Origin of the sequence: Antrihabitans stalactiti (assembly GCF_012932915.1) — a bacterium.
In the GTDB taxonomy this organism is placed as follows: Bacteria; Actinomycetota; Actinomycetes; order Mycobacteriales; family Mycobacteriaceae; genus Antrihabitans; species Antrihabitans stalactiti.
Genome location: NZ_VCQU01000003.1, coordinates 229,214 through 342,441 on the forward strand (window position 1 = coordinate 229,214; position 113,228 = coordinate 342,441).

Here is a 113,228-nt window from a genome sequence, read left to right on the forward strand (position 1 = left end):
CAGGTCGACAACACGATGGCTCACCTAGCAAAGGTGAAGTTCGAAATCAACTCCGACCAGGAAATCTTCCATAACACGAAGGGGCTGATTCGGTACCAGAACCTCATCGGTCAGCGCTATCTCGCGCTCAACCCTGGCTCAGGCGGCGATACATCACGGCTCGACGAGGGCGGCGAGATTCCACTCTCGTTGACCGAGCCCTCGTTCGATGTGTCGAAGCTGCTCGGAGGTCTGCAGCCGCTATTCGATGTGCTGTCACCAGAACAGGTCAACACACTGTCGGGCACGTTCATCCAGGCATTGCAAGGTGACCAGGTCTCACTGTCCGCGTTCATCACCCAAGCCGCAGCGCTCGCAACGACTTTCAACGATCGTGACGCGATACTCGGTGATCTGATCGACAACCTGAGCGGCGTCATCGAAGGATTGGCAGGACGCAGCGGTCAGTTCGAGACATTGCTCGCCCAGGCGCGAACACTTGTCGGCGGTCTGTACGAGCAGGGCCAGTCGCTGCAAGGTTCGACAGTTGCGGTCGCCAACGCGACGACGTCACTGGTCGATCTGGTCAGCCAGATATCACCGAATCTGAATGCGGCGCAGACGTCGACAACGGACGCTCTCAATGTCCTCATCGGCAGTGGAGCCAAGCTCGATCAACTCGCAATCGACGCGCCCCCACTGCTTCAGGCGCTGGCGCGAATCACCTCCGAGGGCACTTACATCAACCTGTACAACTGCACCTTCGAGGTTTCGCTGTACGGTCTGCTACTTCCCCGAGGTTGGCAGCCGCAGATCGAGAACGTGCTCCTGGGTAACAAGCATTCGGAGGTGTGCCGCTGATGGCCCGTATCCCAAGACCGAACTTCGGCAAGAACCGCCCATTCTGGTTGGGAATTCTCGGTTCACTGTTGATCATCGGGTTATTGGTCGGTAGTAGCCTGTACAAGGTGGCGGGCTTCGGCGAGCAGTCGATCGAGGTCGAGTTCGAGCAGGCGGCCGGCATGCGAACCGGCCAGAAGGTTCGTGTGGCCGGTATCCAGGTCGGAACGGTTAAATCGCTGAAGCTCGACGGCGACCACGTGACCGCCACGCTCAGCATCGACAACGATCTTAAGCTCGGTCCCGATGCCAAGGCCCAGATCAAGCTCGCGACCATTCTCGGCACGCAGTTCGTGAATTTGGACCCAGGCAATGGCCTCGGTTTGCCGGACGACCGGATTTACTGTGACCGACCGAAACCAAACGAAGCTTGTACGAACACCGAGGTGCCGTTCAGCTTCGCGAAGGTTGTCAATGATCCGACGAAAGAGAACCAGTTCGACCGGGTCGAAGAGATCAACACCAAGCAACTCGCCGATTCCCTGGATCTGCTTAATAAGCAGTTCGGTGACTCGCCGCAGTTGATCGCGCAGTCGCTCGACAGTGTCGGCGTCCTTGCGAAGGTAATCTCTACGCGCCGGAATCAGTTCGACGCCCTGCTGCACAACCTCGACGCGGTGAGCAACGTCCTCGGCGACAATCAGAACAGCGTGCTCGTTGTGATTACCCAGGGCCAGGCGATTGCCGAACGAATCATGGAGCGCCAGGACTTGATTACGAGGCTGCTGAATAATGTCGGCACTCTGTCCAAGCAGCTACAGGACCTCGGGTCGGAAAATAACGGGCAGCTCGGACCAATGATCCAGCAGTTGAACACAATGTCCGAGGGTTTGAAGAAGAACAGTGACCAGCTCGATTCGTTGCTTCAGCTGTTTCCCGTGGTCGTCCGCCAAATGGACAACGTATTCGGAAACGGGCCGTATGCAGATATCAACCTTTCGGGTGGCCCTTTCCCGGACAACTGGCTCTGCTTCGTGCAAGTGATCATCGATGGGTGCCGATAATGAGACTCAATGAGCTGACGAAGCTCGGCGCCGTATGCGTGATCGCCACGGTCGCGACGGGCTGCTCGGTGCTTCCTGCCTCGGTCACCAATGCCTTCAAAAGCACGAAAGAGATCACAGCCGAGTTCGAGAACGTCGCTGGCATGTATGTCGGAAACGAGGTCGAGGTCCTCGGAATGCCAGTCGGGACGATCGACTCGATCGAGCCCAAGGGCGACATCGTCGTGGTCAAGATGACCGTCGACGGGGATGTCAAATTGCCAGCCGACGTTCGAGGTGCGGCAGTATCACCCTCTGCTGTGACCAATAGGCACGTGGAACTGACGCCCGCCTACTCCGGCGAAGGTCCGACGCTGGCTGATGGCGACACGATTCCTCGGGACCGCACTAGAGTTCCCGTTGATATCGACCGCGTGCTGAAGACCCTTGATCGAATTGCGAGCGATCTGCAGGGTACTGAGAAAGGCACGGGGGCCCCGGGTCCCTTGTCGGGCCGCATTCTCTACAACACCCTGAACGGTAACGGCGATAAGTTGCGCGACACGATCCAAGCGCTGGCGACAACCTTGAAGCTTGGTGTCGACAACAGGGACGCAGTGTCGAATACGATCACGCGCCTGAATGAGTTGACGACGATCGTTGCCGAGAACGACCAGTCGTTGCGTGATTTCAGCAGTAACTTGACGTCGTTGACGGCTTTGCTTGCCGACCAGGCGCCAGGATTGCAGGCCGTGCTGGGTCAACTGAACGACTTCCTCACCAACACTGCGACGGTATTGGCTGACAACAAAGATCAACTCACCAGCTCGTTGACCAACCTCACTGAGACGGCAAACCTCCTACGTGACAACGCACGTAACCTCACCGAGGTCGTCGACGTGACGCCGCTGCTGTTCCAAAACATCAAGAACTCGGTCAGCTACGAGGAACGTAGGATTCGGGCACATCTTCTCGCCGACAAGGGGCTGCTCGACAGCGATTTGATCGGTAAGTTCTGCGAAAAGGTTCAGATGCGCGCAGACGGCTGCCGGACCGGCAGGTTGAAGGATTTCGGGCCCGATTTCGGATTGACTGCGGCAATGCTGGGAGTGTTCAAGTGAGCAACAGTCGAGTTCCGAAACTGGTCGCTGCAATCGCGGTCGTCGCAATGGGTACGGCTGGTTGCGGTCTGACGGTGGAGAAGCTGCCGCTGCCCAAGCCGGGTGTCGATGGGGAAACGCAAGAACTGCACGCCGTTTTCGACAACGCGTTGAACCTTCCCCAGGACGCGAAGGTGAAGGTCGGCGGTGCAGATGTGGGAGTTGTCGAGAAGATCACGACAACGAACTTCAAAGCCGATGTGACGATGAAGATTCAGAACTCTGTCCAGCTTCCGAAAGATGGTACGAGGGCTGAATTGCGCCAGGCGACGCCGCTCGGTGATGTGTTTGTCAGCATCGAATTCCAACCGCTCAAGCCAGGCGGCGAACTACTCGGCAACGGCGCAACGATCGACAACACGAGCGCGGGCGCTACGGTCGAAGAGCTGCTGATTTCGGCGTCGACGTTGATCAACGGCGGCGTGCTGACCCAGGCCGCGAACATCATGAACGAAGCCGCCTCGATGGTCGGTGGAAAAGGCCCCCAACTTACCCATCTCATCGAGAAGCTCACCAGTGTGGTCGGCACGTTGAACGAACGAACGGCAGCGATCGACGGCACGCTCAAACAAACCGACACGCTGCTGGCTACCCTCAATCAGCGCCGCGGCGATCTCGGCCAGATCGCCAATTCGCTGCCGTCGATGATCAGCGTGCTCGCGCAGAACAACCAGACGATCGGTGATCTGCTGGCGAAGACAGCAACTGCGAGCGACGCCTTGAAGGACTTTGCCGATACGTCGGGCGGCCAACTCGACTCGCTATTAGTCAGCGTCGACTCCCTGATGTCGAGCATCGCAGTGTGGCAGAACAAGATCGGTGGTCTGGCCGACGGGCTGGGCGCCTTGACGCCGAAGATTGTGGCATCGACCAAGAGTACGAGTATCACGGCCACCCTCATCCTGGACCAGCTCACGCTCGGTTCTATTTGGGATCAGAGCGGCAGTCGGTGGCCTGAACTTGGCGATGTCAACTCCCTCGTCGTGAGCCTCACGGACGTGTTGCAGCACCTCTACGCACGGATTACGGGGAACTACTGATGAAGCGCTTGCTGCAGAGGAAGACCCTGCTTTCGACCATCGGACTGATCCTGGTCTTCCTCGTCGGCGCCGGTTACCTGATGTTCAACATCATGCGAATCAACCCGCTCCGATCGACCTTCGAGGCGACCGTCAACCTCGACCGGTCTGGAGGTTTGCAGCCGAACAACGACGTGACTTATCGGGGATTCCGGGTCGGCAAGGTGAAGTCGATCGATATCACGGAGACGGGCATCGCCGCGCATATCGAGGTCAACTCGTCGGCGAACATCCCGAACAACGGGGAGGTCACCGTTCAAGCGTTGTCGGCAGCCGGCGAGCAGTTCATCGATTTCCGCCCGATCAGCAACGACGGTCCGTTCCTCGGTGACGGCGACGTCATCGAGTTCAACCCCGAGCGGGTCAAGACGCCACCGCCGTTGTCTGCCGTACTCGACAACATGACCGGCCTGGTCGATCAGATCGATCCTGAGCATTTCGGAGTAATCGTCACCGAGCTGCAGAAGGCGTTCAAGGACGGCGGCGGTCCGCTCCGAGATGTCATGCAAGGTGCCAGTATCACGCTCGCGGGCTTGGACGAGTTGCTCCCGCAGACGGTTGGACTTATTGCGAACCTGCGCTCGATTATGGCTACGACCTCGCTTGCGCAGCCCGATTTGGCGACGCTGACGGGGAACACGGGCGTGTTGTTCAACCAACTGAACGCTGCGAATGCGGAGCTGAGTAATTTCCTCGATACCGCGGGCGGCAATCTGTCGAACCTCGGTGGCACAGTGAGCGAAATCAACGAGCCGGCAACGAAGCTTGCTAGCAGTTTCCTCGCGATCTTCAATGCGGCCCAGCTGCGCACACCGGCACTTGCTGCCCTCTTCCCAGCGTTGCGGGATGGTAGTGCGGCCCTGGCGGTCCCGTACTGGAACGGAGAGTTCCACGTTCTAGCGGATATTTGGGTACGGCCGTTCTGTGACTATACGACGGTCCCGCGGGACGCGTACAAGCCAGTCAGCGATCCTCGGGTTCCGCTGTACAAGTACTGCGACAACCCGAAACCAGGGCAGCAAGTGCGTGGCGCGGCCAACGCGCCTCGCCCGCCAGGTCCAGACAACACTTCGGGCCCGCCGCCAGGTGTGACCGGAGACGAGTTGTCGGACTATCTTCCGGGTAGCTGATCACCTAGACACCCCAGCGGGCATACTCGCTGGGGTGTTTCATGCCGTGCTCGAACGAAGTGGGATTGTGACTTGATGGCCGACGATGTCGATATCGAAGATCTCGAAGAAGACGAGGAGGCGGACGAGCCGACCGAATGTGAGGCGCGTAAGGCCTGGATCCCGCTGGCTCTTGCCGGCGTCGTCCTTGTCGTCGGCTCGGTCGCGGCCACGCGGGCATTCTGGCCCGGCGGTGGGGTGAGCGACGACGATAGCGACGCTGCCCGCCAGGAGTTCTGCACGTGGGCTCGTTCCTATGCGGCGGTCGATTTCAACGATCTCGACACCTACTTCCGAACGGTCCTCGCGGGGACGTCCGGCGACGGCAAGGCCAGCGTCGAGAAGTCGTCGGCGAACAACAGCCTTCGTGACTTCCTGAAGCAGACCCAGGTCAAGAAGGACGTCAAGTCCGCGGACTGCGGCGTCGTACGGGTTGACGGTGGTCGGGTTGACGTGGTGGGTGTTCTTGCCGTGTCGACGAGCAACATCCGCGGTGTCGTGCCGGAGCAGATCGGCTTGACCGCGACAATGCAGAAGGACGGCGATCGCTGGTTGGTCAGCAAACTCGACCTGCCGTTGATCCAGGGATAGCCGACAGATGAGCAATCGTCCGCAGGGAAAATCGAGCAAAGCGGCAGCCTCGAAGGCCAGGCCGAAAGCTGCTCCGATCAAACAAGAGTCGGCTCGCGGCGGTCGTGATCCGATTGCGATCAGCGCGGTGATCTTCGGCGTTCTTTTCGTGGTGGCTGCAATTACCGCGATCGTGTTTCAGTCGAAGTATTCCAATGCGAAGGGTGCGGCTGCAGACGCCGACGGCAAGGAAGCCGCCCGCCGCGCGGCGTGCTTGTACGCAAACAACTTGGTCAGCTTCGACTATCACGACCTCGACTCTTTCTTCGCCAAGCTGCAGGACGGGGCAACAGGAGAATGGAAATCGAAGGTCGATAGCCAAGTCGTGCCCCAATTGCGCGACACGGCGCCCAAGAGTCAGCTGGTCTCGCGGGCCGGTGACATCCAATGCGGGTTGGTCACCGGGGACGAGAACAGCGCAACGGTGGTCGTCCTGGTCGAACAGACGACTGTGCGCGGGGATCCGCCTGGCGAGCCATCACCATCGCAATTCACGATGACCACGGTGATGGAAAACCATGACGGACATTGGTTGATCGCGAAATTGGATGCCCCGCAATTCGGACGATAGCGACGTGCCTCGGGGTCGGTCGTAGACCTCGATAAAGTTGCTGCCATACTGGCTGGCCGTACCCAGCTTGCGGTCGCAAGCTCTGCGATGCGGCGTGCAATTGCGCCGAGAAAGTTCGAGACGGATGGGTCCTAAGGACGAAGCTCGCAAGGAAGATTCCGCAGACGAGACCAAAGAGTCGACTGCGGCCACCGACAAGGCGACCGAGGAGTCGACCGCACCTGATGCGGAGACGGTAACTCTCGATAAGCCCGAGGCCGAAGAGGCCGAAACGAAGACCGTCAAGGCGGTGAAGACCGCAAAGGCGAAGAAGCTGGTCCCCAAGCCCGCCGCAAAGAAGCCCACCGAGAAGCCGAGCTGGCTACTGCCGGCGTTGGGTGCAGGCGCGGCGCTCGCTGCTCTGTTAGTTGTTCTGCTGATCGCGAATATGTTCTGGGTTCTTCCCTTCCTGAACGGCAAGAGCGATCGCTTGGCAGACGAGCGAGAAGAAGCCCGCAATGCGGCGTGCGAGTACGCCAACAAGTTGGGTTCGTACACGTTCAACGACATCGATGGCTACATCAACGGTGTGCTCGACGTGTCGACGGGCAAGTTCAAGGAATCGTTTACGGCGGACAGCGCGAAGTTCCGCGACGGCTTCACCCAGATCAAGGCCGTGTCGAAGCTGACGAAGGCGTCCTGCGCCGTGGAGTCCAGCGACGACGGTCACTACAAGGTCATCCTGGTGATGACCTTGGCAGCGACGAGCATCGCGACGGACAACAAGGAACAGCGCCAGACGGTTCCGCCCTTCGTGCTCGAGCTCGAAAAGACCGACGGCCGCTGGCTGATCAGCAGTTTGGATTCGCCGTACTTGGTTCCCGACTCGGCCGATGCCATGACGCCTGGCGTGCCGTCAGCGCCTGCTGATACTCCGGCGCCTGCGCCGGCCCCTGAGCCACCCGCTCCAGCGCCCGGCGGCTGACGGGTAGATCAGAACAACGTCATAGCCTCGACCTCGGTGCTGGCCACCGAGGTCGGGGCTTTTTCGACCTTTGCGGCGGCCGCCGCGGCCGCCTCGCGCGCTGCCTCACCGGCGAGGGCATCAGCGAGTTCGTTGAAGTAGTTGCCGACGTGCCCGCGTACCCACCGGAACCGCACCGGACCTTGGCGGGTCGAGATCGCGCGATCGAGATCCTGGATCAGGGCGAGGTTCTTGACCTCGGCGCCGGCTGCGGTGCGCCAGCCACGACGCTTCCAGCCGACCAGCCACTCCGACGCACACTTGATCGCGTACTGAGAATCGCTTTCGATCAGCATCGGTTCACTGCCGGGGTGGGCGAGGATCGCCTCGAGCACACCTCTCAGCTCGGCAATCTGGTTCGTCCCGGACGGGCCGCCCCCGTTTGCGCTCGGACCGTGGTGGTTGACCCAGGCCCAGCCGATCGCTCCACCCGGGTTCTTCAGGCAGGAGCCGTCCGTGCTGACAATGATCATGTGCGAGACCCTATTTCGTTCCACCGACAGAGTCGGTATACGCGGATTTCGAGCGCGGCACACTGGCGGTGTGGCTGACATGATCCATGTGGAGCGCTCCTCTCCTTCGAGTGCGGGATGAAAGTACTACAACCTTCCGCGTGCTGGAAGGGTTCTGCGTTACCAAGTTGTTACATGTTCTAGCGGCAATCGATTGCTGAAAGTTGGCTGTTTGCAATGACTTCCGTGGCGGGCGGTGATCCGGACCACTTTCTGTTCCGTAGCAAGCCTAGGTTGTCGCGACCGCTCGCCCGCGCGTGACTCGCCGGTGACGCCTCGAGTCGATCGGCGTAGTGTTCTCCCCACCCAATGGGAGGTTCGGGCTTGGACCATAAGTTGCTCGTGGACCTGATTACGGTTCCGCTGTTCACAGGCACGATCGGGTACATCACCAACTGGACCGGCGTCCTGATGCTCTTCGAGACGCTCGACTTTCATGGTTTTCGACTGCCCGGCTTGAAGGTGGCATTCCCGTTTTTCCCTCGGCGCGTACAGGTGCTGCCGATCTTCAAAGACGGCGAGCGGCTCGGCTGGCAAGGCATGGTGCCGTCGCGCGCGGAAAAGATGGCCAGTCTCGCGATCGACAAGAGCCTTGCGAAAGTCGGCAACATCTCCGACTTCTATGAACAGCTGGATCCCGACAGCATCGCCGAACACTTCGTCGAAGTCGCGCGCCCGGCAGTCCGCGGCTTGGTGGACAGCATCATGGAACGCGAGAACCCACGACTCTGGCATGGCCTGCCGGAATTTGCCAGGGAGTACGTCTATAAGAAAGTCGAAGACGATCTGCCTGCGAACGCACAACGGATCAACGAGGAATTCGTCGCCCACCTGGACGATCTCGTCGACGCCAAGGCGATGGCGATCCGATTCCTCGTCGACAACCCGAGACTGCTGAACGACGTCTTCAAGGAGTTCGGCGCGAAAGAACTCCGGTTCATGGTGAACTTCGGGGCGTACTTCGGCTATCCGATGGGCTTCACGCTCGTCGCACTGCTGCAGGTGCTGCCGCATTGGTGGGTGCTCCCGATCGGTGGCTGCATTCTCGGCTGGGTGGTCAACTACCTGGGCATCACCATCATCTTCGAACCCGTCAACCGGACGGCGTGGGTGCCGTGGAAACAGGGATTGATGTTGAAGCGGCGACCGGAAGTGATCGTCGGATACGCCGGAATCATCGCCGATCACGTGATGACGCTCGATAACGTCGTCGATGAGCTGCTACACGGTCCGCGGTCGGATCGCACGATGATGATGCTCGACAGCGTGATGCGTCAGACGGTCGACGACGCGGTCGGACGAGCGAGGTTCCTGGTGCGGACTGCGGTCGGTACCGAGCACTACGAGCGGCTGAAGGGGGCCCTCGTCCCGGCTGCGCTCGAAATGTTGCCCTCGATCGCGGCAGACGAAAAGTTCGTCGCACAGCAGCGAAACAGAATCCGAGACTTCGTCGAGGTGCAGATGACCAAGCTGAGCTTGGAGGACTTTCAGGACATTCTCCGTGGCGCCGTCAAGCAGGACGAATGGCTACTCTTTCTGCACGGCGGCATCCTCGGCGGCTTAGCGGGCTTTGTCCATCTGCTGGTTTTCCCCATGTAGCGCTGCGTAACTGAGCAACATCCGCAGTCCGTCGGTGATGAGGCGGGCCGATATCGACGGATCGATTGCGCGTTGGATACCGAGGCCGATACCGAGGCTCAGCAGGCTGCTTGCCGCGTCCTCGACGGGTATCGGCAACACCAAATTCATCGAGGCAGTGGTGGTCTCCAGAATGGTGACGACCATGCCACGGACGAGGGCCAGTACCGCGATCAGCTGAGCGTGCAGTTCCGCGTCATCGCGGGCGACGACTGCAAACTCGAACTCGAGCATCGTCCAGCCCGGATCGCCGAGGGTCTTCTCCGCCCAGGCCTGGAAGTCGTCGAGTCGCTTGTCAAGCGGTTGGTCCTTCACCAGCAACTCGGAGATCTCGCCGAACTTGGTGGTGTGAATCAGGTCGAGGACCTCGAGGCACAGCACCTTCTTGTTCTTGAAATTGGAGTACACCGCGCCTTTGGAATAGCCGGCAGCGTCGGCGACCTCGTCGAGCGTGGTCTTCGAGTAGCCGTTTGTGAGAAACAGGTCGCGCGCGGTCGCGATCAGATCAGCCCGTGTTTGTGCTTGGCTCTCCGGCCTGGTCAGTCTCGGCATAGGCTGATCCTACCCGGCATATACCAATGGTACTCGAATACTGTTAGTATCCGAATATGAGTATCAGACAACGAAGTCGCGGACTCGTCCTCGGATGTGGCGGCACACTCGGTGCGGCGTGGACCGTCGCGGCGCTCGCCGCGGTTCGAGACGAACTGGCGTGGGACCCACGAGAAGCCGACGTCATCGTCGGTACCTCTGCAGGCGCCGAACTTGCCACGATGCTCGGGAGTGGGGTCAGCGTCGACGAGATTCTCGAGATGCAGCTCGGGACTTCGACGCATCCAGCTCTTGCACAGCACCTGGCTGACGCACCAGGCCGATTCCCGCCGATCCCCCGGCTATCGATCGGTTCGCTGCGGCTTGCGAGCCGCGGACTGGGCGTGCGCAACGTCGCAGGCTTGCTTCCCGTCGGCCGTGGCGACGCCGCTTGGCTCGATCGGCTTGCCACCCAACTCAATCCCGGCCGTAGCTGGGTCAGCCACCCTGCGACCTGGCTCGTGGGGATGGATTACGACACCGGTGATCGAGTCCCGTTCGGCTCACCAACGGCACCAGCTGCGACCATCAGCGAGGCGCTTCGAGCGTCGTGGGGCGTGCCCGGCTGGTTCCCTCCCGTCGAAATCGCAGGCCACCGCTACGTCGACGGTGGAACGGCATCGACCGCATCCGCCGATCTCGTTGCGCCGCTTGGGCTCGACGAGGTGATCGTGCTCGCGCCCATGGCCTCGTCGACCCGAATTCCGGGGCGAGGGCTCGATGTCCTGGAACGCGTCATCCTACGAAACCATATGAGTGCCACTCTCGACCGTGACGTTGCCCTCCTCGAGCAGAGCGGGACGCGACTCATCCGAATCGATGCAACAGCAACAGATCTCACAGTGATGGGACCGAATTTCATGGACGACCGTCGAAGGCTCGCAACCTTGGAGCACGCGTTGCGAAGTACCCGGACCGCGGTGGAGAAAGCGTTGGTGGCCGCATGATCGAGCCTGGACATTTCGACGTCGTCATCATCGGCGCAGGCATCTCGGGGATCGGTGCTGCGATCAAACTCCGCGAGCAGGGCATCACGAACATCGCGATCTTGGAAAAGGGCGACGAGGTCGGTGGGACCTGGCGCGATAACACCTATCCCGGCTGTGCCTGCGACGTTCCCTCGGCGCTCTACTCGTACTCTTTCGCGCCGAATCCCGAGTGGACGCGATTGTTCGCCGGTCAAGGGGAAATTCGTGAGTACATCGCCAAAACTGCCGAACACCATGGGATCCCGTCGATCGTAAGCTTGAACACCGAGGTCATCTGCGGGCAGTGGAATCCCACGACCTCCCAGTGGAACGTGCAGACCAACCGGGGCGACTTCACTGCAAACGCCGTCGTTGCCGCCGCCGGACCGTGGAACGAGCCACTCATCCCGAAAATCCCTGGGCTGGAATCTTTCACGGGTGAGGTCTTCCACTCCTCGAGGTGGAACCACGACTACGACCTGCGCGGCAAACGCGTCGCTGTCGTCGGGACCGGTGCCTCAGCCGTGCAATTCGTGCCCGCGATCCAACCCGAGGTCGAGAAGCTCTTCCTCTATCAACGGACAGCGCAGTGGGTGCTGCCGAAGCCGGACCACCACGTTCCCGGCGTCGAGCGTTGGGTGATGCGGTCGGTGCCCGGAGCAATGAAGGCGTTACGGCGTTTCGAGTATTCGCTCATGGAAGGCCTCGGCGTCGGTTTCCGTAATCCGTGGCTGCTGCGGGTCGTTCAGCAAATCGGTCGAGCTCAGTTGCTCGCACAGGTGCGCGACGGCGAACTCCGCAAGGCGTTGACCCCGGACTACGTGCTCGGCTGCAAGCGGTTGCTGATGTCGAACACCTACTACCCGGCACTCACTCAGCCCAATGTCGAAGTCCACCCCAATGCGGTCGCGGCTGTGAAGGGCAACGTCGTCGTCGGAGCCGACGGTCGCGAACGTGAGGTCGATGCCATCATCTTCGGAACCGGCTTCCATATTCTCGACATGCCGATCGGATCCAGGGTGTTCGACGGTGACGGTCGGAGTCTCGAAGACCATTGGAAAGGTAGCCCGCAGGCATACCTGGGCACCTCGATCGCAGGCTTTCCGAACGCATTCGTCCTGCTCGGACCTGCTTTGGGCACCGGACATACGTCCGCCTTCATGATCCTAGAGGCGCAACTGCGCTACCTGGTCAAGGCGATCGAGCATTCGAAGTCCAACGACTGGGCGCCGACGTCACCGCGCAAGGAAGTGCAGGACGCGTTCAACGCAGAAGTCCAGCAGGCGCTGGGCTCGACTGTGTACAACTCGGGAGGTTGCGACAGCTACTTCCTGGATGTCAACGGCCGCAACAGTTTCAACTGGCCGTGGTCGACTGGCCGAATGCGGCAGCGACTCGACGATTTCGACCCGGCCGCATATCGATCACACACCTCGACAAAGGATTTGGTGCACTGATGGGCATTCTCGGAAACAGCTATCCCTCGATCGATCTCGCGAAGTCGGTCGTGGTGGTGACCGGTGCCGGTCGCGGCATCGGCCGCGCGACTGCAGAATTGTTCGCCGCCAAGGGTTCTCGCGTTGTGCTCGCCGACGTCGACCGCGCGGTCGCAGACGAGGCGGCGAGGGCGATCGGCGGGAAGTCAACTGCCGCAACGCTCGACGTGCGATCGCGTGACGCGTGGGACACGCTGGTAGCCGACGTCGGACGGATCGACGTCCTCGTCAACAACGCCGGTGTGATGCCGGTGGCGTCGTTCCTCGACGAGCGAGACACGATCATCGAGGCAACGATGGATATCAACGTCCTCGGTCTCAGTCATGGCATGCGCGCCGTCGTGCCGGGCATGATCAAGGCAGGCGCGGGCCATGTCGTCAATGTCGCATCGCTCGCGGGCAAGCTGACGGTGCCTGGACTGGTGATCTACAACGCCAGCAAGTTCGCCGCGGTCGGGCTCTCCGCCGCTGCCCGGCTCGAGTTTGCCGAACACGGCGTCAGCGTCAGCACAATCCTGCCGTCGGCGGTACGGACCGGTCTCTCGTCGGGAATCCAACTCGGACACGGGATGCCGACCGTCGATCCGGAAGATGTTGCGGCTGCGATCGTCAACACATGTAAGTCGCGCCGAGCAGAAACGCCCGTTCCGGGGTACTTGTCCGCGCTCGATCTCGGGCTTGCCGTCGCGCCTGAAGGCATCATGACCCTGTTCCGGCGGGTGTTGGGTGACGACCGTGCGCTCAAGCGCATCGACCATGCGGAACGTGCCGCATACGAGGGGCGGGTGCTGAAGGTCAGCGAGGAGGTCAACGGATGACGCGATCGAAGCCTGACCACGAGATCATCATCATCGGCGGCGGATTCGGCGGCCTCGGTACCGCAATGGCGTTGCGGCGCGCCGGAATCGAAGGTTTCACGATTCTGGAGCGTGCCGACGACATCGGCGGAACCTGGCGCGCGAATCACTACCCCGATGTGGCGACGGACGTCCCTGGGCTGACCTATCAGTTCTCGTACGAGAAGAACCCGCACTGGTCGCGACTGTTTCCCAAGGGCGCGGAAGTCAAAGCGTACGTGGACTATTGCGCCGACAAGTACAACCTGCGGCCCCAGATCCGCCTGAACACCGAAGTGATGGCGCGCACCTGGGACGAGACCGAACGCCATTGGCGGTTGGATCTCGCGGACGGCTCGGTGATCACCGCTAGGTATGTCGTGGCAGCGCTCGGCGCCTTTGTGGAGCCGAAACAACCCGCAATCCGCGGACTGAACACGTTCTCCCGCAAGGTGATCCAGACGCAGAACTGGGATCATGAGTTCGACCTGGCAGGAAAGCGCATCGGCGTCATCGGCACCGGCGCGACATCGGTGCAGATGATCCCGCAGGTCGCCAAGGACGCGGGCAAGCTCTATGTGTTTCAGCGACATGCGATTTGGGTATTCCCCAAACCGGATTGGGAAATCCCAGGGCCATTGCAGTCTGCGCTCGCGCGTGTGCCCGGATTGCTCAGCCTGACCCACAAGTCGATGTCGACGCTGTTCGGGCTCGGGATCTACGGAGTAACGGTCAAGGGCGCACAGCTTCCGCCGCTGTCGAAGGTGCCGATGCTCGTCGGCCGGAGATATTTGCAGAGCCAAGTCCCCGACCGCGAGCTCCGTGAAAAGCTCACCCCTGATTACGGATTCGGGTGCAAGCGACCGAGCGTGTCGAATGTCTACTACAAGACGTTCACCCAGGATCACGTCGAATTGGTCACCGACCGGATCGAAGAGATCACGCCTACCGGCATCATCACCGCCGACGGCGTTGAACGAGAACTCGACGTACTGATCCTCGCGACCGGCTTCGAAACCTCCACCAGTCCGGATGTGTACCGCAAGCGGCCGGTCACTGGACGCGATGGCTTCGACCTTGCCGACTTCTACCAAGACAATCCGTTGCAGGCATACGAAGGCGTGAGCCTGCCTCAGCTGCCGAATGCGTTCTCGATCTTCGGTCCGTACTCGTGGAGCGGCGGATCCTGGCACGAGATGGTGGAAACGCAGTCCCATCACATTGTTCGGGTGCTTCAGGAGGCGGCGCGCCGTGGTGCGACCGAGGTGGCGGTCCGGCCGGAGGCAAATCGGCGGTTCTTCGATTTCATTCGTAGCAAGTCGCACGGCTCGCTCATCCAGTCGCGGACGTGTGCGACGTCGAACACCTACTACCTCGACCACCACGGCGACTTCTCGCTGTTGCGGCCGACCACACCTGCCCAGGCGCGAAAGGCGAGTGAAACCTTCTCCCTCGACGACTACGAATACATAGCCTGACACCCCCATCTGGGGGTGGTGGCGATCACACTGAGCGGGCCAGGATCGTAGGCAAACCAGATCGATGGTCGCCACAGGAGTTCATATGTCCGATAGCCCCGCCCACCAGGCATTCCGTGCCGCGCGAGACTTCGTCCTCGAGTCGTACGGCGACTACGACAAGGCGGTCGCCGGCTTCGAGTGGCCCGACCTCGGTCCAACGTTCAACTGGGGAATCGACTGGTTCGACGCCATCGGCCGCGGCAACGACAAGACTGCGTTGTGGATCGTCGAAGAGGACGGGTCCGAAGCGAAGTACTCGTTCGACGACATCGTCCGACGCTCCGACCAGGTCGGACGGTGGCTCGAAGCGCAGGGCATCGGTCGGGGCGACTCGGTCATGCTGATGCTCGGTAATCAGGTCGAGCTGTGGGAGTCGATGCTTGCCGTCATCAAGCTCGGCGCCGTGCTGATGCCGACAACGAGCGCGATCGGGACCGCCGATTTGACCGACCGAGTCGAGCGCGGAGTTGCACGGGCAGTGATCGCGAATGCGGCGGACGCTGGAAAGTTCGATGAAGTGCCGGGCGACTTCTTGCGAATCGCAGTCGGCGCTGCGCCGGCCGGGTGGCTGGCGTATCGGTCGGCGTACGAGATCGAGTCGCCCCAGCCGTTCGACACGGTCACCGGGGCGCAGGACAGGCTGCTCCTGTATTTCACGTCGGGGACGACGAGCCGGCCGAAGCTGGTCGAGCACACGCAGAGCTCGTACCCGGTCGGGCATCTGACGACCTTGTATTTCCTCGGTCTGAAGCCGGGCGACATCCACCTCAACATCAGCTCGCCAGGCTGGGCGAAGCACGCGTGGAGCTGCTTCTTCACGCCGTGGATCGCCGAGTCGACGATCTTCATCTACAACTACACGCGATTCGACGCGAAGAAGCTGCAGGAGCAGATCCGTCGCGTCGGCGTCACGACGTTCTGTGCGCCGCCGACGGTGTGGCGCATGTTGATTCAGTCCGAGCTGACGGGCGGTCCCGGCAAGCTACGCGAGGCTATCGGCGCAGGCGAACCCCTGAATCCGGAAGTGATCAGTCGTATTCAGACCGAATGGGGACTGACCATTCGCGACGGCTTCGGTCAGACGGAGACGACCGCGTTGGTCGGCAATGTGCCTGGTGCCGAGGTCAAGTCGGGATCGATGGGCCGCCCGTTGCCCGGCGTGCCCGTCGTCATCATCGATCCGTTGACCGACCAGCCGGCAGACGAAGGCGAGATCTGCCTCGACCTCACCGATCGGCCGGTCAATTTGATGACCGGCTACGTAGGCAATCCGGCGAGGAACGCCGAGGTCATGGCTGGCGGTTACTTCCACACCGGCGACGTCGCCTCGCGGGATGCCGATGGCTACATCACCTACGTCGGCCGCACCGATGACGTGTTCAAAGCCTCCGATTACAAGGTGTCACCCTTCGAGTTGGAGAGCGTTCTCATCGAGCACCCAGCGGTCGCCGAAGCGGCCGTCGTCCCCGCGCCCGACGAGACCCGGCTCGCCGTGCCGAAGGCCTACGTCGCACTCGCCGCGGGCTGGGAACCGAACGACGACACCGCCTTCGAGATTCTGAAGTACGCGCGCGAACATCTCGCGCCGTTCCTGCGGGTTCGTCGAATCGAGTTCTTCGAGCTGCCGAAGACGATCTCCGGCAAGATTCGCCGCGTGGAACTTCGGACCCGCGAGAACGACGGAACCGCCCTCCACGAGTGGCGCGACGATCAGTTCCCCGCCCTCCGCTCGTGAGTCTTTTAGGAGTCCAGGGACTCCTAAAAGACTCACGAGGGCTAGTGGTCGATCAGTTGGGCAATGACCGCTGAGAGCTGGTCCGCGTTGCGGCACTCGTGCATCGTGATCGCCGCGCTGTATTCGGCGGCGGCAGAATCGCCGCTGCCCCAGCGTTGCCGTGGTTCCGGATTGAGCCAATGTGCGCCGTTGGTGGTGGCGACCAAGCGGCGCAATACGTCCACGCGGGGGTCGTAGAAGTTGCCCCGCGCGTCCCCGATCACCAGCATTGAGGTTTTGGCGGTGCCCGCGTTCGAATACTCGGACTCGAAGTTCGCCAGCGTCTGGCCATAGTTCGATCTGCCGTCGATTTCGATGGCGGCCTCGGTCCGTAGTCGGCCGATCGCGGCGTTGAGGTCGGTTCCCGGTTTGAACAAGTCCGTGACTTCGTCGACGGTGTCGATGAAAGCGAAGATCCGGACGCGAGAGAACGCGGTCCGCAGGGCGTCGACGAGGATCAAGGTGAAGTAGCTCCACTCCGACACCGAGCTAGACATGTCGCACAGGACGATGAGTTCGGGTTTGGACAGGCGCGGCCGCCGCCGGACCAGCGTGATCGGGACTCCGCCGGTGGACATCGATTTGCGCATCGTGCGGCGCATGTCGATTTCCCCTGCGCGGGCGCGTCGGCGCTGGGAAGCTTCGCGGCTCGCCAGCACCCGACCGAGTTCGACGACCGCGCGCCGGACTGCTGCCAATTCAGACGTATCGATCTCGTCGGAATCGTCGGCGCGCGTGGTCTTCGGGACCGCGTATTCCGCGACGCGCTCCTTGCCTCTCCGCTGCGCCACGCGCCGATTCGTCTCCGCCACGATTGCCCGCCGCAGCCCTTCCACCCGCGACCGCGCGGTCCGCGAGGCGATCATGGAATTGAGATCCGACGGTGGTAGCGCATCCGCTAGATCGAGAGCAACGTCTTCCGCGGTCTGGTCGAGATCGATTGCCCGAACGACCTGCAATGCTGAGAACGACGGTCCGTCGAGGCTTTGGTATTCGCCGAACTGTGAGACCAGGTCGGCGGCAAGGTCGCTCAGTGTCTGGTTCGGATCGCGATCGCCGGCATCGAGTTCGGCCAGCACCTTCGATGGTTCGCTCGGTCCGTCGGGTTTCGGCGGCCGAACCTTGTCGGGAAACCACAATTCGAAGAGCGCCCGGAAGGTGGGCAACTGCACCTCACGGTGAACAAGCGTGCAGCTCAACGCCTCTCGGACTTGGTCGCGATCGCTGAGCTCGATACATAGCAGTGCCCGGACGGCGTCGACCAGCCCCGAAGGTCCGCACGGCAAACCGTTGTCTCGCAGGGCGTCGACGAATCGGATCGTGTACGCGACCAAACTCGGCTTCGCTGTGGCGATGAGCGAATCCGACCACGGGTGTCCGGCCGTCAGTCCTCGCATCGCCGAGGTCAACCGGCGATCGACGTCGGGAACGTGGTGCTCGAGGATCCGCCGTTCCATTGCCGCGTCGGGATTGGGGAGGTGGAGAAAATGGCAGCGGCGGCGCAGGGCGTCCGACAGCTCGCGCTGGCCGCCGGACGTGACGATCACGAGCGGGCGACGCGTGGCAGTGATGGTCCCGAACTCGGCGACTGTGACGCTGAAGTCGCTCAGCACCTCCAACAGCAGCGCGTCGAATTCGATTTGGGCCTTGTCTATTTCGTCGATCAGCAGCACGGTTGGTAGCTCACCGCGGATTGCCGCGAGCAACGGTCGCTCGAGCAGAAACTCTTCGGCGAAGATGTCCGGGATCGAGGTACTCGAAGTCTGCAGGCGCAGGATCTGTTTCGCGTGGTTCCACGCATAGAGCGCGTCCGCCTCGTCTACACCTTCGTAGCACTGCACGCGAATCAGTCGCGCACCCGCAGCCTTGGCGACCGTCACCGCGAGATCGGTCTTGCCGACTCCAGTGGCGCCTTCGAGCAACAACGCGCGACCGGTCCGGTCGGCCATGCACACCGCCAGCGCGGTCTGATCGCTGGCTTGGTAGCCCTGCGCGAGAAGGCGCCGGCCCACCTCGCGCGCGTTCGCGAACAACGGTTGCACGGCGGGGTCGGCAGGGCCGCGGGCGTGGTTTGGCTTCCGATCGCGTCCGCGTGACCACACCACCACGAGTAGAGGCTACTCACCAGGAATCGTCAAGACAGCCTTGACGCCGAACGGATCGTCAACCTACAGTTGACGCATGACGACAAAGGTACGGCTCGACGACCTCATCGACGGAATCCGCAACGGATACCCTGACCAACCTCTCGACCAGCTCACTGCGGCAGTCCTTGCGGCAGAACACTTCACGGAGATCTCCGACCATCTGGTCGGTCACTTCGTGGACCAGGCCAGACGCAGTGGTGCATCGTGGTCGGAGATCGGCTCCAGCTTGGGCGTGACGAAACAGGCAGCACAGCAGCGGTTTACGCCGCGGGCCGATGCGAACATGTTTGCTCGCTTCACGGAGAAAGCGCGCAAGTCTGTGGTCGAGTCGCAGGAGGAAGCGCGGAAGGGCAAGCACACCGAGATCCTCGCTGCACACCTCGTGCTCGGACTGCTGGCCGTGCCGGACAGTTTCGCGATGCGCGCTCTCGCCGAACAAGGCATCACGGCAGCCGCGGTGCGGGCTGCGGCCGAAGCGGTATTGCCTGACGGGAGTTCGAATCCCGCGCCGCCGACGTTGATTCCCTATGCGAACGAGGGGAAGAAAGCACTGGAACTGACGATTCGGGAGGCTGTGCGCCTTGGCCACAATTACGTCGGGACGGAGCACATTCTGCTCGGCCTCTTGGCCTATGAAGGCGATGCGCCAGGACCGTTGGTAGAACTGGGCGTCGATGCGGACGCCGTCGAAGCGTTCATCCTCGCCGCACTGGCATCCGTCACGGGAGAGTAGGCCGGTCGATCGACTCGACCAGCTTCTTCGGCGCGAGGATGACGTAGCTTTCGGTCAGCAGTTCGGCGACCTCGTCCCAGTCGACCGAATCACCCAGCAGCATCCCGACAATGTTCGGCGCCCAGGGCGGGGCAACGAAATCTGGGCCGGCATGCGTCAACGCGTGGAGTTCATCGGCCGAGGCACGAAACGTCAGCATCGTCGCCGGACCGTCTGTGCCCGCGACCCGGGCGTAGGCGGCCGGCCAGCCCGCCTCGATTCTGACCACGTGGGCGAAGTTCTTTTTCCGAATACACCAGCGCGTACCGGCCCAGGCCTGCTCTTCGTAGGCCTCAGGCAGGCCGAGGCAGATCGTCCGAAGCTCGGCCAGCACGTCGGTTGGGATATCTGGGCTCACAACCACGGTCCGAGCGTACGACGCACCACCGACATTGGTCGTGAGTCTTTTAGGAGTCCAGGGACTCCTAAAAGACTCACGAGGGTTAGGCGGCTGAGTAGCCGAACGGGCACCCACGCGTACGGACCGCTGGGTCGAAAACCGGGATCTCGCGAGCAGTCGCGAGATACGGAACTCCTTCGGTGTAGCCGGTGCCACGCCGTTCGCCGAGCATCGTCAACGCCACGCGGTAGTGAGTCTTGCGCCACCGCTCGAACGTCGTGCCGAAGCGGTGCATTGCTGCCAAGACGGCGTCGTCGGCAGCGTCCGCCGCGTCGCTGAGATTCGGTAGTCCGGCGATGATTCGTTCCCGTACCTCGGGAACGGAGGAAAAGGCGGGCGAGTCGAGCCGGTCGGGGTCTGGCATCCGGCACAGGCTCTCGATGAGTTTGTAGTTCCTCGATTGAATAGCGCTGGCGCCGTCGGTGAATTCGCGAAACGTCAGGAAGGCCTCGGGCTGCATCGTCGCGACGACCGAGAACAGCAGCGACGCCTCCCGCAACGACTGTTCGGCGGCGTCGATCGCTTGGACCGCGTCATCGCCCTGCCCGATGCGGAGCGCCTCGATCGCGACTGAAAGACAGACGACGGCCAGCGCGAAAGTCGTTTCGTAGGACTGCAACACGCGGACGAACATGTACTCGTCGTGCACCTGCGAGACGGTCAGAGCGCTGAGTGCCAGCATCCGGCGTTCCCCTGGCGTCGTGTCTGCCGCGACCGCCGCGCAGACCTCGCGAGCGGCATCGACCGAATCCGTGGACGTGACAGCAGGATCGAGACCCAGCCGGCGCAGCACAGGCAGGACCGCGCGAACCGCGAGCCGACACCGCTTCGCGACGACCCTCGCAGGCGGACGTAGGTGCGGTAGCCGGTCGTGGCCGTCCACCGCGGCGATCTCGAACCGCAGGATGTCGGTGACCAGCAGGGCGAAAAGTCGGTCGCGCTGCTCCTCGGCGTCTTGCAAATCCGGCCGCCGATGACCGTTACCCGGCATCGGCAGGAGATTGAGGGCGAGGTAGCTGGGGTTGTCGAATCGCCTGTCCCACTTGTCCAATGCAGTCTTCATGAAGCGGGCGAGCAACCCTTTGCCTACATACGAGCCGCCTGTCGAGGTTGCTCGCGCGCTGGCGAGCATGGCCAGTAAGTCACCCGATACGAAGTGCTTGCCTGCGCTGCAGAATTCGTCGACGACGGCGTCGTAAGGAAACGAGTCCGCGTGCGGCGAGTCCAGCCATGTCGTGAGTTCGTGCATTCATCAATGGTCAAGGCGGACGAATCGGACGAATAGCCACCCAAGGGGGAAGACATGCCCATCCTGAGCTGGGAAATCTTCACTGTGGAGGTAGAACGAACCGAGCGCTCGAATGGTTCGAATCGATGTGGCAGGGGTAACTCGGTGCAATGCGGACATTGATCGTGACCGAAAACGTGACGCTCGACGGGTTCATCTCGCCTATCGGGGACTGGTTCGCTCCCAGCGGCGATGACGAAGAACTCTTGGCGACGACGACGGCGCATGGCGAGGCAGCCGATGCGCTCGTCCTCGGCCGCACAACCTACGACGAGTTCGCGAGCTACTGGCCGCACCAGGTCGACGACGAAACGGGGATCACCGAGTACCTCGACCAAGTCGACAAGTACGTCGTTTCAACCACTTTGGACCGTGCGGACTGGGTCAACACGACGATCGTCGACGGTCCCGTCGTGGCCGAACTCGGTGCGCTGAAGGAGCGGTCCGGCAAAGACATCGTCATCACGGGCAGCGTCACGCTCGTCCATTCGCTGCTGCCGACCGGTCTCGTCGACGTGGTCCGCCTTTTTGTGTTTCCGGTCGTGCAAGGCCATGGGCGACGCTTGTTTCCCGACGATGTGGCGCTCGACGCGGAACTGATGGAGACGAAATCTTTCGAGTCCGGCGTCGTGTTGTTGTCGTACCGCTTACCCCGCGTGGAGCGAGATTAGGGTGATCTCGCTCGGCGCGAAGATCCGGAACGGCGGGCCCCAGAAACCGGTGCCCCGACTCGTGTACAGCTGAGTCCGTTCGCCGTGCTTACTCAGTCCAGCCACTACGGGCTGATCCAGCCGGACCAAGAAGTTGAACGGCCAGATCTGACCGCCATGGGTATGGCCGGAGATTTGGAGGTCGACACCGGCCTGTACGGCCTGCGGCACCTGCTTCGGTTGGTGGGCAAGAAGGAGAACCGGAAGCGTGGGGTCGGCACCGGCTAGGGCCTCGGCGAGGTCTGCGCCGTGTCCGATCAGTCCCGACGACCGTGCCGTCGCATCGTCCACACCGACGACGACCAGTTTGTCTCCACCGCGTTCGACGACCAGGTGGCGGTTGTGCAGCGAATCCCAGCCGATGTCGGTCATGTAATCGAGCCAGCCCTGGGCTTCGCCGAAGTATTCGTGATTGCCCGTCACGTAGACGCGTGCAAGCTGGGCGCGCATCGTCGCGAGCGGCGCCGCCTGCTTTTCGCGCTGTGCGACCGAGCCGTCGGCGATGTCGCCGACGTGGCAGACGATGTCGGCGTCGAGTTCGTTGACCGCGTCGGCCACCCGAGCCGACCAGCCGGACCGCTCGATCGGCCCGAAATGGGTATCGGTCACCATGACCACTCGAAGTCCGGACAGGCCGGCGCCGAGGCGCGGAATCGTGATGTCGACGTTCTTGATGCGGGGCAGGCGCATCGCTTCGACATATCCCCACACCAGCAGGGCGGCAACGACGATCACGATGAATGCGGCGACGATCCGTGACCGCTCAGGGTTGTGAACGCCGGCGACGACCAGCGCAAGCCGCAGCACGTCGCCGACCAAAGTCCACACGAACAGCACCCATACCGCACCCAACAACTTGTCGCCGAGTGCCGCTGCCCAGTCCAGGTGCCTACGCCCGTGACCGAGCACCATCAACAGCGGAAGCGCGACGAACGCCGCGACGAATACGACTGTGCCGCCGACGATTACCCCAACTGGCCAGTCCGTCGTCGATGCGACGAGGGCCCACCACGGCACCCCGAAGAGCAACGCCATGATGGCGAGAACCGGCAGCAGTCGCAGTAGGCGTACGGGTGACCGTCGCGGTCTGGCGGGAGCTTCTGACATTCTGGGCGCCTCGATCGATCGGGAAAGTGGATCCTTTCAAACATGAACCATTTCTTGCCGATCGGCGCTAAATTTCGTCTACGGCGTAATCGCTTCAATAGGGCGTTACGCACGGCATGACATTTGCGATGTAGTTGCCGTCCGGGCCACGGACGCAGCGACCACTACCAATTGAGGGGTTTTCCCCGGTGACCACCGACAAACAGAGCGGCCAGGCGACCTACGTTCGCGGGCCGCTACGTCCCGGCAAACTGAGGTCAGTCCGTTCCAGGCAGGCTCGCAGACTTGCGTCGCACGCGTTCCGGGGTGTCGATGTCGTCTTCATCGCGATAGTCACTGGGGTGATGCTCGCGATCGCGTCACCCGGCCCGGTGCTCCAGGCACCTACCGCTTTCGTCGCACCATTCGTCTTGGGTGGATTGCTACTTGTCCACGTGCTCAGTGCATCTGGGGCTTATCGATTCGATCGGGGCGAGCCGTGGTGGCACCACGTGGCGCACGTAGGCGCTCTCTCCTTCATCGTCGGCGTCATCACGACTGCCATTGCGGCGCTGCTCGACGAGAGCGACATCGTCGCGCAGATGAAATGGTGGCCATTGGTCTTGCTCGTGGGTATCTGCCTGCTGCATACCTTTTGGTGGCTGCTCGTGGCTCGTTGGCGCAAGCAACATTGGCTCACCCCCAACATCGTGTTGGTCGGTGCGACGGCGCGGGCTGAGGAACTCATCAACGAAGCCATCGCCCGCGACGACATCAATGTGATCGGCATTTTCGACGACCGGCTCGAGCGTTCACCGCTCGCGGTCCTCGGGGTGCCGGTGCTGGGTAACACCGAAGCGCTCCTCACGCATCGCACGCTGCCGCATGTGGATCTGATCGTGGTGACGGTCGATCCGTCGGCAACGGTCCGGGTACGCGAGATCATGACTCGGCTGTCGACCCTTCCCAACGAAGTCACGTTGATGGTCGACCAGGACGAGGACGCGGCTCGTCTGGCTGCAGTCGCACATCTCGCGGATGCGCCGTTGGCTCCCGTCGCTCGGACGGCCGACCACGAGCGCAAGGCCGTGGCCAAACGCGTCCAAGATCTCGCCATCGCACTGCCGATGCTGCTCATCGCTGCGCCGGTGATCGCGCTGTCCGCACTCGCCGTGAAGTTGGACAGCCGGGGTCCGATCCTGTTTCGCCAGGTCCGACACGGCTTCAACAACGAAGAGATTCTGATCTGCAAGTTCCGGACGATGCGCCACGAGGCCGCTGACGCCAAAGCGGAACGCCAGGTAACCGCTGGTGATGACCGGGTGACGAGGGTCGGTCGCGTCCTGCGCAAGACCAGCCTCGACGAACTACCGCAGCTGTTCAACGTGTTTCGAGGCGAAATGTCCTTGGTCGGCCCGCGACCTCACGCCATCGGTATGAAGACCGGTGAGATCGAATCGGCCCAACTCGTCGCGGATTACGCCCATCGGCATCGGATCAAGCCAGGCCTGACCGGTTGGGCGGCGGTCAACGGATCACGCGGACCCATGCACTCCCCCGCCGAAGTCAAGCGCCGGGTGGCGCTCGATGTCGAATACATCGAACGGCAGTCGCTCGGCCTCGACCTGAAGATCATGCTGATGACGCTGCCCGCCCTCCTCGGTGACCGGTCCGCTGTGCGCTGAGCGGTCCGTCGGGCACCGCCATGTGAATGAGCCGCTTCGCAGCGCGATCCGTGCGCTCAGCGTGGCCGGTGATGATGCGGTCCTGGATGATTCCCCGCAGGCCTGAGATCAGCAACGTCGCGACGACCTCCGGGTCGTCGACGGACTCGAGCCGGGCCAGGGCAGCAGCGAGTGCTTTTACGAACGTCGCGATCGCGTCGTTGGCGTATTCGGCGTATGGACTTCCCGGGACGCACGCCGCGCCGAGGACCTGAAGCAGCACCTTGACACTCGTGCTGTTCGCGCCGGCTTGGTTCGACATGCAGAACGCGTAAAGGCGATCCCGCAGCGCAGCAGCGTCCGCCACGCCGGCGAACACGGCGGAAATATCGGGCCGCTGTGTCTCCAGTGCCGCAACGAGCATCGCTTCTTTGGTGCCGAAATAGTAGATCGGCATCCGCAGAGCTGGTGTTCAGCTCTGCGGCGAGCGGTCGTAGCGAAAGGTCGGCGAGACCGTGCTCGCCGATATAGGCGCCGGCGTCGACCTCGACGTCGTTTCCGGCGGCCCACGCAGACAGCGAATCGACCACGCGCTCAGTAACTCGTTCGGCTTCGGCGGGCACAATGTCGCGCTCGCGTTCGGGCGAGCCTGAAGGAAAAGCCCACCCGCCAGACGCCCATCGACTACTCCCGGTTCGGCTGTTCGCCGAGATTCGCCTCCTGCGTGTATATGTGGAGCGAAGGAGGGGATATGCGGCGAGCTCCGGCCATGGGTGCCGATGGCATCATGCGCCTCGTGCCGTCCGCAGAACCGCCGACACATTCAGACCGGCCGCGGGGCGACGTCGTTCTTCCTGGTTCGCCGAAGCTCGAGCAAGATATCGCGTGGGTCTTTCCCGACGTTGCGTCGCAACCGATTTCGCCACAGCTGGTCCGGCACCGGGTGCGGTGGCAATGGTTGTGGGCGGTGGGAGTTGCCGCTCATCGGGAATTCATCGCCCACGTCCCGCTCAACGAATACTGGCTGGACGCCGCCGTCCGCGGTGCGCACACGAGCATCGTTCCCGCTGCATCCTCGGTATTGAGTGACACCGACAAGCCGGCGTCGACGTTGCACGTCGTTGCCGGTCTCGATCGTCACGTCGACATATTCGGAGCCCCGACCAAGGCGCAATTCGATGCGGTCTGGTGGGGTCTACGTGCGGAATTCGCGTTGGCTCAGGCCCTTCCCGAAACGGTCGAGCCGACGCCGCTGAATCAACTGCGCTATGCCTCGTTCGAGGGGCTGCTGGAGGACGAGTACGAATCGTTGCTCGCGGACTCCGGCCAGCTCTGGAATCTGCTGGAGATCTACTGCCACGGCAGTTACGACATTGCCGCGCTTGCGAGAGGGCAGCCGACCATGGCTCAACTCGGCCCACGAGCGCAAAAGCTCAGACGTCGGCAGAATGTCATTGTGGCGCTTCGTGCTACCGGGCACCGACGGGGATAGGACACAGATGAAGCAGCAGACCTACCGGCTACAGCCGCCGCCGAACCTGTTCACGACTGCCCCACCGACGATCGATTGGGCGGTGGGGTCGACGTTCATGCCCGCGCCGGGAGTGACCGATTGGCAGCAACCGATTTCGTACACGCCGCCGTCGAAGCCGGTCATGCCTGCCGCGCTCGCAGTTGCCGCAGCGCTGCTCGGTGCCGCCGGACTGTTGGTGCTGTTCAGTGGCCTGGTCGGGATCTTGATATTCGGATCGTCCGGCACAACGGCGACGATCCTGTGGTCCGCGGTGTTTCAGCTCGGCGCAGCCGTGGCGCTGGTCAAGATCCCCGGTGCCGTGACTCGTCTTGTCGCCAGTGTTGCGGCAGCGTGGTGGGTGTTGACGATTCTCGGCGTCGTCGTTGCGGTGCCGGTGTTGCTGTTGCTGTGGAGCCCGTCGTCGGTCAAGGCTTACTACCGCCAGCTGAAACGTTTTCGCTCGCTGTCGTAATCGCTCTGCTCCGTTCGTGGCATCTGTAGAGGGTCGAAACTCGAACCCGAACTGCACGAAGGAGATGGCTGATGAGCGCACCGATCCGGTTGTACATGTCGATGTCCCTCGACGGCTTCATAGCAGGACCCGACGATCGAGCGGGCCAGGAACTCGGCCGCAATGGCGGCAGACTCTTCAATTGGCTCGACGATCGGATGTCCGACGGTCCGAACGGACAGATCTATTCCGAGGCCTTGGCCACCGGGGCCGTCATCAGTGGCCGACGCACGTTCGAGCTGGCCGGCCGCTGGAACGGTGATCACCACGACGGCGTGCCGATCTTCGTCTTGACCCATCACATCGACGACGGAGACGTTCCGCCAGGCAGCGCGCAGTTCGTCACCGAGGTCGAAGACTGCGTGAAGCGGGCCAAGGCGGCGGCCGGTGATCGTGCGGTCCTGGTGCACGGTGCCGGCGCGGCGCAATCGATGCTGCGGGCAGGATTGATCGACGAGCTGGAGATACATCTCGTACAGGTCCTGCTCGGTGGAGGGCGTCGACTGTTCGAATCGCTTGGTCCCGACCACATAGAACTGGAATTGGTCCGGCAGCTCGAGGGTCGGGACGTGACGCATCTTCGCTACCGGGTGCTGAAGTAGTTATTTCGCTGGCACGACCGGGGGCACGAAGTCGAAGGTCGTCCCGAGCAACCAGACGAGCAGCAGCACGACTGGTAAGTGGAACATGAACTGCAGGAACGTGAATCCCACCAAGTCGCGTGCCCGGAGCTTCAACACCGCCAAGAGTGGCAGCATGAAGAACGGATTGATCAAGTTCGGCAAGGCCTCGGCGACGTTGTAGATCTGGACCGTCCAGCCCAGGTTCATGTGCACGTCGGTGGCCGACTGCATCACGTACGGTGCCTCGACCAGCCATTTTCCTCCGCCGGATGGGACGAAGATGCCCAGGATCACTGTGTAGATCGCGATGACGACTGCGAAGGCACCGCCACCGCCGATGTCTGTGAAGAACTCCGCGAGATGTCCGGAAATTGTCTGGCCACCTCGACCTTCCGCCTTTGTGAGGATCGCGGCCATCGCCGCGTACAGCGGAAACTGCACGAGAATGCCAGCGGTCGCGGGTACGGCAAGTGACACCGACTGCAAGAACTTTCGTGGCGTCCCGTGCAGCACGAGCCCCAACATCAGGAAGACGAGCAGATAGCCGTTAAGGCTGCTGACGACGGTGAGCACCGGCTTGCTGAGTAGCTGGGAAATCAGCCAGCCCAATGTCAGGACCCCGGCGAGGATCGGCAGTATTCGGCTGTACTCGAGCCATTCCCCGGGTCGAGAGCGCGGCGGGACTTCTTCTGGTTCATCGTGAACATCGACGTCGAGATCTTGGGCAGTCTTGATGGCAGCGCCTCGCGGCGCCGAGAAATGGGCGATCAACACCGTCAACGCGATGATGATGACGCACATGACCATCGACTGCCACGTGAAGATGGTGGTGCCGAAATCGAGCACGCCGGTGATGCGGAGCAAGGGAGGCGGGAGTGACGATGCCGTGGCCTGCAACTGCGCGGCGGACGACGACATACCCAGCGCCCACACCGCACCGAGTCCCATGAACGCCGCTGCGCCCAATGCGCGATAGTCGACTCGCAGGTCCGACCGCCGCGCGATCGCGCGCGCCAAGAGGCCGCCGAAGACGAGGCTGAGCCCCCAGTTCAGCAGCGAGACCGTGGTCGACAACAACGCTACGAAACTCACTGCACTACTTGCGGTGCGTGGGATGGCGGCAAGTCTGTCGATCAAGCGCGCAACCGGCGGGGACGTGGCGACCACGTACCCCGTCAGCACGACCATCGCCATTTGCAGTGTGAACGCTGTCAGATCCCAGAATCCGTTGCCGAAGGAATCGAAGACCATCTGCGGAGACGAGCCGTTCGCCAGCGCTGCCACGGTGACGACGACGACTCCCGCCAAGGCGACGACGTATGCGTCGGGAAACCATTTCTCGGTCCAGCCGGCCAGCGCCTGCGCAACCCTGGCCAGCCCTTTTTCCGAGTCGTTCTTCGCCACGGCGGATGTCATGCGGCCGATGGTGTCACGGCCGTCCGCTGAGGGCGAACATTCGGCCGGAACAATCGTTCACCGCCTGAGGTTGAGTAGGTATCGCTCAACTTCGAGAGGTGCGAAAACGTGACATCAACAATGCGTCTACCAGTGCTCTTCCTGACCGATCCGATCGTTCTGCCTGGCATGGTCGTGCCGATCGAGCTCGATGAAGCCGCCCAAGCGGCAATCGATGCCGCACGAGCAGGCTCCGCCAACCAGGTCCTCATTGCCCCGCGGCTCGACGAGGGCTACGCGTCCTACGGCGTCGTTGCCTCGATCGAGCAGGTGGGCCGGATGCGCGGCGGCAACGCTGCCGCCGTGCTGAAGGCCGAGCGCCGCGCGCGCATCGGCCACGGCGTGACCGGACCCGGCGCAGCGCTGTGGGTCGAAGCCGACGAGGTGGAGACGCCTGCGCCCGACACCCGGACCAACGAACTGGCAGCCGAGTACAAGAAGCTCGTCGTTGCTGTGCTGCAGCGTCGTGAGGCGTGGCAGATCATCGACGTCGTCAATCGGATCACCGGTCCGTCCGACCTCGCCGACACTGCGGGCTACGCGCCCTACCTGTCCGACGACCAGAAGCGTCAGCTCTTAGAGACCCCCGACGTGACGGAACGTTTGACGACCCTGATCGCGTGGACCAAGGATTACATCGCCGAAACCGATGTGACCGAGAAGATCAGCGCCGACGTTCGCGAAGGCATGGAGAAGAGCCAGCGCGAGTTCCTGCTGCGCCAGCAGCTCGCCGCGATTCGCAAGGAACTCGGCGAGGACGAACCAGACGGCGCCGACGACTACCGGACCCGGGTGGAAACCGCGGACCTGCCGGATGCTGTGCGTGAAGCCGCAATGCGCGAGGTCGGTCGGCTGGAGCGCTCCAGCGACCAGAGTCCGGAATCGGGCTGGATCAGGACCTGGCTGGACACGGTGCTCGAATTACCATGGAGCACAAAGACAACCGACAGCACGGACGTGAAAGCAGCACGGGCAGTGCTCGATGCGGATCACCACGGCCTCGACGAGGTCAAAGACCGCATGGTCGAGTACCTCGCGGTCCGTGCGCGTCGGGCCCAGCGTGGACTCGAGGTGGTCGGTGGCCGTGGCTCGGGTGCCGTGATGGTGCTCGTGGGCCCGCCCGGTGTCGGTAAGACGTCGCTCGGTGAGAGCGTCGCGCGTGCCTTGGACCGCAAGTTCGTCCGCGTCGCATTGGGTGGTGTTCGCGACGAAGCGGAGATCCGCGGTCACCGGCGGACTTACGTCGGCGCGCTACCCGGCCGCATCGTCCGTGCGATCAAGGAAGCGGGATCGCTGAATCCTGTTGTCCTGCTGGACGAGATCGACAAGGTCGGCGCCGACTACCGCGGTGATCCCGCGGCTGCGTTGCTCGAGGTCCTGGATCCGGCGCAGAACCACACGTTCCGCGACCACTACCTGGACCTGGACCTGGACCTGTCGGACGTGCTGTTCATCGCGACAGCGAACGTCATCGACACCATTCCGCAGGCGCTGCTCGACCGGATGGAACTGATCACGGTCGACGGTTACACCGAGGACGACAAGGTCGCCATCGCACGCGACTTCCTGGTCCCGCGGCAGCTGGAACGCGCAGCGCTGACGGGTGAGGAAGTGACGTTGACCGACGACGCGCTACGCGAAATCGCCGCCAATTACACCCGTGAGGCGGGCGTGCGGCAGATGGAGCGGTTGGTCGCAAAGGCGTTGCGCAAGGCGGCAACTCGACTGGCCGACGAACCGGAGTCGATCACCATCGACAAGGACTCGCTGAAGGAGTTCCTCGGGCGGCCCCGGTTCACTCCGGAGTCCCACGAGCGGACCGCTGTTCCAGGTGTGTCCACCGGACTCGCTGTGACCGGTATGGGTGGCGACGTCCTCTTCATCGAGGCAAACGCCGCGGAGGGCAAGCCCGGCCTGACCTTGACCGGTCAGCTCGGCGACGTGATGAAGGAGTCCGCGCAGATTGCGCTGACCTACGTGCGGTCGCACTTGGAGCAGCTCGGAATCGACGCGGGCGTCCTGGATCGCAGCATCCACGTCCACGTTCCGGCGGGTGCGGTGCCGAAGGACGGTCCGTCGGCGGGCGTCACGATGGTCACGGCATTGACCTCGCTGGCACTCGGTCGACCGGTGCGGTCCGACGTCGGCATGACCGGTGAGGTCACGCTGAACGGTCGGGTGCTGCCGATCGGTGGCGTCAAGCAGAAGCTTCTCGCCGCACAGCGCGCTGGGCTGACGACGGTCTTCCTGCCCAAGCGCAACGAGCCGGATCTCGACGACGTGCCTGCCGAAGTGTTGGCAGCGGTCGACGTGCGTCTGGTTTCCGACGTCGCCGAAATCCTCGCGACGGCTCTGGAGCCCGCCGAGGTCGACTCGACGGTCGCTGCGTAGCACCTATGAAAAGAAGGTGGGATTCCTCCCGGTAGCCGGGAGGAATCCCACCTTCTTCGGTGTCGTTTAGACCTATTTCACCGGCGGTGTAGTTGACGTTGTCGTCGTCGGCGCGGCCGTAGTGGTGGTCGGCTCGACGGCAACAGGCGCTGTCGTCGGAACGGTGACGGGCACCGGGTCGGGCTCGATCGCCGCGGCCGGGGGCACGTCGTAGGTCGGGACTGTAAGCGGCGGGACTGTGACCGTCGGAACCTGGAAGGTCTCGGCCGCAACCGCTGCTTGCTCGGTGGTGGTCGGAACTGCCGTAGTCGTGGGCACCGTGGTGGTGGGAACCGTCGTCGTGGTCGGAGCCGCGACCTTGTATTGCAAGGCCGGGTTCTGGGCGAAGGGGTTCTGTGCGGCCTGGTTCTGCGGGACCAGGTTCGCCGGGACGAGCGGCACGGTTGCCTTCGTAGTCGTCGTCGGAGTACTCGGTGTCGTCGTCGCCGCGGCGCCGGTTGTCGTCACCGAGGCGAACGTGTTCGTGCTGTTGGCCTTCTCGGCAGTCCGTGTCGTCGTATCGGCGGCCAGGACGGCGGTGTTTTCGCGCTTCGCGGCGTCGGTTGCCTTCTTCTGGTCGGCTTCCTGGGCCAGGTGGGTCAACCATGCGGCCGCGTATTCGGCGGTCGTCATCGTCTTGCCATTGGCTTGGTCGGCGTCCTTCCAGTAGTCGAAGTGGTGGCCGGTGTCGTGGTCGAGCGTCGTTTTGTACGGATCGCTCATCGCGACCTGCAAGGTGTTCTGGTTGTCGCCGATGAAACCGATGACTTCCTTGCGAATCTTGTCCGGCAGGTAGACCACGTCGATCAGCTGCGGAGCGGAGACGTAGTCCTTCGAGACAGGCGCCTTCGGTGCATTCGGGTCGTACGCCGGATCCGACACCTTGAGCAAGACGTCCAGGAATGTCTCGTCGCTGCGCATCCAGTCGGGGTTGTTCGCGATGTCGGTGAACGCGGCGATTGCAATGCGACCCAGAACGACAGCAACGTCCGCGCCGGTCGCTGGAGTCAGCCCGTCGCGCTCGAGCGCATCGACGTTGATCTGCCTGCCCACGTTGGCGGCCAGCTGCAGCAGCGCGATGTTCTCCGGCGCGGAGCACGTGAGGTCACCCTCGGCACAGAATGAGGCGACTTTGCCGTTCAGGGCCCCGAATCCGCCCGAGGTACCCGAGATTGCACCGGCACCCGATGCACTCTTCCGACCGGACTGAAACGGCACGTTGAAGCCGTCGGGATTTTGAAACTCGTTCTCCGCGCCTGGGAATGGTGCCTCGCCGCGGGTCCGACCGTTGTCGGCGAGGATGACGACGCCAACGATGTCGTCCGGATCGACGATCTCGTAGTCGCCACTGGAGTTCGGCGTCTGGTTGCCGATTTTCGTCGTGACACGGCGGACGACGTCGGCGCCCTCGCTGTAGCCGACGATGGAGAACTTGGTGTCGGGGCAGGAAACCTGAATGGCGCGGATGACTTGCTCGGTATTGGCCACGCCGGCGTTGATGGAATCCTCGTAGGTCGCCATATTTGCCGGGTATTCGAGATACAGAGACTCGTAGGACCCGGGCCCGACGGCTGAGCTGGGCGCTGAGACCACTGGATCCAGCCAGTCGCTGTGATAGTCGTCGGAGACGGGCAGGCGCGTGCCGTCCGAAGCCATGACGAACTGGTTCGTGCCCTCGCGGGGTATATCACCGCGTCCGGCGACGGAGATGTTGACCATGTCGTAGCAGACGTCCGACGTTGATGACGTCAATGCCGTTGCCGTGGTGCTCGGCGCGGACGGGTTCGCCCACGGCGCGGCAACCAGAACGGCCAGTCCAAACGTTCCCGGCACGATCAGATTTCCGACAATCAGTCGGCGCTGAACCGGTTTACGCATCGTGTCACTGAATCCCACAGTCGATCCCCTATCTCAGGCCGGTAATACCGATACCCCCGCACCGGTCGTGCATTGCTAGCCCCTGTGTCGTGAGGCTAAGCAACCTTCGTTACAAACGCCTGCGTGCGAGTCTCGGCGAACTCACCTTGGTGGTGAAAAGGCTCACCCTCAGGGGTGGTTACCCGACCACTCGGGTGCCTGGTTGCCCCTCGGTCCAGAGGACAGGATTGCGTCAACAAAACGACACGACGTGAACGGGGACTCGACATGACGAACACCATCGAATCGACCAAGATGATCGCCGCAATCGCTGCGCAGCCAGACCTTCTCGCCCAGAACGCGAGCTGGGATCCCGAAGGCATCGCAATCTCGGCAGGCGACCGCGACATGACCAACGAAGAGCTCGACCGCGGAACGAACCGCCTTGCCAGAGTGCTCATCGCCGCCGGAGTGACGCCGGGTGCGCAGGTGGCATTGGCGCTTGCGCCCTCGATCGAATCCGTCGTGGGAATGTGGGCGATCTTGAAGGCAGGCGCTACCTGCGTGCCGACCGACGGCGCGAACGTTGTTCCGATGTCGGCTATCGGCATCACCACTCGAGAGAATCGCCCACGCCTGTCGAACTCGGTCGAGTGGATCGTCCTCGACGACCCGGCGACGCTGCTGGCTGTTCGCGCAGTGGCAAACGTGGCGATCAGCGATTACGACCAGCTCGTCGAGATGGAATCCAACGTCGGCTGATTATCGCAATCGACTTCGGAATCGTTGGCGAACTGCGTTCGATACAACTCGTCGTAGCGCCCGCCGGCAGCCAGTAGTTCGGAGTGCGTCCCGCGCTCGACTATCCGGCCGTCCTCGACGACGAGAATCAGATCCGCAGCGCGGATCGTCGACAGGCGGTGTGCGATGACCAAGGCGGTCCGGCCGTCGAGTGCCTCGTCGAGAGCCTCTTGAACGGCAGCTTCGTTGGTCGAATCCAGGGACGCTGTCGCCTCGTCCAGAATCACGACTCTCGGCTGCTTCAGCAGCAACCGTGCGATCGTCAGACGCTGACGTTCACCACCGCTGAGGCGGTAGCCGCGTTCACCGACGACGGTGTCGAGGCCATCCGCCAGAGACCGCACGAGATCGGCAAGCCGTGCGCGGCCCAACGCGTCCCAGAGATCTCTCTCGGACGCTTCCGGACGCGCGAGCAGCAAGTTCGCGCGGACCGTCTCGTGGAAGAGGTGACCGTCCTGCGTGACCATTCCTACGGTCGCTCGGATCGAGTCTGCCGTCAGGTCCCGCACATCGACGCCGTTCAACCGGACCGCTCCGCTGTCGACGTCGTAGAGGCGTGACACCAGTTGCGCGATCGTCGACTTGCCCGCTCCCGACGATCCGACGAGCGCGACGACTTGACCGGGTTCGGCTTGCAGCGTCAGGCCGTGCAGAACCTCGACTCCCCCACGGGTATCCAGACTGGACACTTCCTCGAGCGAGGCGAGCGAGACCTTGTCTGCCGACGGATATGCGAAGCGCACATCGTCGAACTCGACCGACACCGGACCTGGAGGGACCTCCCCCGCATCCGGTGCGTCTTCGATCAGTGGTTTCAGGTCGAGGACCTCGAAAACTCGCTCGAAGCTGACCAGCGCGCTCATCACTTCCAACCGCGCGCTCGCCAGGGCTGTCAGCGGCGCATACAACCGCGTGAGCAGCAACGACAACGCGACGACCGCGCCGGCGTCGAGCTGACCGCGCAACGCGTAGAAGCCGCCGAGCCCGTAGACCACGGCGACGGCCAACGCGGACACGAGAGTCAGCGACGTGACGAACACGGTCTGCACCATCGCGGTGCGAATTCCGATATCGCGGACGCGGGCTGCTCTGGCGGCGAACTCCGCCGATTCCTGGGTCGGGCGCCCGAACAGCTTGACCAAGGTGGCTCCTGGGGCGGAGAACCGCTCGGTCATCTGGGTGCTCATGGCAGCGTTGTGGTCCGCACCTTCGCGCTGAATCTCGGCTAGCCGATTCCCCATTCGCCGCGCAGGCAGCACGAACACCGGCAGCAGAATCAAAGCCAACAGGGTGACCTGCCACGAGATCCGCAGCATCACGACGAGCGTCAGCAGCAGCGTGACCAGGTTTGCCACCACTCCCGACAACGTGTCGCTGAACGCGCGTTGCGCGCCGATCACGTCGTTGTTCAACCGGCTCACCAACGCGCCGGTGCGGGTGCGAGTGAAGAACGCGATCGGCATGCGCTGCACGTGGTCGAAAACGGCAGTCCGCAATTGCAGGATGAGGCCCTCGCCGATGGTCGCCGACAGCAGGCGTGTGACGAGCCCGAGCGCGGCATCGACCACGGCGATACCCGCAATCGCCAACGCCAGATAAACGACGACTCGCGGCTCTGAGCCACCGACGATCTCGTTGACCACTCGACCGGCCAGGACAGGGGTCGCGACGGCGAGCGCGGCAGTAGCAACGCTCAGCAGCAGAAACCCTGCGAGCAGCCGGTAGTGCGGACGCGCGAACGCGACGATCCGCCGCGCAGTCGCCATGGTGAACGGCCGCTGCTCGTTGGGCGCGTTCATCGACCGGTACATCTGGTTCCAGGCGACCGATTCCATACTCATTGTGTTGCTCCCCGCTCATGTCGTTCGAGCGTCCATGCAAACACTCGCCACCGACAGTACGACCTCAACAATGGTTGAGGGCAAGTGCTTTTAGTTACCCTGAGTGCATGTCGGACCGGTTCGGCGAACTTCGTACGCGGGTTGGGGGCGCCGTCGACGACGGGGCGCGCCGCCGCGCCGAATATTCGTCGGATGCGTCGAACTACCGTGTTGTCCCAGACGCCGTCGTTTTCCCGAAATCCAACGAGGATGTCGTTGAAGTCCTCGACTTCGCGCGGGCGAACGGTCTGGCGGTGACGGCCCGCGGTGGCGGAACATCGGTGGCGGGTAATGCGATCGGTCCCGGGTTGGTCCTCGACTTCAGTCGGTATATGAACGCAATCGTCGAGCTCGATCCGGACAACCGCAGGGCCACAGTGCAACCCGGTGTCGTGCTCGGCGACCTGCAGCGGGCAGCGCGACCGCACGGACTTCGTTTCGGCCCGGACCCGTCGACACAAAGCCGTTGCACGCTCGGCGGAATGATCGGCAACAACGCGTGCGGTCCCCGTGCGGTGGCGTGGGGGCGGACTGTCGACAACGTGGTCTCGATCGACATGCTCGACGGTCGGGGTGTGCGCCGAACGCTCGGCGCCGGAACCGACACCGTTCCCGGGCTCGACGAGTACGTCCGCGCCAATCTCGGTGTGATTCGTACCGAGTTGGGGCAATTCGACCGACAGGCGTCGGGCTACTCGCTCGAACATCTGCTGCCCGAGCGCGGCGCCAGCGCGGTCAAATCCTTTGTGGGCACCGAAGGCACGTGCGGGCTGATCTTGCACGCCACCGTCGACCTCGTCGAGGTGCCCGCCGCGACCGTGCTGGTGGTGCTCGGTTATCCGGACATGCCAGCGGCGGCGGATGCTGTTGCAGCGCTGATGGTGTCGAAACCCATGGCCGTCGAGGCGATCGATGCTGGGCTGGTCGCTGTGGTGCGCGCCCATCGTGGCACGGTCCCCGAACTGCCTCGGGGCGACGGTTGGCTTTTCATCGAGATTGCCGGATCGACCCAGCTGGAGGCGATCGCGATCGCACAGGTGATGTGTGCGGCCGCAAGTGCGGTCGATTCGCGGATCGTCACCGATGCGGCGGAATCCGCGGCGTTGTGGCGAATCCGCGCAGACGGCGCGGGGCTGTCCGGGCGGACAGTGAAAGGTGAACCGGCATGGCCTGGTTGGGAGGATGCCGCCGTTCCGCAGCTCAACCTCGCGAGCTATTTGCGCGAGTTCGCCGACCTCACCGCAGACCATGGTGTGCACGGCTTGCTGTACGGCCATTTTGGTGACGGCTGTGTACACGTGCGGCTTGATCTCCCCATTGCGCAAGCGCCGCAACGATTTCGGGCGTTCTTGTTCGATGCAGCGAAACTGGTTGCCCGGCATGGTGGTTCATTGTCCGGCGAGCACGGCGACGGTCGAGCTCGGTCCGAGCTGCTGCCGTTGATGTATTCGCCGGACGCTCTCGCCGCATTCGCCGGTTTCAAGGGGTTGTTCGATCCGGACAATGTGCTCAACCCCGGCGTGCTCGTCGATCCGCAACCGATCGACGCAGACCTGCGGTTGGCAGTTGAGCACAAAGACGTTGCGGCGCAAGGCTTTGCCCTGTCCGCCGATCGCGGCGATCTTGGAATGGCCGTGCACCGCTGCGTCGGCGTCGGAAAATGCCGAGCCGACAACGCGGCGACAGGCGGGTTCATGTGTCCGTCGTACGTTGCGACGCGCGATGAGAAGGACAGCACCCGCGGCCGCGCCCGAGTGCTCCAGGAAGTTGTCAACGGATCGTTGCTCATCGACGGTCCAGAGCTGGCCGAGTCGCTCGACTTGTGTCTGTCGTGCAAGGCGTGCGCCTCGGATTGCCCGGCCGGTGTGGATATGGCGACCTACAAGTCCGAGGCGTTGTACCGCAGATATAAGGGCCGTCGTCGGCCGCCCGCCCACTACGCGCTCGGCTGGTTACCACGGTGGTTGCGGGCTGCGAAACATGCTCCCCGCGTGATGAATTCGTTGACGCAACGCGATGGACTGCGGCGCTTCGGGATGCGGTCCGTCGGTATCGACGAACGCCGCCCGGTACCGAAGTTGGCGCCGCACAGCTTCCGACATTGGTGGCGCCGCAACCGAGACGATCAAGCAAAAGACGCTGTGCTGCTGTGGATGGATACGTTCACTGATGCGTTCGCACCGGAAGTCGCGATTGCAGCAGTCGAAGTCCTGGAGGCTGCGGGGCACCGGGTTCGTATTACCCGTAAGGCAGTGTGCTGCGGGCTGACGTGGATTTCGACGGGTCAGCTGGATGCGGCGCGTAAACAGCTGAACGCCACGGTCGATGCGCTGGCGGACCACGTGTCGGCGGGTGGTGTGGTCGTCGGCCTGGAACCGTCATGCACGGCGGTCTTGCGGTCGGATCTTGTCGAATTGCTACCCGACGACGAACGGGCTGTCGCCGTCGCTGCGGCCACGCAGACCCTGGCGGAGTTCTTGACGGCAGACGAGGCGTGGACGCCACCTCGACTCGACGGGATGACGCTGATCGTGCAACCGCACTGCCACCAACACGCGGTGACTGGATTCGGTGCAGACCGCGAAATATTGCGACGCAGCGGCGCGAATCTCACGGAGATCGCTGGGTGCTGCGGACTCGCGGGCAATTTCGGAATGGAGTCGGGACATTACGACCTCTCGGTCGCGGTGGCGAAAAACGCCTTACTGCCAGCGCTGAACGATGCGGCGGGCGCGGTGTTCGTTGCTGACGGGTTCTCGTGTCGTACTCAGGCCTGGCAGCTCGCCCACCGGGAAGGCGTTCATCTCGCACAATTGCTCAACGCCCCCCGGCGGACTTAGCTGCAACAAGTCAGCTACCGAACGGCAGTGTTCCTGGCGGGATGTGATAGCCGCTGCTTCCAGCAGAGCTGCCGCCCCAAGCGTCGAGCAGCAAGTTCAGGAAGTTGGTGATGTACATCTACGGCCTTTCGTATGGGCCCGCGCCCGTGAACAATTCTCAGTGCGAACGTCGCCACCCGCCGACGTCTCGTTACAGAGTACCGGCTCATCCGTTAAGCCACCGTCTCCCGATTTCGGGCGGACAATGGGTGCATGAGCAATCTCGAAACGAGCGCACAAGTCCTCACCTGCGAAGATGGTTCGCACGAAGATTCGAACGCTGTGGAAATTCTCACTCCGCGCGAAGTGCCACTCGGCGGACTTCGAGCGATGCGGGTGCGTCGAACATTGCCGCAGCGGCAGCGCTCGCTCATCGGAGCCTGGTGTTTCGCTGACCATTACGGTCCGGACGATGTGCGCGAATCGGGAGGCATGAGCGTCGCGCCGCACCCACATACAGGTCTGCAAACAGTAAGCTGGTTATTTGCTGGAGAGATCGAACATCGCGACAGTATCGGGTCGCACGCCATGGTCGTGCCCGGCCAGTTGAACCTGATGACGGCCGGTTCGGGCATCGCGCACTCCGAAGTGTCGACCACCAACACCACGGTGCTGCACGGCATGCAGTTGTGGTTGGCCTTGCCGGCGCGGTCGCGCAATACCGCTCCTGCATTCGAACATTACGAACCGACGCCGGTGACAGTGAGCGGCGCGCGCATCAGCGTGTTCCTCGGGACCCTGACCGGCTCGTCGTCGCCCGTGAACACATTCAGCCCGCTGCTCGGCGCCGAGATCGTGCTCGAGCCGGGTGCCAGGATCACGCTCGACGTCGACGAGCGGTTCGAACACGGAGCGATCGTGGACACCGGGAGGGTGGAAATGTGTGGCACCGCTCTGGCGCGCGCGGAGCTCGGCTACGTCGCGCCGGGCAGGCAATCACTCGACTTGCGCAATCCCGGTTCCGAGCCCGCACGCCTACTGCTGCTGGGCGGCGAGCCATTGGGTGAGCAGATCCTCATGTGGTGGAACTTCGTCGGTCGCAGTGATGCGGAGATTCGTGAATATCGCGAGCAGTGGCAATCAGAGGTCGGCGGCAACACCGATGATCCGCAGTTCGGGACCGTGGTCGGCTACGTGGGCGGCTGGATTCCCGCGCCGGAGCTGCCCACTACAGCGCTGAAACCGCGCGGGTGATGGTGGGTCACGGCACTGGCTCGCCGTACTCCGCGCCGAAGCGGACGAATTCTTCGTAGGGCAGCTCGGGCGAACCCCAGGTTTTTTGGGCCATGACCCGCAGCAGCTCGCCGATGCCAGCGCCGACCTGTTGTTCGGTTTCAGCTGTGGGATCGTCGAACCAGACGTTGACGTTGGCGCCCAGATTGTGGGCGTTGTCTTGCGGCGAAAGTCGATCGCCAGTGACGAACATCGACGGATCCCACGTGGCGTAGGTCAATACCGGCGGCACGTTCACGACGAGCGCGAGGGCGCCCGACGTCCGATATGTCGGATGGAACGATGAATTCTTGATGGTGTGTCCGGCCGCGATGAGTTCGGCGGGTCGTAAGCCATTTCCGAGCTGCGGCGGTATGGATCCTCCGGTCCACACCTCGACGATGATTCCGTCGTTGATCGGCACGGTCGATCCGTCGCGGGCCATCGAGTCGTTCCAGATCCGAGTTGTCTTTCCATGCGCGCGGACTATGTCGTCGGCCCAATTGATGAACTTGTGCAGCATGTCCGCGGAAGCCGACGGTCCGTATTCGTCACCGCCGACATTCCAATACTTCCCGGGGAACAGCGGCAGGAATTCTTCGAGAATGTCGCGCATGAGGTCGTAGCTGCGCGGATTGGTCAGGTCGATCGTCCCGTCCTGTGGAACACCTCCGATCGGCGCCGCCTTCAGTTCGGGATGTGCAGCGAGAATGGCGTGCATGTGACCGGGAAAATCGATGTCGCCGACGACCTCGATGTTGTAGCTGGCGGCGTACGCGATCAGGTGGCGGATTTCGTGTTTCGAATAGTGTTCCGGGGATGTGATCTCGGGATGCACGTCGCTTTGCAGCCGGAAGCCGAAGTAGTCGGACAGGTGTAGCTGAAGGAAATTCATCTTCAGATAAGCCATTCGGCGGATCTGCGCTTCGATGAACGCCACCGACAGGTACTTACGGCCGAGGTCAAGTAGCAGGCCACGCTCGCGATATGTGGGCCAGTCGACGGCCGTCCCGCCCGCGACCGACGTCGACTGACGGAGCAGTTGCAAGGCAGTCTGCGCAGCGTGCTGCGCACCGGCCGGTGTGGCGGCTCGCAGGACGAGAGTCACCCCGATAGTCGCGGTGTACGACTCCGCACGGGGTACGGACCACTCGTCGGCGCCGAGCACGATCTCGATATCGCCGGTTCGCGCGACGCCCCCGACGGTCGTCGCGACAACCCGGCCCGTTGCTGCGCGCAGGCCCTGCGCCAATCTGACCGAAGTCGCTTCGAGTGCTCCGTCGGAATAGACGATTCGCGGCGTCGGCCCAAGTGTGAACTCGGCACCTCCGGGTACCCACTGTTGTAGTGCGGGAATCACGGGCGGCGTTGGCGTTTCTGCGTCAACTCGATTGTCTTGCGTTGCGTGGGCGCCGACGACAACGAGCAGCACCGTGAGCAGGCGAACCACGCCCCTTCGCACCATGCCCCCCGATCGACAGAAATGGTGAAAACGCAGTATGCAAGAACGCTCTTACATCAGACAACCCTACGCTAAAGGCGTGGCCAGTACCCGGGACCGAATCATGGACGCTGCTCTGCGCAGCTTCGGTGCTCGTGGTGTCGCGGCGACGTCCATCACCTCGATCGAGGCGGCCGCGGGATTGTCGGCGGGTAGCGGGGGCTTCTACCGCCATTTCAAGGACAAAGACGCGCTGCTTGCAGCCGTTGTGGACCGGGAAATCGAGCGCGTGGAGAAGCCGGAACCGCCCGCGGACCTCGGCGGCGAAAGTGCGCTCACCGTTCAACTGCGCGGCGATCTCGAGTTCCTGTCCCGCATGCGGCCACTCATATCGATTCTGATGTGGGAACGCGGCGGAAATCGGGCAGTGCTGGAGCGCGTTCAGACGGTGATGATGGACCGAGGTGTCGACCTCGGTGTTGCGGACCTACTGGCGAGCAATCCGACGGCCGCGGTGCAGGCCGACCCTGCCGCTGCCGCTGCGGTGATGACGGCGGCGATGGTCGGCTATTTTCTGCAGGTGGACTACTTCGGTGCCGGGCCTGCGGGTGTCGACGCGGACCGGTTCACCAAGACACTCGCGAATCTTTTGCTCGGCCAGTGACGTGTCGGTGCCCTGTGCGACGGTGCATTCATGACCACTGAACTGCAAGGATTGCGCACTGTCATCTACCCGGTCACCGATGTCGCCGCCGCGAAATCATGGTGGACGAAGTTCCTGGGTAAGCCGCCCTACTTCGACCAGCCCTTCTATGTGGGGTTCGACGTTGCCGGTTACGAATTGGGTATTCTGCCGAGCGAGTCGAGCACTGACGGCGCGTTGACCTACTGGGGAGTCGAGTCGGTTGCCGAAGCTACCGGCGCAGCCGTCGCGAATGGTGCGGTTGTGCACACACCAGCCGCGGCGGTCGGCGACGGAATTGTGACCGGGACCGTTCGATTGCCGGATGGCAGTATCGTCGGTTTCATCACGAATCCGCACTTCGCTTTGCCCAGCTAGGAGCATGAAATCCTCGAACGAAAGGTGGTTGCCGACCGTCCCGTGAGCATGGGGATGACGATCGCACTACTACGGCGGGGGCCCGGCGATCCGTGCCATCAGCGAACTCACGACGGCGCGGTCTGGCGGGGGTCACGCATGAACACCGGCATAGTCACCTACCGGTTGACGCAGGCCGCGCGCAATGAGGTCCAGGCCGTGGCGTGGGGCCCTGGCAGTGCCGAGTTCCTCGATGGACTGCCTTCGATGTTCTGCCTCGACGAAGATCTCGAGAACTTTGCACCGACGCACCCGAAGATCATCGACGCGCATCGCCGGTTTCCTGGGCTGCGGATGCTTCGCACCGGCCGCGTCCTCGAAGCCCTGGTCCCCGCTATTCTGGAACAGAAGGTCCACGGGGTTGCGGCGTTCGCATCGTGGCGCAAGCTCGTCAAACGCTACGGAGAGCGCGCACCAGGTCCAGCGCCGGCGGGGCTCTACATCCCGCCCACCGCCGAAGTGTGGCGTCGGGTGCCGTCGTGGGAGTTTCATAAGGCGAACGTGGATCCCAAGCGATCAAGGGCGATCGTCACTGCCGCAGCGATCGCCGATCGCCTGGAGGAGACCGTCGGGATGAGTCCTGCGGACGCCGAGCGCAGGTTGCGCACCGTCCCCGGCGTCGGCGTATGGACCGCGGCGGAAGTTGCGCAACGCGCGCTCGGCGACGCGGACGCGTTGTCGGTCGGCGATTTCCACCTCGCCGCGATAGTCGGGTGGACCTTGGCGGGGCGACCGTTCGACGACGACGAGATGGTCTCCTACCTCGAACCGCTGCGCCCACATCGCTACCGCGCGATCCGATTACTGGAAGTGAGCGGTCATGCGTTCAAGCCCAAGTTCGGTCCGCGCACCGCGGTCACCGACCACAGCAAGCACTGACCGTGCGCGCGTCTCACCCCCGCAGGGGTGAAATTCGCGCACGGTTGTGCGTCAGTCCCGCGGACCGCCCGCGACGTAGATGACCTGACCGCTCACGAAGCCGGCGCCCTCACTGACGAGGAACGACACAGTGTGCGCGATGTCCTCGGGGTAGCCCACTCGGCCGACCGGTGTCTGTGCTGCAGCACCCTTGACGAAGTCGTCGAACGGAACACCGACGCGCTCTGCCGTCGCCTTGGTCATGTCGGTCACGATGAATCCTGGACCGATCGCATTCGCGGTGACGCCGAACTTGCCGAGCTCGAACGCGAGCGTCTTGGTGAAGCCCTGCAGACCGGCTTTGGCCGCCGAGTAGTTCACCTGGCCACGGTTGCCGAGCGCGGACACGCTCGACATGTTGACCACCCGGCCCCACTTCTGTTCGACCATGTACTTCTGCGCTGCCTTGGTCAGCAGGAATGCGCCGCGCAAGTGCACGTTCATCACCGCGTCCCATTCCGACACCGGCATCTTGAACAGCAGATTGTCGCGGGTGATGCCTGCGTTGTTGATGACGACGGTCGGACCGCCCAGCTCTTCCGCGATCCGCGTGACCGCCGCGTCGACGGAGGCTTCATCGGATACGTCGGCACCGACCGCGATTGCTGAGCCACCAGCCGCGGTAATCGCATCCACTGTTCCGGCGCACGCGCCTTCATCGAGGTCGAGCACACCGACTGCGAGCCCGTCGGCGGCGAGGCGCAATGCGATCGCCGCGCCGATACCGCGGGCAGCTCCGGAGACAACGGCAACTTTGGCGTTCTCAGTACTCAATTCAATCTCCTACGTTTTTCGCTAACGGGCCGACTTGTCGTCTCGATGGAGCATACGAAGCGACCCTACGGAGCGAGGAGGCGCCGCAATGATTCGTGATCCGGAGCTTCCACTGTGGCTGGAGTGGATCTATGCCTGGCTCGGCGTGCGCTGGTAGCTACAGCGTGACCAGCCGCGTGATGGCGCGGATCGGCAGCGGCAACCAGCTCGGGCGGTGCCGAGCTTCATAGACCGCTTCGTAGATCGCCTTGTCGAGTTGATACGCCTGCAATAGCGCCGGCTGGTCGCGCGGGTCCTCGTCTGCGACCTCCGCGTAACCGTCGCAGAAAGCGTCGCTGTTGCGCGCCGTCCACTCCGTTGCGCGGAACTCGCGCTGCGACTGCGATCCCGCTGCCGCATCGGCCAACGGGTGCCTGCCTGCATAGTCGAACGACCGCAGCATCCCCGCGATATCGCGAAGCGGGCTGTCGGGTTGCCTGCGTTGCGCGATCGTCTTGACCGGCTCGCCCTCGAAATCGATCAGCACCCATCGCGACGGGGTCCGCAGCGCCTGGCCGAGGTGTAGGTCGCCGTGAATCCGTTGGACGGCCGTGGGGCCCGCAGCAGCTGCCAGGTCGAATACCGCCTCGGCCGCGCGGCGCTGATCGGCAATCTCCGGGATTGTGCGTACAGCATCGTCGAGGCGGCTACGCATTGCGTCGATGGCGACCTCCCGCGGCTCGCTGCCGAGCACGCGAGCGAGGTCGGCGTGCACATGCGCGACGGTCTCGCCGAGCCGATGCGATTCGCCGGCGAAATCGCTGCCGAGTTCGCTGGCGTGCAGGTCGGCTTCCGCGACAAGATCTCGCACGCTCGTCATTGCCATGTCCCAGCCGTCGACCCCATTGGGGACGAATTGGTGCGCGATCGCCACCGTGCCGGATTCGCTGCCCGCCTCCAATTCGATCCATCCGCGTAGGTGAGCGACGGAGTCGCAGCCTGCAGCGTCGAGGGCCATGTGCAATTCGAGGTCCGGGTTGATGCCCGGCTGAATGTGTCGGAACAGCTTGAGGATCAGGGACTCCCCGACGACGACACTCGTGTTGGACTGCTCGGCCCCGATCACCCGGCTGCGGCCCGTCGGCACGGTATGCGCCGACCCGCTTCGCCGAAATCGCAGCGCGCCGATGGACTGCGACTGTTCGAGTGCTTGCAGGTAGCGCACGACGACGTCGTGGTCGGACAATGCGTCGTAGCAGGCAACGGGCAGCGTGCCCGGTGGAAGCGCCCATGGCGCAAGTGCTTCCGGCACCTGCGCTCGGTACGCGAGCGGCACCTGGTACCGAGTAGCGCCGCCGTCGTCGAGCTCGACCACGACGATCAGGTGGTCGGCGGCAAGATCGTCTGCGGCTAGCAGGGGCTCACGGACAGCGATCCGAACTCGGGCGATCGCGCCGTTCTTCGCCGAGAACCAGCGCTGTGTCGGTAACCACTGCGCCAGAACGGTTTCCAGTTCGGTATCGGTAGGTGTCGCCAATGTCATCGCTGTACCGCCGCTTCGGCCTCGCTGCTGACCAGGTGGCCGGACCGTCCTCCGTCGGTCGACGGGTCCGGCTGCAGCGCAAACCAATAGAACCCATGACCGGGCAGCGTGATCATGTACTGCTCGGCGCCGATCTTCGGAAACGGAATCGACCCGGTCAGTTCCACCGGAATTCGACCTTCGAAATCCGAGAGGTCGAGGATCGCGGCCTGCGGGAATCGCGACAGATTGTTGACGCACAGGATGACGTCGCTGTCGCGGCGGTCCGTCTGCGACGGTGCCAGTTCACGAAGGTAGGAAAGTACCGACGGATTGTTGTTGCCGAGTTCGGTGAAGGTGCCGAGCCCGAACGCGGGATGCTGCTTGCGCACGTGGATCATCCGGCGGGTCCAGTGCAATAGCGTGCTGGTCGAACGCATTTGGGCCTCGACATTGACTGCCTGAAAACCGTATGTCGGGTCCATGATGACCGGCAAATACATTCGCCCCGGGTCGGCACGGGAGAACCCGGCGTTCCTGTCGGGCGTCCATTGCATCGGCGTACGGACCGAATCGCGGTCACCGAGCCAAATGTTGTCTCCCATACCGATTTCGTCGCCGTAGTACAACATCGGCGAGCCGGGCAGACTGAGCAGAAGCGCGGTGAAGAGCTCCAACTGATTTCGATCGTTTTCCAGCAACGGCGCCAGCCTGCGTCGAATGCCGATGTTCGCTTTCATTCGCGGGTCTTTGGCGTATTCGGCATACATGTAGTCACGTTCGTCGTCGGTGACCATCTCCAGCGTCAATTCATCGTGATTGCGCAGGAAGATTCCCCACTGCGCGGAACTGGGTATCGCAGGCGTCTGGGCCAGGATTTCCGAGATCGGGATGCGGGTCTGCCGTCGGACCGCCATGAAGATTCGCGGCATCAGCGGGAAGTGGAATGCCATGTGGCACTCGTCGCCTCGCTCCGGCTCGCCGAAGTACTCGACGACGTCTGCCGGCCATTGATTCGCCTCGGCCAGCAACACCCGACCGGGATATTCGGTATCGACCACTTTTCGGCACCGTTTGAGATACGCATGTGTTTCGGGCAGATTCTCGCAGTTCGTACCTTCGCGCGCGAAAAGGTAAGGGACGGCGTCCAATCGAAAACCGTCGATTCCGAGGTCGAGCCAAAAGCGCAGGACGTCGATCATTGCGTCGGCGACTTCGGGATTGTCGTAGTTGAGGTCGGGCTGGTGGGAAAAGAATCGGTGCCAGTAATACTGGCGTCGAACCGGATCCCACGTCCAGTTCGACTCCTCGGTGTCGACGAAAATAATGCGCGCATCGGGGAAACCCGTATCGTCGTCCGCCCAGATGTAGTAATCACCGTACGGCCCAGTCGGATCGGTCCGTGATTGCTGAAACCACGCATGCGTATCGGACGTGTGGTTCATAACAAGATCGGTAATGACGCGCATTCCTCGGCGGTGCGCTTGGTCGACGAGGGTGACGAAATCTTCGACGGTCCCGAATTCGGGTAGGACGAGCCGGAAATCTCTGATGTCGTATCCACCGTCGCGAAGCGGCGAGTCGTAGAACGGCGGCAGCCAAAGGCAATCGACGCCCAACCACGCGAGGTAATCGAGTTTGTCGGTCAATCCGGCGAGGTCGCCGGTGCCGTCATTCGTCGAGTCGGAGAACGCGCGGACCAACACCTCGTAGAACACCGCGCGTTTGAACCATTGGTGGTCGACTCGAAGTGGTTTGGCGTGCGTAAAGGCGTCTGATTGAGCTTCGACCAAATGCCCGTCAGCCGTATGTCCCGTCGAGTCCGTCTGCGTCCTCGACAGTTCGTCCAGGGGTGTGTGCACTGTGCGCGATCCCTTCCGGCCGGGAACCGGCCATGGTGTTTCGTGCTCGATACCTGTCGATCGCCCTTGTATTCCGGTGGAATTCTCTCCGCAGGTCTTGATTGTGGTGTGTTACCTACCGTTTATCGGCTCGAGATAGTGCCTGCGGAAATTCATCGGAACAATTTCTTCCAGCGAACCAGTCAGTATGGTAGTAATTGGTCTACTTCTCCCATTAAGGAGTAATCCGGAGTATGGACAACGTCGTCAAATCTCCAAACCAGAGGGTCAACTTCTCGGTACTCGGCGCCGATTTGGTCGAATGGCTCATCGTCTGCTTGCTGTGCGCGGTCGCCACTGCGGGAGTTGCAGTGATGACAGGGTCGGTAGTGTCTGCTGCCGTTGTGGGGGTCGTTGTATTCATCGCCAGCGCAGCGGTCGTAGCGCTGCTCTGAGCGCCCACTACGGGCTCGGCTGCGGGAGGTCCGGGGTGTCGCAGTCGGCGACCTTCGGATTGACCCCCACATAGTTGAGTGGACCCGCGACGATCGTCAGCGCGATCGTCCCCATGCCGGCACAGGTATCTGCCGGACCTTTGTAGTAACCACGTTGCCCGGCGGCCAAAGCGCCGATGATCAACCAGATCAAGACAATAACTGCTGCGATACGCATTTCGCAGCCTCCGTTCGTAGGTGTGGGCTTCCCCGAGGGGTACCCACACCTACGACGGTGGAAACGCAAAAACTAGCGTCTGAAGAGCTTGTTCCCGAGCCAGACGATCGGGTCGTACTTTTTGTCGGCTACACGTTCTTTCATGGGGATCAACGCGTTGTCGGTGATCTTGATGTGCTCGGGGCACACCTCGGTGCAGCACTTCGTGATGTTGCACAAGCCGAGCCCGTGCTCCTCCTGCGCGTCGTTGCGGCGGTCTGCGACGTCGAGAGGATGCATCTCTAGCTCGGCGATGCGCATGAGGTACCGCGGACCCGCGAACGACTCCTTGTTCTCCTCATGATCGCGGACGACGTGACAAGTGTTCTGGCACAGAAAGCATTCGATGCATTTGCGGAATTCCTGCGACCGCTCGACGTCGACCTGCTGCATCCGGTACTCGCCCGGCTTCAAATTGGGCGGCGGCGTGAACGAGGGGATCTCGCGCGCCTTTTTGTAGTTGAACGACACATCGGTGACGAGGTCTCGCATCACGGGGAAGGTCCGCATCGGAGTGACCGTGATGACGTCGGTCTCTTCGAACGTCGACATGCGAGTCATACAGAGCAGACGCGGACGGCCGTTGATCTCGGCTGAGCACGATCCGCATTTGCCCGCCTTGCAGTTCCATCGAACGGCGAGGTCCGGCGTCTGAGTCTGCTGCAGCCGGTGAATGATGTCGAGGACGACTTCGCCCTCTTTCACCTCGACTGTGTAGTCCTTCAGCTCACCGCCTTCGATATCACCGCGCCACACTCGGAATTGTGCGTCGTAACTCATGACGTCCTCCCTGGATGGTCGGCGAGTTCGGCTTCGGTGAAGTACTTCTCGGCTTCGGCGATATCGATGAGTTCCAGCAGGTCGGGGCGCATAGGGATCTGAGCCTTCGGCGTCACCGTCACACCGGGAACGAATTTGTTGCCGACGGACCTGTCGACCTCGCAGACCAGCAGCGTGTTGCGCCACTGAGCTTCCATCTTCGGGTGGTCGTCGCGGGTGTGGCCGCCGCGGCTTTCGGTCCGCAGCAATGCCGCCTTGGCCACACATTCGCTGACCAGCAACATGTTTCGCATGTCGATCGCCACATGCCAACCGGGGTTGAACTGTCGGCCGCCCGACACCGCGACGTTCTCGTAGCGATCACGCAAGACGACAAGCTTCTCGATCGCTTCTTGGACCTCGTTCTCCTTGCGGATGATCCCGACGAGCTCGTTCATCACCTTCTGCAGGTCCGAGTGCAACGTGTACGGGTTCTCCCCGCTGTCGCCGAACGGAGCAAGCGCTCCCGCCGCAGCATCCTCGACATCGGCTTCGGACACTGTGGGGCGTTCGGCAAGGCCTTCGATGTACGAGGCGGCGCCGAGGCCCGCGCGGCGACCGAAGACGAGCAGGTCCGACAGCGAGTTGCCGCCGAGCCGGTTCGAGCCGTGCATGCCGCCCGAGCACTCCCCCGCTGCGAACAAGCCAGGGACCGTTGCGGCCGCGGTGTCCGGATCGACTTCGACCCCACCCATCACGTAGTGACAGGTCGGCCCGACTTCCATCGGCTCCTTGGTGATGTCGACGTCCGCCAGTTCCTTGAACTGGTGGTGCATCGACGGCAGCCGGCGAATGATCTCGGCCGCAGGCATGCGCGACGCGATGTCGAGGTAGACACCGCCGTTCGGAGTTCCCCTGCCTTCCTTGACTTCCGTGTTGATTGCTCGCGCGACTTCGTCACGGGGAAGTAGGTCGGGCGTGCGACGAGCCGAATCGTTGTCCGCGAGCCACTTGTCGGCTTCTTCTTCGGATTCCGCGTACTGACCTTTGAACACCGGGGGGATGTAGTCGAACATGAACCGCTTGCCGTCGGTGTTCTTCAGTACTCCACCGTCGCCGCGGACGCCTTCGGTGACCAGGATGCCTCGGACACTCGGTGGCCACACCATGCCGGTCGGATGGAACTGCAGGAATTCCATGTTGATCAGCGTTGCGCCTGCCCGCAGGGCCAGCGCATGACCGTCCCCTGTGTACTCCCACGAGTTCGACGTCACGATGTAGGACTTGCCGATGCCACCGGTCGCCAGCACAACCGCAGGCGTCTCGAACAATACGAGATTGCCGGTTTCGCGGTAGTACCCGAACGCGCCGGAAATCCGGTCACCGTCTTTGAGCAGCTCGGTGATGGTGCACTCGGCGAAGATCTTGATCCGCGCCTCGTAATCGCCGGTCTCCTTGAAGTCCTCCTGCTGCAGCGAGACGATCTTCTGCTGCATCGTTCGGATGATCTCCAGGCCGGTGCGGTCGCCGACGTGCGCGAGCCGCGGCCACGTGTGACCACCGAAGTTGCGCTGGCTGATCCGGCCGTCCTTGGTGCGGTCGAACAATGCGCCGTAGGTCTCGAGTTCCCAGACGCGGTCGGGCGCCTCCTTGGCGTGCAGCTCGGCCATCCGCCAGTTGTTCAGGAACTTGCCGCCGCGCATCGTGTCTTTGAAGTGGGTCTGCCAGTTGTCGTTCGGGTTCGCGTTGCCCATCGACGCCGCGCACCCGCCTTCGGCCATGACGGTGTGTGCCTTGCCGAAGAGCGACTTACACACGACGGCGACCGAGTGGCCACGCTCGCGTGCCTCGATAACTGCGCGCAGCCCAGCACCACCGGCACCGATTACGACTACGTCGTACTTGTGCCGTTCAACTTCTGCCATAGAGATTCGATCCTTAGCTGAACTAGGAGTGCTATCCGATGAATCGCAGGTCTGAGATCGTTCCGCTCGCGACGAGCATGATGTAGAAATCGGTGAGCATCAGGGTGCCCAGCGTGATCCACGCCAGCTGCATGTGCCGTGTGTTGAGTTTCGATACCTGCGTCCAGATCCAATAGCGGACTGGGTGTTTCGAGAAGTGCTTCAGCCGTCCGCCCGTGATGTGGCGGCACGAATGGCACGACAACGTGTAGGCCCAGAGCAAGATCACGTTGCCGAGGAGGATGACATTGCCGAGGCCGAACCCGAACCCACCAGGACTGTGGAACGCCACGATCGCGTCGTAGGTGTTGATGATCGAAATGATCGCGGCCGCATAGAACAAGTAGCGGTGCGCGTTCTGAATGATCAGCGGAAAGCGCGTCTCACCCGAGTACTTCGCGTGCGGTTCGGCGACCGCACAGGCGGGCGGCGACAACCAGAAGGCGCGGTAGTACGCCTTTCGGTAGTAGTAGCAGGTCAGCCGGAACAAGAGCAGGAACGGCAGGCCGACGAACGCCAACGGAATGATCATCGGCAGGTCCGGAAGCGGAGTGCCGAAATGGCTCGAGCCTTCCACACACGATGTCGACAGACATGGTGAGTAGAAAGGGGTCAAGTAGTGGTAATCCGCGACGTAGTACGCGCTTCGGACGAACGATCTCGTTCCCGCGTATACGACGAAGATCCCAAGGCCGATGGCTGTCACCAATGGGGGCAGCCACCAGCGATCCGTCCTGAGCGTGCGTGCGGCGATCTGTGCCCGTGAAGGGGAAAAGACCCCGGTGCTTTGTTCGTTGGCTGGTGCGCTCACTTGGTCCGCTCGCGCGAGTGGAACCCGAGACCCTCGTCCTGAGCGCCCAACCATGCTGACTCGTCGGACTTGTTGTCCGGAACGTAGATGACGTCGCGCTTGGGCGCGCTCGACGTGACCTTCGGCGGCGGTGACTCTTCGAGCTCTGCGACGTCGATATCGAGTCGATCGAGGTCGTTTGCCAATCGGCGCACCGACCGGGCGTCGCCGTATTGCGAACGCAGGGTGCCGATGCACTGTCTGAGCTGGCCCAATGTCTGGTGTAGCTCGTTGAATTCGGTGGGTGCCATGTGTGTACCTCCGAGGGGCTGTGTGACGGAACGCACACTACGTCATCATAGGTGGCGCTACTGGGTAGTTCGCTAGACGAAGTGTCGACCTGGAAACGTGACCCTCGTCACTCTCCATCGTGCCAGAAAACGGTCAGCCTGCAGCGAGTTCGATGGCCGCTTTCGGCATCGCGAGTTCGCGCACTCGTTGGACCAGGCCGGCGATCGCATGCGCAACGTCCGGCGCTCGTTCGAGCAGCACGCTGTGACCGGCGCCGTCGAGGCACACCAGTTCGGAACCGGGTAGCCGGGCGGCCATGGCAACCGAATGGGTGAACGGCGTCATCAAGTCGTCGGAGCCGCCGAGGACAAGTGACGGAATGTTTTCCAGCATCGGCAGGGTCTCGGATTCGTCGAAGCCGATGAACGAATCGACGAAGCTCGTCATCGTCACCACCGACGTGTCGTTCAGCATGGCTGCGGCGACGGCGACCATCTTGGGGCTCACCTTGCCGCCGCCGAACATGGTGTTGCGGACGATCGCTTCACATACCTTGCTGCTCAATCGTTTCGACATGTGCATGAAGCCCGGCGCGCGTTCGACAGCGCGGCACAGCATCGACATGGCGGGGCGGCGCAACCAGCGGCCCATCCCGTCGTCGGCAAGTCCGTTGGCCGCTGACGCGATCAGCCCGATACCGGCGATCCGGGTGCCGATGGCTTCGGGGTTCTGCCGTGCGTAGACGAGGGCAGTCATCGCGCCCATCGAATGGCCGACGAGAATTATCGGTCCGGCAGGGACGACGGCGCGGATCACGGCGTCGAGATCGTGGCCGAGTTGATCGATCGTGTACGTCTCGACCGGTGCTTCGCCGGAGGCGCCGTGGCCGCGATGGTCGTAGAAGACCATGCGCACTTCGGCTCCCCACGCGTTGGAGAGGTAGCTGCGGAGGTAGCGCCAGGAATCGGCGCGAAGGCAGTGACCGTGTACGAAGACGACCGTGAGCGGTGCGTTTCTGTGGCCGAATTCGCGGCCTGCGAGCGGGACTCCATCATCGGCCGACACCGTGAAGCGATGACCGTCGAAGTCGGCGGCGGCTACATGTTGAGTAGACAGCATCGAGGTCTCCCGGGTTTGGGTTCCTGACTCGGATGTCGCCGTGTCGGGCGAGTCCGTTACTGCGTATTCGTTGCTGGATCACCTGGGTATTGGGATGGTTACCCAGAAATAGCTATTACGGTGCAGGTGACATGCAACCGTTATTGAGCCGGTGTCGAACTGAAGCCGCAGCGCGCTGATCCGCCTTTTATCCAAACATCTTGCGAAATGTCTAGAGCCACTTAGAAATCGCTACGAGGCGCGCTGTTGGAGAAGGTCGACAGCGGCCGGGAGGCTGTCGATGCGCCCCACTTCCGGCGGCAGATCCACATCGTCCCAGCCGGGGCCTGCGACGAAAACCCGCGCTTGCGCGTCGATTGCCGTCTGTACTGCCGACAGGTCGGCGGTATCGGGACCCTGTGCCCACAACACCGCCGTCGCGCGACCCTCGCCGCGGCTGAGCGCATCGCCCAAGGCGTCGTCGGGCACCCCGGCGCCGAGCATGCTCGCCGCGACATGCGCTTCGGCGAGTGCTGCGCGCAATGCTTCCAGCGGCAGCGCATGCGATTCGTTCGACGTGCACGCCAACACGACGGCATTGCGCCGATCAGCTGCAGGGGCAGGCAATCGGTGCAGGCTCGTCGTGACCGCCCACGACAGGATGTGTTCGACGTCGATGCAACCGCCGGCGTCGTACTGCTGTTCGACCACGCTCGCGAACGCAGGTCGGCAGAGGTGGTCCCACGTGGCGACCACGCCGTGTTCGCGGAAGTTGCTGTCGAGTATGCCGAGCAGGTCGGCCGAATCGAGTCGAAAAGCCGCGGCCAGCAACCGGTCGAGGTCGTCCGATGCGGGTTGACGCTGCGGAATAGCCGTCCGTGCAGCGCTTGCTGGGCTCGCCCCCGCGCGGATAAGCGCGACCATTCTTTCGAGGATCGCGATGTCGGCTTCCGTGTAGTTGCGGTGCCTGCCGCGTTGATGACGTTGCGGGCCGATCCCGTACCGCAAGGTCCAGCTCCGGAGCGTGGGCGTCGGCACGCCAAGGCGCTCGGCAACGGCACGCACCGTGTACGCGGGCGTGCTCTGGTCGATGACGAGTTGTGTGTCGATGTCCCCATCTTCGCGCATGCCGCCAACGGATTGGTGTTTGCCGAGACTATCCGCCGATCATGACCGAAAAAAACGATGCACAAACGATGCAATCTGGTCGAAAAAATGCCACAATCAAGACATGGACGCACGCAGGGACGACTGATGGCAACGCTCTATGCGCCGACGAAGCTGTGCGCGGACGAATCCGAAACGCTCTCGGAGTTGATCGCCGGCGTCGCGGCGGGCGACGAAGCCCCGTTCGTCCGGCTGTACGACGCCACGGCGGGCAGGGTGTACGGCATGGCTGTGCGCGTGGTTCGCGATCAAGGCCATGCCGAAGACATCACGCAAGAGGTATTCGCGGAGGTCTGGAACAAGGCGCGCCAATTCGACCCCGCCCGCGGAACGGCGTTGGGCTGGTTGCTCACCTTGGCGCACCGCCGCGCGATCGACCGCGTGCGGTCCGAGCAATCGCGCCGAGACCGCGAAAACCAGTGTTTGACAATGGAAGTCCGCAGAAGCTACGACGACCCGGTATCCGATTCGGTCATCGCGAAGGATTCAGGCGAACGCGTGCAAGCAAATCTCGACGATCTCACCCACTTGCAGCGCCAGGCGCTGCAACTGGCGTATTACAACGGCCTGACCTATCGCGAGACGGCAGGCGTGCTCGGAGTGTCGTTGTCCACGGTCAAGCAGCGCATCCGTGGTGCGATGGCCAGACTTGCCCACATCGTCGACGAGCGGAGCTTTGCCTGACTTCAGGCCGACTGCCGACCGAGTTGGTGGCGCAACGTCGCCTCCAGTGTGGGGTGCCTGAACCGGTGTCCGAGAGTTTCCAGCCGGTCCGGCACGACGAACTGATCGGCCAAGGCCAGCTCGTCAGCGCCTTCCTTGCCCAACAAGATTCGTGGCCCGAAGGACGGGACGGGAAGCACCGTCGGACGTTTCAGCACAGTTCCCAACGTGTCCGTGTATGCCCTGTTCCGGATAGGTTGCGGTGCAACTGCATTGAGGGGCCCGCGGACCCGCTCGTCGTACAGCGCCCGGTAGTAGACGTCGATGAGGTCGTCGAGGCCGATCCACGACAGCCACTGCCTGCCGTCGCCGAGCGGCCCGCCGAGGCCGGCCGCGAACAGCGGGTACTGCAGTTTGAGTGCGCCGCCCCGAGACGACTGGACGATTCCGGTGCGCACCTGCACTACTCGCAGGCCCGCCTCCTCCGCAGGCGCGGTCGCGGCTTCCCAATCGGCGACCACGTCGGCGAGAAATCCGTCGCCGCGAGAACTCTCTTCGGTCAACGGTTCCGCACCACGGTCGGCGCCGTAGAACCCGATTGCCGACGCCGTCACGAACGTTCGCGGACCGTTATTCGTGGTTGCAGCAACTCGGGCCAACTCGCGGGTCGGCCCGATGCGACTCTCGCGCACGATTCGCTTGTGCACCTTGGTGAATCGTCCGGCGATGGACGCACCCGCCAAATGGATGACGGCGTCGACGCCGTCGAGCAGGTCCGCCGCGGGATGGGCGGTATCCCAGCGACGTTCGTCGTCCGAGCTCGGGTCGTGGCGCACGAGGCGGACGACACGGTGACCGCCGGTCGTGAGGAACGCCGTCAACGCGGACCCGACAAGTCCGGTGGCGCCGGTCACGGCGACGGTCATCGGGACGGCGCCTTCGCTCGCAGCAGCGTCGTGTGCGGCCAGATCTTCGGTCAGCTGGCGGTGCCGGTAGGCGAACATCGAGCGCAACAACGCTGCAGGGACGGGAGTGTCGACGTGGTCGGTCATGCGGGTGGCGTTGGGACCGAGTTCTTCGAATTCGTGAGTGTGCCGCCAATGGCCGATCGCTCGGACCGGCCACGAGGCCGGACCGCTGTGGCCCAGTGCGTCGACGAACTGCCGTGGCGGGTCGTATTCGGTGCTGTCATGGTCGGCTACCCAACGGAGTCCAGCTGGGAAGCCGAGGACAGCGCGGCCGTCTTTCAGCGAAGGCGATTCTGCAACCACATGCATCGGTTGCCACGGGGGCGAGAGTCGCGTTATGGCACCCGGCCTCGCATGCCAGTCGAACACAACCGACCGCGGAAATTCGAGGACGCTCGAAAACTCGATGCTCATTCCAACTCCAATCGAGGGGGGCGCGTCACACGGTGCAGAGCGGGCGGGTCTCGTCGAGTCCGCCCGTCGTCGGCGACGTGAGCAGCAGGCAGGCGTTGTATCCGCGGGATTCGACGACGGACCGGATTTCGCGCCATTGCTCATAACTTACGGCTGGTGTGCGCGATAGCACGAAGCCCGACAGTCGAGCCGGATCACCCACGAACGCCCAGGAGTAGTCGTCGGCGATGAAAGTGACGATGTAATTGGTGGGACCGTCGGGTGTGGACTGGAACGGAACTCCGGGAAAGCTGACATGCAGTTGCGCCTGCGTCGTCGCGTCGTTGACTCGAGCGTTGCCGATGATCCGGTTCTCGCCACCCGTCCAAGTGGTGCAGCGGTTGTCGACGCGGACGTTCGTCGGATCGTTCAACGAGTAGGTCGCGCGGGTGTCGCGGGCACATTCGAGGCTGAACGGTTGTGGCACCGACGCCAGCTGGAACCAGGTGCCGAGGTAGCGCTCGACGTCAAGGGATGGGACGGGCTGCAGGTCAGCGGCCTGCGCGACGCCCGGTGTGCACACCCATGTCATCGCAGCGAACAACCCGACGCCGACTGCCCGCATGTATTTGATCACTGTCATTGTTCGGAGCCCCGGTTGCGGACGGATAGGTGTGTGATCCGCGTTACTCGTCGAGATCGTGACGTGTCTGACCGCGTCTGGGCTCCGAACACATCACATGCGCGAATCGAATGGCCCGCGAGGCCGCAGCGTCGCGGTGATCGGTAGCGGCGTTGCCGGGCTGACGGCAGCCTACGTGCTCGCCAAGCACGACCGCGTCACTCTCTACGAGGCGGACGACCGATTGGGGGGCCATGCCCGCACCCATGACATAGACCTCGGCTCCGGTCGGCACGTGAGCGTCGATACTGGATTCATCGTTCACAACGACCGCACCTACCCGACGCTGCTGCGACTGTTCGAAGAACTCGATGTGGCGACTCAGGACTCGGATATGTCGATGTCGGTCCGCTCGTCGGCATCGGGCCTCGAATACGCCGGCGCCAAGGGGCTTTCGGGGCTGTTCCCCACGATCGGCACGGTCGGGCGCGGGCGCTACCTGGCGATGCTCGCCGACGTCAGACGTTTCCACAAGCATGCACGCGCTGCCCTCGCGCTACCTGCCGATGCGGAGGACGAATCGCTGGGCGAGTTCCTCATCAGACATCGGTTCAGCGACTTCTTCCTCGAACATTTCATGCGACCGTTGGTGGCTGCGGTGTGGTCGTGCGATCCGAAGATCGCGCCCGAATATCCGGCCCGGTATCTGTTCCGCTTCCTCGAACACCACGGCATGTTGACCGTTTTCGGATCGCCTCGGTGGCGCACGGTCACAGGCGGGTCTGCCCGGTATGTCGAGAAGGTCGCGGCGACTCTCGACGTGGTCCTCATGTCCACGCGCGTCACGCGAATAGTTCGGTCCGCCAATGGGGTTTCGATCACCGATAGCAACAATGCAGTACGTAATTTCGACGCAGCGGTGGTCGCCGTGCATCCGCGCCAAGCGTTGGATCTCCTCGCCCAACCGACGTTGCTGGAGTCGGTCGTGCTGGCCGCAATGCCGTACTCGGTCAATCGTGCGCAGCTGCACACCGACGAATCCGTCCTGCCGCGTGCGGCGCGCGCTCGTGCGTCCTGGAACTATCTGATTCCGTCCACCGACGAGGACGGCGTGGTCGTGACCTACGACCTGACGCGTCTGATGCGCCTCGACTCCGTCGCCGATCGACGATTCCTGGTCACGCTCGGTGGCGAACGCTACGTTGCGCCGGAGTCGGTGATCGCCGAAATGACCTACGAGCACCCGATCTATACCCCGGAATCCGTTGCAGCGCAATCTCGTCTGCCGGAGCTCGGGTCAGATGTGCTCGCGTTCGCAGGCGCGTATCACGGTTGGGGCTTCCACGAAGACGGTGCCGTGTCGGGGCTGCGAGCAGCTGAGCGAATCGGCGGATCGTGGACCGGAAGTAATGCGGAACACTCGCGCGAAGGTGCTGTGACGACGTGACCGCACCCGCCCTGTACGACACGACTATCTGGCACATCCGGACCGATCCGGTGCGTCACTCGTTCTCCTATCGCAGCTACAGCTGGTATGTCGATGTCGACGATTTGCCAAGGCCCCCGCGCGTCCTACGGCCGTTTGCGCGCTTCCGGGCCGACGATCACCTGGAACCGCCGGGAGCCGACCTGCGTGCGCGCATCGATGGGTTTCTCGCGGAACATGGTGTCGAGTGCAGTGGCAGGATCACCTGCCTGACCAACGCGCGCGTTCTCGGCCACGTCTTCAATCCGCTCACTCTTTTCTGGTGCCACGACACGGACGGCAACGTCACCAACGTCGTTGCGGAGGTGCACAACACCTACGGCGGCAGGCACAGCTACCTGTTGCAAACCGATGCCAAAGGGCGAGCGAGGACGGACAAGAAGTTCTATGTGTCGCCGTTCAACGACGTCTCGGGGTCCTACGACATGTCCCTACCGGAGCCTGCTGAGCAGATGTCGCTGCGGATCGCCCTGCGCCGCGAAGGGCACGCCCCGTTCGTCGCCACGGTAGCCGGGGTGCGGCGGGATGCGACGACAGCCAATATCGTACGCACACAACTTCGCAATCCCCTGGCGCCACTCGCAGTATCAGCCCGAATTCGCAAGCAGGGCATCGCATTATGGGCGCGCGGTGTGCCGGTGGTGCCGCGCGGCATTACCGCAAGGCGAGAGGAATCGATCACATGAGTAGCCCGAGCATCGATGGCACCGCATCGAATTCATCAGACGTCGACGATCACATTTGGCAAGGGCTGGTGCAAGTGCCCAGGGGTCTGAAAGCGCGAATCCTCGGTCGTGGTGCCGACAGGCTGTTTCGACGTGCAGCAGCCCGGCTCGACCTACGCGTCGAGTATCCGGACGGCACCGTCATCGGCGCAGGACAGTTCGAGCACATATTGCCGCGCATGATCATTCGTCGCCCCGAGGCCTTCGCGGCGCGAATCGGTGCGCACGGTCTCATCGGGTTCGGCGAGGCATACATGGTCGGCGACTGGACTTCGCCCGACCCCGCCGCGGTGCTCACTGTGCTCGCGTCCCGGATCACCCACCTCGTTCCGCCGGCACTGCAGCGGATGCGGTCCTTGTTCGTCGCCACACCGCCACCCTCCGACGATGGTGCTGCGCACAACACCCAGGAGAACATCGCCAGCCATTACGACCTGTCGAACGAGTTGTTCGCCCTGTTCCTGGACGAGACGATGACCTACTCGAGCGCACTGTTCATCGAGCCCCTCTTCGAGCAATGGGACCAGCTTGCCGATGCGCAGCGCCGAAAGATCGATCGTCTGCTCGACGCCGCGAGTGTCGGTCCAGGGACGCGCCTGCTCGAAATCGGAACGGGCTGGGGGGAACTCGCTATTCGTGCAGCTGCGCGCGGCGCGGTCGTGCACTCGGTGACGCTTTCGCGTGAGCAGCAGGAACTGGCGCGGGTTCGAGTTGCCGAAGCCGGGCACGAAGATGCTGTGTCGATCGATCTGCTCGACTACCGCTCGATCGAGGGTTCCTACGATGCGATCGTGTCCGTCGAGATGATCGAAGCAGTCGGTCACCGATACTGGGAGACCTACTTCAAGGTCATCGACAACTTGCTCGTCCCCGGAGGAAAGGTTGCGCTGCAGGCGATTACGATGCCGCACGACCGGATGAAAGCCACTCGCAACACCTACACCTGGGTCCAGAAGTACATCTTCCCCGGCGGGTTTCTTCCGTCGTTGCGTGCGATCGAGGACATTACCGCCGAATGCACGTCACTTCGGGTCGAAGACACGTTCGCCATGGGTGAGCACTATGCGGAGACGTTGCGACTCTGGCGCGAGCGCTTCAGCGCGCATGGTCGGCAGGTGCTCGAACTCGGCTTCGACGAGACATTTCGCCGGATGTGGCAGTTCTATCTCGCGTACTCGGAAGCCGGCTTCCGGTCTGGCTACCTCAACGTCCACCAGATCGTCCTGAACAAATCACGGGAGCAATGATGGCCGAGGTCGATTGGGCATCGTTCGCCCTCGTATCGGGTTCGAGTGTGGTCGTTCTCGCTCTCGCACATGTGATCTCGTTCGACATCGGCCGGCGAATCGGGCGCTACAACGTGGTCGACGTGACCTGGGGAGTCGGGTTCGTCCTGGTGGCAGCGGTGGCGGCTGTGCTCGGCGACGGTGACGCCGCGCGCCGGGTGTTGCTGCTCGTACTCACGACAGTCTGGGGCGTTCGGCTCAGCTGGCACATGGTGCGCAAGTCGCGCGGCAAGGGAGAGGACCCGCGGTACACGGCACTGTTGGAACGGTCCGGCGGTAACAGTCCGCGCGTGGTGCTCCGACGGATCTTCTTCACCCAAGGGCTTGCGCAATGGTTCGTCTCGCTACCCCTGCAACTGTCGGCAGCAGTGGGGCCCACTCACCTGACCGTTGTGCTCGGCATCGGCGTTGTCCTGTGGGTGGCTGGCGTGTTCTTCGAAGCCGTCGGTGATGCGCAGTTGGCGCAGTGGAAGGCCGATCCGGCGAACAAAGGCAAGGTCATGGACTTGGGCCTGTGGGCCTGGACGAGGCACCCGAACTACTTCGGCGATTCCCTTGTCTGGTGGGGGCTCTGGCTGATTGCAGCGAGCGTGTGGCCCGGGGTGCTCACCGTGCTTTCACCGATTGCGATGACCTATTTCCTCGTCTTCGCCACGGGCGCAAGGCTGCTGGAGAAGACCATGTCGAAACGGCCAGGCTATCCCGAGTACCAGCAGCGGACCAGCTACTTCATCCCGCGGCCACCTAAGCGCCACGCCGCCCACGGCCGGGCGTAGTTCCTGTCCAGCGGCGGTACGCGCGGGTGAATCCGGCAGCGTCGTGGTAGCCGAGGCGGCCTGCGACGTCGTGCACAGTCAGGCCTGCGGTGCCGAGTAACTCGTCGGCGATGGTCTCGCGAACCTCTTCGATGAGCTCGCGAAACGAGGTCCCCTCCGCCTGCAATTGGCGCCGCAAGGTCCGTGGATCGACGTGCAGTTCGCCTGCGATCTGCTCCATCGTCGGTGATTCGTCGAGGCGGGCAAGGATGAGGGACCGGACGTGGCTTGCCACGCCGCGGCGCCGGCGCCTGGCATGCAGCAGCGCGTTGCATTGGTCTTCCAGCATTCGAGCGGTGACCGGGTCTGCTTGTGGGAGTCTCGCATCGAGCAGCGCGCGGTCGAATGCGATGACGTGGCGCTCGCGGGCGGTGAGCAAGTGTGCCTGGGGCATGCGAGAACGGATCGCAGCGGCCTCACGCCCGTCGAAGGTCGTTTCGAACCGCACGTCGGCTATGCGGATGCCGACGGCAAGCGGCATCAACGTCGCGAGTTTGGTGAGTTCACGCTCGACGAAGAAGGTGCGCATGTCCGCGGGTATCTCGTCGGCGTCGAAAACCACTCGGCCTTCCCGGTCGTCCTCTTCGAAGTGCGGCTTGATGAAGGCGAAGGACAGTCCGGCGTACCGGACGCCGATCCGGACCATATCGCGCACCGTCGGGCTGGAAAGCAATGCGTACGCCCAGATTCCGAAGTGGCCGATGGTGTAGCGCATTCCCGCGTCGACGCCGAGGCCGGGCGGGTTGCCGAGCCTGCGGACGAGGTTGCGGGCGATCGTCAGTTCCTGGCCGGCTTCCACCTCGAACATCGGGTCCGTGAGTTCGGCCGCCCGGATGCCGGAGCCGGCGAGCAGATCGGACTGTGCCACACCACGGTCGGTGCCGAGTTCGACGAGAATGCGTGCTGCGGCTGTACCGCGCGGGTGATCCCACGCGGGTGCGTCGCTGGTTGCGGTGGTCGTCATGTCCGAAAATGACAATACAACGCCCGGGAAGGACATAGGAAGGACGCGCGGCTCCGCATACCGTTCGCACATGCCTACAACGACACCCTCGGTAGCCATCATCGGCGCTGGATTCGGCGGCCTCGGCGCCGCTATCGAACTTGAACGCAACGGAATCGACTCCTACACGATCTTCGACCGCGGCCCCGGTGTAGGCGGTGTGTGGCGCGACAACACCTATCCCGGCGCCGCCTGCGATGTGCCCTCGCCGACCTACTCGTATTCCTTCGAATTGGAAAGCGAGTGGTCCGCGCGGTTCGGTTCACAAGCGGAGATCAAGGCGTACCTCGAGCGTTGTGCGGAGAAGTACGGAATTCTCTCGAAGGCGCGATTCAACACCGAGATCGTCGCTGCGAGGTTCGACGAGCCGACGGGCCGTTGGGAAGTGGAAGTCGACGGTGGCGAGAAGTTCTGGTTCGACGCGCTGATCTGCGCGACCGGCCAGCTGTCTCGGCCGAAGATTCCGGACCTGGACGGTTTGAACACCTTCGCCGGTGACCATTTCCATTCTGCGCGTTGGGATCACAGCGTCGACCTCCGCGGCAAGAAAGTCGCTGTCGTGGGCAGCGGTGCGAGCGCGGTCCAGCTGGTTCCCGCGATCGTCGACGAGGTGTCGGAGTTGCATGTCATCCAGCGGTCGCCGAACTGGGTGGGCAACAAGTGGAACCACAAGTCGAACCGGCAGGTGAAGTGGTTGATGCGCAACGTCCCCAGTCTGGCGCGGCTGCAGCACAACGTCGAGTGGGTTTGGTACGAAACGCGCGTTCCGATCATCTTCAACCAGTTCGATCCACTGCGCGGCGGGTTCCATGAGTGGCTCAAGTTCAAGATCCGCCGCGAAATCAAGGACCCTGAACTACGCAAAGCCGTGACGCCGAACTACAAAGTCGGGTGCAACCGGGTGTTGTTGTCCAACGACTGGTACCCCGCGCTCGATCGAGACCACACCACCGTGCATGCGAACGCCGTGACCAAGGTGACGCCAGCGGGATTGGTGCTCGACGACGGCACCGAGGTCGAAGCCGACGTCATCATCTGGTGCACCGGATTCACCGCCACCGAATACCTCGCGCCGATCGACATCACCGGACGCGACGGTCGCAAACTGCACACCGAATGGAAGTCCGGCCCCGAGGCATACCTCGGCATCGCGGTCTCGGGCTATCCGAACCTGTTCATGATCTACGGACCCAACACCGGTTCGCTGACCAACACGATCATCTTCCTACTGGAGAAGCAGGCCAGGTACGCGCGTCAGGCGATTCAGCGGATCGCACAGAACGGCGGCTGGATCGACGTTCGCCAGGATGTGCAGGACCAGTTCAACGCTGAGATCCAACGCAAGCTCGCCGGCACCGTCTTCACGAGCGGCTGCCCCGGTTGGTATCACACCGACGACGGCAAAGTCGTTGCCGTGTGGCCCGGTTCGCACGTCGCCTACGCCCGCGCGACAGGAAAGGTCGACTTCGACTCCTTCGAGCACGGCCGTCCCGACCGTGCGCGCGTCTGACCCTTCCGAGGGTGAAATTCACTCACAGTAGGTATTTCTAAGGCTCTCTTGGGAAAGGGCGAGAGTCGTGTAGATCGTCATGACAAATCGCGCGAAGATCGAATCTTTCGCGAATTCCTGCGGCCGAGCCCGTCGGAGGATCACGATTGCTTACCGTGGCCAAATACAGATCGTGGGCATTGCTGCTGGTAGTGGCGTTGGCGATGATTGGGTGCAGTTCGAAGGAGTCCAACGACGTAGAGGTGTTCACATGGTGGGCGTCGGGTAGCGAGAAGTCGGGGCTCGACGCCTTGGTCAAGGTTTTCGACGAGCAGCATCCGTCGCTGAATTTCGTCAACGGCTCGGTCTTGGGTGGCGCGGGCAGCAATGCGCGTGACGTACTGGCGTCCCGCATGGCGGCACACAATCCGCCGGACACCTTTCAGGTTCATGCCGGAATGGAATTGGCCGACTACATCAAAGCCGGCCAAGTGCAAGACCTCGCGGCGATGTACACCGAGAACGGGTGGCGCGATGTATTTCCCGCGCGGCTGCTCGAGCTGCTGACGGTCGACGGAAAGATCTACTCGGTTCCCTCGAATGTCCACCGCGCCAACGTCGTCTGGGCAAATACCGATGTGCTGACCCGGGCCGGAGTCGATCCCAAGCATCAACCCGCGAACCTCGACGAATGGTTCGGCGACCTGGACCGGATCAAAGCGACAGGAGTAACTCCCCTCGCCATGGGCAAGGACTGGACTCAGGTGCATCTGCTGGAGACGGTCCTGCTGGCACGCCTGGGTCCGGCGGCGTACACCGCATTGTTCGACAAGCGCGAGGGGTGGGATTCACCGCAAGTAAGCGGTGCGATCGGTGACTTCGCGCGGCTGCTGACGTACACGAATGCCGACAGCCAATTCTTGGATTGGTCCGATGCGCTGCAGCAGGTCATCGACGGCAAAGCTGCCTACAACGTGATGGGCGATTGGGCGGACGCCGCGTTTCGAGATCAAGGCAAGAAATTCGACGTCGACTACACCGCCTTTCCTGTGCCGGGTTCCCAAGGCTCGTTCGACTTCCTTGCCGACTCGTTCACGCTGCCCGTCGGGTCCAAGCACGAGACCGCGGCAAAAGCCTGGCTGACAACGGTCGCCAGCGCCGAGGGTCAGCGCGCATTCAACACAGCGAAAGGGTCTATCCCCGCGCGGACCGAGATGGACGCCGGCGACTACCCGAAGTACCAGCAGATCGCCCACGAGTCCTACACCAACGACGTGATCGTTCCCTCGCTGGCGCACGGTGCCGCGACGTCGGTCCGGTGGCTCGCCGACATCACAACCGCGGTCCGAGAGTTCGGCACCACGCATGACGTCGACAAACTACGGACCACTTTGGTGGCCGGCGCGACGAAGAACGGTCCGTAGCGACAAATTGCCAAAAGAAGTTGTGAGTCTTTTTGGAGTCCAGGGACTCCAAAAAGACTCACGAGGGGTGGTTCGTATATGAATCTACGCTTTTCTACCGTTTCCGATAGATAAGCGAATATTGGTAAGTCATTCCGTCTGCGCGCGCAGGTATCTGCCGAAATGCGGGACCGTGAATCCGATGGTCCCGCGCTCGGCTGAATAGATCAGACCCTTTTTGATGAGGCCGTCGCGGGCGGGTGACAGCGATGCCGGCTTTCTGCCCAGCTCAGCCGCAATCTTCGCCGTCGCGACCGGTCCGTCGTCGCCGGAGAGATCGGCCATCGCGCGCATGTACTCCCGTTCGGCGGGGGTCGCGCGTTCGTAGCGCGACCCGAAGAAGCCGACGGCCAACTCTTCTTCGGCGGTCGGTGCAGCAAGGAGCACGTCTTCTGCGGTGATCGGGCTGTCGGCGGCGAGGTCCCAGGTGGCTTTGCCGTAAGCCTGGACGAAGTACGGGTAGCCGTCGGCGGCGGCGTACAACGCATCCAATGCCTCGTCGGTGAACTTCACGTCTTCACGTTCGGCAGGCACGATCAGTGCCAGGTCCGCAGCGTCGCGATCGAGTCGGTCGATGCGGTGGTAGCTGAACAGCCGCTCGGAGTAGCTCTTCGACGCCGACAGCACGGCTGGCAAATGTGGAAGTCCGGCTCCGACGACGATGAGCGGCGCGGCGTCCTGGCTCAGCTCGTGGCAGGCTCCGCAGATCGCGGAGATGTCGTCGGCGCCGATGTCTTGCATCTCGTCGATGAAGATCGCGATGCCGACACCGATATCGCGGGCCAATTGTGCAGCTTCCAGCAGTAACTCGACCAAGTCGATCTCGATGTCACCCGAATCGGCACGACCCGTGATGGCTGGGACGTCGATGCCGGGCTGCCATCGCTCGCGCATGCCCTTGTCCGCAGTGGCGCGCAGGGCGAAAGCTTTGAGGATGCCGAGGAAGTCGTCGACTTGCTCGGGATTGCGATGAGCGGTCGCTATTGCACGGACCGCCATATGCAGTGCCGAGGACAACGGTCGGCGCAGCGACTGGTCCGGGCGGGCTTCGATCTTGCCGGTGCCCCACCCGCGCGAGACCGCAGCCGACCGCAACTGATTGAGCAGAACCGTCTTCCCGACGCCGCGCAGTCCGGTCAAGACGACGCTTCGCTCTGGGCGGCTGCGTGAGATCCGTTCGAGAACGACGTCGAATGCGTCGAGCTGTCTGTCGCGACCCGCGAGCTCAGGGGGCCGCTGACCTGCACCGGGGGCGTACGGATTACGAACGGGGTCCATGGAATTGGAAGTTAGCAATGCCTGTACCCGAATCTCGGTACATCTACGGCGTGTCCTAGAGGTCGCTAGCGATTGTTATCGACCGTGACCGTCATAGGAATATTCGCCTATCTACGACATTCGCTAGACCGCCTTACTGTGCGTGAGTTTGGCCCCCGGAGGGGCCAAACTCACGCACAGGCCGAAAGGCTAAGCCGTCGCGCCCTCTCGTTCGGCTGCGGCGGCGCTCTTGAGCATCTCGAATGCCACGGGCTGCCCGGCGGCGCCCCAATTGCCTTCCGGAACTTCGCGAATCAAGGTCCAGACGTGGAGCGCGTTCGCCTGTGCGTCGAGACAGGCGGCCTCGAGGACGGCGGTGTGCACGCCCGCGATCAGTTCGCCCTTGCGGCGCTCCGACAGCGCGCCGGCAGGGACCGTGATGTCGACGCGGAACCTGGGCTCGCCGCCAGGCCGTCCGCCGACCGCCAGCTTGGCCTCGTGGAGGTAGGTCCAGGTGATCTCGCGGAAGAACGAGGTATCCGGCGCCCGCTCGGCGCGCAGCAGGATTGTGGCCAATTCATCGAGCAGCTTCGCCGAGCGATCGGCGGGAATCGAGCCTTCGGGAATTGTGAGGTCGATCAGTGGCATCGGGACCAGCACCTTCGGTGATTGCGGATTATGTACTATTGCATAGTACTGAATCGGCGAGAAGTTGGCTAGGATCAAGGTGCGAGGAGGTGCGCAACGTGGCGAAGGAACTCGGTACCCGCGATCGAATGCTGGCCAGCGCCGTGCAGCTCATCCGCGAACGCGGAGTTGCCGGAGCGACGATCGACGCGATCCTGCAACGCAGCGAAGCGCCGCGCGGCTCGGTTTACTACCACTTTCCCGGCGGGCGCACGCAAATCGTCACCGAGGCAATCGGATTCGCGGGCACCTGGATCACGTCGATCATCGACAGGGCGGTCGACGCTCCCGATACGGGCAGTGTCCTGCTCGGATTCATCGCGTCGTGGAAACGACTGCTCACCGCGAGCGACTTCCAGGCGGGGTGCCCGATGGTCGCTGTCGCCGTCGACGGCATCGCCGAAGATCCGTCGTTACGCGAGCCTGCAGCGGCCGTTTTCGACGAGTGGCGCGCGGCCGTGTCTGCGCGTCTGCTCGCGGACGGCGTCGATGAAGGTCGCGCCGCGCGGTTCGCGAACATGGCGATCGCCTCGATCGAAGGCGCGGTGGTGCTGTGTCGGATCGAGCGAGACACGCGTCCACTCGACGACATCGGCCTCGAACTGGTCGCCTTGTTATCGACGATGACGCCGACCCCGGCAGGGGCTAGCGAGTAGCTTCACCCGGCGCGACGATGCCGTTGTCGAACGCGAAGACGATCGCGGCCGCACGATCGCGCAGACCGAGCTTCAAAAAGATGTGGCCGACATGGCTCTTCACTGTGACGCCGGATATGCCCAGTTCTGAGCCGATCTCGGTGTTGGTCCGTCCTCGACCGATCAACGTCAGCACATCGAGTTCGCGAGACGTCAGTTCGTTGGCGGCAGCAGGATTGTGCGCGGCGGCCGGAGTCGCCGATCGATAGGTGGTCAGCACCCGCGCCGTGACCGCTGGGTCCAGGAACGACCCACCCTCGGCGACGGTGCGGACCGCCCAGATCAGCTCTTCGGCCGGTGAGTCCTTGAGAATGAACCCTGCTGCGCCCGCGCGCAATGCGCCGGACAGAAGTTGATCGTCGTCGAAGGTTGTCAGTACCAACACGGGCGGCGAGTTGGTGCTCGCCTGCAACTGACGGGTCGCCTCGATTCCGCCGACGTTCTTCATCCGCAGATCCATGACCACGACATCGGGCCGGTAGGTCGCGACCGCAGCTGACACCTCGGAACCGTCACCACACTCGGCGACGATGACGAAACCGTCCCGTCGCCGCAGAATTCGGCGCAGGCCCGAGCGCACCAATTCCTGATCGTCGACCAGCAGAACACCGACCTCGGTTTCGGTCACTGGACTACACCGAGGATTCGAGAGCCAAGGCAAGAGTGACTGGAGCCGTTCGGGACCTCTGCCTGTACGCGCCACCCGGACTGCTCAGGACCGGCGGTCAGCCAACCGCCGAGCGATTCGATCCGTTGCCGCATGCCTTTCAGTCCGTTCCCACCTTTCAGCTGTGGATGGGAAGGCGGACCGTTGGGCGTCCCGTTCGCAACTTCCAAGGCAATTCCCCCATTGGTAATGGTGACGCTTACGTCGACAGCTGCGCCGGGTGCGTGCTTTGCCACGTTGGCGAGCGATTCTTGAGTCACTCGGTACAGGCTCAGCCCAGTTGCGGCGGTGACAGCGCTCGGTTCGCCGTGCATGTCGTAGTGCACAGGCAGTCCTGCGCGGCGAAAGTCTTCGATCAGCTCGTCGATATCGGCGAGCCCGGGCTCCGGCGCATTCTTGGAGGGGCCGACATCGAGCAGCCCGACCGTTCGGCGGATATCCGCCATCGCCTGGCGGCCGATACGTTCGGCGTCGGTCAGCGCGTCGATTGCCTCGTCGACATCGCGGTCTTGCTGCAGTGCGCGTCGTGCGCCTGTCACGTTGAGCAGCGTGATGCTCAGCGAATGCGCCACCACATCGTGGATCTCGCTGGCGATCCGTCGTCGCTCGTCGCTCGCTGCCGTCTGTGACCGAACGACTTGTGCGTCGCGCTCCTTGTGCAGCAGCTGCAGTTGACCGAGCAGCATTATGCCGAGCAGTGAGGCGAACAGAACTCCGGAGATGTTGAAATGCAGCTCGGTGGAATCGCCCTGGAAGAACACCAAGATCACCAGGACGGAGACCGCTGTCGTGAAGACGGCGACCCAGCGCGGCGACGACGCCGAGACCATGACGGCCATGACGATGAGGATCACCGGCGCGAAGTCGTAGCCGACCTGTTGCGTCATCAGTAAGGCGCAGCCGCCGCCGACCAAAATCGTCATGGCGGCACCGTTCTTGCTGGCGCGGGCGACGAACAGGGTGCACGGGATCAGCGCAACGACTCCGCCGACGAGGGCCCACACCGTCGGACCTGCGACGATGCGCTGGGTGGTGGCCGTAACGACGGTAGCGAACTCGGCAACGACCGCGAGCAGGATGTACCAGCTCGGGTAGTCGTAGCCGTGGGCCGGAGCGCCGCGGGTGAGGTAATCCACCAACTTCACCGAACAAGCGTAACCGCAGGTCAGGCCGTATGCATCATGCCGCGAGCGGGTTCGCGGTCCACCCACGGTAGGAGGTGATCACGGACCGGTCCGATTCGTCCGCCCGAGGGCGGAGCAAAAGACGCGACCACGGGACGGCGATACGGCGTTCGGATCTTCGTAGCGTCAGAGATGTCGAAGAAACGACACACAGGAGGGAACATCATGAGCTGGACAGAATTTCGTGCTCGCAAGGCCGTATTGGACGCCGTGCTCGATCAAGCCCGGGTTGTCGGCCCCGACCACATCGATATAGATCGAGTGCCTGACGTCGAGCGGCTCTTCGGCGGATCGGACAACGTTCTGCTGGCACTTGCACACAGGTGGAACACCCATCTGCAGGCCAAGCTGGAGAACGCGATCGACACCGGTCTCGACCCGGCCGCAGCGTGGACCGAGTTGGCCGGCGAGCAGCCGACCCTTCGAGCGCTACTCGACGTAGGTGCGCGCCGATCGGAAGCGCTGCGCGAAGCCGCACGCGGGGAGGCACGCACGATCCACGCAACAACAGCGCTATTGGTGCCGAATATCCTGCAAATCCGGGTCGGCGCGAAATCTGTTGCGTAAGTGGGACGTATGTAAACCGCAGTTCGTCGTGAATGTCGGTTATCGGAAGATAATCCACGTCGCGCTCCGGCCGCACCTGCCAGTAACATCGCCTTCGTCGATGCGTGAACGGATGTAACGATCCGGTCGTGAAAATCGAAATGAGGACGTTACTCTAATCACACCCGTATCACGCTGACCACGGTTTTGACTCTGCAGGGTTTGCCTTCGTTATGCAGATGTGTGTCAATTGAGATCGGGTCGAGTACCGGTCGGTGTTGATTCTCCGCACGGATTTGCGTGCGAACGAGTGTTGAGATGGCAGGAGTTAGGTATGCGGGGTACGAATCCGCGAGCAGTGACATCAGGTTCCGTCAAGGCGCCGAAGGCAGGTCGATGGGGCGTACGCGTCGGCCTCGCCGTCGTGGGCGTGGCGGCAACCAGCCTCGCGCTGATGGTGCCCGCACAGGCAGAGCCGCTGTGGCCCGGAGGCCCGGATATCGGCACTCCCGCGATCATTCCTAGCCCGGCACCGTCGATCGAGCCCGGCACGGGCGCGACCGTCGGCGGCAAGCGCGCAATCGACATCTTCTACAAGGTGCCGACCGGCGACAGGGTTGCCGCTCAGAACGCGGTCCGCATCACGTCGAACCCCGGTGTTGCCGGAACGTTCAAGTGGATCGACAACCAGCACCTGCAGTGGTACCCGAACGACTACTGGCCGCGCGGCACCAACGTCACGGTCAACGTTCCCGGCGCCAGCTCCAACTTCCGTGTCAGCGACACGTTCGACGCTGTCGGCAGCACGGGCGGACACGACTTCGAGGTGAAGATCGGCGGCGACGTCGTCCGTACCTTCCCGGCATCGTTCGGAAAGCCGAAGCACGAGACCCCCACAGGCTCGTTCCCGGTGATGGAACTAAACCGCAACATCATCATGGACTCGTCGACCTACGGCGTCCCGGTCAACTCGCCTGAGGGCTACAAGCTCAACGTCGAATATGCCGTCCGCCTCACCTGGAGCGGGATCTTCGTCCACTCGGCACCGTGGTCGACCGCTCAGCAGGGCAACTCGAACGTGAGCCACGGCTGCATCAACCTGGCTCCGGCCGCGGCCCAGTGGTTCTTCGAGAACGTCCGCCCCGGCGACGTCGTCAACATCACCGGCTAACCTGCTACAGACTTGAAAAGGTCACCTTCGCGTTGTCATCGACGTGAAGGTGACCTTTTTCGTATCTACCCTTACCGATGGAAGGGTTATGACTCATGACGCCGTCGGGGCTGCAGCCGTTCACGCTCGGCATGGAGGAAGTTCTCGCCGCGACTGGTCGCGGCGAGCTGGAGGCTGCCGAAAAGTCCTGTGTTCGCTACGAGAGCTTGTCAGCCGGCGAGGTCGACTCGCACGCTCTTGTGGACGCGATGTGGGGCAAGACGTATCTCTACGCAGGGCGATTGGACGAGGCGTGCGCTCGGCTCCGGTCCGCAGTCTCCGGGACCCTGCCGGAGCCCTGGCTGTTGCTCGCTGCCGCCTGGTGGGCGCAGGCAGAGGTAGCGCGAGGACGAATCGACCAAGCACGGATCGCATTGAACCGATGCGGGCGGTCCCAGCACCACGAAGTCGAGTTCGCTCGCGCCTGGGTCCTCGTCGGCTCGGGAAAGCCGGTGCCCGCGATAAAGCGAGTGCTGGAAGTCGCCAGTCTGGCGAGCGTCGACGGCTCCGCGGCGGCGGTCGAGGTGGCTGCTCGTTATCTGGCCTTGCGGTTCGGCGATCGCACACAAGCGCGACGGATAATCATTGCTGCCGCGAAAGTGGACGGTCAGCTGGCGGCAACGTGCGGTTCGCATGCCGCGTGCCTCGAGCGCAATGACGGCGACGGCCTCGATGCGGTGTCCAGCCGGTTCGAATCTATGGGCGCGACGCTGCTCGCCGCGGAGGCGTCGGCACACGCTGCAGTCGCGCACGCCCGCAGAGGTAAGCGGAGCAAGGAACTCGTCGCGTCCTCGCGGGCTCAGCGGCTGGTTGTGCAGTGCTGTGCGGACGCGCGAACGCCTGCGATCGAATCGATCGTGCAGCCGGTGCAGCTGACCGCCCGCGAATCCGATATCGCGGCACTGGTGGCGGACGGCTTGTCGAATCGTCAGATTGCCGAGCGGCTAGCCATTTCCCTACGGACTGTGGAAGGCCACATCTACCGGATCTATTCGAAGCTGGCGATCGACCACCGCAACGATCTGGTCCGGCTGATCCGCGCCAGGTCGTGAGTAGTTCGGTCGTGGGAACACCGGGACGCAGATAGCGCTATCTTTTCCCCATGAACCGGTTCGGTGGCACCACCACAATCGCCCGATCGATCGACGAAGTATTCGCCTTCCTTGCCGACGGTGAAAACGACAAGAAGTTCAGCTCGCGAATCATCGAGATTCACAACACGACTCCGGGGCAGCACGGCGTCGGGACCGTGTACGTCAGCAAGGCGAAAGACCTGGGCCTGACGATGCAGCACAAGTTCGAGATCACCGCATTCGAGTCGCCGACGCTCATCAGGTGGAAAGAAATCCCGGGTGGTCCCGCATGGGTCGCCGAGGGAGGCTACGACCTCGAGGCAGTCGGTGCCCAGACGAAATTGACCTTCTTCAACGAGATCGCCGGCCGCGGTCCCGGCAAACTCCTCGCGCGCCTCGCCGCTCGTGGTGGAGCGAAGGCTGCTGACGCGTTCCTCGCCAGCCTCAAATCTGCCGTCGAAGCGAGCTGATGACAAGCGCGAGTACGAGGGTCGAATCAACCGACGGCGTGTCCCTCGCCGTATTCGAATCCGGCGACCCCGCAAAGCCCACAGTTGTTGCCGTGCACGGCTATCCCGACACGCACACGCTGTGGGACCGCGTCGTCGAGCTACTGGAGGACGAGTTCCACGTCGTCACCTACGACGTCCGCGGTGTCGGTGAATCCGACAAGCCGGTCGGCCGCGGCAACTACGTCATCGAGCAGCTCCTCGACGACCTCGCAGCGATACTCGACGCCGTGGCGCCCGATCAGAAGGTTCACCTGCTCGCGCACGACTGGGGTTCGATCCAATGTTGGGACGCCGTCATAGCGCCGGAATTCACCGATCGGATCGCGTCGTTCACGTCGATTTCCGGAGTCTCGCTCGACCATGCGGGAGTCTGGCTACGGACCGCGCGGCAACGTCCTCGCGCTGTCGTGCAACAGATGCTCGAGTCGTACTACACGGCGTTCTTCCAGCTCCCGGGCCTGCCCGAGTTCGCGGCGCGGTCCGGCGCCATCGATGCTGTCGCCAAGTTCGTCGGCAGGTTCGGCCGTGGCACAGGTTCCGGCGGTCCAGCCAGTGAGCGCACCGAAGAGGACATGATCAACGGGCTGGAGCTCTACCGAGCGAACATGCCGGTCAGGCTCAGCAATCCAGTGCCGCGCAAGACCGACATTCCAGTCCAGGTCATCGCACCCGGCAGCGACCTGCTCGTATCACCCGCGCTGCAAACTCAGGCGCCGGAGCCGTTTGTCAGCGACTTGCGGATCAGCGAGATCGAGGGCGGCCATTGGGTGGTCGCCGACCGCCCTGACCTCATAGCCGAGTTGACCAGGGCCTTCATCGCCGACCTACCCTCGTGAGTCTTTTAGGAGTCTATGGACTCCAAAAAGACTCACATGCGGGGAGCTGACGGTTGCTGCGGATCCATGCGCTGCTGCTCGGCGACCAGTTGGTTGCTCGCCCGACTTGCTGCCTTGGCTTCGCGGCGAGACTGCTTGAGTTCGCGCCGCGCTACCCGCGCTCGGCGGGCGTTCCCGCGTGCACCGGCCAGTAATACAGCCAACCCGAACAGCGCTACTGCGCCGACCGCCATACCCCACAGGAACAGCGACCCTGTCGTCCCGCTGACTTGGTAACCCAGGACCGAGAAGTTCTGCAGAGTGTCGGTGCTGCCGCTGTTGGTGGCATAAGCCGCGACGCCGACGATCACCGCTGCGACAAGTACGAGTGCTCCGATGATGACCATGACGACTCTTCTCCGCTCGTTTGCGATGTCTACCTGGGGGTTACCCGCCGAGTGGCATCGCGAAACGCCTAGGCGAAGGCAGCCAGCGCAGCGTCGAGTGTGGGGTAGATGCCGAATACCTGGTCGAGTCCGGTCAGCTTGAGGGGCCTGCTCGTCGCGGGACCGTCGGCAACGACACCGAATGCTGTGGCGGCACCGAGCCGCTGATGCGCGGAGACGAGGATCGACATGCCTGCCGAGGCGAAGAACTCCACCAACGCGAGATCGATGACGAGGGCGCGAGGATTGCCGTCTGCTGCCGCTGTGACCGCGCTTTCGAACTGGGCCGCCGTTGCCAGGTCCACTGTGCCTTCGACAGCCAACACGTTGATGTTGTCGCGCACGACGAGGGACGTCGTCAAAGCAGCACTTCGGGAGAACGCCGACTGTTCGTCGGGAGCCGTGGTCATGGCAGATAATGTGCCATGTCGAGGGCGGAAACGCACACTATTGCGTCTCGCCGAACTGTGAGATCGGACCATCGCCGTGCGGCTGGGTCAACCTGGTCGCCATTCTGACGACGGTGCCGTCGCCCGAATGGTCGATCTCCACTCGTCCGGTCAGTGCTCGCATCATCGTGATGCCTCGCCCTCGGATGGACGAGTCGTTCGACGGCGGTTTCCAGGTGCCGGTGTCGGCGACGGTGACGACGACCTCGTCGGAGTCGGCCTCTGCGACAACGGTGAGCGTGCCACCGATGGTATGTCGATAGGCGTGTTCGATCGTGTTGGTCAATGCCTCGTTCACGGCCAGCACGATGTCCGACACGAGGTCAGCGGGAATCGCGGCAGCTGTGAGCCACGAATTCAGCTGGCCGCGCAGCAGAGCGAGCTGTGCGGGTTCGGCGGGTGCGGTGATATGCAGATCAGCCGGCTGCTGCCGGTAGATGACGAGTGCGACGTCGTCGTCGTACCCGGCAATGGTCCGCAAGCCGGCGAGAACACGGTCTGCGGTGTCCTCAGGAGAGAGACCGGCTGCCTGCTCGAGCAACCTCGCGGCGCCGTCGATTCCGGTATCGATGGATTCGCCGTGCCGTTCGACGAGTCCGTCGGTATAGAGCATCAGGGTCGAGCCCGGCGGCAGAGTCTGCGTCTCTTCCGGCCGGGGTGAACAGTCGTAGGTCGCGAGCGGAACTGCTCTGGCACCCTCGAGCACCGTCACGCCGTCGGGTCCACAAAGCAGCGGCGGCATGTGTCCGGCATTGCTGAAGCACATTTCGCCGGTGTGTGGGTCGATCACTGCTGCGCACAACGTTGTGCAGACTGCGCCGGGAATGAGTTCGGCAACAGCGTCGAGCTCGTCGAGCAGTTGTCCGGGACTGGAACCGCGCAGCAACAACGCCCTTCCCGCGCTTCGCAATTGACCCATCACGGCGGCGGCCGCAAGCCCGCGACCGACGCAGTCGCCGACGATCACGCTGATACGGCCGTCGGGCAGCGTGACGACGTCGTACCAGTCGCCACCGATTTCGAGGGGCGGAACCGCAGGTTCGTAGCGAACCGCGAAGCGATGCGGCAGTTCGACGGACCCGAGCATCGCGCGCTGCAACGTCAGCGAGGCGGTGCGGGCCTGGTCGAAGTGACGAGCGCGCTGCAATGCGACGGTCAGCTGGCCGACCGCTAGTGCAACCAGGGCGCGGTCACCGGTCGTGATCACGCGGGGGTCGTCGTAGGACAGCACGAGCGCTGCGTCGTCCGCGCTACTGAGCGAGGCGACGACGCCCGCTGCGACACCGGGCGCCGCTGCGGGAATCGCAACGACGGTCAGCGCGGGCGAATGCCGTGCGTTGTCCAATTGCTCCTTGGTCCAGTCGTCGAGCGAGTCGTAGTCGGTCTCGCCGCTGGGCAGGTACCCGACCCCGCGCCGAGTTTCCTCCGGCCACACCGCGGCCACAACCTGGTGTGCGCCAAGCATGTTCGCCAGCTCGGTCAGTGCGACCGTGAAAACGTCGGCGACGCTGCCGGCCGCCGCGATGGAGGACGCGAGCCGCGCCAGTGCCTGTTCGCGACCCGCGGCGGCGCGTTCGGTGGTGATGTCACGCGCGGTGCCGACGAACATTCCGGAGTAGCCGGGATGCGCGGTGAGCGGATTGGAGCTGACAGCCACCCACAGCCGCCGACCGTCGCGATGGCGGATCTGGATCGTGAATCGGCCCGGCCGAGCGGCGATCGTCACCGGAGTTCCGGTGGTGATGGGATTGCCGATGATCCATGGATACGGCCAGCGGTAGGGCACGCCTTCGGGTCCGTACCCGGTGATGTCGCCGAAGGCTGCGTTGACTTCCACGATGTTCGCGTCGGCGTCGGTCACGAAGAATCCGTCTTGCAGCGACTCGACGAGAGCGCGGCGGAACGCATCGCGTTCGGCGAGATCTTCAGCCCGTTCGCGCTGCTGGCGGTACAGCCGCGTTTCATCGAGATAGCCGCGGGATGCGACGTCGAGGGCGATCAAGGACTGCAGCAGAAATTGCAGGTCACTGTCATCTGCGCGGCGCTCGGGGGATGCGACCAAGAGAAAGTGGGTTTCGATGACATCGAGAATGCTCACGCGGTGTTCCAGTGCCCACCGTCCGAGGTCGTGACCGACCGACAGACTGGTCTCGGTCCGCTGCTGCAGATGGTCGCGCAACGCGGCGCCGTACGCGGCCCGGAAGTCCTCGACAGGAGAGGTCATGCCGCGGTACCTCGATACCTCGCGACCAGGGCAACGGCGTCGTCGGTCGACCTGGCGCGGCGAGCCAAGATTTCCGCGGCGATCAGCTCTTCCGACTTCGTCGGATCGACGGCGTCGACGTGCTCGCCCGAGATCCCGTCGGACGCCATGATCAGCAGGTCTCCGGTCTTGATCGGGACGGCAGGGGGTACCACGATCGACGGCATTCGATACCCCACGATGCCGCCCGTGAGCAGTGCTGCTGCGCGCGTCTCCAGTCCTCCGGGTGCGATCGCTACCAGGGAAGACGACACGTTACCGATGCTCGCCCAGTGCAGCACGGGGTCGTCGAATCTGATGATCGACAACGATATTGCCGCTCCACGTGTGTCGGTCAATGCTTCGTGACACAACAGCATGAGTACATCGACCGGTTCGCCAGAATTGTCCGTGATCACTGCGACCGCGCGCTGGGCGGCGACGGCGGCATCCGCGCCGTGACCGAGGCCGTCGATAACGGCGAACAATGCCGAGCTACCACCGGTGTCGCAGGCGACCCACGCATCACCCGAAACATCCTCACCGGGTAGCGGCCGACCGGCGACTGCCCACTCGAGCGGTCCGATCCGACCACCCTCACGCATCGAAAGCCAACCACTTCCACAGCTCGATCAAGGTTCCCTGACCGGGGCCCGATGTGACTTCCAAGTGATCCATCAACCGGCGAGCGCCGGGTAGACCCAACCCGAGTCCGCCGCCGGTCGAGTAGCCGTCTTCGAGCGCGCGGGTGATGTCGGCGATCCCGGGCCCGTTGTCCGACGCACGCACGACCAGGGCTTTGCGGCCGTCCTTCTTCTCGAGTGACAGCGCGATCGAGCCGGTCCCGGCGTAGCTGGTGATATTGCGGGCGACTTCGGAGATGGCCGTCGCGATCATCGTGACGTCGGTCATGGAGAAGCCGAGATCCACGGCAAGATCCCGGCCGGCCTGCCGCGCGGTCACGATGTCGTCCGGCGTGTCGACCGCGACGACGAGATCAGCGGACACCGTCATATCCGTTCCACTGCTTTCGCTGATCGAGTCGACGATTCAACAGTGCCAGACCTTCTTCCAGGTCCAACGCGGTGCTCATGCCGTCGAACGTCAGGCCCAGCTGCACCATTGCGAATGCAACTTCCGGCTGCAGACCGACGATCACGGTAGCGGCGCCACGTAATTGGGTCATATGAGCAACGGTCCGCAGCGACCGCGCGGCGAACGAATCCATCACGTCGATCGCTGTCACGTCGACGATGATCCCCTGCGCGCGGTAGCGACTGACCCGCTCCATGAGATCGTCTTGCAAGCGCTGGGCATCAGCGTCCGTCAACGCCGCCTGGACGGTGGCGATGAGATAAGTGCCCTGCTTGAGAATCGGTACGGGCATGGAAGCGTGACCCTTGTCAGCGCGCGTCGCGGACGGACTCGCCCGCACGGGTGACTTCGTAACCGAGGAGGCGTTCGGCTTCCTCGATACCACCCTGCAGGTCGCCGACTGCGTTCATCTTGGACAGGTCGAGGCCTATCGTGACCAGCGTCAACGCGATCTCCGAGGACAGTCCGGTGATGATCACGCTCGCGCCCATCAGGCCGGATGCGTCGACGGTCTGCACGAGGTGGTTGGCGACGGTGGAGTCGATGGTCGGCACACCGGTGATGTCGATGACGACCACCTTCGCGCGGTTCGCGCGGATTGCGCGAAGCAACTGCTCGGTCAACTGGCGGGCGCGCTGGCCGTCGAGCACACCGATGATCGGCAGAATGAGCAGCTGTTCACGGACCTGCAGAACCGGCGTCGACAGCTCGCGAATTGCCTCCTGCTGCTGGCGAATGACGCGTTCGCGCTCTTGCACGAAGCTCACGCCCACGGTGTTGGCGATCCGGTTGGCTGCGGGCTCGTAGGCGTCGAGCACACGGTTGAGCAATTTGAAGTCCGACTGGTACTTCTCGAACAGCGAGCGCGCCAACACATCTCGCAGCAGGAGCACGATCCCGAGCACTTCGTCGGTCTCGACGCCCCGCGGAATGATGCGTTCGGACAAGTCGCGCGCGTAGGCCTGCAGCGCCTCGACGCTGCCGGTCTCCAGTACCTCGACGTAGTTGTCGTAGACCGACGTCGCTTCGGAGAACACTTCGTCGGAGGTCATCGCGGTGAGCAATTGCGCTTCGGTGATGCGCCGCGCCCATTCCTCACGCAGCACGGTCCGGTTCTGCCGAAGGTGCTCGACAAGCTGAGGCAGCAGGCTCTCACTCGATGCTGCTGCCGACTGAACCGTGTTGTCGAACGAACTCTGAGCCATCGCACATCCTCGACCGTGTGGGTGATCTTCGAAACAAATCGTGAATCTGTTAGCTACCTCGCGCTTAACTCTCGCTCGCGTGGGTAACCGCAAGCATAGGACCGCCTACTAAGTGAAGGGATCTCGACCGTGCGCAGTGTGTCGCTAGTGACCAGGGATGACTTCCGTATGACGGTCGCCACGGCGGACGCTGCCGAAATCGGTTCGGTGCGAGAGGCATTGGCGGAGTGGTTGGGTCACTTGCCCTTGACTGTCGAGCGCACGTCCGACATCGTTCTCGCCTGCTACGAAGCGATGGCCAATATCGTCGAGCATGCGTACAGCGGGACACAGATTCCGTCGTTCGAGATCACCGTTGCCAACAACAAGCTTGCGCGTCGAATCTCGATCACGATCGCCGATCACGGAACCTGGCGAACCCCGGACCCGGAAGCCGACATCCGCGGTCGAGGGCTGGCATTGCTGACGGCGCTGTGCGACCGCGCCGATGTGGTCACCGAGCGCACGGGAACAACGGTCTTGATGAGCTGGGACGACACTCTCTGATCAACCTGCTTCACGAACAAGCGATGGCGACTCGACTCGGTTCGGTCTCGACCGTACGGCCCTGCTCCATCCGAACTCGCTTTCCTCGCTGACGCGTTCGAGATCGGATACCCGCCCCTGGTGAGCGCTCGAACATCGTGGGAAGGTGCATCCATGCACCCTTTTCGCGCAGCCGTCGAGGCCAAAGATGTCGATGCAATCTCCCGCCTGTTCACCGACGACATTGTGTTCCGTAGTCCGATCGCCCATAAGCCGTACGAGGGCCGCGAGATGGTCGCCGTCATTCTCCGCGCGGTGATGCAGGTATTCGAGGACCTCACCTATGAACGCGAAATCGGCGACGAGACGGCGAACGATCATGCGCTCGTGTTCAACGCCCGCATCGGCGAGCTACAGATCCAGGGTTGCGATTTCCTGCACACCCGCGAGGACGGATTGATCGACGAGTTCACGGTGATGCTTCGGCCGCTGAAGGCAACCATGGCTTTCGCCGAGAAGATGTCGGTCAAATTCGCGGAGGCGGTGAACGCGTCTACCTCACAATCGTGATGGCGCGAGTTGGCGCTGCTCTTCGATCGCTTCGGGCGTGCCCGGCACTTCGGTACCGCGCAGCGAGACGCCCTTGGTCTCGATGAGGAAGTAGGCCGACACGATCCCGATGAGGCATGCGCCGAGCATGTAATACGCGGGAACCAGGTTGCTTCCGGTGGCGCCGATCAGTGCCTCGTTGACAGCAGACGCGGTGCCGCCGAACAGCGAGGTCGCAACGTTGTAGCCGATCGCGACGCCGGCAAATCGAACGATGGTCGGGAACATCGCGGGGAAAGTCGCCGAGATGGTCGCGAGTTGCGGCGCGTACAGCATGCCGAGCACCGCGAAGCCGATGATGGCACCGGCGAGGTTGGTCCCGATGAGTAGATACATCGGTATGACGGCGATGACCAGCGCGGCACACGAGAACAGCCACATCGGCCGCCGACCGACTCGGTCCGACAGCATTCCGAAGAACGGCAGAGTCACCAGCATCGCGACCTGGCCGAACAGCGGGACCAGCAGGGCGTCGGATTCGTCCATGTCGATCGTCGTCTGCAAGTACGTCGGCATGTAACTGAGCAAGGTGTAGTTCACGACGTTGAGCGCGATCACCAACCCGAACAACGTGAGAACGCAACGCGAGTACTTCACGATCAGGTCTTTGAAGACGACGGTGACTGCGCCCTCGGTCGCGTTCTTCGCCTCCAACTCCCGGAATATCGGGGTGTCCTCCATCCGGTTTCGCAGATACATGCCGATCAGTCCGAGCGGTGCCGCAACGAAGAACGGCAGCCGCCAGCCCCACGATTCCAGCGCCGTAGCGTCCAGGACGTTGACGAGGAACAGCGCGATCGCGTTACCGAGGACGAAGCCGGTCAAGGTGCCGACCTCGAGGAAACTGCCGTAGAAGCCGCGCTTGTTGTCGGGTGCGTATTCGGCCATGAACGTTGCGGCGCCACCGTATTCGCCGCCCGCGGAGAACCCCTGCACGATGCGTGAGGCGTAGAGCAGGATCGGCGCCCAGATGCCGATGGTCTCGTACGAGGGAATCAGGCCGATGAACACCGTGGATGAGGCCATCAGGATGATCGTCATCGCCAGGACGCGCTTGCGTCCGATCTTGTCCCCGAGCGGACCCCAGAAGAGCCCGCCGATCGGCCGGATCAGGAACGAGATCGCGAACCCGACCAGCGTGTACAGAACACCGTTGCTGCCTTCGGGAAACAGTGAAGCCGCGATGTGGGTGGTCAGATAGGCGTAAACGCCATAGTCGAACCACTCGACCGCATTTCCGATCGCCGAGGCACCGATCGCTCTGTGCAGAACGTTCGGTTCTTTGGGCATTGGCTTCTCCTGTCGGGTCATTTGAGACTCGGAGCGAATACCCCGGTGCCGACAGCGCCAAACCCTCTGCGTCAGATCATGTCTTTGCGGCCCAGCCAGCGCAGGGTCGGCCAACCCAAGAACACCGGGAGCCAGCAGGTCAGGACCCGGTAGAGGAGAACGGACGGCACGGCGATCTCGGCGGCAAGGCCGAACGCGGCGAGTCCACCGATCAGTGCCGCTTCGACGGCGCCGACGCCACCGGGTGTCGGAGCGGCAGAGGCGAGAGTGCCACCGATCATCGTCACGACCGTCACGGTCACGAATGTCGTACCGCCACCGAAGGCTTCGATGCTGGCCCACAGTGCCAGTGCGGCGCCGAGTGTCGTCGCGCCGCAACCGAGGATGATCAGTGCGGACCGCTTCGGGTCACGCGCGAGCTCGCTCAGTTCGCCGAAGACTTCTTGTATTTGCGGCCGCACAGCATCGCGCAGCCAACGCCGCAAGGTCGGCACGAACATGAATGCGCCGAGGATGCCAAGTGCGACACCGGCTATCAAGTACAAAACCGTCGCCCCCGGCACGAAGTGCGATAGGTCGGCGGACGTACCGGCAACGACGCTGAACAAGATCAACAGGCCGACGTGGGTGATGACCTGGACCGACTGTTGCAGTGCCACAGCGGCAGTCGCGCGGACTGCGCCGAGCCCGCCTTTCTGCAGGAACCGAACGCTCAATGCCAGGCCACCAACGCCGGCGGGTGTGGTAGTCGCGGCAAAGGTGTTGGCCACCTGCATGATTACGAGGTTTCTGAACTTGACCAAACCGGAGGCACACGCCCACAACGCCGCCGCCGCACCGACGTAGGTTAGTGCCGAGATCCCGAGCCCCAGTAGGGCCCACCACCATTTCAGTGTTTTGAGCTGCGTGAAGAAGGTAGGGACCTGGCTGATGAATGGATACGCGACGTACACCAGGCCGATGAGCAGCACCAGCTGGATGAGCTGATTGCGGCTGAACCTCGTGACCTGCTCGGCCTTGATCTGTTCGGCCTGAGTCTGTTTCAGCACTTCTTCGCGAGTAGCCGTCAGCACGGCGCCGGAGTCGGGCACGGACTTGCGAATGCGTGCCGGCATAGCCGATTTCGTCAGTCGCCGCGATGCCGCGACGACTGCGTCTTCGCCGAATCTGTCGATTGCCGTACGCACCGTTCGGACCTCGCCGAAGAGGGCGGTCGAGGTGATGAGCAGTTGGGCAATGTCGGATTGCAGGTGCGAGTCGGAGGCGCCCAGTTCGGCATTCCCGAACCCTCCGAACAGGATTGTGCCGTCCTCGATGCGTAGTTCGGCGGCGCGTAGATCGCCGTGCGAGATCTGGTGCGAATGCAGGATCTTCAGCGAGTTCCAGGTGCTGCACGCGACCATTGCGTCGTCGATCGGCGCCAGGGCGCTCCCACGGGAGGGGCTGTGCGCGTAGAGCTCCCAGCCGCGCTCCAGCGTCGATACCGCGATCGGCTTGCTGCTCGCCAGGCCAAGATCGCCGATAGCAATGCCCATGAGTGCGCGATGCTCGACCACGCGATGCATCGACGCGTGAAAAGGCGCGCTTTCGCTCTTGCGGAAGGTCAGCCAACGCCAGAACTGACGGACAGCGCCTGCACTTCGCTGATTCTTTCCGTACAGCTCGACGATCACTTGCTCCGCGTCCTCGGTCGCTGCGGAAAGCACCAGCGGGCCTGGGCCGCCGGGTTGTACGACAGTGAAGCCGGTGACGGTAAGGTCGCGGCCCGCCAGCACACGGACCGCTCCATCGAGTGGGACCTCCAAAGCGGGAGTCCCGACGACCAACACGACCAGAGCGCCGACGAACCAACCGACCACGAGCCCGAGCATCGAGCGGGCAGGGACCACGGTGCTGACGACGAGGTGAATCGGGACGAATGCCAGCAGCATGGTCCACCACCAGCGTCGCCACCGTGTCGGCAACCAGGGACCGGACACAGTGAGGACGGCCGCGAGCATTCCGATCCAGCGCGAATCGTCGACAAATTGCGCCAGGAAGGTGTCGAGCCGTGCGGGGTTGAGATGCCACTCGGGCGGTGACATGTCGTTCGCTACCAGCGAGAGCGTTATTCCCGCGATCAGTCCGGAGGCCGCGTAACCGATCAACAACTTCCAGCGACGACCGATGATCAGCCCGAGCAGTACGGCGAACGGTAGCGCGAGAATCGCCACGCCATACAGCAGATAGATGAAGTTCGACTGGCCAGGAGTGAAGACGCCGACGATGTCGGACACCGACCCCTCCAGCGCGTGCCACTGGCTGCGCGTGACCACCGATCCCGCCACGACGATGGCGACCGCGATGGCTGAGAGCACGACGCGGATGATGTCGGCAGTCCGGCGGATCAACGGTTGCAGCAAGCTGCCCGCGACAACGATCTCCCGCCCGTCGACTCGCATGTCGCAATGACTCTTTCAGATCGAGACCACACCGCAGCCACCTGCGGCTTTCGATCAACTTACAGCCGACCGCCCCGAATGCCGCGATTTATGCTGCGATCATCGACCCCTCACAGGGAACGTAATTCGCGCTTGAGCACCTTACCTGTGGGGTTGCGTGGGAGTGTGTCTAGGAACGTGACCTCGCGCGGCACTTTGAACCGGGCGAGGTGGGCGCGTACATGCTCTTTGACGTCCTCTTCGGTCAAGGTGTGGCCCTCGCGGACAACGACGAAAGCGCGCAGCCGTTGACCGTACTTCTCGTCGTCGACGCCGAGCGCGCTGACTTCTTCGATCGCGGGATGACCGCTGAGCAACTCCTCGATCTCACCGGGAAAGACGTTCTCGCCGCCGGAGACGATCATGTCGTCGTCGCGTCCGTCGATGTAAAGCCTTCCGGCCGAGTCGAAGTGGCCGACGTCGCCGGACGACATCAAGCCTTGAATTCGCGCCTTGTCGCCGCCGCCGGTGTAACCCTCGAACTGAATCGAGTTGCCGACGAAGATCCGGCCGGTCGTCCCTGCCGGGACTTCTTTTTCGTGCTCGTCGAAGATCTTCACGACCGCGCTGCGCACCACGCTGCCGACGCACCCTGGTTCGACGGCAAGGTCGTCCGGCGTCGCAATCGTTGCGTAGGCGACTTCGGTCGAGCCGTACAGGTTGTAGACGACCGGACCGAAGGTGTCGGTGACGCGTTGGCACAAATCTGCGCCCAGTTGGGAGCCGGCGACAAAGATGATCCGCAGCCGGGAAAGGTCTTTTCCTGCAAACGAATCCGGATCCAGGTCGACCAGCCGCTGCAACATCACCGGGACTGCGATCATCGCCGTGGCGCCGTGCCGGTCGAGGCTGTCCACCACAACTTTCGGATCGAAGCGGCGCCGAATGACAAGGGTCGAGCCCAGACCGATCGCCAGCATCGCATGGGCGAACCCGAGCGTATGAAACAGCGGCGCAGGGCATTCGGTCACTTCACGCGCCCGGAACGGCACCTTGCTGAGGATTGCACCAAGGGGTGCAAGCGATTTGGGCTCTGCGCGCGGGGCGCCCTTCGGTGTGCCGGTGGTCCCGCTGGTGAGCAGAATGATCTTGGCGGCCTTGGTCACCCGCTTCGGTGCCGATCGCTTGTTCTTGGCGATCAATGCGGCCAGGGTGTCGTCGCCCGGGGTGTCGGCCCAAGCTCGATAGCGTCCGCGACGCGGCTGCACGTCGCCGAGGATGTCGGCGTACTCGTCGTCGTAGACCAGCAGGTCCGTGCCTTCGCGCTCCGCGACTTCCTTGAGCTGCGGACCCGCGAAATCGGTGTTGAGCAACACGATCCGGGCACCGCATTTCGCCGCCGCAAACAGCGCGTAATGGAAGCCTCGGTGATTGCGAGCGAGGATCGCGACGCCCTCACCGTCACGCAGGCCTTGCGCACGCCAGGCGTTGGCAATGGCGTTGGAATGTTGGTCCAGTTCGCGGAAGCTGACCGTGCCGAGCTCGTCGAGGATGGCGGCGCGGTCGCGATAGCGCTGACCTGCGACTGTGGCGAGCCCGCCGAGCAGTCCGGAGCGGAGGACGCCAGCCCCCATTTTGGCGAGTCGGTCCGGGCGCTCGGGCGTCACGAGGCCGGCGCGGACGCCGAGGAATCCGTAATAGAGCTCGTCGAGCGCGCGACGGGCAGTGCCGTCCGCCAGGGATACGAGCGTCTTTGCTGCGTTCACGCTTCGATGGTGCCACGCGCGGATCGCGACGATCTTGGCAGTGCCTAGCGAATCACCGTGCTGCAGCCAGCGGCGGCGGGGGTGCCGGAGAGCCGGTCGGCAAGCCAGTCGAAGGCGATCGGCTTACCAGTGGTCGAGACCGTGGGGTGGTCGCCGGGCAGTTCTTCCAGGCGCACGGATGCGCCGGCTGCGCACCATTCGTTCTGGAGATTCTCGGCTCCCTCTTTCGGGATCCAATAATCTTGGAGGCCTTGGTAAATGAAGATCGGCGCGCGGGGTGGCTTAGCGCCCATGCGGTTTTCGGCAATCACATCGCGAATCACGGGATCGGTGAACGAGTTCTGATCCTTTGCCAACGCTTCGATCGGCAACATGAAGATGCCTTGGACGGAGAGGATTTCGCCGCATTGATCCTTGTTGACCTGCATGAGCCGCAATCCGTTCGCGTTGTACAGCCGAAGCAGTTCGGGATATTCGCGGGCCAGGCCGGTGGATGCCGCCAGGTACAGCCCGGAACCGATCTGACCGTTGAGCGACCGATGCAGAATCGTGTAGTCGGTCGGTGGACCGCCGAGTGCGACGCCGACGATGTTGAGTTCCGGCGCGTAGTGCGGGGCCAATTGCGCGGCCCAGCCGGACGCGATCGCACCCCCTGAATACCCGGTGATCCCGATCGGCGCGGTCGACCGCAGACCGAGTTCGGCACGGTTGACAGCTGCGCGAAGCGAATCGAGGACCGTGTGGCCCGACACGAGTCCGGCCGAGTACGCCTGCCGCGGACCCTGGTAGTCAGTGACCACAACGGCGAAGTTGCGTTCAAGCAGGCTCGCGACCGAGTTGACCTCCGCGCCGGTACCTCTCGGGAGGGTGTACGACGGCGCGCAGGTGTTGCCGAGCGAGTCGATCGCGAAGTTGTAGGAGATAACTGGGCGAGGTCCGCCGCCGGTCCACGGTGCGGTCGGGACAATGACGCTGGTCGCTGCGGCAATCGGCCGGTCCTTGGAATCGGTCGATCGAAAGAGCAACTGCGTTGTTCTGGTCGAAACCGACAAGCTTGGGATGCTGACTTCTCGGTCGCGCAGCACGGTGCCGGGCGCGGTGGCTTCGAAGCCTGAAGTGGCGTTGAACCACGGATCGCCAAGGGGCGTCGGCAGATACAGCGGCGGATCGGGCTTCGGATCGATGAGATCCGCCGGATCGGCGTGGGCTGTCATCCCGGTGCAAGTCGCCAATGCCGCAGTCAGAGCCAATGCCGCGCTTGCCAACCGAGTTCTAACCACCGTGCAGCCACCGATCCTTCAATTGCCCGTGGTGTTCCCACCATTGTTCGATTGTGGCCGGATTGGATCCTGGTCCTGGCGGTGGGGTCTCACCGGGAAACAATCCGAATACGTTCGGCTGGCCAACTTTGTCCTCGGTTTGCGGTGGCGCGGACTCCGCCGGTGTGGGCTTGGCGGCAGGTGGGGGCGTCCAGGCAACGGGCGGCGCGGCTGGTGCTGGTTCGGCAGCGGGAGAACGTTCCGCCACCGGCGCCGGTTGTTTCGCAGGAACTGGTGCAGCCGCCGGAACCGGTGCAGCCGCCGGAACGGGTGCGGGGAGCTGCGCGGCGTGCATTACGACCGCGTCGTTTCCCGCCGACGTTGTGGTGAGTTCGGTGATCCCGAATCCAGCGAGCGCGAGCACTGCGGCCGATGCAGCAACGACGAGGATCCGTCGGTCACGGCGTGGTGACGCAATAGGTTCGACTGGGACGGTCGCTTCTGGCTCGCGGAGGTCTCGGGCGAGCAGTGCGGCACCGATCGCTTCGGCGGATTCCGACTCGGGCGACTGGATGACGGGAACCTCGAAGACCAGTTCCAATACGGGTGCCACCTCGGGTGCGTCGGCAGACGCCCCCAGCACGAGAATCGCGTCGGGCGTTGCATCGACCGAGTCGAGCAGCGACCAGGCCTGACTCGCGGATCGGCCGACAGCGCTCGCGTCGACGTCGCCGTCTGTCGTGCCGGAAGCAAGAACTGCTGTGCGGTCGGCGTTCACAACGGAGAGAGCTTTGTGGTTCGGTGCGAGCTCGTATACCAACAGTGTCGCGAAGTCGTCGAGGCCCGGAATGTCACGGACGGTGGCAAGCAAGGCCGCGTCGCCGACGACCACCGACGACTCGTTCCACCGGCCCGATGCCAAACGTGACTCGATCGCCGACTGCTGCTCTACGGTCTGGCACGCGACGACGGTGCCGTCGATCGCTTCGTCCGGACCCAACTGCTCCTCGAGCGCATCGAGGACCGACGCGACTGCCGCAGCGGCGGCTGGATCTGATTCCGACTTCAGGTCGCGTTCGCGGTGGTGCAGTACGTGCGGTGAATCGTCGGCCAGGACGACTGCACGCACCACCCCGAATTCGGTCGAGACGCCGATCGTGGCCATGCCATATACCTCCGCAGTAAGAAAGCTCCCTTCTGGTCTTCGCTTCCGATCGATCGGCGGATGAGAATCGGTCCGAAAAAGATTCTCGAGATCCGTGTCGAAATGCTGGAGCCCCACCCCTCACAAACAATGCTCAGCGATGAGCTGCGCGGACCTGCTCCGGGTCGAGTACGAGATCGATCGAGGTGATCCGCCCGTCGACGATGTGCAGGCTCGCGAACGCGATGAGCCCTTTCGGTCCGGGCACCCGAACACCTGCGCCGCCGTCGACCAGAGCGGGCTCGCACAACTTCAACACCTTTTGCCGCAACGCAAGCCGAGCGACGTCTGCCGCGCCGACCATGTGCTCCGGATCCAGCCCAGGACGCCGTCGTCCGATGTCGGCGTTGAACACGACGTCCGGATGCAACAGTGTGACCAGTGCGTCGAAATCACCGTTCCTGGCCGCTGCCAGGAAGGCGACGACAACGTCGCGCTCACGGGCGAGGTCGCGGTGGGGTGCAGGCTCGCCTTGTACGCGTCGGCGAGCACGGCTCGCGAGTTGCCTTGTTGCAGTGGGTGTTCGGTCGACCATCGGCGCTATGTCGTCGAAGGACATCCCGAACATGTCGTGCAGGACGAACGCAAGGCGCTCGCTAGGCGACAACGTATCCAGCACGACGAGCAACGCCAGACCGACCGAATCGGCAAGGACCGCTTGAGATTCCGGATCGCTGCGCGCGTCGGCTACCGTTTCGACCGGCCAGTCGTCGACGACGTGCTCGGGGCGTGAGCGACGCCGGCGGAGCATGTCGAGGCACACCCGGCCGACGACGGTCGTGAGCCAGGCGCCCATGTTGTCGATCGGGCCGTCGTTGCGGTCCAGCCGCAGCCACGCCTCCTGCACCGCGTCCTCGGCATCCGTTTTCGAGCCCAGCATTCTGTACGCAACTGCCGACAGTTGCGCCCGGTGCCGCTCGAAATCCTGAATCATTGCCATACATCTTCGACGTTTCGGCGGAGGAATGTGTGACGGCGTCACATTCTCGAGGCGCCGTCCGTCGAGCAGATATGACTACTACAACGATCCAACCACCCACCCTGGCGAGCGGCAGAGGGAAGCTCACGCTACTTCTGTTGTGCGCCATAGCCTTTCTCGACTTCGTCGACGGCGTCATCGTCAACGTCGCGCTGCCTGCAATCCGCGACGACCTGGGCTTTTCGGTACAAGCTCTGCCCTGGGTACTGACCGCATATCTACTGACTTACGGCGGTTTCATGCTCCTCGGTGGGCGTGCGGCAGATCTACTCGGCCGACGGCGAGTGCTCCTAGCGGGCATGACCGCCTTCGCTCTCGCATCGACGATCGGTGGCTTCGCCGCAACGGCAGAAGTGCTGGTCGGAGCCCGATTGCTCCAAGGTGCTGCGGCAGCGTTGATGCTGCCCGCTGCGTTGTCCATCCTCACGACAACCTTCCGCGAAGGATCCGACCGCAACAACGCGGTAGGTGCGTGGGGCGGCGTGGCCGGGGCAGCATCAGCCGCGGGCGTTCTGCTCGGCGGTGTGCTCACCGACGGTCCGGGCTGGCGCTGGGTCTTGTTCGTCAACCCGCCGATCTGTCTGGTTCTGCTGGTCGCGACTGTTCGGCTCATTCCCGATGACCGCGGGGAATTACGCCGGAGCTCCGATATCCCGGGCGCCGTGCTCGTCACGTCCGGGATGTTGCTGCTCGTCTACACGATCGTCTCGGCTCCCACGGAAGGTTGGCTGTCGCTCCGCACGGTCGGTGGTTTCGTCGGCGCCGCCGCGCTGTTGGTCGCGTTCGTAGGCAACGAATTACGCTGTGCCGATCCGCTGGTGCCGATGTCGATCTTCCGGATCAAGGGACTCGCGGCCGCCGACATCACTCAACTGGTCGCGGTAGCAGGCATTCTGTCTGTCTTTCTGTTTCTGACTTTGTACATGCAGAACGTATTGGGCTACAGCCCGTTACAGACTGGACTCGCGTACCTGCCGACCACCATCGGGGTCGGGGTGGCTGCCGGGTTGTCGTCGCAACTGATCAGCCGGTTCGGCACACGCCCCATCGCTGCGGTGGGCGCGACGATTGCATCGATAGGAATGGGTTACCTGTCGACGATTCCCGTCGACGGCAGCTACGTGACGGACGTCCTGCCCGGATTGCTCGTCATGTCGATCGGACTCGGCTCCGTCTTCGTCGCCGTGACAGCAGCCGCGAATGCCGGCGTTCCAGCCGACAAGTCAGGGCTCGCGGCCGCCCTGCTCAACTCGTCGCAACAGCTGGGTGGCGCGCTGGGCATCGCAGTCTTCTCCGCAATCGCCTCGGCTCACACGAAAGGGCTGCTCACGGCTGGGCAACCCATGAACGAGGCTTTGACCTCAGGATTCCGGTGGGGGCTCTTCGCCTGCAGCATGTCCTTGCTGGCCGCGGCATCGCTGGTATTTCGCACTCACAACACGCGTGGTTAGCGCCTGAAAAAGTTTCTCGAGATTTGTGTCGAAATCCTGTCGAGTCGCTCGACGTGTTGGCAAGGAGCAAGAAAACCCACGCCGAAGGAGCTCGACATGACCGCCACCATCGCTTCCGCCGTCCCCACCACCAGCACGAACACGATCTCGAGGAAGGCCCGCAACGCTGGCCGCGCCATCAGCGGCCTCGTCGTCGCCTTCCTGCTGTTCGACTCGCTGTCGAAGATCGCCGGCGTTCAGGCAGTGAAGGATGCTTCCGCCGAACTCGGCATCCACGCCCATCTGGTGCCGGTGATCGGCATCGTGTTGCTCGCGTGCGTCGCCTTCTACGTCGTTCCCCGCACCTCGATTCTCGGCGCGGTCCTGCTGACCGGCTACCTCGGCGGTGCGGTCACGATCAACATGGTCAACGAAAAGCCGCTGGTCAGCACCACGTTGTTCGCGGTGTACTTCGGCGTCGCAGTGTGGGCGGGAATCTGGCTGCGTGACTCCCGGGTCCGCGCGATCATGCCGGTCCTCATCGGCAAGTAACCCCAACCCTCGTGAGTCTTTTAGGAGTCCCTGGACTCCTAAAAGACTCACGACCGTTTGTGCTATTTGGCGCCCAACCCGGCCTTCACGGCACGGGAGAGTCCGTCCGCGAGAACTTCTTCCTGACCAGCCTCGACGGCGTCCAGCACCTGTGCGACGACGTCCTCGGGGCTGACCTTCGCTTCGGCGACGTTCGCCGCCATGTCGGTGTCGATGTAGCCCGCGTGAACGCCGACGACCAGTGTGTTCTGCGCACTCAGTTCCTGCCGGATCGCGTCGGTCAGCGACCACACAGCCGACTTGGACGCGGCGTAGCCGCCAACGGCGGGGAAGGTGATCCAGGACAGTACCGACGCCATGTTCACCAGAGCGCCGCCACCATTACGTCCGAGCACTGGCGCGAATTGCCGCGACATTTCGAGGGTGCCGAAGTAGTTCGTCTCCATTTCGGCACGAGCGCCATCCAGGTTGGGCGCGCCGATCAGTCCGCCGCCCCGCAGGATGCCTGCGTTGTTGATCAGCAGCGTGGTGTCCGAGCACTGCGCGACAGCTGCAGCGACACTCTTGGGGTCGGTGATGTCCAGCTGAACTGGGATCACGCCAGCGTCATCGATGGTGCCCGGATCCCGCGCCCCGCCGTACACCTTTGCGCCACGCGCGACGAGGGCTTGCGCGAACGCGCGGCCCAACCCTCGATTCGCGCCAGAAACGAATGCAATCGAACCTGCTATCTGACTATGCAATGCCATAGTCAGATGGTACGACCCTGACTATGCTTTTAGCAAGCCTGCTCCTGCTGCGCTGTACACCGCCCGCAAGTAAGCCTCGCTGCGCGGCGAACCGACCAGGCCGAGGCCCATCTTGTTCATCATGTAGGTCGCGGTCATTCGGCGGTCGAGGTCCATGATCACCATCGAGCCACCCCATCCGCCCCAAAAGCAGATCCGGTCGTTCGGGATGTAGGGCACGGTATCGAGCTGCGGCAGCCCGAAGCCGATCCCGAACCGCAGGGGGCAGGCGAGCACCAGGTCGATGCCGTTGGATTGCTCATCGAAGATGAGGTCGATCGTCTTCGGCGTGAGCAATTGGACCCCGTCCACCGCTCCGCCCAGCGTGATGGCCGACATGATTCGCGCGAGCGATCGAGCATTGCCATGGCCGTTGAAGGCGCCGAGATCGGCGCGGCGCCATTCGGCAGTGCCGGCAACAGTCGCATCGAGCGGAGGCGAGGTGAAGGTCTTCCGCATGATGTTGTCTTCCGGGAGGATCGTGAGATCGATCGGCATCGGGGGCGGCGGGACGATCTCTGCGATTCGGTCCCAATCCTCTTCTCGCGCGCCGATCTGAAAGTCTGCGCCGAGTGGGCCGGCAATCTCCGTAGCGACGAAATCCTTCAAGGTCTTACCGCTGACCCGGCGGATCAGTTCGCCGACGAGGTGTCCCTGGTTCTGTGCGTGATAGCCCGACGCCGTACCGGGCTCCCACCAAGGCGCTTGCGCTGCAAGCTTTTCCGTCGCCTTCGTCCAGTCGTAGAGATCGTCTACGGCAAACGGCGGTTCCCAGCCTGCGACGCCGGAGGTGTGGGAAAGCAGATGCCGAACTTCGACGGACTCCTTGCCGTTCGCCGCAAACTCCGGCCAGTAATCGGCAACTGGCGCATAGACATCCAATTCACCGCGATCCACGAGCATGAGCGCGGCGAGGTTCATGACAGTCTTCGTCGAAGACCACACGTTGGTGATGGTGTCCGCGGTCCAGTCGATGCTCCGATCGGCGTCGCTGTAGCCGCCCCACATATCGACCACGGTCTCGCCGTCGATATCGATGACGATCGACGCGCCGAGCTCCTCGCCGTTTTCGAGGTGTCGCTCGAGTTCGATGCGCACGCCCTCGAATTGATCGGCACATTCGCCGTGCACGCGGGACTCGGTCATTGCTGGCTCCTTTTCGGTTTGTATTGCTGATCGCCGAGCAAGGCGGCGATCGCGATCGCCGCCTTGCTCGCGTCGGGACGCTCTCCTGTGATCAGGTCGGCATAGATGAAGGATTCGGCGACGCGTGCGATCAGGTATGCAAGATCGTGCGCGCTCAGCGAGTGGGACAGGTGTCCGCGATCGAGCTCCTGTTGCAGTAATCGTTCTGTGGCGCTGACCATTTCGTGCTGCACGATGCTCGCTTTCGTGGTGAGCAGACGAAGGGCGCGCTCCGGTTCGCGTTGCAGAAAGACGCGAAAGTAGGGCGCGTCGATGAGGTCCTGAACGAACTTGCCGGTGGCATCCGCGACGCGAGCCGGCCCGGTGGATTCGGTCTGCTCGATCGCATTGCGAAAGGTCGGAGCCCCCAGTGACCACAGCACGGTGGCGAGCAGCTTGTCCCGGTTGCCGACCCACCGAAACAGCGTGGTGCGGTCGACGCCCAGGTCTGCGGCGAGCTTCTGCATATCGACACGTTCGCCAGCGATGAACGCCTGCCGAGCCGCCTGGACGGCCATTGCCGCACTGGGTTGACTGTGGCCTGCGTCACTCACACGTGCAACATACGCTCAAACGTTGCAACAAATCAAGAGATGTTGCGGCGGAGCTCCAACGCTTGAACTTGCCCACTGCCGGCCATGCCGCCTATGCCGTCCGTGCCGCCCCACGCGGCGCCGACCAGGTACAACGTGCTGCCATCGTCGCCACCGAGCGCACAATCGAAACAGCCGCGATCCATCTCGACGGTCTGCAAGACCGCTCCGCCCTCTGCGACCCGCACGCACCGCTCGCCAGGGACCGTGGCGAACCACACCGAATCGTCTGCGCCGATGCAAATGCCATCCGGCGCAACGCCTTCCCCTAAAGACGCCCACAGTCGACGATTCGAGAGGGAGCCGTCGTCGGCTATGTCGAACGCCGTGAGCGCGAAGGCATACGACTCGGCGACGATGAGCGTCGAACCGTCGGCGGTGACGGCCATTCCGTTGGGAAACGCGAGACCGTCGGCGACCTGCTCAGCCTTGCCGTCGGGGCGCACCAGCGCGACGCAACCGGGCTTGAATTCGCCTCCGGGGAAATCGAATCCGATGTTGTTGGCATAGACATTGCCATGACTGTCGACGACGATGTCGTTCCAGCCGAACGGTGAAATACCGCTCAGGTCGGCATGCGGTTGCACCGTTGCAGCACCGTCGAGGGTGAGCAGTCCGCTCGGACCCGTGACGATCAGCCGACCGTCTGGCAGCCAGTCGAAGCACGATGGCATGTAATCCAACTGGGCCATCACCTCGGCATTGCCGTTCGAATCCAAGGCGAGAATCTGCTGCGCGAACCAATCTGCGAACCACACTCTGCCTTCGTGCCATCGGACCGACTCGACCAGACCGTGACCGCTGGACAGAACCTGCACCTCGGACATCCAAATCCCCTCACTCTCGACACCCCGGCCCTTGTGAGTCTTTTTGGAGTCCCTGGACTCCAAAAAGACTCGCGAGCTAGAAGGAACGCCAGGCCGCTTCCAATCGTTTTGCTCGGACGCGCCCGGCGATGTTCAGCAGCGGGCGGTCGCGTTGCCACCGCAGCCGAACGGCCTCGTCCGCCGACGGCCACAATGCTTCGATTTCCTCGGTCAGCCCCGTTGCGAGGCTGAACACGCCGCCTAGTGCGACGTGCACGGCAGGCGAACTGGGGTCGGCCTGACCGAGACTTCGAAGGGCGGCGATAACCGCGAGCGTCTTCTCCTGGGTTACCGTCGGCCAACCGGACCGGCGCGCGACCTGCAACAACCAGCCGAACACGGCGGCGAAGACGTGAATGTCCTCGATCGTGCGAAAAGGCTTGAGGTACTTGGTGTATCCGTCCCCGGCCAGCACCTCTTCGGACGTCACACGGACGCCGGTCAGAGTCATCTCGGCATGCGGTACTTCCGGGATGAACGGCAGTGCGGGAAGCTCGCGCAGCGTCACGCCCGGAGCGTTCGCGTCGACCAAGACCACTCGTAGCTGGTTCTGGCCGGTCGCACTGGGGCCAGCGCTGGCGACGACGACGAGCTGCTCTGCTGCGGTCCCAAGAGTGACGAACGACTTGGTGCCGGTCAGTGTGAAGGCTCCATCGGTCGCCGAGGCGAGCTCGGTGCGGATTGCCGACGGGTGGCCGCCGCCCCGCTCGGTCGCGCAGAGGGCTCGCAAGCGGTCCGACGGCATATCGGGAAGAAGGGCCGCGATCGCAGCCTGGTAGCCGGACAGGAAGGCGAAGCCGATCTGGTCGGATTCGAACCCCGCCGCGGCGGCCAGGTCGACGGAGAATGGGAAGCGCTCGTGCAGTGCTAGGTGCTGTTTCCAAGCGTCGTGAACGTTGGCGAGCGGCGCTGGCTCGGCGGATTCGGACAGCAGGAAATGCAGCAGTTCGTCCACGCGTGCACTCTAATTGTCGGCGTCGTACGCGTCCGCTGCTGCTCGTCGCTCCGCGGCGATCTCTGGTGCCCTCGCGGCCGTGGCCTCGTCAGGGTACGGACCGAGCCGCACACTCGGACCGCAGATATCGCCGTGTTCAGGCCGCTGGTGTTGGACGCAGAACCACCATTGCTGCCCGTCGTCTTTGGCCATGAACCGAGCCTACCTACCCCGTCGTCGATACGGTGCCGTATAGGTTCAGCGGATGGCCAACGCACGTAGTTGTTTCGGCAGTTCGTTGTGGACGGCGATGATGCCGACGCGCGCAGCATGTTTGGCCTTCTCGCTATCGATCGCAGATTCTCGGTCTCGCCGTGAAGCGACTGCTGAGTGATACGTGGGGCTGGCCCCAAAGATGAAGGAGGCGGCCGATGCTCGGCCACGATCGCCAAGAGGTGGTGCTTGCGGGATTGTTGAGCGGCTTGGCCGGCTACATCGATGCCGTCGGATTCTTGAACCTCGGCGGCTACTTCGTCTCCTTCATGAGCGGCAACACGACCCGAGCCGGCGCGGCCTTGGCCCAGGGCTCGTTTCACGATTTCGGGCTTGCTGCGGGGCTCATCGGGTCGTTCGTCTTCGGTGTCGTCTTAGGTTCGCTCGTCAGCAGGTACGCCAAGGATCGACAGCGGTGGGCCGTGATCGGTTGCGTCTCCGGAGTTCTGTTCGTTGCTGCCATGCTGCACTCGATTCCCGCGGTCGCGTTCCTGGCACCGCCCGCGATGGCGGTCGCGATGGGCGCCGAGAACGCCGTGTTCGAGCGCGGCGGCGAGGTCAGCATCGGGCTGACCTACATCACCGGCACCCTCGTCAAACTCGGCCAGCATCTTTCGCGGCTGATCGCCGGCGAACACAACGTGGGCTGGGTGCGGTACCTGCTGTTGTGGACCGGTCTGGCGGTCGGCACGGTGTTGGGCGCGGTGTCATACGGCAAAATCGGGCTCGCGAGCCTGTGGATCGGAGCCTGTCTGGCAGCCGTCGCCGCGCTTACCGTTGCGCGACTGAAGATTTGACGACGCGACCGAAATCGAGCTTGATCAATTGGTCCGCGATGTCGAAGTAGCGATCGTCGTGCGTGATCACGATGACCGTCTTCCTACGCCGCTTCAGGTCGGCGAGGATCTCCTTGTAGAACACGTCGCGAAAACGCGGCTCCTGGTCGGCGGCCCATTCGTCGAACACGACGATCTGCCGGTCCTCCAGCAGCGTGGTCAAGAGCGCGAGTCGCTTGCGTTGACCCTGCGAGAGAGCGATCGTCGACAACCGCCCGTCCTGCACTGTCACCTTGTGCGCAATCTCGAGCTCCTCGAGATATCGCCGGACCTCGTTGTCGATGCCAGGTCGGTCGAAACCCAGGTAGTCCTCGAACAGGTGGAAGTCGGTGAAGATGGCAGACGAGTTCTGGCGGAACCACTCGACGTTCTCATGGTCGATGCGCTCGTCGTTGAGCGACACGCTCCCGGTACGCGGGACGTACAGGCCCGTGATGAGCTTCGCCAGCGTCGACTTTCCGCTGCCGTTGCCGCCGATGACGAACGTGATCTGGCCTGGCTCGAAGACGAGGTCGAGTGGTCCGAGCCGGAAGCCGCTGTCGTCTTCATCGTCGTCCGGCGGCGGACCGTGCGGCGCGCCTTGTGGCGGCCCGGGGGGCAATGGCCTGCCGGCCTTGCCGCGGTGGCTGACCCACTGCCGACCGTTCACGTCCGGGGGCGGGCCCCCGCGGTGCCCTGGCGGTGGCGGCGGGCCACCCGGACCCAAACCGGGCTGCGACGCCTCACCCCCGTAGCGGTAGCTCGCATTCGTCAGTTCGAGCCGCGCTTCAGCCGCGGCGGGGCGGTCCGTGAACGGCAGCAGCTCCTCGTCGTGTGCCGTCTCCAGCGAGAGTTCCATCGCCTGAATCTTCTTGAGCGCGACGTCACCACGAAGCAGGTCGGGGATTCGGTGCATGAAGTTCTGCATCGGCATCGACAGGAACGTCGTCACCAGGACATAACTGACCATGACGTCGCGCGGGAGGTCGAGCCACTTCGCGATCCCGAACAGGATGAGTGCCATCGTCGCGAGCTGAAAGGTCTGCCCGAGGCCTTGGGCAATGGAGAACTTGGAGCCTGCGTCGATGTTCTGCTCGCGCAGTGACCTGGCTGTTCCGAGCAAATGCCGATTCATGAAGTCGCGACGCCTGCCGCGATGCAGCTTCAGCTCTTTGATGCCCAGTGTGACGGCCTGGAACGAGCGGATCAGCACGTCTTCGTTCTCGCGCGCCTCGCGGTAGATGTTCCGGACGCGCGTGAGAAACACCTCGACGCAGAAGATGCTCACCAGGGTGCCTGCAATGGTGACCGCGAAAATCGGGCCGGACACCGTGACCAGAAATATGAAGGAGCCCACGATCGTCGCAACGTCGATGCAGATGCTGGGAATCGCCGTCACAGCTTGGGACAGGGACCGAACATCTTCGATCAGCGTGGTCATCAGCCGATGCGTGCCGAGGCCCTCGAGGTGGGCAAGGGGCGCGGAAACGACCCCCGAACTCAAATCCGAGCGCAGCCGAAAGATCGCGTCCTGTGCGAGCCGGATCAGCAATATCTGGGAAGAGATACCGCTGACGAGAACGACCAGCCCGGTGAGGGCAAAGCGCGCAATCGTGTTGTCGGGGTGCGGCATCGGCGAGACGAGACCGTTGATCAAGGTCAACAGGTAAGTGTTCGCCGCGCCGCAGACAAGGCCGGCGACGATGATGGTCACGATCCGCAGCCACGAAACCGAGATGAGGAATCTGATCAGTTGCATGGGTGCTGCGCTCTCTGCAGGAACGGGCGATTCGCGGCGATCACTGGCGGACGATGTCGAATATCAGCCCCTCGAGGGTGACTCCCGGCGCGAAAGAGAACGCCACGCCGGTCGAAAGCGGTTTCGTCGTGTCAGCGCGCCGAACCATCTGTTCCATTACGAAGATCAGCGACACGCTCAGCATGTTTCCGTACTGCGCAAGGACATCCCAGCTGAGCGCCGCCTGCTCCGAGTCGATCCCGAGTGAGCGAGCGGATTCGGAGATGATCTTGGGACCACCCGGGTGGATCGCCCACAGATCGATGTCGGACTTCTGTAAGCCGTTGCGGTGCAACACATCCTTGATCACCGGATCCACGCCTGTGTAGATGTACTTCGGCAGATTCTCCGCCAGCTCGCAGGTGATGCCGTTGGGATTGACGCCGAGGACGATACCGTCCTCCGAGCCATCGATGAGACTGCTGAAACTGTTCCGGATCACGATTTTGCCGGGTGCCAACGGCTGTTGGACGTTGCTGGCGCCGATCACGACCGCACCGCACCCGTCGCCAAAGAGACTGTGAATGATCACGTCGTTGACATCGTCGGCGAAGACGCCGTTGACCGAGCTCAGCTCGAGGCAGATCACCAACGCGTTCTTGTCGGGGTTGGACCGAACGAAATCGACGGCGGTCCGGATACCGTTCATCGCGGCCGCGCAGCCCATGAAGTTCACGATGATGCGGCTGACTGTCGGCGGCAGCCCGAGTTCCTTGAGCACGGCAATGTCGACCCCAGGCGCGATGAAGCCGGTGCTGGTGACGAATACGAGTAAGCCGATTTCTTTCTCGGCTTCACCGACGCCTGCGATGGCGCGCCTGGCTACATCGACTGCCAGCGGAACCGCGTGTGTGTAAAAGAGATTCATCCGGTCGCGAATCGTCCCCGGTTTCTGGCTGAACTCCAGAAACTCCGGACCCAGCGGATCGACAGCCAGTCTGCGCGTGGCGATTTTGGTCTTCTCGTACACCCGCGGGATTCGTGCCTGCTGTTCAGGATCAGCGAACAGCGCGGCGACTCGGATGGCGGCTTCGCTCTGGTCGAAGATTCCGCTCGGCGCGCCTGTTGCGATGCTCTCGATCACGCCTACTGTCGTCGGCGGCGTGGGCGGCAAGCCATGTGGACCGTGGTCGAGTCCGTGCTCATCCCGATTTGTGCCCTCATCGATCGATACAGACATGGCACTCTCCTTTTCGAGGTTCACACTGTTCCGATTCCGGTGAATCCTTGAACCGTGTAGACGGCGCACGTCTTCAATGCGGTCGGCGAGAAATGCTCGCGGACGAATCCCAACTTTTGTTCCTCCGCTCGACGTGACGGTGCGAGGAGGTATGTGCGGACCTGCTTGGGAAAACGATCGGTGAAGAAGCTCTTGGCCGGTAGCCATTCGACACCGAATGCAGCAGATTCTTCGCGCAGGACGTCCTCGGACGCGATGTTGGCATATCCGCTGCGTTGATACGGCAGAACGTGATGAGCTCGATGCGAGCTGAGGCCGGCCGCGAGGAAGCAGTCGACGTATCGATTGCCCACGACCTTGAGGTCGTACGCCTGCAGCAATTGATTGACGGCCCAGTCGTTCGTGTCGGTAGCGGGCAGTTCGTCGACGTCGAGCTCGAAATCGTGGCTTGCGACCACGAGGAACGTACTGATCCACAGGCTGATGACGAATTGCAGCGCCCACGCCCAGAAGTCGCCCATCAAGGTGAAGACGATGAACTCGCCGACCAGCAGAAACCGCACCCCGAACGACCCGATGAAGTGCGGTAGCGCACCGCCCCACGTCCCGTACATGTCTTTGATGCCGACTTGGCGGGTGAGCCTGCAGACGTCGATGAGCCGAATCGTCATGCCCGTCAACAAGTGTCCGAACTTGTGAACCGTATGAACGGGCATCCGATACAGCCGGGGCAACTCCATCATCATTGTGAAGACGTTCTTCTTGATGTCGACTTCACTCTGCGTGTGCGGGTGGTGCAGTAGCGCATGCCCATCCGCGGTGACGAACGCCAACGCGACGTAATTGAAGTCGAAGGCATTCGTGAAGTACTTGTTCACGCCTTTTTGTTTGCGGTGGATGGCGTAGTGGCCGAATCCTGCCAGTGCACTCCGCAGCAGGACCATCGCGATGACGAACACGGGCAGCGGCATCCAACTGCGCTCGAAAAGCCGGATCCCCTGCACCGCGAAATACGCGACCGCCAACACCGCGACAACGATGTTGAAAATCGTGTCCATTCTCTTGATCCGCGCCGCCAAAGCCGGCTCAGCCAGGCGCGCCTTCACTTTGTGCAGCAGGTCGTTCTTGTCGTCGAATTTGTACTTCGGCGTATCGCGCCAACCGTCGAAGCCTTCCTTGAACAGGAAGTCCGGTGCGTTGCACTTCGGGTGGATGTCTTCGGGAATGGCGTCGCGGTCCAGCGCATAGCGCTTGAGCATCCGCTCGACCTGTTCGGGTTTCTTGTGATACGACCCGACTATCGAGGTGATGTCGCGATTCTTCGTTCGCCCGATGAAGAACTCGCCGCCCGGGTGCTTGGTGATCCAATCGCTCAGGTCGTAGGCTTTTCCGTCGTAAATCCACACGTTCGACAACTGCGGTCCGCCGGGAGGGCCGGGCGGCCGGCTGAACGGCTGCTCCTGCGCGTCGAGGCTGCTACTCGTCACTTCATTCCTCCCTGACAGACGGCTCGATGCGAGTGCATTCCGCCCAGGTTTCACAGGCATTCGTCGCGGCACGGGTAGATGGGGTGCAGTGTCCGGTGGAACCGGCCGTTCCCCCCAAAGTTGCGCTCCCCGTGACAACGTTCATGAACCATATCGTGCACCTACGACCCGCTGTTCGCCGTACTCAGCGGTTAACGAATTGGTCGTAATGTGAGATTTTTCGACATGACCAACCAGGTCACACAGAACGCTCCCGCGCGGTGGGGGACGTGCTGCATACTTACGATTCAGGAGGCACCAGTGCCCCTCACACAAATCCGTTCGGACGGACCTCACACTCTCCTAGGGGGCTACATGAGTGCTCATTTCTCTCGTCGGCTTCGGCTCGGCCCAGTGATGACTGCGGCGGCTGTCTTCGCGGTCTTCGTGGCCGGTTGCTCTACCGAGGACAAGTCGTCGTCTTCGTCGTCGGATTCCACATCCAAGGCGGGCACGACGTCGGCCTCCTCGGCCGACACCCCGGACGCCGCGTCGATCATCGCCGAATCATCGAAGACCACCCAGACACTGCAGGCGGTGCACCTGATTCTCGCGGTGAACAACGTCCCGAACCTGCCGGTCGAGGCCGTCAACGCCGATGTCACCAACCAACCTGTGGGCGCAGGCGCAGCGGAAGGTACGGCGAAGGTCCGGACCCAGCCGGACGCCCCGTTCGTCGAGGCCAAGTTCGTCGTCGTCGACAAGACGATCTACGCGCAGACCGATCCGACAGGCAAGTACACCAACCTGGGTCCGGCAGAGAAGATCTACGACCCGGGCGTCATCCTCGACAAGGACAAGGGCCTCGCCAACCTCATCGGCAAGGTGCAGAACCCCAAGGTCGAAGGTAAAGAGACCGTCGACGGCGTCGCCACCGTGAAGGTGACCGGCACTGTCGACGCAGCAGTGGTCGATCCGATCGTTCCGAAGTCGGGTGACGGCGGCGGCCAGTTGCCGATCACTCTCTACATCGCCGATGTGGCACCTCCGACGACCAGCGGTACTCAGCTCCCGTCGGATTCAGCGTCGCCGGGTACCGGACCGAACCTGGTCAAGACGGTGATCAAGAAGGGTGATGGCACCATCACGATTTCCCTGTCGAAGTGGGCCGTGCCCGTCACGGTCACCAAGCCGGCAGAGTAACTCTCTCAGCAAGATTCGAGACCGGCCCGGGTACGGAAACGTATCCGGGCCGGTCTCGTCTTACGCGCGCATTTGCTCGAACATGCTCGGATCGTGGGCGCAGATGATCGCAAGACCGGGTTCGGCGCGACGGTACAACTCGGCGAGCCGAGCGTGGTTGGCCCGGACCGTCGAAGGCTCGAAACCGATGAGAGCTTCCTGGACGCGAAGGGCCCTCGGTACTTTCGACGTTCCGTCGATCGTTCCCGGGTGATAGAAACTGTCGCCGGCGTGCAGGATCCAGCGATCCCCGCTATCGACGGCGACCGCCATATGTCCGCGCGTGTGGCCGGGGAGGGAGACGAGAACGATGCCCGGCGAGATGTCGTCGAGTTCTTTGGCTGCCGCAAAGCCGCGCCACTTTTCGCCGTCCGGATTGTGTTCGACGATCTTCGGACCGTGCGCCCACTGTGCGGACTGGTAGCGCACCTTTTCGCGCCATGACGGGGAATGCATCGCGCCGCGAGCTTCGGCCGCGGTCGTGTGGATCGACGCGTCGGGGAAGTCGGCTATTCCGCCGATGTGGTCGGAATCGAAGTGAGTCACGATGATGTGGGTGACGTCGTCGCCACGGAATCCGAGCCGCTCGACTTGCCGCAGAGCGGTCTCATCGGGGTCGAGGATGGGTTTGACGACGCGTCGGTACGGACCGAGTCGACGTGCTGGATCGGCTATGTCGCGCAAGCCGTAGCCGGTGTCGACCAACACCAGACCGCGGTCGGTTTCCAGGAGCAAGACGTGGCAGACCAGTGGTGCGGTGGGCATGTGCATGGTGCCGCAATTGAGATGGTGAACCTTCATTGTCGGTCAGTCCGCAAAGACGGGGGCAGTGGTGTCGAGCAGACGTCGGTCCGGCTCGGTGCCCGACTCCGCGAGCATCCCGCGGATCACACGCGCGAGCAACAGCCAGTTCCTTGGCTTCTTGGCATCGATCCCGCGGATGAGCTGTTTGAGCATGGTCAACGTGTCGAAGTAGATCCGCTCGCAGACGAGGTTCTCGTTCTCGTCGAAGATGAAGTACGCCGTCATGCGGACGCGAAACTTTGAGCCGGTCGCGGGGATCGATCCCAGTGGGCCGAGATGGGTGCCCAGCAACCAGAATTCGGCGATCACGGCGTCGTCGCTGTGTCGTAGCGCGATGATCTCGTGGTCTTGGTCCGGGAACGCGACGCGCGTGTCGTGGTAGTAGCCGCGGACATCGGTGTCGCCGTCGTGAACGACCATCATCGGGATGAGTTCGTAGTGGGGATGCGGAAAGGTCGACAGCACGTCATCCCAGTCTTGGCGCACCTCGTCGTGGAAGTGGTCGAGCACCACCTTTTCGCGGACGGCTCGCGTTTCCAATGTCAGCACGGTGCCTCCAAATGTCTGTGGACGAATTCCACTTACACCGTAAGTTTAAATCTCGCCGAAGGCAAGGCTTACGATGTATGTTTAGCGAGGAGGTCGGATGGCGCGGGCGAGACGGGATCTGACAAGGGAGCAAGTCCTCAGCGCGGCGCTCCGGTTGGCCGAACGCGACGGGGTGACGTCGCTGACGATGCGCAAGGTCGCGAAAGAAGTTGGCGTCGAAGCGATGTCGCTCTACAACCATGTAGCCGACAAGGAGGCGATGCTCGACGGTCTCGCCGATGCGGTGCTCGCGATGTTCGAGTTACCGGACCCGACCGGCGACTGGGTGGCCGACGTGCGCGCAGTCGCGCACGCCTTTCGGCGATTTGCCGTCCAGTATCCGCAGACCGCGCCGTTGATTCTCACCAGGCAGTCGTACTCCCCTGCTCTGCTTCGTGTTGCCGACACCGTCTTGGGCGTACTGATCAGAGCGGGATTCGCTCCGGCAACCGCCGTTCATGGCATGCGGGCGTTGCTGGCCAGCGTGGTCGGCGTGCTCCTCCGCGAGATGGGCGCGAGTCCGACTCTCGCCGGCGACGATCCAGTGAGTCGGGAGCGCCGCGTCGATCGAGTGGTCGCGAGCGAGCTGCCCAACCTTGCCCTCGTAGCTGCAGATCTATCGGTGATCGACCACGAGGCCGAATTCGACTTCACACTCGATCTTGCACTGGAATCGCTGCAACGCATTCTCGAATGAGGTAAGGGTTTACCGAGTCGTGCGTTCGGATACTCTGCCGGAGTCGTCACCTTGGGTCGGGCACTCTTTGGAGGCACTCATCGCTAACCCTGCCGACCGACAGTCGGTGACGTGAACCAACAGATCGGTCGTTGGCCACGACTGCGAAGTCCCCGTGCCCCCGTTGTTGTCAGCCCCGCGGTGATGGCACGGACCACGGGTGCCTTCTTCACCTTCGGCGGTGTCTTCGGTCTCGCGCAAACCGCGTTGATGCCCGAGGACATGCGCGGAAGTCGGCTGGGGTGCGCCTTGATTGCGGCAGGTTGTCTGGCCACCGGAATCCTGATGCTCGCGCTGGGTGATCGCGTTCCCGTGCGCCAACAACAATGGCTTCTCTTCTCGCCGACGCCGTTCGTCGCCGCGGGAGTGTGGATCACAACAAGCAACATCGCCGCGATGGGGTTTGCATGCTTCTTCATCTCCATCACCTGCACGGGCGCGTTCTTCTTGTCGTGGCCCGCGGCCACCGCGAACACGGCGTTTTGTGTTGCGTGCTCGATGACCACGTTGGGATTTCGGCCTGGCCTGCCGTGGTGGGCCGGACTGGCCACGTCGGCCGTTGTCATCGCGGTCTTCCTCGTCGTGGGGGTGCTGGTGCGCGTCGCGTCGGAGGCCGACATCGATCCACTGACCACTCTGTTGAATCGCCGAGGATTCGACAGGCAACTGGAGCTGGAGTTAGCTCGTGCGGCGAAGAACCGCCGCCCTCCGGCACTCGTATTGTTCGACCTCGATCGGTTCAAGGAAATCAACGACGTCAGTGGGCACGCCGCCGGCGATGTCGTGCTTCAGACGGTTGCCACCACCTGGCAGAAGATGGTCGGTCGGAATGCGATTTTCGCGCGCTACGGCGGCGACGAATTCGCGTTGCTCTTGCCGGGCGCGAGCGTGGATGAGGCTCTTCTCGTCGCGGACGCCATGCGAGCGGCGATATCACTGGAATGCTCGGCCGGCATCACAACCTGCCATCGTGGCGAGTCGGCGTCGTTCATGGTCAGTCGGGCCGATGTCGGTCTGTACCGGGCGAAAGGATCGGGCCGCAACAGATCTGTGGTCGAGACGTCCCACCAACCTCTGCTGGCCGCGGAGTTGGTCGAGGCGATCGAGCACGGCACACTCGACGTGCATTTCCAGCCGATCGTCGACGTCGCCGACAATGGCGCAATCGTCGGGTTCGAGGCCCTGCTGCGCTGGTCCTCGCAAACGCAATTCGGTGTCACTCCCGCCGAAGTGGTCCGCGTGGCCGAAGAGAACAACCTCATCCCAACTCTTGGCCGTCAGGTCCTCGCGACCGCGTGCCGGCAGGCGCTGCAGCTGCAGCGCTCATTTCCGGATCGTCGACTGATGTTGAGCGTCAACGTGTCTGGCCTCGAGCTGATCCATGGTGATTATGCAGACAGCGTGGAACGGGTGTTGCACACGACCGGTTGGCCCGCCGAACAACTCGTATTGGAGATCACCGAGAGCGTCCTCGACATCGACGCCTACATGACGGTCGCCAATCTGCACAGCCTCAGAGCACACGGTATCCGGATCGCGATCGACGATTTCGGCACGGGTTACTCGTCGCTGAGCAGACTGGCGAACCTGCCAACGGACATCCTGAAACTCGACGGCTCGTTCATCGCGGCTGCCGTGCACGTTGCCGACCCGCCACCCCTGCTCAATGTCATCGCGAAGCTCAGTGAGGTGCTCGCGCTGCCAGTGATCGTTGAAGGTGTCGAGACCGCCGACCAAGCGGCTGTGCTCGCCTCGCTCGGATTCTCACTTGCTCAGGGGTTCTACTACGGCAAACCGCAGTCGGTGAGTGACCTTGTCGACACGCGCGGCCTTGCCGAAACAGCAATATAACTTGCCGGATTGTCGTTGCGAGCGGCATCGTGTGTGGCATGAACCATCAACACCAGCACCATGACATCGACTGGGCCGCGATGGCCGACGCGCTCGAACTCGAAGGTGCTGCATTCAGTCCGTACGTGGCGCAGGCGCTCGATCAGCTCGGTCAGCTGACTCCGCAACGGATCCTGGATATCGGAAGTGGTCCAGGAGTGGCGGCGTGCCAGCTTGCCGAGAAGTTCGGTGACGCGGAGGTGATTGCGGTGGATGGGTCTTCGGAGTTGCTGGAGCGCGCCGTGAAGCGGGCTGCGCGACTCGGTGTTCGAGTGACAACTCGGCAGGCCGAATTTCCGGAAGGTCTGAAGAATCTGCCCGCTGCCGACCTGGTCTGGTCCGCGCAGGTGGTCCACCACGTCGGCGACCAACTCGGGGCGCTGAAAGATCTCGCCGCGCTTCTACGGCCCGGCGGGACCCTTGCCATCGTCGAAGGCGGGCTGCCGGTCCGTTCGCTGCCGCGCGATATCGGTTTCGGAAAACCCGGTCTGCAGTATCGCCTCGATGTCGCGACGAACGAACGTTTCGATCTGATGCGCGCCGAGTTGCCGGGATCGGTTGCAGTGGTAGAGGACTGGCCCGCCATGCTCCGTGCCGCCGGACTGGTCGATGCACACAGTCGGACTTTCCTGGTCGATCACGCTGCGCCGTTGGCCGACGGTCCGCGCCAGTTCATCCGTCGCACGGTCGAACGTCAGCGCGCCGGGCTAGCCGAGTTCCTCGACCCCGACGACCTCGCCACCCTCGACCGCCTCCTCGACCCCGCCGACCCGGCAGGCATCGACCGCCGCTCCGACCTCTTCCTGCTCACCGCCAAGACAGTCCACTTCGCCCGCCGCGAGGGGTAGGGGTTGCTATCGACGGGCGCCATCCCTGCCCGCCCGCCGAGTGCATAGATTTGGTGGCTGGGGCGGCCTGATTTACGACCAAAACTATGCGCTCGACGCGCTGGGCGTCGAGAGTGCGGTTGTTCAGCCTGTTTGTCGCGAAATAGGCTGAACAAGTCCACTTTCGATGATCGCAACCACGCCGTCGCCCGTCGAACCCCGCCAGGCCGCTACCACCGACGAGGACTGTGGAATTCCACTCGGATACCGAGAGGTTTCCTGCATTTCCACCGACCGCGCAACGTGACTTGCCTGCGAACGCGTCGAAGGGGCGGATATTCGCCACGCCACTCGCGCGATGCTTGCGCAACCACCCCTTCGGCGGCCGAACCGCACGCGCTGCGGCCGATCTGAGCTCTTTTCTTGACTGATTCCAGAAAAAGGACGAGACTACTGGGCGTGGCCACGAGTTCGGACTTCCCGCAGATGTTGCGTGAGGCCGATTTGCGCGTGACCCGTCCCCGGGTGGCGGTACTGAGTGCTGTGCACCGTCATCCCCATGCCGATACGGACCACATACTCGGCGTCGTCCGTGACGATCTCGGCGAAGTGTCCCATCAGGCGGTGTACGACGTACTCCGTGCATTGACGGCTGCGCACCTGATTCGGCGCATCCAACCGTCAGGTTCGGCGGCTCGTTACGAGTCGCGGGTCGGGGACAATCACCACCACGTTGTATGCCGTACGTGTGGGGTCATTGCCGATGTCGACTGCGCGGTTGGGCATGCACCTTGCCTGACTGCATCCAACGACAGCGGCTTCACGATCGACGAAGCCGAAGTCATCTATTGGGGCCTGTGCCCCGATTGCTCGTCCACAAACAGTTCGTAAGAGAAAACAGCCCCCGTGATCCCGGAAGGATTTCCTGTGTCTGACAGTCCTGACGCCGTTGTTGGAGAGATGAACGAGGAGAGCGAAGCCAAGTGCCCGGTTGCGCACGGCCGAGCTCCGTATCCCACCCAGGGTGGAGGAAATCGTGGCTGGTGGCCCGACCGGCTCAACCTGAAAATCCTCGCCAAGAACCCGGCTGTCGCCAATCCGCTCGGTGAAGAGTTCGATTACGCGGCGGCATTCAAAACCCTCGACCTCGCAGCGGTGAAGCAGGACATCGCCGGTGTGCTGACGTCTTCGCAGGACTGGTGGCCGGCCGACTTCGGCAACTACGGCCCGTTCATGATCCGCATGGCGTGGCACAGCGCGGGCACCTACCGAATCAGTGACGGCCGTGGCGGTGCAGGCGCAGGTCAGCAGCGTTTCGCGCCCCTCAACAGCTGGCCGGACAACGGCAACCTCGACAAGGCCCGCAGGCTGCTGTGGCCGGTGAAGAAGAAGTACGGCAGCGCGCTCTCCTGGGCCGACTTGATGGTCCTGACCGGCAACGTCGCCCTCGAAACCATGGGTTTCAAGACCTTCGGATTTGCTGGTGGCCGCGCCGACGTGTGGGAGCCGGACGAGGACGTCTACTGGGGCCCCGAGACCACCTGGCTCGGCGACGAGCGCTACACCGGCAACCGCGAGCTCGAAGAGCCGCTCGGTGCAGTCCAGATGGGTTTGATCTACGTCAATCCTGAAGGCCCCAACGGCAATCCGGATCCGCTAGCCGCTGCTGTCGACATTCGCGAGACGTTCCGCCGCATGGCCATGAACGACGAGGAGACGGTCGCGCTGATCGCCGGTGGGCACACCTTCGGCAAGACGCACGGTGCAGCTGACCCGGACCAGTTCGTCGGGCCTGAGCCCGAGGGCGCGCCCCTCGAAGAGCAGGGTCTCGGCTGGAAGGGCTCCTTCGGCACCGGCAAGGGCGCCGATGCGATCACCAGTGGGCTCGAAGGCATCTGGACCGATACCCCGACCGCGTGGGACAACAGCTTCTTCGACATCCTGTTCGGCTTCGAGTGGGAGCTGTTCAAGAGCCCGGCGGGCGCGAACCAGTGGAAGCCGAAGGACGGCGCCGGCTCCGATCTGGTGCCTACGGCGTTCGGTGATTCGAAGACTCATCCGACGATGTTGACCACGGACCTTTCGCTGCGCTTCGACCCGATCTACGAGCCGATTTCGCGGCGTTTCCACGAGAACCCGGCCGAGTTCGCGGACGCCTTCGCTCGCGCGTGGTTCAAACTCACCCACCGCGACATGGGACCGATCGCTCGTTACCTCGGTCCGGAGGTTCCGTCCGAGACGTTGCTGTGGCAGGACCCGGTTCCCGCCCAGACCGGCGAGGTCATCGAACCCGAAGACATCGCGGTTCTCAAGAGCCAGATCCTGTCTTCGGGTCTGAGTGTGTCGCAACTGGTTTCGACCGCGTGGGCGGCGTCCGCGTCGTTCCGTGGCAGCGACAAGCGTGGTGGCGCGAACGGTGGACGCATTCGCCTGCAGCCGCAGAGCGGCTGGGAGGTGAACAATCCCGACGAGCTCGCCCAGGTTGTTCGCGCGCTCGAAGGCATTCAGGCGTCGTTCAACTCCGCGGGTGGCAAGCAGGTGTCGTTCGCCGATCTGGTCGTCCTCGGTGGCGCCGCAGCCGTCGAGCAGGCCGCCAAGGCTGCCGGCGTGGAGGTCGAGGTTCCGTTCACCCCGGGACGCACGGATGCAACGCAGGAGCAGACCGATGTGGAGTCCTTCTCCGCACTCGAGCCTGCCGCTGACGGGTTCCGCAACTACCTTGGCAAGGGCAACCGACTCCCAGCCGAGTACCTGCTCATCGACCGCGCGAACCTGCTCACGCTGAGCGCTCCCGAGACCACGGTTCTCGTGGGTGGTCTGCGAGTTCTCGGTGCGAACTTCGACAATTCGGCACTCGGTGTGTTGACGGAAACTCCGGGGTCGTTGACCAACGACTTCTTCGTCAACTTGCTCGACCTGGGCACCACGTGGACCGCGACGGACGATTCGTCCGAGACGTTCGAGGCGCGTGACGCCAGCGGTGCGGTCAAGTGGACCGGCAGCCGGGTCGACCTCGTCTTCGGCTCGAACTCCGAATTGCGTGCACTCGCAGAGGTTTACGCAAGCGACGACGCCAAGGAGAAGTTCGTGCACGATTTCGTCGCAGCATGGACCAAGGTTTCGAACCTGGATCGGTTCGACCTGGCCTGATCTGGTTCGATCGGTGCATGACCGATAACGAGCAACGTCTGATCAGCGCCAGCCGCGACATCGCGGCTGGCGCTGATCTGGTTTTCGAGCTGATCGCCGATCCTGCGCAGCAACCGCGCTGGGACGGAAACGACAATCTGGCCGAAGCGTCTGCCGGGCAACGAGTTCGCGGTGTGGGTGACGTGTTCGCCATGACGCTCACCAACAGCGCCGTGCGGGAAAACCACGTCGTGGAGTTCGAAGAAGGTCGCCGCATCGCCTGGCTGCCCGCCGAACCCGGCGCCGAGCCCCCAGGTCATCTCTGGCGGTGGGATCTCGAGCCGCTGAGCGACACGCGCGTTCGCGTCACCCACTCTTACGACTGGTCTAACCTGACCGACGAGAAGCGCCTCATCCGAGCCCGCGCCACCACGGCCGACAAACTGCGTTCGTCCATCGACCGGCTAGCCGCGGTCGCCGAGCAGTAGCTGCCGGACCCGGGCTGCCTCGCGGGTGAGGTGGTCGCGCTCAGGCACATTGGTGGCCGAACGGGAGGCCTCGGCATAAAGGTCGGCCGCTTGCGCCAGATTGCCGGAGCGTTCGAGGAGATACGCGCGGACCGCTGTGAAGCGGGGAAGATTCGGGTCCAGTTCGGCGAGCGCGGCGAGTCCGGCAAGCGGTCCGTCAGCTTCGCCGACCGCCACGGCACGGTTCAGCCGCACGACCGGGCTTTCGGTGAGCAGTAGGAGTTCGTCGTACCACTCCACGATCTGCACCCAGTCCGTTTCCGACGTACTCCGGGCATCGGCATGCAAGGCCGCGATCGCGGCTTGGGCCTGGTATTCGCCGAGTCGATCAACGGCCAACGCGGACTGAAGAATCGCCACGCCTTCGGCGATAAGGTCTGTGTCCCAACGAGATCGGTCCTGCTCGGCGAGCGGAACGAGACGGCCGGCCGCGCCGGTGCGTGAAGCCCGCCGAGCGTGGTGCAGCAGCATCAGCGCAAGCAGTCCCGAGACCTCCGGCTCGTCGGTCGCAGCGGCGAGCTGTCGTGTCAGGCGAATCGCTTCCGCCGCCAAGTCGATGTCGCCGCTGTAGCCCTCGTTGAAGACGAGGTAGAGCACGCGCAGCACCGTCGCGAGGTCGCCGGGCTGGTCGAGCGCCGACCCGGTGATCTTCCTCTTGGCGCGGCTGATCCGTTGCGCCATAGTCGCTTCGGGAACGAGGTAGGCCGTGGCGATCTGCCGGGTGGTCAGGCCACCGACTGCACGCAGCGTCAATGCCACGGCCGATCCCGGGGACAGGGACGGGTGCGCGCACAAGAAATACAGCCACAGCGAGTCGTCGGTTGCAGGGACCGGTCCGGGTTCCGGCTCGACTTCGACGGCGAGTTCCCTGCCCCGCCTGGATGTTTCGGATCGGGCCGCGTCGAGGAACTTGCGCCAGGCGACGGCGACGAGCCAACCCTTGGCATCGCGCGGTGGATCGTCCGGCCATGTTTCGAGTGCTCGAATCAGGGCCTCCTGCACCGCATCCTCGGCGGCTGCGAAGTCGGCACCGCGTCGCACGAGGATGCCGATCACCGCGGGCACGAGTTCGCGAACCAGCTCGTTCATTCGGTGACGCAGGGCAATTCGGAGTAGAACGGTCGAAGCTCGAGCCACTCCTGGACCGGCTTCCCACCCGCACCCGGAGCTGCGGACAGCTCGCCGGCCAACTCGACCGCTCGCTCATAGGTATCGACGTCGATGACCATCCACCCCGCGATCAGATCTTTGGTCTCGGCGAACGGTCCGTCGGTGACGGGTGGGCGTCCATCGCCGTCGTTGCGGACGAACGTTCCCTGCGGAGAGAGCGCGTGTTCCTCGACGTACTCGCCGGTCGCCGCGAGCTTCGCTGCGAAATCTTGCATGTACTGCACATGGGCGGTCACCTCGTCCGGCGTCCATTGGTCCATCGGCACGTCGTTCACCGATGCAGGCGCGCCCCGGTAGTGCTTGAGCAGAAGGTATTTGGCCATGGTCGTCTCCTCGTTGGTTCAGGCGCTCTGGCGCTCGGCTTGCTGTGCGATCAGTTCCTCGACCGCTGACGGCAAGGTGGTTTCGAAGTCGATCAGTTTTACCCAAGTGGGGGTGATGACAATCCTGACCATGCCGTCGTAGAGGGAGCGGACTTGGGCTTCCCACTCGACGCGCTGCTCCGGAGTCATGTGGTAGCTGCCGTTCATCTGCAGGTATTCATCAGGGATGCCGTCCACGGTATCCAGCTCCGCGCGACCGCGGATGAGCAGCATCTTCGGCGGATGCACCTCAGTGTCGATCGTCAACGCGACCTCGGGATTGTGCCGCAGCGAGTGCAGCTTCGGGGCGTTCTTCGACGTGCAGACGACGATCTCGGAGCCGTTCCAGGCGAATCCGATCGGGATGTTGCGTGGCGTTCCGTCCTTCGCGACGTAGGCCATCCGGAGCAGGTCGCGTGCCAGGAGTTCCTGGCTGAACGGGCGGTCAAGGATCTCGGTGATCTCGTTCTGATGCATCGTGGTCGCTCCTTCGTCGGTGGTACCGAGGCCGTTCTGGCTGCTCGTACCCCTGGGACGGAGCCGCCTGACCGTTCTCGACACCATTGCCCAGCGAATTTCAGACCGAACTACGCGTTAGATGCTGCCACCGAAGTCGGAGGGATTTCGAACGACT

Annotated in this window: 109 protein-coding genes (1 of these 109 cut by a window edge); 54 read left to right on the top strand and 55 right to left on the bottom strand. The window is 63.1% G+C overall.

Translation table 11 applies throughout. From position 1 onward, the window contains the following. The 8 genes from FGL95_RS10155 to FGL95_RS10190 all read left to right on the top strand — a co-directional run. A protein-coding gene (locus FGL95_RS10155; RefSeq protein ID WP_169586216.1) for an MCE family protein crosses the window boundary here: on the top strand, nucleotides 1–840 show its 3' portion. It extends 219 nt beyond the left edge of the window; 840 of the gene's 1,059 nt are visible here — the last part of the coding sequence; the start codon falls outside the window, past its left edge; it ends in the stop codon at nucleotides 838–840. Next, nucleotides 840–1,883, top strand: coding sequence for an MlaD family protein (locus tag FGL95_RS10160; RefSeq protein WP_169587024.1), 1,044 nt, complete (start codon nucleotides 840–842; stop codon nucleotides 1,881–1,883). The genes FGL95_RS10155 and FGL95_RS10160 overlap by 1 nt, the downstream gene beginning before the upstream one ends. After that, entirely contained in the window at nucleotides 1,883–2,983 is a 1,101-nt protein-coding gene (locus FGL95_RS10165; protein WP_169586218.1) for an MCE family protein, read from the top strand. The genes FGL95_RS10160 and FGL95_RS10165 overlap by 1 nt, the downstream gene beginning before the upstream one ends. Then, nucleotides 2,980–4,062, top strand: a complete 1,083-nt coding sequence (locus FGL95_RS10170; protein WP_338079800.1) for an MCE family protein — start codon at nucleotides 2,980–2,982, stop codon at nucleotides 4,060–4,062. The genes FGL95_RS10165 and FGL95_RS10170 overlap by 4 nt, the downstream gene beginning before the upstream one ends. Continuing rightward, nucleotides 4,062–5,231 carry an MlaD family protein gene (locus tag FGL95_RS10175; protein ID WP_169586220.1) on the top strand — a complete coding sequence of 390 codons (1,170 nt, stop codon included), beginning with the start codon at nucleotides 4,062–4,064 and terminating at the stop codon, nucleotides 5,229–5,231. Before FGL95_RS10170 ends, FGL95_RS10175 begins: the two co-directional genes overlap by 1 nt. Nucleotides 5,232–5,306: 75 nt before the next feature. Then, the gene (locus tag FGL95_RS10180; protein WP_169586222.1) at nucleotides 5,307–5,861 is read left to right on the top strand and encodes a hypothetical protein; all 555 of its coding nucleotides are present in this window, start codon (nucleotides 5,307–5,309) and stop codon (nucleotides 5,859–5,861) included. Between the two features lie 7 nt (nucleotides 5,862–5,868). Beyond that, on the top strand, nucleotides 5,869–6,471 hold the full coding sequence (locus FGL95_RS10185; protein WP_169586225.1) for a hypothetical protein: 603 nt from the start codon (nucleotides 5,869–5,871) through the stop codon (nucleotides 6,469–6,471). Between the two features lie 124 nt (nucleotides 6,472–6,595). Further along, nucleotides 6,596–7,435, top strand: a complete 840-nt coding sequence (locus FGL95_RS10190) for a hypothetical protein (protein WP_169586227.1) — start codon at nucleotides 6,596–6,598, stop codon at nucleotides 7,433–7,435. Between the two features lie 8 nt (nucleotides 7,436–7,443). Here FGL95_RS10190 and FGL95_RS10195 read toward each other — a convergent pair whose 3' ends face one another. Beyond that, nucleotides 7,444–7,947, bottom strand: coding sequence for a ribonuclease H family protein (locus FGL95_RS10195; RefSeq protein ID WP_169586229.1), 504 nt, complete (start codon nucleotides 7,945–7,947; stop codon nucleotides 7,444–7,446). A 363-nt stretch (nucleotides 7,948–8,310) separates the two neighbouring features. On the opposite strand from FGL95_RS10195, the gene FGL95_RS10200 reads away from it, so the two are divergent. After that, the gene (locus FGL95_RS10200; RefSeq protein WP_169586231.1) at nucleotides 8,311–9,585 is read left to right on the top strand and encodes a DUF445 domain-containing protein; all 1,275 of its coding nucleotides are present in this window, start codon (nucleotides 8,311–8,313) and stop codon (nucleotides 9,583–9,585) included. Here FGL95_RS10200 and FGL95_RS10205 read toward each other — a convergent pair. Further along, nucleotides 9,547–10,176 (bottom strand): TetR/AcrR family transcriptional regulator, encoded by a 630-nt coding sequence (locus FGL95_RS10205; protein WP_169586233.1) that lies wholly within the window; start codon nucleotides 10,174–10,176, stop codon nucleotides 9,547–9,549. The two genes, FGL95_RS10200 and FGL95_RS10205, sit on opposite strands and share 39 nt — an antisense overlap. A 56-nt stretch (nucleotides 10,177–10,232) precedes the next feature. Between FGL95_RS10205 and FGL95_RS10210 the strand changes: the two genes are divergently transcribed. From FGL95_RS10210 to FGL95_RS10230, 5 genes are all read left to right on the top strand, one after another. Then, nucleotides 10,233–11,162, top strand: coding sequence for a patatin-like phospholipase family protein (locus FGL95_RS10210; protein ID WP_169586235.1), 930 nt, complete (start codon nucleotides 10,233–10,235; stop codon nucleotides 11,160–11,162). After that, nucleotides 11,159–12,640, top strand: a complete 1,482-nt coding sequence (locus FGL95_RS10215) for a flavin-containing monooxygenase (protein ID WP_169586238.1) — start codon at nucleotides 11,159–11,161, stop codon at nucleotides 12,638–12,640. Before FGL95_RS10210 ends, FGL95_RS10215 begins: the two co-directional genes overlap by 4 nt. After that, complete coding sequence (locus tag FGL95_RS10220) at nucleotides 12,640–13,497, top strand: SDR family oxidoreductase (protein WP_169586240.1); 858 nt, start codon at nucleotides 12,640–12,642, stop codon at nucleotides 13,495–13,497. The genes FGL95_RS10215 and FGL95_RS10220 overlap by 1 nt, the downstream gene beginning before the upstream one ends. Continuing rightward, nucleotides 13,494–14,993 (top strand): flavin-containing monooxygenase, encoded by a 1,500-nt coding sequence (locus FGL95_RS10225; protein ID WP_169586242.1) that lies wholly within the window; start codon nucleotides 13,494–13,496, stop codon nucleotides 14,991–14,993. The genes FGL95_RS10220 and FGL95_RS10225 overlap by 4 nt, the downstream gene beginning before the upstream one ends. An 85-nt stretch (nucleotides 14,994–15,078) precedes the next feature. Next, nucleotides 15,079–16,770: an AMP-binding protein gene (locus FGL95_RS10230; RefSeq protein ID WP_169586243.1), complete on the top strand. Its 1,692-nt coding sequence runs from the start codon at nucleotides 15,079–15,081 to the stop codon at nucleotides 16,768–16,770. A gap of 41 nt (nucleotides 16,771–16,811) precedes the next feature. Here FGL95_RS10230 and FGL95_RS10235 read toward each other — a convergent pair whose 3' ends face one another. Then, nucleotides 16,812–18,917 carry a VWA domain-containing protein gene (locus FGL95_RS10235; protein ID WP_206071721.1) on the bottom strand — a complete coding sequence of 702 codons (2,106 nt, stop codon included), beginning with the start codon at nucleotides 18,915–18,917 and terminating at the stop codon, nucleotides 16,812–16,814. A 73-nt stretch (nucleotides 18,918–18,990) separates the two neighbouring features. Between FGL95_RS10235 and FGL95_RS10245 the strand changes: the two genes are divergently transcribed. Beyond that, on the top strand, nucleotides 18,991–19,689 hold the full coding sequence (locus FGL95_RS10245) for a Clp protease N-terminal domain-containing protein (protein WP_169586245.1): 699 nt from the start codon (nucleotides 18,991–18,993) through the stop codon (nucleotides 19,687–19,689). Here FGL95_RS10245 and FGL95_RS10250 read toward each other — a convergent pair. After that, on the bottom strand, nucleotides 19,676–20,092 hold the full coding sequence (locus FGL95_RS10250) for an MmcQ/YjbR family DNA-binding protein (protein ID WP_169586247.1): 417 nt from the start codon (nucleotides 20,090–20,092) through the stop codon (nucleotides 19,676–19,678). The two genes, FGL95_RS10245 and FGL95_RS10250, sit on opposite strands and share 14 nt — an antisense overlap. A 79-nt stretch (nucleotides 20,093–20,171) precedes the next feature. Beyond that, a complete protein-coding gene (locus FGL95_RS10255) occupies nucleotides 20,172–21,377 on the bottom strand; it encodes a tryptophan 2,3-dioxygenase family protein (protein WP_169586249.1) in 1,206 nt (401 codons plus the stop codon). 164 nt (nucleotides 21,378–21,541) lie between these two features. Here FGL95_RS10255 and FGL95_RS10260 point away from each other — a divergent pair, with 164 nt between their 5' ends. After that, entirely contained in the window at nucleotides 21,542–22,087 is a 546-nt protein-coding gene (locus tag FGL95_RS10260) for a dihydrofolate reductase family protein (protein ID WP_338079801.1), read from the top strand. Here FGL95_RS10260 and FGL95_RS10265 read toward each other — a convergent pair. Next, entirely contained in the window at nucleotides 22,064–23,233 is a 1,170-nt protein-coding gene (locus tag FGL95_RS10265) for a metallophosphoesterase (protein WP_169586253.1), read from the bottom strand. The genes FGL95_RS10260 and FGL95_RS10265 overlap by 24 nt on opposite strands. A gap of 188 nt (nucleotides 23,234–23,421) precedes the next feature. Here FGL95_RS10265 and FGL95_RS10270 point away from each other — a divergent pair, with 188 nt between their 5' ends. Then, the gene (locus tag FGL95_RS10270; RefSeq protein ID WP_338079802.1) at nucleotides 23,422–24,897 is read left to right on the top strand and encodes an exopolysaccharide biosynthesis polyprenyl glycosylphosphotransferase; all 1,476 of its coding nucleotides are present in this window, start codon (nucleotides 23,422–23,424) and stop codon (nucleotides 24,895–24,897) included. Here FGL95_RS10270 and FGL95_RS10275 read toward each other — a convergent pair. Beyond that, on the bottom strand, nucleotides 24,845–25,333 hold the full coding sequence (locus FGL95_RS10275) for a TetR/AcrR family transcriptional regulator (protein ID WP_240962908.1): 489 nt from the start codon (nucleotides 25,331–25,333) through the stop codon (nucleotides 24,845–24,847). The two genes, FGL95_RS10270 and FGL95_RS10275, sit on opposite strands and share 53 nt — an antisense overlap. A gap of 58 nt (nucleotides 25,334–25,391) precedes the next feature. On the opposite strand from FGL95_RS10275, the gene FGL95_RS10280 reads away from it, so the two are divergent. The 4 genes from FGL95_RS10280 to FGL95_RS10295 all read left to right on the top strand — a co-directional run bounded on the left by FGL95_RS10280 (nucleotide 25,392) and on the right by FGL95_RS10295 (nucleotide 27,502). After that, the gene (locus FGL95_RS10280; RefSeq protein ID WP_206071823.1) at nucleotides 25,392–25,529 is read left to right on the top strand and encodes a hypothetical protein; all 138 of its coding nucleotides are present in this window, start codon (nucleotides 25,392–25,394) and stop codon (nucleotides 25,527–25,529) included. A 98-nt stretch (nucleotides 25,530–25,627) separates the two neighbouring features. Then, nucleotides 25,628–26,368, top strand: coding sequence for a hypothetical protein (locus tag FGL95_RS10285; protein WP_169586257.1), 741 nt, complete (start codon nucleotides 25,628–25,630; stop codon nucleotides 26,366–26,368). Between the two features lie 7 nt (nucleotides 26,369–26,375). Next, nucleotides 26,376–26,861: a hypothetical protein gene (locus FGL95_RS10290; protein WP_169586259.1), complete on the top strand. Its 486-nt coding sequence runs from the start codon at nucleotides 26,376–26,378 to the stop codon at nucleotides 26,859–26,861. 71 nt (nucleotides 26,862–26,932) lie between these two features. Beyond that, entirely contained in the window at nucleotides 26,933–27,502 is a 570-nt protein-coding gene (locus tag FGL95_RS10295; protein ID WP_169586261.1) for a dihydrofolate reductase family protein, read from the top strand. On the opposite strand, the gene FGL95_RS10300 is transcribed toward FGL95_RS10295, so the two are convergent. Next, on the bottom strand, nucleotides 27,503–28,939 hold the full coding sequence (locus FGL95_RS10300; protein WP_169586263.1) for a short-chain fatty acid transporter: 1,437 nt from the start codon (nucleotides 28,937–28,939) through the stop codon (nucleotides 27,503–27,505). It lies immediately after the preceding gene. A 120-nt stretch (nucleotides 28,940–29,059) separates the two neighbouring features. Here FGL95_RS10300 and lon point away from each other — a divergent pair, with 120 nt between their 5' ends. Continuing rightward, nucleotides 29,060–31,369: an endopeptidase La gene (gene lon, locus FGL95_RS10305; RefSeq protein ID WP_206071781.1), complete on the top strand. Its 2,310-nt coding sequence runs from the start codon at nucleotides 29,060–29,062 to the stop codon at nucleotides 31,367–31,369. Nucleotides 31,370–31,441: 72 nt separating this feature from the next. Here the strand turns inward: lon and FGL95_RS10310 are convergent, their stop codons facing one another. Then, nucleotides 31,442–33,286, bottom strand: a complete 1,845-nt coding sequence (locus FGL95_RS10310; RefSeq protein ID WP_169586267.1) for a cutinase family protein — start codon at nucleotides 33,284–33,286, stop codon at nucleotides 31,442–31,444. Between the two features lie 267 nt (nucleotides 33,287–33,553). Here FGL95_RS10310 and FGL95_RS10315 point away from each other — a divergent pair, with 267 nt between their 5' ends. Further along, complete coding sequence (locus FGL95_RS10315; RefSeq protein WP_169586269.1) at nucleotides 33,554–34,027, top strand: AMP-binding protein; 474 nt, start codon at nucleotides 33,554–33,556, stop codon at nucleotides 34,025–34,027. On the opposite strand, the gene FGL95_RS10320 is transcribed toward FGL95_RS10315, so the two are convergent. Then, nucleotides 33,988–35,907: an ABC transporter ATP-binding protein gene (locus tag FGL95_RS10320; protein WP_169586271.1), complete on the bottom strand. Its 1,920-nt coding sequence runs from the start codon at nucleotides 35,905–35,907 to the stop codon at nucleotides 33,988–33,990. The genes FGL95_RS10315 and FGL95_RS10320 overlap by 40 nt on opposite strands. A gap of 107 nt (nucleotides 35,908–36,014) precedes the next feature. On the opposite strand from FGL95_RS10320, the gene FGL95_RS10325 reads away from it, so the two are divergent. After that, complete coding sequence (locus FGL95_RS10325; protein ID WP_169586273.1) at nucleotides 36,015–38,786, top strand: FAD-binding and (Fe-S)-binding domain-containing protein; 2,772 nt, start codon at nucleotides 36,015–36,017, stop codon at nucleotides 38,784–38,786. Between the two features lie 252 nt (nucleotides 38,787–39,038). Then, entirely contained in the window at nucleotides 39,039–40,019 is a 981-nt protein-coding gene (locus FGL95_RS10330; RefSeq protein ID WP_169586275.1) for a pirin family protein, read from the top strand. 7 nt (nucleotides 40,020–40,026) lie between these two features. Here the strand turns inward: FGL95_RS10330 and FGL95_RS10335 are convergent, their stop codons facing one another. Next, nucleotides 40,027–41,487: a family 20 glycosylhydrolase gene (locus FGL95_RS10335; protein WP_169586277.1), complete on the bottom strand. Its 1,461-nt coding sequence runs from the start codon at nucleotides 41,485–41,487 to the stop codon at nucleotides 40,027–40,029. A gap of 91 nt (nucleotides 41,488–41,578) precedes the next feature. On the opposite strand from FGL95_RS10335, the gene FGL95_RS10340 reads away from it, so the two are divergent. The 3 genes from FGL95_RS10340 to FGL95_RS10350 are packed head-to-tail and all read left to right on the top strand — an operon-like array spanning nucleotide 41,579 to nucleotide 43,456. Then, nucleotides 41,579–42,142: a TetR family transcriptional regulator gene (locus FGL95_RS10340; RefSeq protein ID WP_169586279.1), complete on the top strand. Its 564-nt coding sequence runs from the start codon at nucleotides 41,579–41,581 to the stop codon at nucleotides 42,140–42,142. A 30-nt stretch (nucleotides 42,143–42,172) separates the two neighbouring features. Further along, nucleotides 42,173–42,538 (top strand): VOC family protein, encoded by a 366-nt coding sequence (locus FGL95_RS10345; RefSeq protein WP_169586281.1) that lies wholly within the window; start codon nucleotides 42,173–42,175, stop codon nucleotides 42,536–42,538. 48 nt (nucleotides 42,539–42,586) lie between these two features. After that, nucleotides 42,587–43,456 carry a DNA-3-methyladenine glycosylase family protein gene (locus tag FGL95_RS10350; RefSeq protein WP_206071722.1) on the top strand — a complete coding sequence of 290 codons (870 nt, stop codon included), beginning with the start codon at nucleotides 42,587–42,589 and terminating at the stop codon, nucleotides 43,454–43,456. A gap of 51 nt (nucleotides 43,457–43,507) precedes the next feature. On the opposite strand, the gene fabG is transcribed toward FGL95_RS10350, so the two are convergent. From fabG to treS, 3 genes are all read right to left on the bottom strand, one after another. Next, nucleotides 43,508–44,269 (bottom strand): 3-oxoacyl-ACP reductase FabG, encoded by a 762-nt coding sequence (gene fabG, locus FGL95_RS10355; RefSeq protein ID WP_169586283.1) that lies wholly within the window; start codon nucleotides 44,267–44,269, stop codon nucleotides 43,508–43,510. Nucleotides 44,270–44,426: 157 nt separating this feature from the next. Further along, entirely contained in the window at nucleotides 44,427–45,791 is a 1,365-nt protein-coding gene (locus FGL95_RS10360; RefSeq protein WP_169586286.1) for a maltokinase N-terminal cap-like domain-containing protein, read from the bottom strand. Further along, the gene (gene treS, locus FGL95_RS10365; RefSeq protein WP_338079803.1) at nucleotides 45,788–47,632 is read right to left on the bottom strand and encodes a maltose alpha-D-glucosyltransferase; all 1,845 of its coding nucleotides are present in this window, start codon (nucleotides 47,630–47,632) and stop codon (nucleotides 45,788–45,790) included. The genes FGL95_RS10360 and treS overlap by 4 nt, the downstream gene beginning before the upstream one ends. A gap of 233 nt (nucleotides 47,633–47,865) precedes the next feature. Between treS and FGL95_RS10370 the strand changes: the two genes are divergently transcribed. Beyond that, nucleotides 47,866–48,066 carry a hypothetical protein gene (locus FGL95_RS10370; protein WP_169586288.1) on the top strand — a complete coding sequence of 67 codons (201 nt, stop codon included), beginning with the start codon at nucleotides 47,866–47,868 and terminating at the stop codon, nucleotides 48,064–48,066. A gap of 7 nt (nucleotides 48,067–48,073) precedes the next feature. Here the strand turns inward: FGL95_RS10370 and FGL95_RS10375 are convergent, their stop codons facing one another. The 7 genes from FGL95_RS10375 to FGL95_RS10405 form a co-directional block, all read right to left on the bottom strand. Then, nucleotides 48,074–48,283 (bottom strand): hypothetical protein, encoded by a 210-nt coding sequence (locus FGL95_RS10375; RefSeq protein ID WP_169586290.1) that lies wholly within the window; start codon nucleotides 48,281–48,283, stop codon nucleotides 48,074–48,076. A 72-nt stretch (nucleotides 48,284–48,355) separates the two neighbouring features. After that, nucleotides 48,356–49,102, bottom strand: coding sequence for a succinate dehydrogenase/fumarate reductase iron-sulfur subunit (locus tag FGL95_RS10380; RefSeq protein ID WP_169586293.1), 747 nt, complete (start codon nucleotides 49,100–49,102; stop codon nucleotides 48,356–48,358). After that, the gene (locus tag FGL95_RS10385; protein WP_169586295.1) at nucleotides 49,099–51,006 is read right to left on the bottom strand and encodes a fumarate reductase/succinate dehydrogenase flavoprotein subunit; all 1,908 of its coding nucleotides are present in this window, start codon (nucleotides 51,004–51,006) and stop codon (nucleotides 49,099–49,101) included. Before FGL95_RS10385 ends, FGL95_RS10380 begins: the two co-directional genes overlap by 4 nt. A 31-nt stretch (nucleotides 51,007–51,037) precedes the next feature. Next, a complete protein-coding gene (locus tag FGL95_RS10390) occupies nucleotides 51,038–51,856 on the bottom strand; it encodes a hypothetical protein (RefSeq protein ID WP_169586298.1) in 819 nt (272 codons plus the stop codon). After that, nucleotides 51,853–52,146 (bottom strand): hypothetical protein, encoded by a 294-nt coding sequence (locus FGL95_RS10395; protein WP_169586300.1) that lies wholly within the window; start codon nucleotides 52,144–52,146, stop codon nucleotides 51,853–51,855. The genes FGL95_RS10390 and FGL95_RS10395 overlap by 4 nt, the downstream gene beginning before the upstream one ends. 133 nt (nucleotides 52,147–52,279) lie before the next feature. Then, nucleotides 52,280–53,245 (bottom strand): alpha/beta fold hydrolase, encoded by a 966-nt coding sequence (locus FGL95_RS10400; protein WP_169586302.1) that lies wholly within the window; start codon nucleotides 53,243–53,245, stop codon nucleotides 52,280–52,282. 231 nt (nucleotides 53,246–53,476) lie between these two features. Further along, the gene (locus FGL95_RS10405; protein ID WP_169586304.1) at nucleotides 53,477–54,352 is read right to left on the bottom strand and encodes a MerR family transcriptional regulator; all 876 of its coding nucleotides are present in this window, start codon (nucleotides 54,350–54,352) and stop codon (nucleotides 53,477–53,479) included. A 126-nt stretch (nucleotides 54,353–54,478) separates the two neighbouring features. On the opposite strand from FGL95_RS10405, the gene sigK reads away from it, so the two are divergent. Then, entirely contained in the window at nucleotides 54,479–55,075 is a 597-nt protein-coding gene (gene sigK / locus FGL95_RS10410; RefSeq protein ID WP_169586306.1) for an ECF RNA polymerase sigma factor SigK, read from the top strand. Between the two features lie 2 nt (nucleotides 55,076–55,077). Here sigK and FGL95_RS10415 read toward each other — a convergent pair whose 3' ends face one another. Together FGL95_RS10415 and FGL95_RS10420 are read right to left on the bottom strand one after the other, a co-directional pair. Continuing rightward, a complete protein-coding gene (locus FGL95_RS10415) occupies nucleotides 55,078–56,436 on the bottom strand; it encodes a TIGR01777 family oxidoreductase (RefSeq protein ID WP_169586309.1) in 1,359 nt (452 codons plus the stop codon). Between the two features lie 25 nt (nucleotides 56,437–56,461). Continuing rightward, complete coding sequence (locus FGL95_RS10420; protein WP_169586311.1) at nucleotides 56,462–57,058, bottom strand: lipocalin family protein; 597 nt, start codon at nucleotides 57,056–57,058, stop codon at nucleotides 56,462–56,464. 97 nt (nucleotides 57,059–57,155) lie between these two features. Between FGL95_RS10420 and FGL95_RS10425 the strand changes: the two genes are divergently transcribed. Genes FGL95_RS10425 through FGL95_RS10440 form a run of 4 tightly spaced genes read left to right on the top strand, consistent with a single transcriptional unit; the run spans nucleotide 57,156 to nucleotide 61,310 of the window. After that, nucleotides 57,156–58,484: an NAD(P)/FAD-dependent oxidoreductase gene (locus FGL95_RS10425; protein WP_169586313.1), complete on the top strand. Its 1,329-nt coding sequence runs from the start codon at nucleotides 57,156–57,158 to the stop codon at nucleotides 58,482–58,484. Further along, the gene (locus tag FGL95_RS10430) at nucleotides 58,481–59,209 is read left to right on the top strand and encodes a DUF1365 family protein (RefSeq protein ID WP_169586315.1); all 729 of its coding nucleotides are present in this window, start codon (nucleotides 58,481–58,483) and stop codon (nucleotides 59,207–59,209) included. The genes FGL95_RS10425 and FGL95_RS10430 overlap by 4 nt, the downstream gene beginning before the upstream one ends. Beyond that, a complete protein-coding gene (locus FGL95_RS10435; RefSeq protein WP_169586317.1) occupies nucleotides 59,206–60,495 on the top strand; it encodes an SAM-dependent methyltransferase in 1,290 nt (429 codons plus the stop codon). Before FGL95_RS10430 ends, FGL95_RS10435 begins: the two co-directional genes overlap by 4 nt. Then, nucleotides 60,495–61,310, top strand: coding sequence for a DUF1295 domain-containing protein (locus FGL95_RS10440; protein ID WP_169586319.1), 816 nt, complete (start codon nucleotides 60,495–60,497; stop codon nucleotides 61,308–61,310). Before FGL95_RS10435 ends, FGL95_RS10440 begins: the two co-directional genes overlap by 1 nt. Here FGL95_RS10440 and FGL95_RS10445 read toward each other — a convergent pair. Further along, nucleotides 61,279–62,313 carry an AraC family transcriptional regulator gene (locus tag FGL95_RS10445; protein WP_169586321.1) on the bottom strand — a complete coding sequence of 345 codons (1,035 nt, stop codon included), beginning with the start codon at nucleotides 62,311–62,313 and terminating at the stop codon, nucleotides 61,279–61,281. The two genes, FGL95_RS10440 and FGL95_RS10445, sit on opposite strands and share 32 nt — an antisense overlap. Nucleotides 62,314–62,383: 70 nt before the next feature. Between FGL95_RS10445 and FGL95_RS10450 the strand changes: the two genes are divergently transcribed. Both FGL95_RS10450 and FGL95_RS10455 read left to right on the top strand, forming a co-directional pair. Beyond that, nucleotides 62,384–63,862, top strand: a complete 1,479-nt coding sequence (locus FGL95_RS10450; protein ID WP_169586323.1) for a flavin-containing monooxygenase — start codon at nucleotides 62,384–62,386, stop codon at nucleotides 63,860–63,862. Between the two features lie 155 nt (nucleotides 63,863–64,017). After that, nucleotides 64,018–65,265: an extracellular solute-binding protein gene (locus tag FGL95_RS10455; protein WP_206071724.1), complete on the top strand. Its 1,248-nt coding sequence runs from the start codon at nucleotides 64,018–64,020 to the stop codon at nucleotides 65,263–65,265. Nucleotides 65,266–65,394: 129 nt separating this feature from the next. Here the strand turns inward: FGL95_RS10455 and FGL95_RS10460 are convergent, their stop codons facing one another. Further along, nucleotides 65,395–66,582, bottom strand: coding sequence for an AAA family ATPase (locus FGL95_RS10460; RefSeq protein WP_169586325.1), 1,188 nt, complete (start codon nucleotides 66,580–66,582; stop codon nucleotides 65,395–65,397). A gap of 189 nt (nucleotides 66,583–66,771) precedes the next feature. Then, entirely contained in the window at nucleotides 66,772–67,209 is a 438-nt protein-coding gene (locus FGL95_RS10465) for a tautomerase family protein (protein ID WP_169586327.1), read from the bottom strand. A gap of 89 nt (nucleotides 67,210–67,298) precedes the next feature. Here FGL95_RS10465 and FGL95_RS10470 point away from each other — a divergent pair, with 89 nt between their 5' ends. Beyond that, nucleotides 67,299–67,904: a TetR/AcrR family transcriptional regulator gene (locus tag FGL95_RS10470; RefSeq protein ID WP_338079804.1), complete on the top strand. Its 606-nt coding sequence runs from the start codon at nucleotides 67,299–67,301 to the stop codon at nucleotides 67,902–67,904. Here FGL95_RS10470 and FGL95_RS10475 read toward each other — a convergent pair. After that, the gene (locus FGL95_RS10475; protein WP_169586329.1) at nucleotides 67,894–68,571 is read right to left on the bottom strand and encodes a response regulator; all 678 of its coding nucleotides are present in this window, start codon (nucleotides 68,569–68,571) and stop codon (nucleotides 67,894–67,896) included. The genes FGL95_RS10470 and FGL95_RS10475 overlap by 11 nt on opposite strands. Continuing rightward, a complete protein-coding gene (locus tag FGL95_RS10480; protein ID WP_169586331.1) occupies nucleotides 68,568–69,755 on the bottom strand; it encodes a histidine kinase in 1,188 nt (395 codons plus the stop codon). The genes FGL95_RS10475 and FGL95_RS10480 overlap by 4 nt, the downstream gene beginning before the upstream one ends. Before the next feature lie 204 nt (nucleotides 69,756–69,959). Between FGL95_RS10480 and FGL95_RS10485 the strand changes: the two genes are divergently transcribed. The 5 genes from FGL95_RS10485 to FGL95_RS10505 all read left to right on the top strand — a co-directional run bounded on the left by FGL95_RS10485 (nucleotide 69,960) and on the right by FGL95_RS10505 (nucleotide 73,971). Beyond that, nucleotides 69,960–70,361, top strand: coding sequence for a hypothetical protein (locus FGL95_RS10485; protein WP_169586333.1), 402 nt, complete (start codon nucleotides 69,960–69,962; stop codon nucleotides 70,359–70,361). A 313-nt stretch (nucleotides 70,362–70,674) separates the two neighbouring features. Next, nucleotides 70,675–71,511 (top strand): L,D-transpeptidase, encoded by an 837-nt coding sequence (locus tag FGL95_RS10490; RefSeq protein ID WP_169586335.1) that lies wholly within the window; start codon nucleotides 70,675–70,677, stop codon nucleotides 71,509–71,511. A gap of 95 nt (nucleotides 71,512–71,606) precedes the next feature. Then, nucleotides 71,607–72,602, top strand: a complete 996-nt coding sequence (locus tag FGL95_RS10495) for a helix-turn-helix transcriptional regulator (RefSeq protein WP_169586337.1) — start codon at nucleotides 71,607–71,609, stop codon at nucleotides 72,600–72,602. A 50-nt stretch (nucleotides 72,603–72,652) separates the two neighbouring features. Beyond that, nucleotides 72,653–73,093 (top strand): SRPBCC family protein, encoded by a 441-nt coding sequence (locus tag FGL95_RS10500; protein WP_169586339.1) that lies wholly within the window; start codon nucleotides 72,653–72,655, stop codon nucleotides 73,091–73,093. Then, a complete protein-coding gene (locus FGL95_RS10505; protein ID WP_169586340.1) occupies nucleotides 73,093–73,971 on the top strand; it encodes an alpha/beta fold hydrolase in 879 nt (292 codons plus the stop codon). Before FGL95_RS10500 ends, FGL95_RS10505 begins: the two co-directional genes overlap by 1 nt. A gap of 32 nt (nucleotides 73,972–74,003) precedes the next feature. Here FGL95_RS10505 and FGL95_RS10510 read toward each other — a convergent pair whose 3' ends face one another. The 7 genes from FGL95_RS10510 to FGL95_RS10540 all read right to left on the bottom strand — a co-directional run bounded on the left by FGL95_RS10510 (nucleotide 74,004) and on the right by FGL95_RS10540 (nucleotide 79,387). Then, on the bottom strand, nucleotides 74,004–74,357 hold the full coding sequence (locus tag FGL95_RS10510) for a hypothetical protein (protein ID WP_169586343.1): 354 nt from the start codon (nucleotides 74,355–74,357) through the stop codon (nucleotides 74,004–74,006). Nucleotides 74,358–74,425: 68 nt separating this feature from the next. Next, on the bottom strand, nucleotides 74,426–74,806 hold the full coding sequence (locus FGL95_RS10515; protein ID WP_240962909.1) for an STAS domain-containing protein: 381 nt from the start codon (nucleotides 74,804–74,806) through the stop codon (nucleotides 74,426–74,428). Nucleotides 74,807–74,843: 37 nt separating this feature from the next. After that, complete coding sequence (locus tag FGL95_RS10520; protein ID WP_169586344.1) at nucleotides 74,844–77,069, bottom strand: SpoIIE family protein phosphatase; 2,226 nt, start codon at nucleotides 77,067–77,069, stop codon at nucleotides 74,844–74,846. Continuing rightward, on the bottom strand, nucleotides 77,066–77,692 hold the full coding sequence (locus FGL95_RS10525) for a SpoIIE family protein phosphatase (RefSeq protein ID WP_169586345.1): 627 nt from the start codon (nucleotides 77,690–77,692) through the stop codon (nucleotides 77,066–77,068). Before FGL95_RS10525 ends, FGL95_RS10520 begins: the two co-directional genes overlap by 4 nt. Beyond that, on the bottom strand, nucleotides 77,685–78,095 hold the full coding sequence (locus tag FGL95_RS10530; protein WP_169587041.1) for an ATP-binding protein: 411 nt from the start codon (nucleotides 78,093–78,095) through the stop codon (nucleotides 77,685–77,687). Before FGL95_RS10530 ends, FGL95_RS10525 begins: the two co-directional genes overlap by 8 nt. Further along, a complete protein-coding gene (locus tag FGL95_RS10535) occupies nucleotides 78,085–78,474 on the bottom strand; it encodes an STAS domain-containing protein (protein ID WP_169586346.1) in 390 nt (129 codons plus the stop codon). The genes FGL95_RS10530 and FGL95_RS10535 overlap by 11 nt, the downstream gene beginning before the upstream one ends. A gap of 16 nt (nucleotides 78,475–78,490) precedes the next feature. Further along, entirely contained in the window at nucleotides 78,491–79,387 is an 897-nt protein-coding gene (locus tag FGL95_RS10540; protein ID WP_169586347.1) for an STAS domain-containing protein, read from the bottom strand. Between the two features lie 168 nt (nucleotides 79,388–79,555). Here FGL95_RS10540 and FGL95_RS10545 point away from each other — a divergent pair, with 168 nt between their 5' ends. Next, nucleotides 79,556–79,933 carry an ATP-binding protein gene (locus FGL95_RS10545; protein ID WP_169586348.1) on the top strand — a complete coding sequence of 126 codons (378 nt, stop codon included), beginning with the start codon at nucleotides 79,556–79,558 and terminating at the stop codon, nucleotides 79,931–79,933. A 153-nt stretch (nucleotides 79,934–80,086) separates the two neighbouring features. After that, the gene (locus FGL95_RS10550) at nucleotides 80,087–80,482 is read left to right on the top strand and encodes a nuclear transport factor 2 family protein (RefSeq protein ID WP_169586349.1); all 396 of its coding nucleotides are present in this window, start codon (nucleotides 80,087–80,089) and stop codon (nucleotides 80,480–80,482) included. Here FGL95_RS10550 and FGL95_RS10555 read toward each other — a convergent pair. The 6 genes from FGL95_RS10555 to FGL95_RS10580 form a co-directional block, all read right to left on the bottom strand. Next, nucleotides 80,471–81,811 (bottom strand): MFS transporter, encoded by a 1,341-nt coding sequence (locus FGL95_RS10555; protein ID WP_169586351.1) that lies wholly within the window; start codon nucleotides 81,809–81,811, stop codon nucleotides 80,471–80,473. The genes FGL95_RS10550 and FGL95_RS10555 overlap by 12 nt on opposite strands. Nucleotides 81,812–81,882: 71 nt before the next feature. Continuing rightward, nucleotides 81,883–84,252, bottom strand: a complete 2,370-nt coding sequence (locus tag FGL95_RS10560) for a lysylphosphatidylglycerol synthase transmembrane domain-containing protein (RefSeq protein WP_169586353.1) — start codon at nucleotides 84,250–84,252, stop codon at nucleotides 81,883–81,885. Nucleotides 84,253–84,362: 110 nt separating this feature from the next. Then, on the bottom strand, nucleotides 84,363–85,997 hold the full coding sequence (locus FGL95_RS10565) for an AMP-binding protein (protein ID WP_169586355.1): 1,635 nt from the start codon (nucleotides 85,995–85,997) through the stop codon (nucleotides 84,363–84,365). Between the two features lie 44 nt (nucleotides 85,998–86,041). Next, complete coding sequence (locus FGL95_RS10570) at nucleotides 86,042–87,277, bottom strand: lipase family protein (RefSeq protein WP_338079805.1); 1,236 nt, start codon at nucleotides 87,275–87,277, stop codon at nucleotides 86,042–86,044. Further along, nucleotides 87,270–88,421 carry a DUF7159 family protein gene (locus tag FGL95_RS10575; protein ID WP_169586358.1) on the bottom strand — a complete coding sequence of 384 codons (1,152 nt, stop codon included), beginning with the start codon at nucleotides 88,419–88,421 and terminating at the stop codon, nucleotides 87,270–87,272. Before FGL95_RS10575 ends, FGL95_RS10570 begins: the two co-directional genes overlap by 8 nt. A gap of 133 nt (nucleotides 88,422–88,554) precedes the next feature. Further along, nucleotides 88,555–89,394 carry a sigma-70 family RNA polymerase sigma factor gene (locus tag FGL95_RS10580; protein ID WP_240962910.1) on the bottom strand — a complete coding sequence of 280 codons (840 nt, stop codon included), beginning with the start codon at nucleotides 89,392–89,394 and terminating at the stop codon, nucleotides 88,555–88,557. 77 nt (nucleotides 89,395–89,471) lie between these two features. On the opposite strand from FGL95_RS10580, the gene FGL95_RS10585 reads away from it, so the two are divergent. Together FGL95_RS10585 and FGL95_RS10590 are read left to right on the top strand one after the other, a co-directional pair. After that, a complete protein-coding gene (locus FGL95_RS10585) occupies nucleotides 89,472–90,890 on the top strand; it encodes an MFS transporter (RefSeq protein WP_169586362.1) in 1,419 nt (472 codons plus the stop codon). 96 nt (nucleotides 90,891–90,986) lie between these two features. After that, nucleotides 90,987–91,421 carry a DoxX family protein gene (locus FGL95_RS10590; protein ID WP_169586364.1) on the top strand — a complete coding sequence of 145 codons (435 nt, stop codon included), beginning with the start codon at nucleotides 90,987–90,989 and terminating at the stop codon, nucleotides 91,419–91,421. Nucleotides 91,422–91,483: 62 nt separating this feature from the next. Here the strand turns inward: FGL95_RS10590 and FGL95_RS10595 are convergent, their stop codons facing one another. The 6 genes from FGL95_RS10595 to FGL95_RS10620 form a co-directional block, all read right to left on the bottom strand. Continuing rightward, the gene (locus tag FGL95_RS10595) at nucleotides 91,484–92,170 is read right to left on the bottom strand and encodes an SDR family oxidoreductase (protein WP_169586366.1); all 687 of its coding nucleotides are present in this window, start codon (nucleotides 92,168–92,170) and stop codon (nucleotides 91,484–91,486) included. A 21-nt stretch (nucleotides 92,171–92,191) separates the two neighbouring features. Then, on the bottom strand, nucleotides 92,192–93,355 hold the full coding sequence (locus tag FGL95_RS10600) for a serine hydrolase domain-containing protein (RefSeq protein ID WP_169586368.1): 1,164 nt from the start codon (nucleotides 93,353–93,355) through the stop codon (nucleotides 92,192–92,194). Beyond that, a complete protein-coding gene (locus tag FGL95_RS10605; RefSeq protein ID WP_338079806.1) occupies nucleotides 93,352–93,948 on the bottom strand; it encodes a QsdR family transcriptional regulator in 597 nt (198 codons plus the stop codon). Before FGL95_RS10605 ends, FGL95_RS10600 begins: the two co-directional genes overlap by 4 nt. Before the next feature lie 32 nt (nucleotides 93,949–93,980). Beyond that, the gene (locus FGL95_RS10610) at nucleotides 93,981–94,814 is read right to left on the bottom strand and encodes an SMP-30/gluconolactonase/LRE family protein (RefSeq protein ID WP_169586370.1); all 834 of its coding nucleotides are present in this window, start codon (nucleotides 94,812–94,814) and stop codon (nucleotides 93,981–93,983) included. Nucleotides 94,815–94,890: 76 nt separating this feature from the next. After that, nucleotides 94,891–95,808: an acyl-CoA dehydrogenase family protein gene (locus FGL95_RS10615; protein ID WP_169586372.1), complete on the bottom strand. Its 918-nt coding sequence runs from the start codon at nucleotides 95,806–95,808 to the stop codon at nucleotides 94,891–94,893. A gap of 9 nt (nucleotides 95,809–95,817) precedes the next feature. Continuing rightward, a complete protein-coding gene (locus tag FGL95_RS10620) occupies nucleotides 95,818–96,000 on the bottom strand; it encodes a hypothetical protein (RefSeq protein ID WP_169586374.1) in 183 nt (60 codons plus the stop codon). A gap of 218 nt (nucleotides 96,001–96,218) precedes the next feature. Here FGL95_RS10620 and FGL95_RS10625 point away from each other — a divergent pair, with 218 nt between their 5' ends. Beyond that, a complete protein-coding gene (locus FGL95_RS10625) occupies nucleotides 96,219–96,857 on the top strand; it encodes a YoaK family protein (protein ID WP_169586376.1) in 639 nt (212 codons plus the stop codon). On the opposite strand, the gene FGL95_RS10630 is transcribed toward FGL95_RS10625, so the two are convergent. Genes FGL95_RS10630 through FGL95_RS10640 form a run of 3 tightly spaced genes read right to left on the bottom strand, consistent with a single transcriptional unit; the run spans nucleotide 96,832 to nucleotide 101,400 of the window. Further along, on the bottom strand, nucleotides 96,832–98,634 hold the full coding sequence (locus FGL95_RS10630) for an ATP-binding cassette domain-containing protein (RefSeq protein WP_169586378.1): 1,803 nt from the start codon (nucleotides 98,632–98,634) through the stop codon (nucleotides 96,832–96,834). The two genes, FGL95_RS10625 and FGL95_RS10630, sit on opposite strands and share 26 nt — an antisense overlap. A gap of 40 nt (nucleotides 98,635–98,674) precedes the next feature. Further along, complete coding sequence (locus FGL95_RS10635; protein ID WP_169586380.1) at nucleotides 98,675–99,853, bottom strand: type III polyketide synthase; 1,179 nt, start codon at nucleotides 99,851–99,853, stop codon at nucleotides 98,675–98,677. A 20-nt stretch (nucleotides 99,854–99,873) separates the two neighbouring features. After that, nucleotides 99,874–101,400, bottom strand: a complete 1,527-nt coding sequence (locus FGL95_RS10640; RefSeq protein WP_169586382.1) for a cytochrome b5 domain-containing protein — start codon at nucleotides 101,398–101,400, stop codon at nucleotides 99,874–99,876. Nucleotides 101,401–101,694: 294 nt separating this feature from the next. On the opposite strand from FGL95_RS10640, the gene FGL95_RS10645 reads away from it, so the two are divergent. Next, nucleotides 101,695–102,522 (top strand): LppX_LprAFG lipoprotein, encoded by an 828-nt coding sequence (locus tag FGL95_RS10645; RefSeq protein WP_169586384.1) that lies wholly within the window; start codon nucleotides 101,695–101,697, stop codon nucleotides 102,520–102,522. Between the two features lie 60 nt (nucleotides 102,523–102,582). On the opposite strand, the gene FGL95_RS10650 is transcribed toward FGL95_RS10645, so the two are convergent. Next, nucleotides 102,583–103,362 (bottom strand): MBL fold metallo-hydrolase, encoded by a 780-nt coding sequence (locus FGL95_RS10650; RefSeq protein WP_169586386.1) that lies wholly within the window; start codon nucleotides 103,360–103,362, stop codon nucleotides 102,583–102,585. 6 nt (nucleotides 103,363–103,368) lie between these two features. Beyond that, nucleotides 103,369–103,914 (bottom strand): ester cyclase, encoded by a 546-nt coding sequence (locus FGL95_RS10655; RefSeq protein WP_169586388.1) that lies wholly within the window; start codon nucleotides 103,912–103,914, stop codon nucleotides 103,369–103,371. 97 nt (nucleotides 103,915–104,011) lie between these two features. Here FGL95_RS10655 and FGL95_RS10660 point away from each other — a divergent pair, with 97 nt between their 5' ends. From FGL95_RS10660 to FGL95_RS10685, 6 genes are all read left to right on the top strand, one after another. After that, a complete protein-coding gene (locus FGL95_RS10660; RefSeq protein WP_169586390.1) occupies nucleotides 104,012–104,650 on the top strand; it encodes a TetR/AcrR family transcriptional regulator C-terminal domain-containing protein in 639 nt (212 codons plus the stop codon). A 111-nt stretch (nucleotides 104,651–104,761) separates the two neighbouring features. Beyond that, entirely contained in the window at nucleotides 104,762–106,540 is a 1,779-nt protein-coding gene (locus FGL95_RS10665; RefSeq protein ID WP_169586392.1) for an EAL domain-containing protein, read from the top strand. Nucleotides 106,541–106,578: 38 nt separating this feature from the next. Continuing rightward, nucleotides 106,579–107,427, top strand: a complete 849-nt coding sequence (locus FGL95_RS10670) for a class I SAM-dependent methyltransferase (protein WP_169586394.1) — start codon at nucleotides 106,579–106,581, stop codon at nucleotides 107,425–107,427. A gap of 465 nt (nucleotides 107,428–107,892) precedes the next feature. Next, a complete protein-coding gene (locus FGL95_RS10675) occupies nucleotides 107,893–108,297 on the top strand; it encodes a Fur family transcriptional regulator (RefSeq protein ID WP_206071788.1) in 405 nt (134 codons plus the stop codon). A gap of 69 nt (nucleotides 108,298–108,366) precedes the next feature. After that, nucleotides 108,367–110,556: a catalase/peroxidase HPI gene (gene katG / locus FGL95_RS10680; RefSeq protein WP_206071789.1), complete on the top strand. Its 2,190-nt coding sequence runs from the start codon at nucleotides 108,367–108,369 to the stop codon at nucleotides 110,554–110,556. A 17-nt stretch (nucleotides 110,557–110,573) separates the two neighbouring features. Then, nucleotides 110,574–111,023 (top strand): SRPBCC family protein, encoded by a 450-nt coding sequence (locus tag FGL95_RS10685; RefSeq protein WP_169586400.1) that lies wholly within the window; start codon nucleotides 110,574–110,576, stop codon nucleotides 111,021–111,023. On the opposite strand, the gene FGL95_RS10690 is transcribed toward FGL95_RS10685, so the two are convergent. The 3 genes from FGL95_RS10690 to FGL95_RS10700 are packed head-to-tail and all read right to left on the bottom strand — an operon-like array spanning nucleotide 111,000 to nucleotide 113,071. After that, nucleotides 111,000–112,151, bottom strand: coding sequence for an RNA polymerase sigma factor (locus FGL95_RS10690; protein WP_169586402.1), 1,152 nt, complete (start codon nucleotides 112,149–112,151; stop codon nucleotides 111,000–111,002). The two genes, FGL95_RS10685 and FGL95_RS10690, sit on opposite strands and share 24 nt — an antisense overlap. Beyond that, the gene (locus tag FGL95_RS10695; RefSeq protein ID WP_169586404.1) at nucleotides 112,148–112,555 is read right to left on the bottom strand and encodes a YciI family protein; all 408 of its coding nucleotides are present in this window, start codon (nucleotides 112,553–112,555) and stop codon (nucleotides 112,148–112,150) included. Before FGL95_RS10695 ends, FGL95_RS10690 begins: the two co-directional genes overlap by 4 nt. 18 nt (nucleotides 112,556–112,573) lie before the next feature. Beyond that, nucleotides 112,574–113,071, bottom strand: coding sequence for a pyridoxamine 5'-phosphate oxidase family protein (locus FGL95_RS10700; RefSeq protein ID WP_169586406.1), 498 nt, complete (start codon nucleotides 113,069–113,071; stop codon nucleotides 112,574–112,576). Nucleotides 113,072–113,228 lie beyond the last annotated feature (157 nt).

Coding starts and splice junctions, on each gene's coding strand:
- FGL95_RS10160 (WP_169587024.1), top strand. CDS start 840: ATGGCCCGTATCCCAAGACCGAACTTCGGCAAGAACCGCCCATTCTGG.
- FGL95_RS10165 (WP_169586218.1), top strand. CDS start 1,883: ATGAGACTCAATGAGCTGACGAAGCTCGGCGCCGTATGCGTGATCGCC.
- FGL95_RS10175 (WP_169586220.1), top strand. CDS start 4,062: ATGAAGCGCTTGCTGCAGAGGAAGACCCTGCTTTCGACCATCGGACTG.
- FGL95_RS10180 (WP_169586222.1), top strand. CDS start 5,307: ATGGCCGACGATGTCGATATCGAAGATCTCGAAGAAGACGAGGAGGCG.
- FGL95_RS10185 (WP_169586225.1), top strand. CDS start 5,869: ATGAGCAATCGTCCGCAGGGAAAATCGAGCAAAGCGGCAGCCTCGAAG.
- FGL95_RS10190 (WP_169586227.1), top strand. CDS start 6,596: ATGGGTCCTAAGGACGAAGCTCGCAAGGAAGATTCCGCAGACGAGACC.
- FGL95_RS10195 (WP_169586229.1), bottom strand. CDS start 7,947: ATGATCATTGTCAGCACGGACGGCTCCTGCCTGAAGAACCCGGGTGGA.
- FGL95_RS10205 (WP_169586233.1), bottom strand. CDS start 10,176: ATGCCGAGACTGACCAGGCCGGAGAGCCAAGCACAAACACGGGCTGAT.
- FGL95_RS10210 (WP_169586235.1), top strand. CDS start 10,233: ATGAGTATCAGACAACGAAGTCGCGGACTCGTCCTCGGATGTGGCGGC.
- FGL95_RS10215 (WP_169586238.1), top strand. CDS start 11,159: ATGATCGAGCCTGGACATTTCGACGTCGTCATCATCGGCGCAGGCATC.
- FGL95_RS10220 (WP_169586240.1), top strand. CDS start 12,640: ATGGGCATTCTCGGAAACAGCTATCCCTCGATCGATCTCGCGAAGTCG.
- FGL95_RS10225 (WP_169586242.1), top strand. CDS start 13,494: ATGACGCGATCGAAGCCTGACCACGAGATCATCATCATCGGCGGCGGA.
- FGL95_RS10230 (WP_169586243.1), top strand. CDS start 15,079: ATGTCCGATAGCCCCGCCCACCAGGCATTCCGTGCCGCGCGAGACTTC.
- FGL95_RS10245 (WP_169586245.1), top strand. CDS start 18,991: ATGACGACAAAGGTACGGCTCGACGACCTCATCGACGGAATCCGCAAC.
- FGL95_RS10255 (WP_169586249.1), bottom strand. CDS start 21,377: ATGCACGAACTCACGACATGGCTGGACTCGCCGCACGCGGACTCGTTT.
- FGL95_RS10265 (WP_169586253.1), bottom strand. CDS start 23,233: ATGTCAGAAGCTCCCGCCAGACCGCGACGGTCACCCGTACGCCTACTG.
- FGL95_RS10275 (WP_240962908.1), bottom strand. CDS start 25,333: ATGCCGATCTACTATTTCGGCACCAAAGAAGCGATGCTCGTTGCGGCA.
- FGL95_RS10285 (WP_169586257.1), top strand. CDS start 25,628: ATGCGGCGAGCTCCGGCCATGGGTGCCGATGGCATCATGCGCCTCGTG.
- FGL95_RS10290 (WP_169586259.1), top strand. CDS start 26,376: ATGAAGCAGCAGACCTACCGGCTACAGCCGCCGCCGAACCTGTTCACG.
- FGL95_RS10295 (WP_169586261.1), top strand. CDS start 26,933: ATGAGCGCACCGATCCGGTTGTACATGTCGATGTCCCTCGACGGCTTC.
- FGL95_RS10300 (WP_169586263.1), bottom strand. CDS start 28,939: ATGACATCCGCCGTGGCGAAGAACGACTCGGAAAAAGGGCTGGCCAGG.
- lon (WP_206071781.1), top strand. CDS start 29,060: ATGCGTCTACCAGTGCTCTTCCTGACCGATCCGATCGTTCTGCCTGGC.
- FGL95_RS10310 (WP_169586267.1), bottom strand. CDS start 33,286: ATGCGTAAACCGGTTCAGCGCCGACTGATTGTCGGAAATCTGATCGTG.
- FGL95_RS10315 (WP_169586269.1), top strand. CDS start 33,554: ATGACGAACACCATCGAATCGACCAAGATGATCGCCGCAATCGCTGCG.
- FGL95_RS10320 (WP_169586271.1), bottom strand. CDS start 35,907: ATGAGTATGGAATCGGTCGCCTGGAACCAGATGTACCGGTCGATGAAC.
- FGL95_RS10325 (WP_169586273.1), top strand. CDS start 36,015: ATGTCGGACCGGTTCGGCGAACTTCGTACGCGGGTTGGGGGCGCCGTC.
- FGL95_RS10330 (WP_169586275.1), top strand. CDS start 39,039: ATGAGCAATCTCGAAACGAGCGCACAAGTCCTCACCTGCGAAGATGGT.
- FGL95_RS10345 (WP_169586281.1), top strand. CDS start 42,173: ATGACCACTGAACTGCAAGGATTGCGCACTGTCATCTACCCGGTCACC.
- FGL95_RS10350 (WP_206071722.1), top strand. CDS start 42,587: ATGGGGATGACGATCGCACTACTACGGCGGGGGCCCGGCGATCCGTGC.
- FGL95_RS10360 (WP_169586286.1), bottom strand. CDS start 45,791: ATGACATTGGCGACACCTACCGATACCGAACTGGAAACCGTTCTGGCG.
- FGL95_RS10370 (WP_169586288.1), top strand. CDS start 47,866: ATGGACAACGTCGTCAAATCTCCAAACCAGAGGGTCAACTTCTCGGTA.
- FGL95_RS10375 (WP_169586290.1), bottom strand. CDS start 48,283: ATGCGTATCGCAGCAGTTATTGTCTTGATCTGGTTGATCATCGGCGCT.
- FGL95_RS10380 (WP_169586293.1), bottom strand. CDS start 49,102: ATGAGTTACGACGCACAATTCCGAGTGTGGCGCGGTGATATCGAAGGC.
- FGL95_RS10385 (WP_169586295.1), bottom strand. CDS start 51,006: ATGGCAGAAGTTGAACGGCACAAGTACGACGTAGTCGTAATCGGTGCC.
- FGL95_RS10395 (WP_169586300.1), bottom strand. CDS start 52,146: ATGGCACCCACCGAATTCAACGAGCTACACCAGACATTGGGCCAGCTC.
- FGL95_RS10400 (WP_169586302.1), bottom strand. CDS start 53,245: ATGCTGTCTACTCAACATGTAGCCGCCGCCGACTTCGACGGTCATCGC.
- FGL95_RS10405 (WP_169586304.1), bottom strand. CDS start 54,352: ATGCGCGAAGATGGGGACATCGACACACAACTCGTCATCGACCAGAGC.
- sigK (WP_169586306.1), top strand. CDS start 54,479: ATGGCAACGCTCTATGCGCCGACGAAGCTGTGCGCGGACGAATCCGAA.
- FGL95_RS10415 (WP_169586309.1), bottom strand. CDS start 56,436: ATGAGCATCGAGTTTTCGAGCGTCCTCGAATTTCCGCGGTCGGTTGTG.
- FGL95_RS10420 (WP_169586311.1), bottom strand. CDS start 57,058: ATGACAGTGATCAAATACATGCGGGCAGTCGGCGTCGGGTTGTTCGCT.
- FGL95_RS10425 (WP_169586313.1), top strand. CDS start 57,156: ATGCGCGAATCGAATGGCCCGCGAGGCCGCAGCGTCGCGGTGATCGGT.
- FGL95_RS10435 (WP_169586317.1), top strand. CDS start 59,206: ATGAGTAGCCCGAGCATCGATGGCACCGCATCGAATTCATCAGACGTC.
- FGL95_RS10440 (WP_169586319.1), top strand. CDS start 60,495: ATGGCCGAGGTCGATTGGGCATCGTTCGCCCTCGTATCGGGTTCGAGT.
- FGL95_RS10445 (WP_169586321.1), bottom strand. CDS start 62,313: ATGACGACCACCGCAACCAGCGACGCACCCGCGTGGGATCACCCGCGC.
- FGL95_RS10450 (WP_169586323.1), top strand. CDS start 62,384: ATGCCTACAACGACACCCTCGGTAGCCATCATCGGCGCTGGATTCGGC.
- FGL95_RS10460 (WP_169586325.1), bottom strand. CDS start 66,582: ATGGACCCCGTTCGTAATCCGTACGCCCCCGGTGCAGGTCAGCGGCCC.
- FGL95_RS10465 (WP_169586327.1), bottom strand. CDS start 67,209: ATGCCACTGATCGACCTCACAATTCCCGAAGGCTCGATTCCCGCCGAT.
- FGL95_RS10485 (WP_169586333.1), top strand. CDS start 69,960: ATGAGCTGGACAGAATTTCGTGCTCGCAAGGCCGTATTGGACGCCGTG.
- FGL95_RS10490 (WP_169586335.1), top strand. CDS start 70,675: ATGCGGGGTACGAATCCGCGAGCAGTGACATCAGGTTCCGTCAAGGCG.
- FGL95_RS10495 (WP_169586337.1), top strand. CDS start 71,607: ATGACGCCGTCGGGGCTGCAGCCGTTCACGCTCGGCATGGAGGAAGTT.
- FGL95_RS10500 (WP_169586339.1), top strand. CDS start 72,653: ATGAACCGGTTCGGTGGCACCACCACAATCGCCCGATCGATCGACGAA.
- FGL95_RS10505 (WP_169586340.1), top strand. CDS start 73,093: ATGACAAGCGCGAGTACGAGGGTCGAATCAACCGACGGCGTGTCCCTC.
- FGL95_RS10510 (WP_169586343.1), bottom strand. CDS start 74,357: ATGGTCATCATCGGAGCACTCGTACTTGTCGCAGCGGTGATCGTCGGC.
- FGL95_RS10515 (WP_240962909.1), bottom strand. CDS start 74,806: ATGACCACGGCTCCCGACGAACAGTCGGCGTTCTCCCGAAGTGCTGCT.
- FGL95_RS10520 (WP_169586344.1), bottom strand. CDS start 77,069: ATGACCTCTCCTGTCGAGGACTTCCGGGCCGCGTACGGCGCCGCGTTG.
- FGL95_RS10525 (WP_169586345.1), bottom strand. CDS start 77,692: ATGCGTGAGGGTGGTCGGATCGGACCGCTCGAGTGGGCAGTCGCCGGT.
- FGL95_RS10535 (WP_169586346.1), bottom strand. CDS start 78,474: ATGCCCGTACCGATTCTCAAGCAGGGCACTTATCTCATCGCCACCGTC.
- FGL95_RS10540 (WP_169586347.1), bottom strand. CDS start 79,387: ATGGCTCAGAGTTCGTTCGACAACACGGTTCAGTCGGCAGCAGCATCG.
- FGL95_RS10545 (WP_169586348.1), top strand. CDS start 79,556: ATGACGGTCGCCACGGCGGACGCTGCCGAAATCGGTTCGGTGCGAGAG.
- FGL95_RS10550 (WP_169586349.1), top strand. CDS start 80,087: ATGCACCCTTTTCGCGCAGCCGTCGAGGCCAAAGATGTCGATGCAATC.
- FGL95_RS10555 (WP_169586351.1), bottom strand. CDS start 81,811: ATGCCCAAAGAACCGAACGTTCTGCACAGAGCGATCGGTGCCTCGGCG.
- FGL95_RS10560 (WP_169586353.1), bottom strand. CDS start 84,252: ATGCGAGTCGACGGGCGGGAGATCGTTGTCGCGGGCAGCTTGCTGCAA.
- FGL95_RS10575 (WP_169586358.1), bottom strand. CDS start 88,421: ATGGCCACGATCGGCGTCTCGACCGAATTCGGGGTGGTGCGTGCAGTC.
- FGL95_RS10580 (WP_240962910.1), bottom strand. CDS start 89,394: ATGATTCAGGATTTCGAGCGGCACCGGGCGCAACTGTCGGCAGTTGCG.
- FGL95_RS10585 (WP_169586362.1), top strand. CDS start 89,472: ATGACTACTACAACGATCCAACCACCCACCCTGGCGAGCGGCAGAGGG.
- FGL95_RS10590 (WP_169586364.1), top strand. CDS start 90,987: ATGACCGCCACCATCGCTTCCGCCGTCCCCACCACCAGCACGAACACG.
- FGL95_RS10595 (WP_169586366.1), bottom strand. CDS start 92,170: ATGGCATTGCATAGTCAGATAGCAGGTTCGATTGCATTCGTTTCTGGC.
- FGL95_RS10600 (WP_169586368.1), bottom strand. CDS start 93,355: ATGACCGAGTCCCGCGTGCACGGCGAATGTGCCGATCAATTCGAGGGC.
- FGL95_RS10610 (WP_169586370.1), bottom strand. CDS start 94,814: ATGTCCGAGGTGCAGGTTCTGTCCAGCGGTCACGGTCTGGTCGAGTCG.
- FGL95_RS10620 (WP_169586374.1), bottom strand. CDS start 96,000: ATGGCCAAAGACGACGGGCAGCAATGGTGGTTCTGCGTCCAACACCAG.
- FGL95_RS10625 (WP_169586376.1), top strand. CDS start 96,219: ATGCTCGGCCACGATCGCCAAGAGGTGGTGCTTGCGGGATTGTTGAGC.
- FGL95_RS10630 (WP_169586378.1), bottom strand. CDS start 98,634: ATGCAACTGATCAGATTCCTCATCTCGGTTTCGTGGCTGCGGATCGTG.
- FGL95_RS10635 (WP_169586380.1), bottom strand. CDS start 99,853: ATGTCTGTATCGATCGATGAGGGCACAAATCGGGATGAGCACGGACTC.
- FGL95_RS10640 (WP_169586382.1), bottom strand. CDS start 101,400: ATGCCTGTGAAACCTGGGCGGAATGCACTCGCATCGAGCCGTCTGTCA.
- FGL95_RS10645 (WP_169586384.1), top strand. CDS start 101,695: ATGAGTGCTCATTTCTCTCGTCGGCTTCGGCTCGGCCCAGTGATGACT.
- FGL95_RS10650 (WP_169586386.1), bottom strand. CDS start 103,362: ATGAAGGTTCACCATCTCAATTGCGGCACCATGCACATGCCCACCGCA.
- FGL95_RS10660 (WP_169586390.1), top strand. CDS start 104,012: ATGGCGCGGGCGAGACGGGATCTGACAAGGGAGCAAGTCCTCAGCGCG.
- FGL95_RS10670 (WP_169586394.1), top strand. CDS start 106,579: ATGAACCATCAACACCAGCACCATGACATCGACTGGGCCGCGATGGCC.
- FGL95_RS10675 (WP_206071788.1), top strand. CDS start 107,893: ATGTTGCGTGAGGCCGATTTGCGCGTGACCCGTCCCCGGGTGGCGGTA.
- katG (WP_206071789.1), top strand. CDS start 108,367: ATGAACGAGGAGAGCGAAGCCAAGTGCCCGGTTGCGCACGGCCGAGCT.
- FGL95_RS10685 (WP_169586400.1), top strand. CDS start 110,574: ATGACCGATAACGAGCAACGTCTGATCAGCGCCAGCCGCGACATCGCG.
- FGL95_RS10690 (WP_169586402.1), bottom strand. CDS start 112,151: ATGAACGAGCTGGTTCGCGAACTCGTGCCCGCGGTGATCGGCATCCTC.
- FGL95_RS10695 (WP_169586404.1), bottom strand. CDS start 112,555: ATGGCCAAATACCTTCTGCTCAAGCACTACCGGGGCGCGCCTGCATCG.
- FGL95_RS10700 (WP_169586406.1), bottom strand. CDS start 113,071: ATGCATCAGAACGAGATCACCGAGATCCTTGACCGCCCGTTCAGCCAG.